Source organism: Kribbella sp. NPDC050470, assembly GCF_044458365.1.
In the GTDB taxonomy this organism is placed as follows: Bacteria; Actinomycetota; Actinomycetes; order Propionibacteriales; family Kribbellaceae; genus Kribbella.
In genome coordinates this window covers 165,751-278,309 of record NZ_JBITHV010000014.1, presented here as the reverse complement: position 1 = coordinate 278,309, position 112,559 = coordinate 165,751, and the positions used below count along the sequence as shown (strand labels likewise).

Genomic DNA, 112,559 nt, shown 5'->3' with positions numbered 1-112,559 from the left:
CGCCCGGGCCTTTGATCGGGTGCTGACCGGGCACTTCTACGGGCACCTGCCGCCGGATGAGCGGGAGGTGTTCCTGGCCGAGGTACGGCGGGTGGCCGCCGAGCTGGTCGTGGTCGACACCGCGATCCGGCCGGGGGTCGGGCCGGAGCAGTGGATGGATCGGACGCTGAACGACGGGTCCCGGCACCGGATCTACAAGCGCTACCTGACCGGACAGCAGCTCGCCGGGGAGATCGGTGGCGAGGTCCTCTACGAGGGCCGCAGCTTCGTCGCGGCCCGCGCCACCTGGTGAGCCTCAGTTCAGACAGAGGCAGAAGGGGTGGCCGTCGGGGTCGAGCATCACGCGGTGTTCGTCGGGCCGTGGTTGGACGGGGGCGAGGGTGGCGCCGCATTCGAGAGCCCAGGTGACCGCAGCGTCCAGGTCGTCGACGCCGAGGTCGAGGTGCATGGTCGACGTCTGGTCTCCGGCTACGGCGGGCCACTGCGGGCGTCGGTAGTTGGCCTCGTAGTCGAAGTTCAGCGCCGGCTCGGCGACCCCGTCGGGCGGGCAGACCAGCGCGTACCCGGCTTCCGGTGGCTCGCCTGGCCGCGGGTCCTCCTCCCGGAGGTACGGCCAGTTCAGTAGTCGCGAGTAGAACCGGGCCAGCTCCCGCGGCCGGCTGGACATGATCGTGAGCGCGCCGAGTCTCATAGGCAGACCGGGTCCGCGTAACACTGGGACGTGGACTCGCTGGGTCGCAGGTGGATCGCGCCGAGGTCCACGGCCCGCCGGATCACGGGCCGGGCGCCGTCCGGGAACCGGTAGTCGATGTGGATCTGGTCCGGGCAGTCCGGGTCGGGGAACCGCGTCGGCCGGACAGACGCGTGCTGGAACGCCAGGTTCGGCAGGTCATCATCGTCGTCCAGGTCGAACACCACTCGCTCAACCCCACGAATGCGCCGGTTGCTTCGGTGTCCGGTACGACGATGTCGAAAAGCAGGTGCTGTGGATACTCCGGATCCGGCCACCGCGGAGGCCGCTGGACCGCCATAGACCGTCATCGCACCACTGTCACGAAGCAGATGAGTCACACGACCTCCCCAGCCGGCCCGCCTATCCTTCCCCCGATGCACGACAACAGTCCACCCCGCCGACGGCCTTTCCCGCTGTCGAGCGAGGTGCCGCCCGAGCTGTACGACGTCATCCTCGACTTCCACTGGGATCCCGAGCTGCTGTGGAAGCTGGACCTTCCAGTCGTCGAGCTCCACGTCGCCGAGTTGGCGTGGCACCTGGAGCTTCCGTTCTGGACACATCAGGGCAGAGCGTTTCGCATCAGCCCGATGCAGGTTGCTGCCGACCCGGAGACCTACCGAGACCAGTACGCGCGGACGATGGCCGCTGACCTGCGCTACCCGATCGACGTCGTACGGCGGCCCGACGGTCGCATCTCCATTCTCGACGGCGTCCACCGCCTTCTCCGGGCACACCTCGAACGGCAGCAGTTAGTTCGCGCCCGAGTTCTCGAGTGGGAGGAACTCGATGCGATTGCTGCTGGTCGGGTGGGTGAAGGTCAGGAGGCGTAAAGCTTCGGACTCGATGGCTTCCTGGTTGGTTAGGGGGCGGAGGGGGTGGATTTGTAGGACGGTGGTGTTGGGGGTGGATTTGGTGGTCCAGGTGGCGGCGACGGTGCCGTTCAGGAGGAGGGTGGGGCTTACGCCGGCGCCTATGCAGACCTGGGATCGGATCTCGTTGGTCATGATGCGGGTACGGTCGGCGTGGGCGAGGAGGGTCGCGTCGAACGAGGGCAGGAATCTGATGGGTGCCTCGATGTCCTCGGGAGGCAGTGGGGCATCGGGGAGGTCGTACAGTTCGCGCCCGGACTCGTCGGCGTACACCTGCAGCGAAGGCCGCAGGTCGGCGAACACCTCGCGCAGCCCGCTCACCCCGGACCACGTTCGCGCGTCCGCAACGGTCGCCGGCCCGAAGGCGGCCAGGTAGCGCAAGACCATCCGGCGCACGTCCGCGATCCCGATCGGCCCGAGCGCGAACGGCGTTGCGCCGTACACGTTCCACGTCCCGCTCGGCGCCGGATGGATGAGAGGCTCCAGGTACTGCGCTGTCCAGCCGAGTGCTGTCGGTTCGTCGACCGGCCAGCGCTCCGCGAGCAGTCGGCCCAACTCCGGCCGTGTCATCGTCCGCCCATCGGCAAGCAGTTCTCGCACCACAACAACCAACGCGTCGAGATCGACTCTGGCAGTACGGCGGCCGAACGCGTTGCGCTGCACGCGACGCAGCAACGGTGCCAGCACCGGCCGCACGAAGCAGAAGTCGTCCACCGACATCAGATGCTGAGTCGCCCGCATCAGCGTCGACCGCACCAGCGACCCATCCTCGATCGCCGCAGTCAGGCTGGGATTCGTGAAGGACTCGAGTCGGGTCCACAGCGCCAGGTACGGATCGTTCGGGTTCTGCGCGTTCAGCCCGAACACCCGCTCGACCGCAGCCACCACGGGCAGGTCAACGCGCTCAAGCAACAGTTGCCGCTCGAGCAGCGCACGTCCAAGGGCCCGTGGGCTCAGCACCTTCACGCCGACGACCCTAGGGCGAATGGCGGACACCATGAGTCCTCGAGTGGAACAACTCGGCAACCAACCGGGTTGAGGGTGAGCATGACAGTTGAGATCGGAGTGATCCTGCCGACGTCGACGCCGGACCCGTCGAAGCCGATTCTCGGGGACGTCCGGGAGAGTGCGCGGTTCGCGGAGGAGATCGGGCTGGACTCGGTGTGGTCGACGGATCATCTGATCGCGAGCGCGCCGATGCTGGAGAGCTCGGTGGTGCTGGCGACCGCGGCGGCGGTGACCGAGCGGATCACGGTCGGGTTCAATGTGATGCTGCTGGCACTGCGACCGGTCGCCTGGGCGGCGAAGCAGGTGAGCACGCTGCAACTCGTGTCCGGCAACCGCCTCGTCCTCGGAGTCGGCACCGGCAACCCCGCGCACGGCGACATCGGCTGGCGGGCGGCGGGTGTGTCCTTCGCCGACCGCGGCAGGCTGACGGACGAGGCCCTCGCCGTTCTGTCGGAGCTGATCGCCGGGAAGCCGGCAACGCTCAAGGACGGCGTGGAGGCAATGATCGCACCCGGTGCGCCCGTCCCGCCGATCGTTGTCGCAGGCAACGGGAAGGCGGCCTTCCGGCGAGCGGCCAGGTACGGCGACGGCTGGGCGACGATCGCGATGTCGCCCGACGAGGTCAAAACCGCCCTCGACCAGATCAACGGGCTGCACGACCGGGCGCCGATCAAGGCAACCGTCGTCGCGCCGCAGCTGGACTCGCCCGAGCAACTCGAGGCGTACGAGGCCGCCGGCACCGAGCGGGTGATCCTCGCACCGACCGGCGACTGGCGCCGCGACTACGAGTCGGCCGCCAAACTCAAGAACTGACTTGACTCTGACATTGATGTGAGGTTTTAAGGTTCCGGCATGGCAGCAGCTGTGGTGGTAGGAGCAGGGCCGGGGATCGGCGCGGCGGTCGCGCGGCGGTTTGCGCGGGCTGGATTGAGTGTCGGGCTGATCGCCCGGTCGGAAGCGACCGTGAAGTCGGTCGCGGACGGGATCACCGGTGACGTACTCGCGCTGACGGCCGACAGCACGGACGAGGTGGGCCTGCGTGCGGCGCTCGACCGAGTCGTCGAGCAGTACGGCGTACCGGAGGTGGTCGTCTACAACGCGGCGATCATCCAGCCGGACGCCGTCGGCGACCTGACCGCGCAGCTGCATCTGGACGCGTGGGCGGTCAACGTGGTCGGGGCGATCACCACGGCGGCGCACGTCGTACCGGCGATGGTTGAGCGCGGCAGCGGGTCGTTCATCATCACCGGCGGGATGCCCGAGCCGAAGCCGGGCTACGCGAGTCTGTCGCTCGGCAAGGCCGGCGTACGGACGCTGGTGACACTGCTCGACCAGCAGTACGGCGACTCCGGCATCCACGCTGCGAGCGTGACGGTCGGCGGTGCAGTCGCTCCGGGTACGGCGTACGACCCGGACGACATCGCGGAGCACTACTGGCGCCTCCACACGCAGCCGCGCGACCAGTGGGAGCACGAAGTCAGTCACTGAGTGGACTGACGAAGCCTGCGCGGATTGGATCTATCGGCCGATGCGCGCGTCGGTGAGGCTGGTGCCGTGTACGTTCCGAAGCACTTCGCTGCCGATGACGAGGCGGTCCACGAGCTGCTGACCCACCACGGGGCAGCCGACCTGGTGACGATGACGCCGGACGGGCTGGTGGCCACGATGCTGCCGTTCGTCTATGACCGCTCAAGGAACGTGCTGCTCGGGCACCTTGCCCGCAACAACGATCACTGGCAGCAGTACTTGATCGGTGAGGCGATGGTGATCATGCGCGGCCCGGACGCGTACGTCTCGCCGGCCTGGTACGCCTCCAAGCGCGAGCACGGCCGGGTCGTCCCGACGTGGAACTACGTGACGGCGCACGTCTACGGGAAGCTGACCGTGCACGACGACCCGGCCTGGGTCGAGGACGTCGTACGGCGGCTGTCGGACCACCACGAAGCCGGCCGAGCCGAGCCGTGGTCTGTGGATGACGCACCGGAGAAGTTCGTCGCCGGGCAGTTGCGCGCGATCGTCGGTGTGGAGCTCGCGATCAGCCGGATCGAGGCGAAGGTCAAGCTCAGCCAGAACCGGCCGGACGCCGACATCGACGGCGTGATCGACGGCCTCCGCGCATCCGGCGACGAGGAGTCCGCGGCCGCGGTCGCACGGAACCGCCGCTAGCGCCTCGGTGCAGGCTGCAGCAAATGATCGTTGCCTTAGGCATGGGTCTTTGGTGACATTTTGTGCTCGGATTGTCACGGATTGTTTGCGGGTGCGTGCAGATGTCCGGACAAGCCTGGCGACTGTGGGAGCGGTCGGCTGATCGTCTTGTCAGGAAGCGAATTCGGCGAGGAAGACAGCTGTCGGCCGGTCGACCACGGGAGGCTTCGGACGCGTGCTCGAGACCTATCGCGGCATCCCCCATCTGCTGGACACCTGGCTCGTGCTGACCGGAATGGCGCTGCCGATCGCGCTGTCGAAGCTGCGGCGGCCGGGTGACCTGGTCCCCCGGTTGGCGGCGTTCTGCCTGCCCGGCGCCCTCGCGCTGGTGCTCGCGGCCACGCTCAGCCCGACTGCGCACAACCTCGGCCAGATCGGCCAGTGCGGCACCTACCTGACCACCACCGGCGGCCTGACCTCGATCCAGGGCCTGCTCAACGTGCTGCTGTTCGTCCCGGCCGCCGGGATGCTGACGCTGGCCAGCGGCCGGCCGGGCGACGGGATCGCCGCCGGCATCGGGATGTCCGCCTCGGTCGAGGCCATCCAGGCCTTGGTCCCGCAACTCGGCCGCTCCTGCCAACTCCATGACCTGGTCGCCAACACCCTCGGCGCCTTCGCCGGCGTCGGCCTGGCCGCCGGCCTGCAGACCCTGATCCGCGACCGCCGCCTGGTCGCCGTCCCGTACGTCGTCGAGCACTCGGCGATGCTCGTGATCCGCGGGCGGCCCCCGGCCCGGCGCCGTCGCGAACTGGTCCGTTGGCCGCTTCCAGTGCCCGTCCCGGTCACCAAGCCGGCGAACGGCCTCCGTCAGATCGCTCGGGCGCGGTGAGATTCTCACAGAGCGAGTACGAAGTTATCCGGATAGTTATCCACAGGCTGTGGATGAAACGGGGGATGCCAACACGATCACACGGAGATATCCACAGGCTCAGGAGCTGTCTGCTGACCTAAGGCCGTACATCGAGGCCGAGCGACGTGGCGATGACCATCGCCTGGGTGATGTCGACCCGGGCGTTCTTCAGCTCAACCGTGAGTGGGTCGAGGGTGGAGAGGTCTGAGCCACGGAGATCGGCCGCAGTGAAGTCGGCCCGGTGCAGCGACGCGCCGGACAGGTCGAGATCACGCAGCACCGCCTTGGCCGCTCGGACGCCGGTCAGGTCCGCCTCCCGGAACTTCACCCCGGTGAACTCGGTCCCGCGCAGGTCCGCGCCCGGGAGCCCGGTGAACGACCAGTCGCCGCCTGACACCTTCAGCAGGTTGTAGGTGCAGTCGTCGAAGAAGCTGCCGACGAACTTGCACCGGGTGAACGTGGTGTCGAACAGCGAGCAGCGGACGAACGTGCAGTTCACGAACGCGGCGTCGGTGTGCGTCGACGCGTTGAACCGGACTCCGCGGAACGTGCACTCCTCGAAGACCCCGCCGCGGTTGTCCACCTCGGTCAGGTCGGAGTCGATGAACAGCACCCGGCGGTAGGTCTCGCCGGACGGGTCCGCGTCATCCCAGTCGCGGATCGTCGACTCGGTCGGCGCCGGCGGCCGCCCGTCCACTCGGTCTGGCATCGCGCTCCCCTGTCAGTGAGACGTCCCGGTCGCTGAGACGTCCCGGTCGCTGAGACGTCCCGGCCAGCCTGTCACGCCGTACCGACACAGTGCCGCAAGTCGGCGGCTGGTGCATTTGTGATGGGTACGACGGAGAACGGAAGGCCGACCGACAAGTACGGACCGCACGATGGAGGAGTGACCGGAACTGAGCGGGTGATGGTGTTCGGCGCGGGAGGCTTCCTCGGCGCCAGGATCTGCGCTTTGCTCGCCGACCGCGGCATCGAGTACCGCGGCCTGAGCCGGAGCCGCGGTGAGCCGCACCGGCTGTGCGACCTGGCCGCGATGCACCCGTACGCGCTGGACACCCAGATCGGCATGTACAAACCGACCGTCGTCATCAACGCGGCCGGCGCCACGCTGGGTGACTCAGCGACCCTGGTCCGGGCCAATGTGATCGCGGTCGAGGCCCTGCTCGCCTCGGCCCGGGACCACGCCAGCCATGCCCGTTTCGTCCACCTCGGCTCGTCCGCCGAGTACGGCGGTGCGCCACAAGGCACCAGCCAGGACGAACAGACCGAACCATGCCCGGCCGGCCCGTACGGCCTCACCAAGCTGGCCGGCTCGGAGCTCGTGCTCCGCGCCCAGCGCAACGGCGCCGACGCGGTCGTCCTCCGGGTGTTCGACGTGATCGGCCCCGACGCTCCGGAGAGCACGCTCACCGGCCGGGTGATCCGGGACCTACGGTCCAGGCACACGATCGAGGCCGGGTCGCTCGACGTCTGGCGCGACTTCGTCGACGTCCGCGATGTCGCCGAGGCGGTGGTCGCGGTGGCACTCGCCGATGCCAAGCCGCCGCCGGTCCTGAACGTCGGCACCGGACGGGCGAGTCTGGCGCGCGACGTCGCCGGTCAGTTGTTCGAACTGAGTGGACAGCCGGCCAAGATCGTCGAGGAAGCCCGGCCGGACACAATCCGCGGTGCGACCTGGCAGCAGGCGGACACCGCGCTGATCGGCAAGCAGCTCGGTTGGTCCCCGAAGATCTCCCTCGAGCAGTCCCTCGCCGACAGCTGGGCCGCGCGACCGTAGAGACTGGGCAGGTGCAGATCCGCTCGTTCAGCCAGCCCGCGCCCGACCGCCGACCGCCGGCGGTGAACGAGGATCTCGTCCTGACCGGACCCGACTTCGTGGTCGTCCTCGACGGTGCCACCGCACCGCGAGGCGTCGACTCCGGCTGCCGGCACACGGTGGCCTGGCTGGTCGGTCAACTGGGCGCTCAGCTCGTCGTACCTCTGCTGTCTCGCTCGACTGCGCCGCTGCCGGACCTGCTCGCCGAGGCGATCGCGGCGGTCTGCGCCGGCCACGCCGACAGCTGTGACCTCGACAACCCGGACAGCCCCTCGTCCACCGTCGCGATGGTCCGGGTGGGCGTGGACACCGTCGAACACCTCGTCCTGGCTGACTCGCCCGTCGTGATGAGGTCGGCCGGCGGACAGGTGTCCGTGCACAGCGACGATCGAATCGATCTGTTGCCCGAGTACACCCTTGACGCGGTCCGACGGCTGCGAAACCAGCCCGGCGGCTTCTGGGTCGCGAGCACCCAGCCCAAGGCTGCCTACGAGGCGGTCGCCGGTACGACGGACCGCGCAGACGTCGAGGCGATCGCCGTACTGTCCGACGGTGCGGCCCGGTACGTCGAACGCTACGGCCACACCTGGGACGACCTGCTCGACGTCCTCAGCGCGGACGGACCCCGCGAACTCGCCGAGCGGGTCTGGGCCTACGACGCGGATGCGCCGGCGGCGAGCTTCCGCGGCAAGCGGTACGACGACGCAACCGCCGTCCTCGCCTACCCCTGATACGGGCGGTACGACGGGAACGTCGGGCCGGGCTGGTTGTAGCGCGGCGCGTACTGCGGCGGCTCGGGTGGCGCAACAGTCGGCGGCGGCATCGTCGACTGGTCGTGCTGCCACCGGGTGACGCGAAGCAGGAGCAAAGAGGCGGCGACGCCGGCCGCGATCAGGAGCACGGTCGCCACGGTGAAGGCGATGTTGACGCTCAGCGCGACCCGGACCATGAAGTCCTGCAGGTCGTAGATGTCGACGTAGTCGCCGGTCTGGTCCGCAGTGTCGGCCGCATCGACCAGGCGCACGATCCAGACGATGAACGCGATGACCGCGAACCCGGTGCCGCCGACCACGATCACCCAGAACCCGGTCCACGTCGCCCACCAGCCGTAGAGCAGCGCCCGAATCGGGCCGCGCCGGGACACACCGTGCTCCGACGGCGGCTCGCTCGCGGCGGTGACGTCCTGGACGATCTGCAGCGGGTACCAGAACTGCACCACCGGGCAGAACCACGACCCGACGACCCAGCCGTTCGCATGCCGGTGCAGCTGCCCCTGCTGCTCGCGGGGCTGCGGGGCGAACGGTGAGTGCAGGAAGTCCGCGTTCTCCCGCGCCTGCCACAGCCAGATCAGGAACGCGATCGCCGTCCCCATCAGCAGGTAGCTGACCAGGTTGAGCAGCGGCCCGGTGCCCGCGATCGAGCTGACCGCCCGGTCGAGCTCCTCCTCGGACAGCAACCCGTACACGAATCGCTTGACCTCGTCGTACGAGCTCCACATCAGCGCGGTCTGGATCACCGCGCCGACCGCGGTCAGCCCCATCAGCGCGATGCTGACCAGCGCGATCTTCCGCAACGGCCGGTACCGCGGCGGCACGGGCTGACTCGGCACAGGTTGATACGGCCCTGGTCGATGCGGCACCGGATACGGCTGCCGGAACGGCTGCGGACCACCAGGCCCCGGGTACGGCTGCGTCACCTCTTCACCCCCTCGCAGCCAAGTTAACCCAGCCCTGGGAGCGTTCAACCCGTTATCCACAGGCCGAGGTCAGACGCCGGCGAACGCCTCCCGGACCGCCGGCATCGCCAGCTCGCGGTCCGCGGCCGACAACCCGATCCGCGTCCGCCGATCCAGTACGTCGTCCGCGGTCAGCGCACCCTCATGCCGTACGGCGAACAGCAGCTCTGCAAACGTGGTCCGCAACCCCGGCGCGATCGGCTCCAGTAACGACGGCGCTCCTGCGATCACGTCCGGCGCCTCGACGCCGTACCGTTGGACGAAGCGTGACGGCGCCCGCACGGCAGCCAACCGCACGCGGTCAGCCGCGCCCACGAGCGGAATCCGGTGCGTCAAGCAGGGCCGCCGTACCGCGAGGGTGGACTGCTGCAGCGCCTTGTCGAGCGTGTCCTGCGCCATCCGCCGGTACGTCGTCAGCTTCCCGCCGACGATCGTCACCAGCCCGTCGGCGCTCGTGATCACCGCGTGCCGACGGGAGATGTCCGCGGTCTTGTCCTCGCCCTTGTGGTGACCGGTGTCGAGCAGTGGCCGCAGGCCGGCGTACGTCCCCAGCAGGTCGGACCGCGTCAGCGGCACCTGCACGGCCGAGCTGATCGTGGACAGCAGGAAGTCGATCTCGGCATCGGTCGCATGCGGCACGTCGCTGACCGGTCCGGGGGCCTCCTCGTCGGTCAGCCCGACGTACACCCGGTCGTCCGGCGCCGGGATCGCCATCACGACGCGCCGCAGCTGACCAGGCACCGGAACGGTCAGTACGGCGGACAGCCCGCCGAACGCCGACTGCGGCAGCACCAGATGGGTCCCCCGACTCGGCCGGAGCTTGATCTCCGAGGCGACCTGGTCGGCCCAGATCCCGGCCGCGTTGATCACAACCGACGCGTCGACCTGCAGCCGCTGTCCGGTCAGTTGGTCGACCAGTACGGCGCCTCGCCCGGTGACGTCGGTGGCTGCGACCCGGGTCAGCACGCGAGCGCCGTACTGCGCTGCTGTCCGCGCAATCGCGACCACCAGGCGGGCGTCGTCGTACAACTGCCCGTCCCAGGTCAGGAAGCCGCCGCGCATGCCGTCCGGACGCAGCGTCGGCGCGTAACGGAGGATCTCGGCCGAGCTGACCCGGCGCGAGTGTGGCAGGTAGTCGTCACTGGTCCGCGCGAACGTGCGCAGGACGTCGCCGCCGAGGAACGCGCCCCGCAGCATCGCGGCCTGGGCCAACCTTGCCTGTGGCAACCACGGAGCGACCTGCGGCACCGGGTGGACCAGGTGCGGCGCGGTCGTCTTCATCAGGATGCCGCGCTCGACTGCGCTCTCGTACGCGATGCCGACGTGGCCGGAGGCCAGGTACCGCAGCCCGCCGTGCACCAGCTTCGAGCTCCACCGGCTGGTGCCGAACGCAAGGTCGTGCTTCTCCACCAGGGCAACGGTCAGGCCGCGCGCGGCCGCGTCCAGGGCAACACCTGCACCGGTGACTCCGCCGCCGATGACCAGCACGTCGACCTTGCCGACCGTGTCCAGCCACTCCAGCTCGCGGGTCCGGCGCGCCGCGTTCAGGCTGGCGTTGCCCACGCTGATCATGGCGTCAGGTACCTGGTGAGCATCACCCGCAGCTCGTCATCGAGATGCGGGTACTCGTCCTTGGAGGCCATCACCGGCCCGGACACGGCCGAGGCCAGCGAGACGAGAATGATCTGCCGGGCGAGCCAGACCGGGTCGCCGGACCGGATCGAGCCGTCGGCCTGGCCGGCCTTGATGCCCTCCTCGACCAGCGCGAGGTGCGCGACCGTGCTGCTGCCGCGGCGCTCCAGCAGGTACGGCGTGAGGAACTCCGGGTCGAGCTCGATGATCTTGCGCATCAGCGGGTGCACGCGGGTCTTGGCGACCACCTCGACCACGCCCTCGACCAGCCGGGACCGGCCGTCCACCGCGTCGGGCTGGAACGCGGACATCAGCGCGGTGGTCCACTCCCGGGTCATCAGCGCGGCGACCACGGCCTGCACGTTCGGCCAGCGCCGGTAGAGGGTCGCGCGGGAGACCTCGGCGTGCCGGGCGATGTCGGCCATCGTCATCCGGCGCATCCCGATCGCGAGCAGCAGCTCGTAGGACGCGTCCAGGATCCGCTCCTCGCCGATCGCGTTGGCGGGCGTTGGACGCGCACTGGTCTCGGACGCTGTTTCCTGAGCCGACTCGCTGCTACGCTGAGACATCACACGTCAGAGTGTATCAGCGACTGTGGCGTCCGGGAACTGTCCGTGGCAGGTGGGAGCCAGGGGGTCGCACCTGCCACGGACGCTACCCCTCCAGCCCAGCGATCGGGAGATCAGAATGACCGAGTCGGACCTGCCGGTGGTGCATCTCACGCCGGGCCGCTGGGGCGACCCCGACCGCCGCGTCGAGCTCCCGGCTGCGGCCGTCGACGCGCTGAAGCATCTCGGCGTACGGCGACCCGCTTCGGCACCCGTGGATCCGGAATACCGGCCCGGCCTGACGACCGGGCAACTGCACTTCCTGGCCACGATCGTCGGCGAAGATCACGTCACGACCGACCTGGACTCCCGCTGGGCGCACACTCGCGGCTACTCGACTCCGGACCTGCTCAGGCATCGCGCGGGCGACACCACCGACATGCCCGACGCTGTCGTCTACCCCGGCTCGCACGACGAGGTGCAGGCCCTGCTCGCCGCCTGCTCCGAGGAAGACTTGGCCGTCGTCCCCTACTCAGGTGGTACGTCGGTCGTCGGCGGCCTGGCTGCCGACCGGAGCTTCATCACGGTCGACCTGCGCCGGCTCGACCAACTCGTGGCGATCGACGAGATCTCGCGTACGGCGACATTGCAGGCAGGCGTCCGTGGTCCGGCCGCGGAGGCGTTGCTGGCCGAGCGCGGGTACACCCTCGGGCACTTTCCACAGTCCTACGAGGGCGCGTCGATCGGTGGGTACGCGGCGGCGCGGTCGAGTGGGCAGTCGTCGGCGGGCTACGGGCGGTTCGACCAGATGGTGGTCGGGCTGACGCTCGCGACTCCGCGCGGGACCGTGGAGCTCGGCCGGGCGCCGATGTCCGCGGCCGGTCCGGACCTGCGGCAGTTGGTGCTCGGGTCGGAAGGCGCGTTCGGGATCATCACGTCGGTCGTCGTACGGATCCGGCCGCGGCCGGCCGAGCGGCACTTCGAGGGCTGGCGGTTCGAGAACTTCGAGGCCGGGCTGGCCGCGATCCGGCGATTGGCGCAGGACGGGCCGTTGCCGACCGTGCTGCGGTTGTCGGACGAGGCGGAGACGGCGGTGAACCTGGCCGATCCGGATGTGCTGGGTGGCGGGTCGGGCGGCGTGCTCGCGATCGTCGGGTTCGATGGGCCGTACAACGCGGCGACGGCTGAGGCGCTGACCGCGGCCGGTGGGCAGAACTTGGGTGAGGGTCCGGGTGAGACCTGGCGCGTGGGGCGGTACCGGGCGCCGTACCTGCGGGATCCGTTGCTGGACGAGGGCGCGCTGGTGGAGACGCTCGAGACGGCGGCGTTCTGGTCGAAGCTGCCGGGGCTGAAGGCTGCGGTGACCGAGGCGCTGGTGAAGTCGCTGACCGAGCAAGGCACGCCGCCGCTCGTGCTCTGCCATGTGTCGCATGTCTACGAGACCGGTGCGTCGCTGTACTTCACGGTGATCTCGGCGCAGACAGACGATCCGGTCGCGCAGTGGCGTACGGCGAAGGCCGCCGCCAGCCAGGCGATCGCAGCGGCCGGCGGCACGATCAGTCATCACCACGGCGTCGGCACCGACCATCGGACTGCCTATGCGGAGGAGATCGGACCGCTCGCAGTCGAAGCTTTGCAGGCGGTCAAAAGGGTGCTCGACCCGGACAACGTGATGAATCCGGGGATTCTCTTGACCTCAAGTTGACTTGAAGTATGACGGTTGGTGGCATGACTCCTGAAGCATCCAACCGTCCTGTCGCTCTCATCACCGGCGCGTCCGCCGGTCTCGGGCTGGCGCTCGCGCACGGGCTGGCCGACCGCGGGTGGGCCCTGGTGATCGACGCCCGCGGCGCCGACGCCCTCAAGGACGCCGCCGACGCGCTGGCCGGCCGCACCGACGTCGTACCGCTGGCCGGCGACGTCACCGATCCCGAGCACCGTGCCGATCTGGTCGACGCGGTGATCGAGCTCGGCGGCCGACTCGACCTGCTGGTCAACAACGCGAGCTACCTCGGCCCGAGTCCGCTGCAGCCGCTCGGACAGGCCGACCTCAACGAGCTGCGACGCGTGTACGAGGTCGACGTGATCGCACCGATCGCACTCACCCAGGCACTGCTCCCTGAACTCACCGCAGCATCCGGTGTGCTGCTCAACATCAGCTCCGACGCGGCAGTCGAGGCGTACGAAGGCTGGGGCGGCTACGGCTCCGCGAAGGCCGCTCTCGACCACGCCACCGCAGTCCTGGCCGCCGAGCACCCGTCGCTGGCCGTCTACGCCGTCGACCCGGGTGACCTTCGTACGGCGATGCACCAGGCTGCGTTCCCGGGTGAGGACATCTCGGACCGGCCCGAGCCGGCGACCGTCGTACCGGCGTTCCTGCAGCTGCTCGACAGCCGTCCCAAGAGTGGCCGGTACCGAGCGGCCGAGTTCGCGCCGGCGGTGACGTCGTGAGGGTGCACCCCCACACGAGGTTCGTCCTGCCCGACTCGCTGAACGCCACCGAACCACCCGAGGCGAGAGGTCTGTCCCGGGACCAGGTGAAGCTGCTGGTCGCGGAGGGGTCGACCGTCACGCACACCCGGTTCGACCGGATCGGTGAGCACCTGCGACCCGGTGACCTCCTGCTGGTGAACACGTCCGGCACGCTGCCCGCCGCAGTCGACGGCTCGTGGATCACCGGCTCTGGTGTGGCGCCTGTCGTGGTTCACTTCTCCACTGCACTCGACGACGGCACCTGGGTCGTCGAGCTGCGCAACGGCGGCGCACCGATGTTCGGCGGCACGTCCGGCGACCAGGTGGAGCTGCCGGAGGGCGTGCTGACGTTGCTGGCGCCGTACCAGCCGGACTCCACGCGGCTGTGGCGAGCCAAGCCGCCAGTACCCGACGTGGTGGGCTATCTGCAGCGGCACGGCCGGCCGATCACCTACAAGTACGTCGGCCGGCGTTGGCCGCTTGCGTCGTACCAGACTGTCTTCGCACGCGAGCCTGGAAGCGCGGAGATGCCCAGTGCGGCGCGGCCGTTCAGCTTCGAGCTGGTCAGTCACCTCGCGTCGGAAGGCGTACTGATCGCGCCGATCCTGCTGCACTGCGGTGTGTCCTCGCTGGACAGCCACGAACCACCGTTGCCCGAGCGGTACGACGTACCGGCGCACACGGCTCGGTTGGTGAACTGGGTGAAGGCCAACGGCGGCCGGGTGATCGCAGTGGGGACCACTGCAGTGCGAGCAGTCGAGTCAGCGGTCACCGCCGACGGCTCGGTCACCGCCTCGCACGGCTGGACCGACCTTGTCCTCGGCCCGGACCACCCGGTCCGCGTCGTCGACGGCCTCGTCACCGGCATGCACGCGCCCGAAGCCTCGCACCTGCTCCTGCTGGAGTCGGTCGTAGGCGGCGACACCGTCCAACGCGCCTACGACGCGGCCCTCAACCGGAGCTACCTCTGGCACGAATTCGGCGACACCTGCCTGCTGCTGCGCTGACGAGCAGTGGTGGTGCTCATTGCCTGGCCGTGCTCGCTTGTCTACCGCACGTGGACTCATCGGGATGTCCTTACCAAGTTGGTCCCCCGTCGGGACGTCACCTGGTACGACGAGCGGTGGGCGCGGTGGTGATGGGCGTTCACCGAAACGATCAGGAATTGTGGCCTAGGCCATTTAAGATTCAACGGGCGTCGATGTGCTCGGGGTCGAGCAGGTCGGGGGTGATGAAGCTGTGCGGGAAGCCGAGCTCGAACGCGGTCGCGGACTCCAGGCGTCGTACGGCGTCCGCGGGCAGGGCGAGGTCGATCGCGGCCAGGTTGTCCGCCAGTTGCTCGACCGAGCTCGCCCCGGCCAACGGGTGGACGGCGCGCGAGTGCACTCGGGTCCACGCAAGCGCCACCTGTGACGGCGTGACGTCCAACTCCTTCGCGACCTCTTGTACTGCGGCCAGCACAGCCCGCTCGCGCTCGTCGGCATCGGGGCCGGCGGGTTTGGCGAGCTTGCCGTGGGCAAGAGGCGCCCAGGCGGCGACGGTCATGCCGAACGCTTCCGCCATCGGCAGCAGTTCGCGCTCGATGTCGCGTTGCAGCAGGCTGTACGGCACCTGCAGCCCGGCGAACCCGGACCAGTCCCGCCACTCGGCCAGCGTGTTGCCGCGAGCAACGAGCCAGGCGGGTGCGTCGGAGATCCCGGCGTACAGGATCTTGCCGGCCCGGACCGCGTCGTCGAGTGCGCGCAGCGTCTCCTCGATCGGGGTGTGTCGCTCCCAGTAGTGCACCCAATAGATGTCGAGGTAGTCGGTGCGCAGCCGGCGCAGGCTGGACTCGAGCGCGAGCCGGAGGTTCTTCCGGTGGTTGCCAGTGGCATTGATGTCGGTCCGGTCCCGGGACAGCGTGTACTTCGAGGCGAGCACGAAGCGGTCCCGGCGGCCGGCCAGGATCTCGCCGACGATGTCCTCGCTCGCGCCGTACGCGTCGGCGGTGTCGATCATGTTCCCGCCCGCGTCGGCGTACCGGTCGACGATCGGCTGGGCCTGGTCGACGGAGTGGAACCGCATCGCGCCGAGGAAGAGCTCGGACACGCGCAGACCGGTAGGCCCGAACAGCCGGTACCGCATCAGCCGACACACCCGTACAGAAAGGAGTCCACGCCGGTGATCTCGTCGGGGGTCATGTCCGGGCTTTGTTCTTGCGGCGGCGCTTGGTGTCTTGGAGGAAGAGCCAGGCGACGACTGCGCCGACGACGAAGCCGCCGAGGTGGCCTTGCCAGGAGATGTTCGGCAGCAGGACCGAGATGACTGCGGTGACGGCGACGTACCCGAGGATCCAGGTGACGTCCATGCCGCGGGCGCGGCTGATCACCAGCAGCGCGCCGACCAGGCCGAGGACGGCGCCGGACGCGCCGAGGGTCGCCGACACCGGAGCGGCGAGGAACCAGACCGCGACGCTGCCGCCGAGCGCGGACAGCACGTACAGCAGGATGAACCGGGTCCGGCCGAGCATCTGCTCCAGCGGCGGACCGACCTGGTAAAGCATGAACAGGTTCGCGAAGATGTGGAAGATCTGCACGTGGGTGAAGGCCGACGTGAGCAGCCGCCACGGCTCCGACTCCACGAGCACCGGGACCATCACCAGGTCGTTGACGATCCGGCTGCTGCCCGCGCGCACCGCGATGAACACCAGGATGTTGATCGCCAGGATCGTGATCGTGACGACCTGCGGGTTCCCGCGCTGGATACCGCCCAGCGACGTCCGGGTCCGCGGCACCGACTTCACGCCGTCGGCGAAGCAGTTCGGGCACTGGAAACCGACCGCGGCACTCTTCATGCACTCCGGGCAGATCGGCTTGTCACAGCGCTGGCACCGAACCCCGGCGGGCCGATCCGGGTGCCGGTAGCAGACGGTCTCGGTCACGACGGGCGGTCCTTCCCCAGAGTGTCGGCGCGGGCCGGGCTGTGCTGGCACACGGCCCGGCCCGCAGAGAAGAATCAGGCGTTGCGGCGCTCGACGACGACGGCGTTGATCACGATCGGCTCGATCGGCCGGTCGCCCGGCGCGGTCTTCGCGGTCGCGATCGCGTCGACGACCTTCTTCGACTCGTCGTCGACGACCTCGCCGAAGATCGTGTGCTTGCGGTTCAGGTGCGGGGTCGGGACCACGGTGACGAAGAACTGGGAGCCGTTCGTGCCCTTGCCGAACTGGATGCCGGCGTTCGCCATCGCCAGCAGGTACGGGCGGTCGAACTTGAGCTCCGGGTGGATCTCGTCGTCGAAGGCGTAGCCCGGGCTGCCGGTGCCGGTGCCGAGCGGGCAGCCGCCCTGGATCATGAAGCCGTCGATCACCCGGTGGAAGGTCAGGCCGTCGTAGAACTTGGCGTTGCTCGGCTGACCGGTCTGCGGGTCCGTCCACTCCTTGGTGCCCTCGGCCAGGCCGACGAAGTTGCTCACCGTCTTCGGCGCGTGATCGGGGAACAGCCTGATGACGACGTCACCCTTCGTCGTCTGCAGGGTCGCGTACAGCTCTTCGGCCACGGGAGTCACTCCTATTCGTTACGGCTTACGTCATCGATCCTGTCATGCGCCCCCAAGCAAACCCCCACCGACCGCCCGAAAAGCACGACCATCCACTCCGCTCTGAGGCTCGAGGGTCAGGGGGCCTGGGGTTGCGGTGGGGGTGGGTGGGCACCGGGGGCTCAGTGGGATGGATCGTTACAAGCTGCCTGGCTGGATGCTCGGGAGCGGGTTTGTCGGCTGGGTACGTCGTACGATGCAGACGAAGCCGGATTTGTCCAGAGTCGTATCAGTTGCGTCCATACCGCCGATGGGCCAGATGGCTGCCCACCGAGGCGGGCGGCACCGAGGAGGGAACCGTGGGTTTGTCGAAGTCCAAGGGCCGGGTCGAGACCGCGAAGGATCGGGTCCGGCCGCTTGCCGAGTCCGCGTCGGAGAAGATCGGTCCGGCTGTGGGCACCGCACGGGAGAAGGTGTCGCCGTACGCCGAGAAGGCCGTCGAGCGCGGCGCGCACTACGCCGGAGTCGCGGTGGAGAAGGCGAGCCCGGTGATCGACGACGCGCTGGCCAAGGTCGGCCCGGCCACCGAGCACGCGGCCGAGAAGGCCCGCGAGCGGTTCAACGATGACGTGCTGCCGAAGGTGACCGCGGCGCTCGCGTCGCTGGCGGCCGCCGCCGAGCCGGTCGTCGAGGAGACCTCGCGCCGGGGCAGGGCCACCAAGGCCGCGCTCAAGGGTGAGCTCGACGTACCGAGGAAGAAGAGCCACCGCGTCCGCAAGGTCGTGCTGTTCCTGGGCTTCGGCGCCCTGGCCGCGGCGGCCGTGAAGAAGCTGCTGACCCCGCCGGAGCCGGCCTGGCAGTCGACCCCGACCAGCGGCCGCGACTACAGCTCCGCCCCCGCCGGTACGACGTCGCGCCCGAGCGAGACCCGGACCGAGTCGAAGCCGGACGCCAAGGCCGAGTCGAACGGCAAGACCGACGCCCCGAAGGCGGAGTCGGCCACGACCGAGACCGCCAAGGAGGACGCGGACGCCGAGGTGAACGCGGCCGCCAACGGCGCCGCGAAGAAGACCACCCCGCGGAAGACGAGCAACCCGAAGCCGTCCGACACCTGACCGGACAGCAGCATCCGGCCGCCGGGTGACCGGCGACTGCATGTTCCGACCACCGCAACGGCGAAGGCCGCGACCCCCGGAAGGGGGTTCGCGGCCTTCGTTTGCCTTCGACGTCGCCTTGCGCGAACGACGCCGGACGAGAATCGGCTCAGTTCAGGTTCTGCTGGGTGTTCTCGTCGTCTTCGGGCTGCGGCTTGGCGATCGTGTAGCGGCCTGCCGACAGCAGTTGGGTGGCGTACCGGTGCGTGATGCACGGGTAGGTGCCGCCGCAGTGCTGGCAGACGGCGTCGTTGCGGTGCAGCCAGGGAACGATCTTGAACCGCTTGACCCAGGTCAGCGGCTCGCGGTCGGGTGCGTGCAGTTTCAGGGCCGAGCGGGCAGCACTCTGGATCTCGGGTGCGGACCAGTCCTCGGCGCTCTTGTCCATCAGGGCGCTCAGGTCGGGGTGGAGGTGTGCGGTCGAGCGAGTTCTGTTCATTTATGCGTCTTCCGGGGGGCAGGGAGGTACGCGGGCCAAAACGCCACAGGTGAAGCGCCCGCTTCAAACGTGACGATGTGATCGCTGTTAGCGACCTTAGCCCGCCAGTAGCCCACCGGACGGCTTCGCACGCGTCGCCACGGTGTCAGATCTTCGTCAGGTTTCACAGCGTGCTGGTGGGGACACCTTTTCGCTTCCGGACGCGCATCAGCTCCAGAGCGTCTCGAGCGTGATCCGCGCCTCGAGCTCGAGCAGGTGCCGTTTCAGCGGGATGCCGCCGCCGAAGCCGACCATCTTGCCGCCGGCGCCGACGACCCGGTGGCAGGGCACCACGACCGCGATCGGGTTCCGGTTGCAGGCGGTGCCGACGGCCCGGGCCGCGCCCGCGTCCCCGACGATCTTCGCGACCTCGCCGTACGTCTGCATCTCGCCGTACGGGATCCGGCTCAGCTGGGCCCAGACGGCGCGCTCGAACTCGGAGCCGCCGCGCACCGACAGCGGGACGGTGAACTCCTTGAGCTCGCCGGCGAAGTACGCCTTCAGTTGCTCGGCGGTCTCGGTCAGCAGCGGGTCCGGCTCCAGGTGCCGGTCGACCCGCCCGAAGTTCAGCCGGCACAGCCCGGCGTCGTCGACGGCCAGGGACAGGTCGCCGATGGGTGAGTCGATGACGGACCAGCGCATACCCTCATCCTGCCGCCCCGCACCGACACTTTCTGGCCGTTTCGCGACATCGACCGCGGCCGACACCAAGCTAGGGCGTCGGACACGCCCTCCTCCAACACCTGTTGTTCTCGCCTGGTCACGCCGTGTTGTGCTATTTGTGACACATGTCGACCCAGCCGCCGCTGGACCGCTGGTTCAGCTCCGAGCGGGCGATGGGCCTGGCCGCGTCGATCCTGATCGGGGTCGTCACCGTGTCGACCTGGGCGACCGCATGGTCCGACTGGTACTCGTACCAGACGGTGAAGCAGTACGGCGACGACCCGGACCAGTTGGCCGAGGCGGACCTGATCTCCGGCTCGCTCGGGATCGTTGCCGCGCTCGCCCTGCTGGCGGCCGCGGCGGTGTTCGTCGTGTGGCTGTGGCGGGTCCGGTGGAACGCGGAGATGTTCTGCCGCGGCGAGCACCGGTTCACCCGCGGCTGGGTGCTCGGCAGCTGGATCTGCCCGGTGGTGAACCTCTGGTACCCCAAGCAGGTGGTCGACGACATCGTCGCCGCCAGCGACCCGCGGACGCCGCCGCACACCGCGACCTTGCGCGGCATCCCGGGCACCCGGCTGGTCTGGGCCTGGTGGCTCACCTGGGTGGTCGGCCTGGTCACCGGCAACATCGTCCAGCGCGGGGTGATCGGCGGTGCGACCGAGCTCCCCGACCTGCGGACGAACGTCGTACTGTCCACGATCTCGGCGTTGTTCACCACCGCGGCGGCCGTGCTGGCGGTGATCCTGATCCAGCGGATCGACGAGCTGCAGACGAACCGGGCCTGGGTGCCGTGGTGGTCGATCGGCGAGTCGCAGCCCGGCTTCCAACCCCCTGCGAGGTAAACCAAACCGTCACGCACTGTCCGATCCGTCGTTACAAGTGGTGATGGGCGGACGAAAAGAACACGTTAAGTCGACACCCTCCGTGCTGGACCCGGCTCCACACGGGTACTTACTTCGTGGTATCAATGTGGCTCGGTCATGCGGGGGCAGGATTTGGCCGAAACGCCGAACAGACGGAGTTCCAGCAACGCGAGGGACGAACGTGAGCCACCCGCAGCCAGCAGTACTGTCTGCTGTCCAGAACCATGAAGAAGATTGGCAGCCGCACGCAGCTGAAGAGTTCCAGCAGGTCGGGACGGTCGGAAAGATCGCCATCGGACTCCTGGGCGCGTCGACCCTCACCCATCTGCTCTCCACCTGGTCGGACTGGAACACGTATTCCGTCGTCAACCGCTACCTGGGCGGGATGCCGAACGTCGACGACGCGGACCTGAACCGCGCCGACGCGATCGCCAAGGTCACCGCGGTGCCCAACGTGGTCATCTCGGTCGCCGCCGCGGTCGTCTTCGTCATCTGGCTCTGGCGGGCCCGGGTCAACTCCGAGGTGTTCTGCCAGGCCGACCATCGCCGCAGCCATGGCTGGGTGCTCGCCAGCTGGTTCTGTCCCGGACCCAATCTCTGGTACCCCAAGCAGATCGTCGACGACGTCTGGTTGGCCAGCGATCCGAAGACCCCTGTGTACACCGACGACCTGCGCCGGTTCAGGACTCCCGCCCTCACGTCCGTGTGGTGGGTGACCTGGATCGGCGCACTCGCGTTCGACGTGGTGGTCCGCCGCTTCCTGATGTGGATGGAGGCGACCGTCGGGTCGCTGCGCGGCATCGCCCTGGCCGGTACGGCGTCCCTCGTGCTGACCGCGGTCTCCGCGATCGCCGCGACGATGGTGATCCGCAAGATCAACGCGATGCAGACCAGCCGCGAGTGGGTCCCGTGGTGGGACCAGCGCGAGCCGAAGCTGACCGCCGTACCGACGTACGCGAACGACGACACCGACGAGCAGCCTGCGATCCACGAGCCGATCGCCAACAGCCCGGCCCGCGCTACGGCGCCCGCACTGCGGCTCGAGCGGCAGCCGGAGCTGCAGATGGCCGGCGGCGGTCCCGCTCCGGCCCCGGCTGCCAGCCCGTTCGCCCCCGCTCCTGCCCCCGCCGCCGGTTTCCCGGGCGACGGTGCGGCGGCCGGTGGCTTCTCCGGTGGTGGCAACCCGTTCGGTGGTGCGCCCGCGGCGCCCGCGGCCTTCGGTGGTGACGCGCCGGTCGAGGAGGCGCCGAAGTGGAGCCCGTTCGCGCCGGTCGTGCAGAGCTGGCAGGACGACGACAAGGACGACGCCGGTCCCGCGACCGAGCAGTTCGACGCTGTCACCGCGTGGCAGGAAGAGAAGAAGCCCGAAGAGACCAGCTACGAGCGGACCAGCTGGAGCGACTACCTCAGCAACACCGAGGACCCGCTGTCGACGTCGGCGTCGAGCAGCAGTTGGCTGAACGAGGCGCCGCCGCTGACCGTGGTCGAGCCGGAGCCGTACTCCTACCAGCCCCCGGCCGCGGAGTACCAGCAACCGGCCGCCGAGTACCAGCAGCCAGCCGCGCAGTATCAGCAGCCGGTCGCGGAGTACCAGCAGCCAGCCGCCGAATACCAGCCGCAGCCGCAGGCCGAGTACCAGCCGCAGGAGCAGTACCAGCCTCAGCCGCAGCAGCAGTTCCAGCCCGAGTACCAGCCGCAGCCCGAGGCGCCGTCCTGGGCGAGCAACTACTCCGAGACCTACTCGTACGAGTCGACCTCCGACTACCTGACGTCGACCTCCCCCGTGGAGGCCGACCCCACCCCCGCACCCGAGCCTGAGCCCGCGCCTGTTGCGCGCGCCGGCCGCCGGGCCGCTCGGGTCGCGGTGGACAGCCCGTCGGCGATCCAGCCCGCTGCCTCGCGCTCGCACGAGGTGGCGCCGGCGCAGAGCCACGAGGTCTACGGACCGTCGTCGCACAGCTCGTCGCCGGTGTCGGCGTCCTCCGGCTACTACGAGCCGGCTCCGGTCGTCACGCCCCAGCAGGACGACTTCCTGACGCCGTCCAAGCCGCTGCCGACCGTCCCGTCGTACGGTCCGGAGCCGTCGTACACCCCCGCTTCGGACGACAGCCACTACAGCTCGTACGACGACCAGTCCGCGAGCTACCAGTCGTCGTTCGAGTCCGGTTCGGACTACGCGTCGTACGGTCAGTCGGACTACTCGAACGGCAACAGCTACGAGTCCACCGACTACGGCTACTCGTCCTCGTCTGCCAGCGACTACTCCAGCGGCAACGGCTACGAGTCGGCGTCGTACGACTCCTACAGCCCGACGTCGTACAGCGGGTCGGAGTACAGCAACGTCCAGCCGTCGTACGACAGCTACAACCAGAGCTACGCGTCGGAGTCGTCGTACAGCTCGACGGACTACAGCGGCAGCTACTACTCGCAGCCCGAGCAGCAGCAGCCGGAGTACCAGCAGCAGTCGCCGTACTCGTACGAGCAGCCGCAGGCCCCGGAGCACCAGGAGCAGGCCGACCAGACCAGCACCACTCCGCGCACCCACCCGCGCCGCCGCTGGGTCTGATCGAATAGGCCGTATGACTTTCGCCTTCTCCACGCTCGGCTGCCCCGGAGCGTCTCTCGACCATGTCCTGGAACTTGCCAAAAGCAACGACATTTCCGGCCTGGAGCTGCGGGCCGCGGACGAGGAGTTCACGAACACCGGCCTGACCGCGGCCGAGCGGCGTGAGCTGCGGACCCGGATCGAGGACGCCGGCCTGGAGATCCTCGCGGTCAGCAGCTACGTGAGGCTCTGCGCGGTTGAGGAGCAGCCGCTCGACGCGCACCTCGAGCTCGCCGCCGACCTCGGCGCCCGCGGCGTCCGGGTCTTCCCCGGCGACCCTGATCCCAGCGCTGCACAGGGTACGGCGGACTCGCCGAGCGCCGGCGAGATCCGCGCCCTCGACCGGGTCACGAGCGCACCGCGAGACAGCCAGATCCTGCTGGAGACGCACGACTCACACTCGGCCGGCCGCAAGATGGCCGGGCTGCTCACGCTGCTCGACTCCGATGTCCCCTGCCACAACACGAAGGTCATCTGGGACAGCGCCCACACCTGGAGCCACGGTGAGACCCCGGCGGAGTCGTTCGAGCTGCTGAAGCCGTGGCTGGAGTTCGTCCAGATCAAGGAGTCGGACTCGCAGCAGAAGCACCGCCCGGTCGCGATCGGGACCGGCGACTTCCCGATCCAGGACCTGCTCGGCGCCCTCGACGGCCAGGACTACCCACTGTCCCTCGAGTGGGAGCTCAAGTGGCACCCCCACCTCCCGCCCCTGGAGGAAGCTCTCCCCGCCACGCAGCGCTGGATCAGCCCAGCGGCGCAGTGAGGTAGCGAGTCAGGGTCGGGCCGAGTACGGCCGCCAGTTGGTCGTGCGTCAGTGCGGAGACCGGGCCGAGCTCGAGGATGTAGCGGCAGAGGGCGAGGCCGAGGGTCTGGGTGGCGATCAGCCCGGCACGGACTGCGGGCTCGTCGACCTTCAACTCGCGCAGGGTGGGGGCGAGTTGCGCGGCGAACAGCTCCCGCATCCGCTCGGCCGCTGACTCGTTCGTGACCGCTGCCCGCAGCAACGCGCGGAGCGTGTCGTCGCCCTCCCAGCGGGTCAGGAAGTGCCGGATCAGCGCCTCCCCCAGCTCGTCCCGCGATACGCCGCCGAGGTCGGGCAACCGCAGGTCGAACTCGGCCGCTGCGGCGAACAGCTTCTCCTTGTTGCCGTAGTACCGCATCACCATCGCCGGGTCGATCGCCGCGTCGGCCGCGATCGCCCGGATCGTGGCCCGCTCGTACCCGTCCGCGCCGAACCGCTCCCGCGCCGCCGCGAGGATCGCCGCCCGGGTCCGGTCCGACTTCCGCTCCGCCATACCAACAGCATATGCCAACACTTGTTGACTTTTGCTGCCGGCGCTCCTAGAGTAAAAGTCAACAAGCGTTGATAAATACGGAAGGGGCGACGATGACTCCGAAGAGTGTCGAGGTCGTAGTGGTGGGCGGGGGCCCGGTCGGGCTCGCGGCGGCAACCGGGCTGCGGTTGCGCGGACATTCCGTGGTGGTGGTCGACAAGCAGGCCGAGGGCTCGAACACCTCGCGCGCCTCGGTCATCCACGCCCGGACCCTGGAGATGCTCGAGCGGATCGGCGTCACCAAGCGCCTGGTCGAGCTCGGCCTGGAGTTGCAGGACTTCGCGATCCGCGACGGCGACCGCCGCCTCGTCCCGGTCAGCTTCCGCGACCTGCCCACGGACTACCCGTTCACGCTGATGATCCCGCAGTGGCAGACCGAGCAGATCCTGCTCGAGCGCCTCGAAGAGCTCGGCGGGACCGTCCTTCGCCCGTACTCCGCCACCGGCCTGACGCAGTCCGCGGACGGCGCCGAGGTGACGCTGGACAACGGCGACGTGATCCAGGCGCAGTACGTCGTCGCCGCCGACGGCATGCACAGCACGATCCGCGAGCTGGCCGGGCTGCAGATGCCGGGCAACACCCTGCAGCTGAACTTCAGCCTGGTGGATGTCCGGGCCGACGGACTGCCGGCCGAGGAGGTCTCGCTGTCCTTCGCGACTGCTGGCTTGCTGGTGATCGCGCCGCTGCCGGACGGATCGTTCCGGCTGGTCGCGTCGGTGGACAAGGCGCCGGAGCACCCGGACCTCGCCTACGCCCAGCAGTTGCTGTCTGCTCGCGGACCGCGGAAGACCGCGCCGGTGGTGACCGAGGTGATCTGGGGCTCGCGGTTCCGGATCCACGAGCGGGTGGCGGAGAACTACCGCGCCGGACGTGTGCTGCTGGCCGGCGACGCCGCGCACACCCACAGCCCGGCCGGTGGCCAGGGCATGAACCTCGGCCTCCGCGACGCGATCGCTCTTGCTGAAGCGTTGTCCACAGCGATCGGTAACGGCGATGAATCGGAGCTCGACGCCTACGCTGCGACCAGTCGCACCGAGGCCCTCCGCGTCGTCGGGCTGGCGCATCGCCTGACCCGGCTGGCCAACGTTCCGCGACCGGTCCGTCCGCTGCGCAACGCCGTACTCGGGCTCGTCGGCAGGCTGAACAAGACGCAGAACGGCCTGGCCAAGCAGCTGGCCGGAATCCCCGACCGCTGATCGCAAAGGTCGTCCCTCGCTGAACCGCCGAGAGGCGCGGTCTTCTAGCCGGCGGTCGACTCTCGGATCTCCAATGTGTACGGCACGCTGAGGTCGCGACGTGCGGCCTCGGCATTGCCGGCGATGCGCTCCAGGAGCAGGCCGACCGCGTTCTCCGCCAGCCACTCCTTGTCCGGCGAGATCGTGGTCAATGACGGCGAGTGGTAGCGGCCGTCCTCGATGTCGTCGAACCCGACGACGGCGACATCGTCCGGCACCTTCAACCCAGCGTCGGCCAACGTGCGCAGGGCTCCGAGCGCGAGCAGGTCGTTGAAGCAGAACACGGCATCCGGCGGCTCGGGCAGCGCCAGCAGCTCGCGCATCGACGCCGCGCCGTCCGGCCGGTGGTACCCGGTCCCGGCCAGCTCCAGCGCCGGATCGTGCGGCAGCCCGGCGGCCTTCAACGCCTTCCGATACCCCTTCCGCCGTACGGCGCCGGTGCCGGCGCCACCGCCGACGCCGATGGCCGCGATCCGCCGCCGGCCGATCGACACCAGGTGCGTGGTCGCGTCGAAGGACGCCTGGACCGAGTCGACCGCGACGTGGTCGAAGGTGCCGCCGGCCGGCCGTTCGCCCAGCAGGACCAGGGGTTTCGCGGTTCCCGCCGTACCGATCTTGGCCGGAGCGGTGGTGATCGGGGAGAAGATGATGCCGTCGATCAACTGCCCGCGCATGCCGTCCAGGACCAGCTTCTCGGCCCCGGACTCGCCCTCGGTCTGGTCGATCAGCACGGTGATCCCGCGCTTCTTCGCGGCCCGGCTGATCGCCGCGCCCAGCTCCGCGAAGTACGGCGAGGCCATCTCCGGGATCGCCAGCGCGATGAAGTCCGACCGGCCCTTGCGCAGCGAACGGGCGCTCACGTTCGGCTTGTAGTCCAGCGCCGCGATCGCGGCCTCGACCTTCGCCCGGGTCTGCGAGGTGATGTGCGGATAGTCGTTGATGACGTTCGACACCGTCTTCACCGACACCCCGGCGCGGGCCGCCACATCACTCAGCCTGGTCGTCATCCGTACCTCCGTCTCACCCGGCTGTCACCCGGCCCGCTCACGTGGTCGACGAGCCCGAGTGTGCCACGGCCGGGACGAAACAGAACTCGTTGCCTTCCGGATCGGACAGCACGGTCCAGTGCGGCAGCTCCCGGACGACCGCCGCGCCGGCCTTGAGCAGCGACCGCAGGTCGTCGTCCGCACCGGTGACGTCGAGGTGGATCCGGCCGGCCGGCTTGAGCTCCTCGGCCGGCGTGATCCAGACGTGGAAGCCCTCCCGCGCGCCGAGCAGGACGGACTCGTCGTCCTCCAGCGAGTGCGAGGACAGCGACTTGACGTCGTCCGGATGGATGGGCAGGCCGGTGGCCAGGCTCCAGAACGGCGCGAGCAGGTACGGATCACGGCAGTGGATCACGACTGACTGGATTCTCGGCATGTCACTCAGTGTGCGGGGTCAAGGGCCCTGTCTGGCAATCCCCTGCCTACTGCGCGGCACTCGGCACGGCACCTCGGCGCACTGGAGCAAAGACCATGATGAAACCACATCGAGGCCTTCACTCCAGCACGCCGAGCCACCGCACCGAGCACCTGCTCGCTACGGCAGGGGATCACCAGACAGCGCCCAACCCTTTACAGCAGATGTCAATCGTTGTAGAAATCCGTGTTAATCGTTGTAAAGATCGCTGGGAGGCTTCGTGGCACGGCTTGTGGTGGATCCGGCGTTCGTCGTCGGGGCGCTCGACCGGCGGCTGTTCGGCTCGTTCGTCGAGCACATGGGACGCTGCGTCTACACCGGGATCTACGAGCCCGGGCACCCGTCCGCGGACGCCGACGGGTTCCGCCAGGACGTGCTGGAGCTGGTCCGCGAGCTCGGCGTCAGCACCATCCGCTACCCCGGCGGCAACTTCGTCTCCAACTACGACTGGGAGGACGGCGTCGGCCCGAAGGACCAGCGGCCGCGCCGGCTGGACCTGGCCTGGCGGGCGATCGAGCCGAACCAGTTCGGCACCGACGAGTTCGTCGCCTGGTCCCGCAAGGCCGGCGTCGACCCGATCTGGGCGGTGAACCTCGGCACCCGCGGGATCAAGGAGGCCGTCGAGCTGCTCGAGTACTGCAACCTCCCGGCCGGCACCGAGCTGCCCGACCGCCGGGTGGCCAACGGCAGCCCCGAGCCGCACGACATCCGGGTCTGGTGCCTGGGCAACGAGATGGACGGCCCCTGGCAGATCGGTCACAAGACCGCCGAGGAGTACGCCCGGCTCGCCGAGGAGACCGCGAACGCGATGCGCCGCGTCGACCCCGGGCTCGAGCTCGTCGCCTGCGGCTCCAGCAACGCAGGGATGCCGACCTTCGGCGAGTGGGAGCGGGTCGTCCTGGAGCGCACCTACGACCTCGTCGACCACATCAGCCTGCACGCCTACTACGAGCCTCGCGACGGTGATCAGGCCAGCTTCCTGGCCGCTGCCGAGGAGATGGACCGGATGATCACCTCGATCATCGCGACCGCCGACCACGTCAAGGCGCTCCGGCGCAGCGACAAGGAGATCACCCTGTCGTTCGACGAGTGGAACGTCTGGTACCAGCAGCACTTCCCGGGTGAGCTCGGTCTCGGCATCCGCGAGGTGAGCCCGCTGATCGAGGACACCTACACCGTCGACGACGCGGTGGTGGTCGGCAGCCTGCTGATCACCCTGCTCCGGCACGCCGACCGGGTGAAGATCGCTTGCCTGGCGCAACTGGTGAACGTGATCGGCCCGATTCGCACCGAGCCCGGCGGCCCGGCCTGGCGGCAGACCATCTTCCACCCGTTCGCGCTGACCGCGAAGTACGCCGGCCCGACCGTCCTGCAGACCGTGGTCACCGACGGCCCGGATGTGGACACCGCCGCCTTCGGCCGGGTCCCGGCGCTGTGGAGCACAGCGACGTACGACGAGAACACCCGGGAACTCACGGTGTTCGTGGTGAACCGGAGTGAGACCGACAAGGTCGACCTCGACATCCCGCTACCGCCTGGGTACCGGGTGGTCGAGCACCTGGCTCTGTACGACGACGATCGCGCCGCGGTGAACACCGCGGACGATCCGGACCGGGTGGTGCCCCGGGCCGTCGACGGCACCCAAGTCGTCGACGGCAACTGCACCGCCACGTTGCCCCCTGCCTCGTGGCACCTACTGCGTCTGTCCCAGTGATGGGGCTCTTCCCTGGAGGAACACCATGAACACGATCAGCCGGCGACTCGTCCTCAGTGGTCTCGGCGTGGCCGGAGCGGCCGGCATCCTGGCCGGCTGCGGCGAGGGCTCGGCCGGGAAGCCGGGTGGCGCGGGCCAGGCCACCGGTGACGGCGGCTCGAAGGGTTACGACGGCCCGACCGTCGAGCTCGACTTCTGGAACGGCTTCACCGGCGGTGACGGCCCGTTCATGCGCAAGCTGGTCGACCAGTTCAACAGCGAGCACAGCAACATCAAGGTCAAGATGACCGTGATGCAGTGGGCCGACTACTACACCAAGCTGCCCACCGCGGTGAGCAGCGGCCGTGGTCCGGCGGTCGCGATCATGCACGTGGACTCGCTGGCCACCAACGCGGCCCGGAACGTGATCGAGCCGCTCGACGACGTGGCCAAGGCGCTGAACCTGCAGCAGTCCGACTTCGCCGACGTGGTCTGGAAGGCCGGCGAGTTCAACGGCAAGCGGTACGGCATCCCGCTCGACGTCCACCCGCTCGGCTTCTTCTACAACAAGACCCTCCTGCAGACGGCCGGCCTCGACCCGGAGAAGCCGCCGACGAACGCGGACGAGTACGCCGCCGCGCTCGACGCGCTGAAGGGCAAGGGCATCCAGGGCCACTGGGCCACGCCGTTCCCGTTCACCGGCGTCCTCACCGTGCAGGCGCTGCTGTGGCAGTTCGGCGGCAACCTGTTCAACGACGACTCGTCGAAGGCGGTCTGGCACGAGGAGCCCGGCGTCAAGGGCCTCAGCTGGTTCGTCGACCTGGTGAAGAACGGGCACAGCCCGAAGAACGTCGCCCAGGACGCCGACAACATCGCGGTGATGAACGGCAAGAACGCCTTCGTCTGGAACGGCATCTGGAACATCAACACGTTCAAGGAGAAGAAGGGTCTGGAGTGGGGTGTGGCCGCGCTGCCCACCATCGGCGACAACAAGGCCGCCTGGGCCGGGTCGCACCAGTTCGTGCTGCCCAAGCTGAAGACGGCGGACGAGAACAAGTCCACCGCGGCGCGGGTGTTCGTCAACTACATCAGCCAGAAGTCGCTGGAGTGGGCCAAGGGCGGCCAGGTGCCGGCCCGCAAGCAGGTGCGTGAGTCGGCCGAGTTCAAGGCGCTGCCGGAGCAGGCGACGCTGGCCACCCAGATCGACGACCTGCACTTCCCGCCTCCGGTGCCGGGCATCGGTGACGCGCTGAACGAGATGAACAAGGCGGTCAACGAGGCGGTCCTGCTGAAGGTCGAGCCGGCCAAGGCGCTGAGCGACGCGGCGGCCCGCGCGGACAAGATCCTCGAGGCGAACCGCAAGAAGTACGGCGCGTAAGCCATGGTCGCCCAGGCAGAGGCGGGTGCGATCGGCAAGCGTCGCACCCGCGCCTCCTCCTCGGTGCGTGGGTACGGGCGGGCCACGCCGTACCTGTTCCTCGCGCCCTACCTGTTGCTGTTCCTGCTGTTCGTGGTCGGGCCGGCGCTGTTCGGTTTCTGGATGAGCCTGCACGACTGGGACTTCCAGTTGCCGGGGAAGCCGTTCGTCGGGCTGCAGAACTACAAGGACCTGTTCGACCCGCTGACGGCGACCGCCGAGCCGTTCTGGCACGGCATGCGGGCCACGGGAATCTTCACGGTCGCCTCGGTGCCGTTCCTGGTGGCGGTGCCGCTCGGCCTGGCCGTGCTGCTGAACCGGAAGTTCCCGGGCCGGACGTTCTTCCGGGCCGTGTACTTCGCGCCGTACGTGCTCGGCGTCGCGGTCATCGGCCTGATGTTCCGGTACATCCTGGACACCAACTTCGGCATCCTGAACGCGTTCCTCGAGCTGTTCGGGCTGCCCGAGATCGGCTGGACCAACGACCAGCCGTGGGCCTGGATCTCGCTCGTCCTGGTGACGGTGTGGTGGACGGCCGGGTTCAACTCGATCATCTACCTGGCGGGGCTGCAGGACATCCCGGCCGAGCAGTACGAGGCAGCCGCGCTGGACGGGGCAGGACGTTGGCAGCAGTTCGTGCACGTCACGTTGCCGGGACTGCGTCCGGTCACGGTGTTCATCGTCACGATCACCCTGCTGGCGAGCGCGAACATGTTCGGCCAGGCGCTGCTGATCACGCAGGGCGGGCCGGGTGACACCACCACGACCGCGCTGATGGTCATCACCGACATCGGCTTCAGCCAGTTCCGGATGGGACAGGCAGCCGCGATGAGCTACGTGCTCGCCGCCGCACTGGCGGTCGTCTCGCTGATCGCCTTCGCGTTGATGAGGGAGCGGAAGTCATGAAGCGCCGACCGTCGCCAGCGTTCTGGGTGCTGGTGATCCTGCTGACCCTGCTGGTGATCCTCCCGCTGCTGTGGATGGTGATCACCTCGTTCAAGACCGTCGGCGAGTCGCAGTCCGACCCGCCGTCGCTGATCCCGCAGGACCCGACCGGCCGGGCGTACGGCGAGATCCTCACCACCGGCGGGCAGAACCCGGTGCTGCGCTGGGCGCTGAACAGCTTCGCCGCCGCGACGTTGCACGCCGTACTCGTCGTGGTGGTCGCGTCGATGGCCGGCTACGCGCTGGCCCGGATGAGCTTCCGGTTCAAGAACGCGATCTTCAGCGTGATCCTGCTGACGCTGTTCGTGCCCGGCTTCGTGTTCCTGATGCCGAACTACCTGCTGATGGACCAGTTCGCCTGGCTGGACACGCTCTGGGCGCTGGTCGTCCCGGGCGCGGCCGGCGCCTTCGGGGTGTTCTTCATGCGGCAGTTCTTCCTGGCCATCCCGAGGGAGCTCGAGGAGGTCGCGCTGATCGACGGCGCGGGCGCCTGGACGATCTTCACCCGGATCATTCTGCCGAACGCCAAGCCCGCCCTGGCCACGCTGACCGTGCTGTCGTTCCTGTCGAACTGGAACGACTTCGTCTGGCCGCTGTTCGTGCTGTTCAGCCCGGAGCGGCTCACCCTGCCGGCCGGTCTGTCCCTGCTGCAGGGGGCCTACACCACCGACTACCCGGTGATCATGGCCGGCGCGACCGTGGCCGCCGTACCCGTCCTGATCCTCTACGTGTTCGTCCAGCGGTACGTGATCGAAGGTGTCGCCCGTAGCGGCATCAAAGGTTGATATCAGTCCTGAGAGGGGACCCGCCTGTGCCTCCCAAGAGACGTTTGCTGGCCGCGGCGCTTGCCGTGGCCGCAGTGGCAGCCGGTACGTCGGCTGCCACTGCAGCGCCGGCTCCGACCACGACCAACGCCATCTCGTCGAGCTTCGCCGACACGTTCGCCGACCCGGCGATCATCCAGGGCCGCGACGGCTACTGGTACGCGTACGCCACCTCCGACCCGTTGGTCTCCGGTGGCCCGTTCGGCCTGATGCACATGGCCCGGACCAAGGACTTCAGCTCCTGGGAGTACCTCGGGACGGTCTTCAACGAGCAGACCAAGCCCGCCTGGGCCGCGCCAGGCTCGTTCTTCTGGGCGCCGGACATCCGGTACTTCGACGGCCGGTACGTCATGTACTTCACCGTCACCGACACCGCGGCCAACCCCGGCGGCGATCCCGCGATCGGCGTGGCCACCGCCCCGACCCCGGCGGGACCGTGGACTGCCACCGACGGACCGGTCGTCACCCCGAAGCCGGACGGCAACGGCGGCTACTTCGGCACCATCGACCCAGCGCTGCTGACCGCCGCCGACGGCAAGCGGTACCTGTACTACGGCGGGTTCTACGGCGGCATCTCCGTCACCGAACTGACGCCGGACGGCCTGCAGGCGGTCGGCTCACCGACGCAGGTGACGATCGGAGACCGCTACGAGGGTGCGTACGCCGTCTACCGCGACGGCTGGTACTACCTGATGGGCTCGTCGATGAACTGCTGCGCCGGCCCGACCACCGGCTACTCGGTGTTCGCCGGTCGCTCCCGCTCACCCCGCGGTCCCTTCGTGGACGCCGACGGCGCCGCCATGACGGACTCGCGTGTCGGCGGTACGACGGTCATCACGCAGAACGGCAACAAGTGGATCGGCCCGGGCCACCACGCGTTTATGACGGACGCGGCCGGGCAGGACCACATCGTGTACCACGCGATCGACCGCGCGACGCCGTGGCTGACCGACCCGTTCGGGATCAACCGGCGGCCGATGCTGATCGACCGGATCGACTGGATCGACGGCTGGCCGCGGACCCGGGCCGGTCTCGGTCCGTCCGACGGGCCGGTGCCGGCACCGACGACCGGATCCGGGCTCGGGATCAACGCCGCGGACCCGGCTGGTGGGCTGATCGGCGCGGTTCGTTCACCTGGCGACGCGCTGGGCGGGCCGACTGCTTCGATTTCCGGAGCGGCTCGGACTCGGCAGTCGGCTCCTGCTGGGTCGCTGCGGGTCGAGGCCGACGTGCGGTTGGGGAACTCGTTCACCACGGTCCTCGGCGGCGGCCAGGTGGTCGCGTCAGTGACCGGGTCCAGGATCACGCTGGTGGCTGGTCGCCGTACCGCGTCTGCTGCGTTGCCTGCGGACTTCGATCGGTCGGACTGGAACAAGCTGAGTGTGCAGGTGACGGGTTCGTCCGTGACCGCGCGGCTCAACGACGCGGGGCTGGGTGACGTTTACGCCGAGGCTTCCCTGCCTGGTTTGTCGGTCAAGTCGGCGCCGGTGGCGTGGCTGGGGTCGGCCGAGGTGGACAACCTGACGGTGCGGCGGGTGGCTCCTCCGGTCCGGCGGCTGGCCGACGTACCGCAGACCGGGACGTTGCTGTCGGGTGATGAGTTCGACGGCGCGCTCGGGTCGGACTGGTCGTGGGTGCGGCAGGACGGCAAGGCGGTTGTTGCTGACGGCAAGCTGTCGTGGCCGTTGCAGAACGCCGACCTGGTAGGTGGCGGGAACACCGCCGGGCTGCTCTTCCACAGCACGCCGTCGACCACGAGCTGGATCGCGGAGACCAAGCTGAACCTCGATCTGGGTGAGGGCGACATCCGCAACTACCAGCAGGCCGGGATGATCGCGTACCTGAACGACAGCGACTTCGCGCGGCTCGGCAATGTCGCGATCTGGCGGACGCGGCAGACAGAGTTCGGTCGTGAGTTGGTGGCACGGCCGTCCGACGGGGCGACGTCGTACGGCGCGGCCGCGATCGGGCGGTCGGCGCCGACGCTGTGGATGCGGCTCGCGTACCACGAGAACGCTGCAGGTGAGCACGTCTACCGGGCGGCGACGTCGGTGGACGGGAAGCAGTGGACCTGGGGTGCGGCGTGGGTGCTGCCGGCCAAGGCTCAGTTGGGGCTGTACGCGCATGGTGAGTTCACTGGCGCTGCGGTTCCGCCGGTGGCGACGTTCGAGTACCTGCGGTTCTACGAGAGCAAGTGAGATGAGGCGTCGGCTGGGGTTGCTGCTGCTGTTGCTGGTGACGGCCGGCTGCAGCGACTCCGGCGCGGCGCCCTCGTCCACGGAAGGAGCGACGACGGTGGGTTTCAGCAACCCGGTGTACGACCAGAACTTCGCCGATCCACAGGTGATTGCCGTGGACAACGGTTACGTCGCCTTCGCGACCAACGGCACGCTCGGCAACGTGCAGACGCTGAAGTCGGCGGACCTGGTGTCGTGGGAACAGGTCGGGGACGCGCTGCCGTCGCTGCCGGGGTGGACGACACCCGGCAAGGTGTGGGCTCCGGAGGTCGCCGTACATGCTGCTGATCGGTATGTCATGTACTACACGACGTCCGATGACGCGTCCGGCCGGCAGTGCATCGGGGTCGCGGTGGCTTCCACGGCGACAGGTCCATATGTCGACAAATCGTCCAAGCCGTTGATCTGTCAGGTGGCCGAGGGCGGGTCGATCGACGCATCGCCCTTCGAGGACTCGTCGGGGAAGCGCTGGCTGTACTGGAAGAACGACGGGAACGCGATCGGAGTCGACACCTGGATCTACGTGTCCGAGCTCTCCCCCGACGGGCTCACGTTGGCCGGTCCGACCCGTCGGCTGATCAAGCAGGATCTTGCGTGGGAGGGCGATCTGGTCGAGGCGCCGTACATGGTGGAACGGGGTGGCAAGTTCCACCTCTTCTACTCGGCCAACGCCTACGACAAGTCGACGTACGCCGTGGGTCACGCCGTCTGCACGACCCCCACCGGCCCGTGCAAGAAGTCCGGGGACCCCGTCCTGGTGAGCTCCGAAGACGCCGCCGGCCCCGGCCACAACATGGTCCTCACCAAGGACAACCGCGACTGGTTCATCTACCACGCCTGGGACCCCGCCGCCGTAGGCATCGACCCACCCGGCCGAACCATGTGGCTCTCCGAACTCACCTGGACCGAAGACACCCCCGTCGTACAACCCCCACTCAAATCCAACCCCACACGCCCGTAAGCACCCACGCCCGCGACGCGCTTCGCTCCTACGTCGCTCACTTGCGCAGGCTCCCACCCACCCTCCTCCACGCGTGCTATCGCCCGCTTCAACCGCGCGTGCTATCGCCCGCTTCGCGTGCGCGTGCTGTCGCCCGCGTACGACCACCCCGTGGCGTCGCCCCAGCCACTCACCCGGACAACCGTGGAGACCGGAATAGCTCGCTGGCCAATGCAGTCGGAAGGTAACGGTTGTAGCAGAGTGGTTGTCCACTTGCGGGACTGTGGATATGGTTTTGAGGTCATATGACCCTGGTGTCATAGTTGATCGATGCAGATCGATTGGCCGGCAGAGTTCGACGCCTGGCTCGATGACCTCGAGGCGCGGATCGAGAAGGGAGAGGCGCATGCGAAGCAAGTCCTCATCCTGGTCACCGCCGCGCTCAAGCATCTTCAGGAGCTCAAGGAGCCGCCCACGCGGGACACGGAGACCGCGACGCTTCGCTGGGTTCGGCAGTCGAAGCGGTACCCGTTGTGGAGGGTCTCGCATCCGTACCGCCCTGGCGTCGCAGTCCGGCTCATCTGTTGGTTTCCGCCGGACTCCGACACTGTTGTCGTCGCGCTGTTCGCGGGTGACAAGGCAAGGATCGGTGACGTCTTCTACAACTCCGTCGGCCTACGCGCTGACGGTCTCATCGATCAGTGGAAGCGAGAAGCGATGAGGGGGCGCGCATGAGTAGGAAGAAGTCGGAGCAGGCGAGGTTTGTGCGGGGCAATGCGCGGGTCGACCGGTTGCTGGCTCGGCCGGAGGTTGCGGCTGGAGTTGCGGAGGTCGAGGCCGAGGCGCGGGAGATGGATCGGGTCTACGCCGAGAATCTCGCGATGATCCGCAGGGCCGGCGATCTGACGCAGGTGGAGGTCGCGGAGCGGCTAGGTGTCGGCCAAGCGGTCGTTTCGCGGCTCGAGCGTCGCAACGACATGTTGCTGTCGACTCTGGCGGACTACCTGCACGCGACCGGCGCCGAGAACCCCCGCATCGTTGCAGTCCTCAACGGCATGGAGGTCGAGCTCGACCTCGACCAGTTCCGAGAGCCCCGCTCGGCGTAACTCCTCTGGCCCGCGACCTTGTCGTCTCCCGGTCTTGGGCGCTGAATGGGGGTGGGGAGATAGGGGGCTGGGTGATGTTTGGGTGGGGATTGGTTTGTGGTGGGGTTGCGGTGGTTTTGGCGGCGGTGGGGATCGTGCCGCCGGGGAATGCGGTGGAAGAGCGGGCCTCGGCGGCATGCACGATTGACGTGGGGTCGGTTACTGCGGCTGGGGGGCATGCTTACCACCGGGTGACGGCTGGGGCGCCGCCGACGATGGTGGCGGTGGGCAACCGGACGGCGGGGGCGGTCTATGGACCGGGGCAGGTGCGGCTCAGTACGACATTCCTCAACGAGCGGGACATCTTCAGCTTCACTGCCGTCGTCGGGTGGGTGGTCCAGGGGGACACGTTGTATCGCAGCGGCTACGGGCTCGACAACGTCGGGCAGTTGACGGACCCGCCGTTCCTGATGCGGATCGGTGGGGGCTGGACGAACTACAAGTTCGTCGAGGAGGCGGAGTATGACGAGGTGGAGCATGCGCCGCCGATTCGGACCTACGAGTACGGGTTGCGGAACGACGGGTTGTTGATGCGGTGGCTGAACACCAATGACGTCTGGCGGCGATCGCTCGGTGGGGTCGGGTTCGAGGCCGTGAAGACGATGGCGTTGATCAGCAAGACGCGGACGCACGACACGTTCCTGGCGACCACCCGCGGTGGTGGGCTCTACACCATCCGGATCAATGTGGTTCCGTCGTTCGAGGTGAAGAAGGTCCGGGCCTCGACCTGGCAGGTGTTCGAGACGCTTCTCGCGGCGAAGTGCGGGCTGTCCGGGACGCTGTTGCTCGGCATCGACAAGGACACGCAGTCGGGTTACCTGTACGCCGTTGGCCACGCGAATGGAGCGGCGACGGTGATCAGGTCGCTCGGGAAGGTTCAGGGTACGTTCGGCGATCCGGTCTACTTCCGGTGGCGGCTCGCGTTCGACCCGTTGAACGGGGGATAACTTCTGCGGCCTCGGGCGCATCAAGGTTTGTGGGAGGTGGCCATGGTGCGTCGGTGGGTTTTGTGCGGGCTGGCTGGGGTGGTGGCCGGCATCGTGTTGGCGCCTGTGGGCGCGGTCGCGGAGGGTACGGCCGGGGCCTGCAGTGTGCGGGTGGGGGCGGTGAATGGGCGCGGGGTGCATGTCAGCACGGGCGTGCAGGCTGGTACGCCGCCAGGGGTGACGGACAGTCGGCTGACGTGGGACGTGTTCGCGCCGGGGACGGTTCGGCTGAGTAGCACCACGGTCAGGGAGCCCAACGTGGCCGGGGCCGATGTGCACGGGTGGGTGGTGCAGGGGGACGCGTTGTCTCGGGTTGCCTACACGACCGACGAGTCCGGGCAGTTGGTGAGCACGGTCAGGTTCAGTCGGGTCGGTGGCGGGTGGACGAGCTTCACCGCGCTGGAAGTGGCGCAGACTGCGCAGCGGGCGACGGCGTACGGGTTGCGTAGCGACGGTGTGCTGTTCCGGTGGAACGTCACGAGCAGCGGTTGGCGTAGCGCCGGCTCGGCTGCCGGGTTCGGGTCGGTCAAGGCGATGGCGCTGATCAGCAAGACGCGGACCTATGACACGTTCCTGGTGAACACCCGAGGCGGTGCGCTCTACACCGTCCGCATCCCGACGGCTTTGCCGATGAAGCCGGTCGTCAAGCAGGTGCGCAGCCGGACCTGGCAGGGCTTCGAGGCGCTGGTCGCCAGCAAGTGCGGTCAGTACGGGACGCTGCTCCTCGCCATCGACAGGCACACCAAGCAGGGCTACCTGTACGCCGTCGGTCACGCCAACGGGACCGCAACGGTGATCAACTCGATCGGCAAGGTCGGCTACGAGGCCTTCCCGGAGGCGGTCCACTTCCGCTGGGGCGTCGTACCCGCGCTCGATCCGCTCAACGGCGACTGAGGACGCCGGTGAGGATGTCCAGCGCCTTGTGCAGGTTCTCGGTGGTCGGGGTGGCGTAGCCGATGACGAGGCCGGGCGGGCCGGGAGTCGTACGGCGGTACTCGCTCAGCGGCGCGATCACCACACCGGCCTCGCGTGCGGCAACGGCCACCGCGCGGTCGTCGACGTGCTCCGGCAGCAACAGCGTGATGTGCAGACCGGCGTCCTGGCCGATCACCTGACCGTAGGGAGCAAGGACCGTGCATGTGTGAGTACGGCGGTCCGAGTACAACCGGCGTGATCGGCGGACCGCCTGGTCCAGGTAGCCGTCCCGGAGCATGGTGAGCAGCGCGGCCTGCATCGGCCAGCCGGGCCAGTCGCCGGACTCGGCGCGGAACGTAGCGAGCCGGTCGACCATCGTGTCGGACGCGACCAGCCAGCCGAGGCGTAGTGACGGGCTCAGCGTCTTCGAAAGCGTGCCGAGGTGGACCACGCGGTCCAGGTCGAGCTGGGCGAGCGCGGGCAGCGGCGCAACGTCGTACCTGAACTCGCTGTCGTAGTCGTCCTCGATCAGCATCGCCCCGGTCCGGCGCGCCCACCGGATCAGTTCGTTGCGCCGGGCAACGGGGAGCCGGCCGCCGAGCGGGTATTGGTGCGAGGGCGTCACGTACGCGGCCGGCACGTCGTCGGTCAGCGCGGACACCTGCAGACCGTCCTCGTCCACCGGTACGTCGACGACCTCGAGCCGATGGTCCCGGGCGGCGATCACGGCGTTCAGGTAGCCGGGGTCCTCGATCGCGATCCGGTCGCCGGGCTGCCGGGTGACCGTGAGGAGCAGCCGGAGGCCGTGGACGGTGCCGTTGGTGATCAGCAGGTTCTCCGGGCCGCAGGCGATCCCGCGGACCCGGCGTACGTGCTCTGCCAGCGCCTCCCGGAGCGCGGGCTGCCCGGCGGCGTCGTCATACCCGGGTGGTGGGGACTGCGCCGACACCTCACGCCAGGCGCGGCGCCAGCCGGGATCCGGAGTCGGGCCGATGTACGGGATGCCGGGCCGGAGCGTGAGCAACGGCTCGGCGGGATCAGGCCGGGCCGCGGCGCGTCGCCGTACGGCGGGCTGCAACGGCGCGACGTCCGTCACGAAGGTGCCGGCGCCGGTGCGGCCCTCGATCCAGCCTTCGGCGTGCAACTGGTCGTACGCCGCCTGGGCCACGGACCGGGACACGGACAGGTCCTTGGCCAGGTCCCGCGTGGACGGCAGCCGGTGACCGGCCGCGAGCCGACCGTCCCGGATCGCGGCGCGGAGCTGCTCGGCCAGCTGCAGGTGGAGTGGCAGCCGGTCGGCGCGATCGAGGATCAGAGGCAGCGAGCTCTGCACGAATGGACTACCCAATTCGGTCGGGAATGGACCGTGCCAGCATGCCACTGATTCCCCCAGCCTGGTTACATGACCACAACCCCGCTGCAGCCGACCGACCGGACCACCCTGCGTCGCTCCAAGGAACGGGCGGCCACTGAGCGCGAGGCGTTGTTCGACGTGCTTCTCGACGGCATGTTCTGCCACCTGGGAGTGGTGGTGGACGGCGCTCCGCTCGTGCTGCCGACGGCGTACGGCGTGGATCTCGACCGCGGACCGGACGGGACGCTGTACCTGCACGGTTCCGTCGCCGCCCGCAGTGTGGTCGCAGCGCCGCAGCAGACGGTCTGCGTGACGATCACGCATGCCGACGGACTGGTGCTGGCCCGCTCGGCCTTCCACCACTCGGTCAACTACCGCTCCGCGGTGGTCTTCGGCGTCCCCCGCCTGGTGACCGACCCCGACGAGAAGCTGGACGGCCTCAACTGTATCGTCGACCACCTGGTCCCCGGCCGCTCGCGAGCCGTCCGCCCACCCAACCGCAAGGAACTCGCCAAGACTTCCGTCCTGGCCCTCTCCCTCACCGAGGCCTCGGTGAAGACCCGCTCCGGGCCGGCCAACGACGAGGAGGAGGACCTCGACCTGCCCTACTGGACCGGCGTGATCCCCCTCCAGGTCGTGGCCGGCGAACCGGTCACCAACCCTGACTGCGACCTACTGGTCCCCGCGCACATCCGCACCCGCGCGAACCTGCTCGGCGCCTTGGCTTCAGGCGAGACGCCCTACGCCACCGTGCCCTTGTTGTAGCTCTTCTGCGCCCAGAAATAGCCGACGATCCCGATCGCGGCGCACCAGGCGAGGGCGAGCCAGCCGGTGCCGGTGTCGACCGGCGTGCCGATCAGCAGGTGCCGCAGCGTCTCGATGATCGGTGTGAACGGCTGGTACTCGGCGAACCAGCGGATGCCGCTCGGCATCGCCTCCAGCGGGATGAAGGTGTTGCTGAGGAACGGCAGCAGCAGGCTGATCGGCAGCACGATGTTGCTCGCGCCCTCCGGCGTCTTGCTGGTCAGCCCGAGGGCGACCGCGAACCAGGTCAGCGAGATGGTCAGCGCGACCAGCAACCCGCCCGCCAGCAGCCACTCCCCGAACGACGCGTTGGGGCGGAACCCGATCAGGACGGCGAAGCCGACCACCAGGACCAGGCTGACGATCGTCAGGATCACGTTGCCCAGCACGTGCCCGGTCAGGAAGGCCGGCCGGAAGATCGCCATCGTCCGGAACCTGGCCACGATGCCTTCGGTCATGTCCGTGCAGGCGGCGACCGCGGGCGACATCGTCCCGGACGCGATCGACATCAGCAGGATGCCGGGCGTCAGGAAGTCGATGTAGTCGAAGCCGTTCGCGCCGCCGAGACCGGCCGAGAAGGTGTCGCCGAAGACCAGGCCGAACAGCAGCATCATCACGACCGGCATCCCGAGGGCGCCGAGCGACAGACCGGGGTAGCGCTGTGCGTGCCGCAGGTTGCGGCGCAGCATGGTGGCGGTGTCTTGAAGTGCGTGGCTCATTTCGTGATCACTTCCTGGTGGGCGGTGGGCTGACCGGTGACGGCGAAGAACACGTCATCGAGGTCGGGGGTGTGGACAGTCAGTTCGTCGACCTCGAGCGAGGCGTCGTCGATCCGGGCCAGCAGCGCCCGCAGCGAGTGCACGCTGCCGTCGTTCGGCACCTGCAGGACCAGGGACTCGTTGTTCGGCACCGCGGTCGGCAGCACCTGACCGGCGAGCGCGAACTCGTCCGGCGACGTGAACCGCAGCCGGATGTGTCCGCCGGGAACGAGCCGCTTCAGCTCCTCCGCCGTACCTTGGGCAACCAGGCGGCCATGATCCAGTACGGCGATTCGGTCGGCGAGCTGGTCCGCCTCCTCCAGGTACTGCGTGGTGAGGAAGACGGTCACGCCGCCGTCGGTGACCAGTTCCCGGATCAGCTGCCACATGTTGTGCCGGCTGCGTGGGTCGAGACCGGTGGTGGGCTCGTCCAGGAAGATGATCCGCGGGTTGCCGACCAGCGTCATGGCCAGATCGATCCGGCGCTTCATCCCGCCCGAGTAGGTCATGGCGAGCTTCTGGCCGGCCTCGACCAGGTCGAACTGCTCGAGCAGGTCGTCGGCCCGGCGCCGCGCCTCCCGGCGGCCGAGGTGGTGCAGGTCGGCCATCATGATGAGGTTCTCGCGGCCGGTGAGCAGGCCGTCGACCGCGGAGAACTGGCCGGTGACGCCGATCGCGGCGCGGACCGCCTCCGGGTCCTGGTGCAGGTCGTGGCCGGCTACCCGGATCTCGCCGGCGTCGGCGGCGATCAGGGTGGACAGGATCTGCACCGCGGTGGTCTTGCCGGCGCCGTTCGGGCCGAGCAGGGAAAAGATAGTGCCTTCGGCAACGTTCAGGTCGATGCCGCCGAGCACGACCTTGTCGCCGTACGACTTGTGCAGTCCGCGCACGTCGATTGCTGATGACATGAGGGTTCCTTGGGTGTTTTCGGGCAGGGTGAACCTGGCCCAGGTGGCCTGAAGGTGTGCGGAGGAGAGGATTTGGGCGTGCTGATCCAGCCGAGCCGCCGGCGGCGGTCGGTGAATCAGGGGTGCTGGGTCAGATGGTCAGATGTCGAGGTCCTCCACCGCGGGCTGGTCGGCGGCTTCCTCGACGAGTTGGTAGAGATCCTCGGGGATCAGGTCGCGCAGTTCCTCGACCGTTTCGACCACGTGCAGCGTGGCCTCGCCCTGCGCCATGCTCCAGGACTGGTCGGTGCTCCAGTTGCCGACCCAGGCGCGCCAGCCGGTGAGGTACTCCTCGTCACTGGCGCCCTGGGTGATCTGGTTGCGGCGGTCGGCGTGCAGGACGAACTTGCCGGTCCGGCTGCGGTAGACCTTGAAGGCCTCGTAGCCGGACTTGCTGGAGCGGCCGCCTTCGGCGAGCAGGACGCCGGAGAACCGCTGCTTGCGGCCGGCGCCCCGGCCCACCCGCACGGTGATCTCGTCGTACCCCTCGAGCCGGCCTTCCTCCATCTCGACGTACTTGCGCAGCGCCAGCGAGATCGCCGAGGACAGGTTCCCGGCGAGCTCCTGCGCCCGCTTGTACAGCGGCAGGTCGTCGTCCGACACGTAGATCGTCTTGTTGGGCATACTCTCTCTCCTCCTACGTAGAACTATACGTAGGAGGTGCGTAGATGTCTACATATATCTCTACGTAGACGCGGGCGAGTACAGCCAGGGCTGCTTGAGATCGAAGAACTCCGGCGGGCCCTCGGCGAGCGAGTTCAGCTCGTCCATCGCCGCCTTGATCTCGGCCGGCGGCTCCTTCTGCTCGCCCTCGCGGGCCTCGGCCTCGCTGGTGAAGTAGATCGCCATCGTGTAGTCGCCGCTGTCGTACATCGTGGTGGCGGTGGCGATGACGTCGGGCCGGAACGCGGCCCACACCTCGGGATCCTGCGCCATCAGCTCGCGGGCGCGCTCGGGGTTGCTGCCCTTGCCCTGCATGACCTGGACGAAACCGGCCGAGTCAGGATCGCCTTGAACATCGAGGGTGACGTCGTCGCTGTCGTGGAAGATCGCGTCGTCGGTCAGCACCGACGCGAACTCGTGCCACCACTTGTCCTGCGCCGGCGAATCGCTGTTCTGCCGGGCTGCCTCGGCGGACTCGAACCGCGCCAGCGCGATGAACCGCCCGTCCTCGGTGACTCCGGCCGTCGTCCCCAGCCAGCCGGTCGCCTCGGGAGCCAGCTCCTCCATCCACCTGTCGAACGCGGCATGTGCCTGTTCGGCGTCCTGCACCTGTCCCTGAATGACCTGAACGAACATCGTGAGACCCTCCCCGTCTCTCAGGCCGCTGGTCGGCACCTCGACCGTACGCCCGCCTGCCACACCCGAGCGAGCATCAAGAGCCCCGCAATCACTCCGGTGGCCCCGAGCGTGATCAGCCGTACGTCGGTTTTCCACAGCCCGAACACGAACCAGCACGACAGCTCACCGACCACGAGCCCCCAGGTCCCCGCCGAGATCCCCGTCGGCCGCTCACTCCGGTACGCCGTCCACAGCGAAGGCGTCACCTGGACGAAGGCGGCCGCGGCGAGCAACGTGCCCAGCCCGACCCGCCCACCGACCAGGGTGGCGATCACGAGTAGGCCGGCCCAGCCGCAGATCCACCCGATCGCACGCCGGCTCACCGCGCCCCGCCGTACCAGCATCACCGAGACCGTCCCGGCCAGTACGGCGGCCGCCGTCGACGGCACGCTCGCGCTCCAATAGCCGGACAGCATGAAGTACACGAACCAGGCCGAGTTGTTGAGGCTGGTCAGCGTCGCCCAGGACCACGACACCCCAGCCGTGTCACCGGTCGCCCTCAGCTTGAGGATCTGCGGAAGGTACTGCGGAATGCCGAAGATCGCGGCGGCGATGGGCAGTAGGTCGAGCATGGCGCAAGATTACGTCCGATTCCGCGACGATATCGTGCGAATTCATGCCCGATCGAGGCGCTGAGCGATAGGATTCTTGCCATGGATGCGATCGACCGCAAGATCCTTGCGGTGCTGCAGGGCGAGGGTCGGCTGACCGTCACCGAGTTGGCTCAGCGGGTGGGGTTGAGTGCAGCGCCGTGTCATCGGCGGCTGCGGGAGCTGGAGCGCGCCGGCGTGATCAGTGGATACCGGGCTGTCGTCGATCCGGCGACGGTCGGTCGCGGGTTCGAGGTGCTCGTCGCGGTGACGATGGACCGGGAGGAGTCGGTCGCGGGGTTCGAGGCCGGGCTCGCGGAGATCGAGGACGTGGTGCACGCGGAGCGGCTGTTCGGGGAGCCCGACTACTTCATCCGGGTCGCGACGGCGGACATCGCGGCGTTCCAGAAGGTGCGGGACGAGAAGCTGGCCCGGTTGCCCGGGGTGCTGCGGATGACGTCGACGATCGTGATGACGAAGGTCGTGGACAACCGTCCGACGCCTACGTGAACGGTGTGGAAACTGACCGAATCAAACCTCGGTTATCCACAGATTTCGAGAGATTTCGGCCGGTGACCGTGGAGAAACCCGGGGTGACCTGGGGACAAGTCGCCGGAAAGCTGTGCACAGCTGGGGATACGGGTGTGGATAACTTCAGTCCTGTGATTCGGTCACCCCGCTCACCGCCCGGAGCGGGGATCAACGTTTCAGTGCGGTCAGATCCACTGCGTGGAGACGACGAAGCCGACGGCGATCAGGCCCATGCCGATCAGCAGGTTCCAGTTGCCCAGGTCGTTCATCACCGGGATGTCCTGGCCGGCCACGTAGAAGACGACCAGCCAGGCGAGGCCGAGCAGCCAGCAGGCCAGCATCAGCGGCGCCACCCAGACGCGGCTGGTGGTACGCGGCTTCTTCGGCGTCTTCTCCGCCTTGACCTTCTCGGTCTTCTTCTTGTTGCGACTGCTCGACTCGGGCACGACTGAACTCCTTGTAAGGACGCATAAGCTGAGCGCTGGAGGCCCAGGCCCGGACCGTAGTCGGGTCCGGTCCCGGGTTAGCGTAGTGCAGAGAGCAACATGGAGATCACGGGTGCGTAGGTTCAAGCGGATTTCGTTGTGGCGCGTGGGGGCGCCGCTGGCGCTGCTGTGCGCCGGTCTGCTCTTCGCGACCAGCGCCACCAACGCCCGAGGCACCGACCTGCGCCCTAGCCGCAACACTACGCTCGCCGGGCTGGTGGAGGAACAGAGCCGCCGCAGCGCGAGCTTGGTCCGCCAGCACGCCGCCCTCACCCAGGACATCGAGAAGCTGCAGGCACAGCAGGGCTCGATGGACCCGAAGCTGTCCGCCCAGCTCAAGGAACTGTCCGAACAGGTCGGGACGACGCCGGTCACCGGCCCCGGACTGACCGTCACGCTGAAGGACGCGCCACCCGAGGTGGTGAAGGAGAACCCGGACGTCGACGCCGACTGGCTGGTGATCCACCAGCAGGACATCCAGGCCGTGGTGAACGCGCTCTGGGCCGGCGGCGCGGACGCGCTCTCGATCCAGAACCACCGGGTCATCTCCACCACCGGGATCAAGTGCGTCGGCAACTCGGTCGTCCTGCACGGCGTTCCGTACCTGCCGCCGTACAAGATCACCGCGATCGGCGACCGGCAGAAGCTGCAGAAGGCGCTGGACGACTCGCAGTACATCGAGAACCTGCAGGACTACGTGGTGAAGTTCCAGCTCGGCTACGAGGTGAAGAACGAGTCGTCGATCGCGATGCCGGCCTACGAGGGCACCCTCGACCTGCAGAGCGCCACCGTCCCCGGCTTCGACCGCACCCCCTCGGTCAGCCCGACCGCGACCGGCCGTTAGCTGCCACAGCTGCCACAATGGTTCGCATGCCGCGGATCCTTGTCGTCGACAACTACGACTCCTTCGTCTACAACCTGGTGCAGTACCTGCAGCAGTTGCAGGCCGAGACCACTGTGCTGCGCAACGACGAGGTCACCCCCGACGACGTCACGTCGTACGACGGTGTCCTGCTGTCCCCCGGTCCCGGTACGCCGGAAGAGGCCGGCGCGTGCGTGGACATCGTCCGGGAGCAGGGCGGCCAGGTCCCGATCTTCGGCGTCTGCCTGGGTCTCCAGGCGATCGGCGTCGCGTACGGCGGAGTTGTCGGGCGGGCCGACGAGTTGCTGCACGGCAAGACCAGCCAGGTGTTCCACGAGGGCGCCGGTGTGCTCGCCGGGCTGCCGTCGCCGTTCACCGCGACGCGGTACCACTCGCTGGCGATCGCCCAGGACAGCGTGCCGGACGAGCTGCAGGTGACGGCCCGGACCGAGGCCGGCGTGATCATGGCGGCCCGGCACCGCGACCTCCCGGTCGAGGGCGTCCAGTTCCACCCGGAGTCCGTGCTGACCGAGGGCGGTCACCGGATGCTCGCCAACTGGCTGGTGATGTGCGGCGACCCGGACGCGGTCGCCCGCTCGGCCGGCCTGGCCCCCGTCGTCAGCTGAGGCAAACGAAAACCCCCGCGGAAGACCGCGGGGGTTTTCTTCGGTTCAGCCGCCGATCGTGATCGGTGGCGTGGTCGGATCCTCCGGAGTCTCGGTCTCCGTCGGCGTGGGCGTCGGCGTGGGCGTCGGCGTGTTCTCCGGCAGCATGTTGATCGTCAAGGTGACCAGGCTGCCCTTCGCGGCCTGGGTGCCGCCCTTCACGCTCTGCTGGAGCACGGTCTGGTCGGGCTTGCTCGGGTCCTGGCTCTGGTCGTAGCCGACCTTGAAGCCGAGCTCCTTCAACGCCCTGGTCGCGTCGTCGAAGGTCATCGTGACGACGTTCGGGACCTCGACCATCTCCTTGCCGCTCGACACGGTCAGGGTGAACTCGGTGCCGGACGGGTACTGACCGCTCGGGTCCGGCGAGACCGCGAGCACGGTGCCTTCCTTCTCGCCACTGTTCTCGGTCTTCACCTCGTCCTTGACCTTGAAGTTCGCCTTCGTGCCCTCGATCGCCTTCCGCGCCGCGGACTCGGACTTGCCGAGTACGTCGGGCACCGGGAACGCGCTCGGACCGGACGAGAACACCACGGTGACGGTCGAGCCGGTCTCGGCCTCGGTGCTCGCCTGCGGGGTCTGCGAGATCGCGAGCCCGCGGCCGACCGTGTCGCTCGCCTGGGCCGGGCCCTGCGCGAACTTCAGGCCCGCGTCGGTCAGGATCGCGGTCGCGTCCGCCGACGACTTGCCGCTCACGTCCGGAACCTGGACCTTCGCCGGCGGGGTCGCCCCGCCGCCGTTGTCATTGCCCATGTTGGTGAACAGCGCGTAGGCGCCGACCGCGACGGCGACGATGGCCAGGCCGAGCAGGAAGTAGGCGAGGCCGCGGTTGCGCCGGGCCCGCGCCGCCTGCGCCTCGTCGAGGCCGTCGTCCGGCGGCAGCAGGTCGTCGCCGCCGGGCTGCTGGTACGCCTGGGTCGCCGCGGCGGGCGAGTAGGCGCTCGTCATCGCGCGGGTCTCGGCGACCGCCGCCATCGGCGCGGTCACCTGCTGGCCGGCGAGCACCCGGTGGATGTCCTGCCGCATCTCGGACGCGCTCTGGTACCGATCCTCGCGGCTCTTCGCCAGCGCCTTCAGGACGACCGCGTCGACCTCCTGCGGGATGTCCGGGTCGAACGACGACGGCGGCAGCGCCTGCTCCCGGACGTGCTGGTAGGCCACCGACACCGGCGACTCACCGACGAACGGCGGCCGGCCGGTCAGCAGCTCGTACAGCAGGCAGCCGGTCGAGTACAGGTCGGAGCGGGCGTCGACGGTCTCACCACGGGCCTGCTCCGGAGACAGGTACTGCGCGGTGCCGATCACGGCCGCCGTCTGGGTCATCGTGGACGAGGTGTCCGCGACCGCCCGGGCGATGCCGAAGTCCATCACCTTGACCTGGCCCTGCGGGGTCAGCATCACGTTCCCGGGCTTGATGTCGCGGTGCACGATGCCGGCCCGGTGGCTGTAGTCGAGGGCCTCGAGCACGCCGGAGGTGATCTCCAGCGCCCGCTCGGGCATGATCTTGCGGCCCTCGCGGATCAGGTCCCGCAGCGTCTTGCCGGTCACCAGCTCCATCACGATGTACGGAATGGTGACGCCGGAGCCGTTCGGGTCCGGCTCCTCGCCGGTGTCGTAGACCGACACGATGGTCGGGTGGTTCAGCGAGGCGGCCGACTGGGCCTCGCGCCGGAACCGGGCCTGGAAGGTGGCGTCGCTGGCGAGGTCGACGCGCAGCCGCTTGATCGCAACGGCCCGGCCCAGCCGGTTGTCGACGCCCCTGCGGACATCGGCCATGCCGCCGCGGCCGAGCGGTTCGCCTTCTTCGTACCGGCCGCCGACGAGACGTGCCTGCGATGTCATGACTCAGCCTTCCAACCTGTCCGAAACACACTCAACTTGCCCACGGTAGCGGCCGCCACACGTGGATCCCCGTCGGAAAGACACGCTGTCACGGCATCATTCCGTATCGTCGTCATTGGCCCAGCACCGCCTCCATCACCCGCTTGGCGATCGGCGCCGCCAGGGTGCCGCCGGCGATGTCGTTGCGCGGGATGTTCGCGTCCTCGATCATCACCGCCACCGCGATCTTCGGGTCGTTGGCCGGGGCGAACGCGGTGAACCAGGCGAACGGCGGGCGTTCCTTCGACGTCTGCGCCGTACCGGTCTTGCCGGCCACCTCGACGCCGCTGATCTGGCCGGGCCGGCCGGTGCCGTTCGCGACCACGTCGACCATCATCTGGGTCAGCTGCGACGCGACCTCCGGGGTGACCGCCTGGTGCAGCTCCTCCGGCTTGGTCTCGGAGACCGTCTTCAGGTCGGCCGTCTTCACGTTCTGCACCAGGTACGGCTTCATCACCGCGCCCTTGTTCGCGATCCCGGCCGCCACCATCGCCATCTGCAGCGGGGTGGCGCGGACGTCGAACTGGCCGATCGCGGACTGCGCGGTCTGCGGCTCGTTCGGATCGCCCGGGAACTGGCTGGCGACCGCGCCCAGCTCGGGCAGCTGCCGCTCGCCGAAGCCGAACTTCGCCGCCTGCTCGGCCAGCGCGTCAGCCTTCAGTTCCAGGCCGATGGTGCCGAACGCGGTGTTGCAGGAGTAGCGCAGCGCGATGGTCAGCGTCGCGTTGTCGCTGCCGCCGCAGTTCTGGCCGTTCTCGTTCACCAGCGGGACCGTGGTCTGCGGCAGCGGCAGCTCGGCCGGCGAGTGCACCTTGGTCTCCGGCGTGAACTTGCCGCTGGACAGCGCCGCGGCCGCGGTGACCAGCTTGAACGTCGAGCCCGGCGGGTAGAGCTCCTTGACCGCCCGGTTCGACATCGGCTTGCTCTCGGCCTCGTTCAGCCTCTTCCACGCCGCGCTGACCCTGTCCAGGTCGTGCGAGGCGAGCTCGTTCGGGTTGTACGACGGCCGCGTGGCCAGCGCGAGCACCCGGCCGGTCTTCGGCTCGATCGCCACGACCGCGCCGGTCTTGCCGGCCAGTCCGTCGTACGCCGCCTGCTGGGCCGCCGCGTTCAGGGTCAGCGTCACGCTGGCGCCCTGCTGGCGACGGTTGGTGATCACGTCGATCACCCGGCGGAACGCCATCGACGGGTCGCTGCCGTTCAGCTCGGAGTTCTGGGTCAGCTCGATTGCGGATCTGCCGTACAGGTAGGAGTAGTACCCCGTCACCGGTGCGTAGACCGGGCCGGAGGCGTAGGAGCGCTGGAACTCGAACCGGTCGTTCGACGGCTTGCTCTGGGCGATCGGTGTGCTGCCGATCAGGATCGGGCCGCGGTCGATCGAGAACTGCGAGTCCCGCACCCGGCGGTTGTCGTTGCGGCCGTTGAGTTCGTTGGCCCGGAAGGCCTGCAGGTACGTCGAGTTCGCCATCAGTGCGAGCATCAGGATGATCGCCGCCACAGCCAGTCGCCGGATCGCTGAGTTCACTGCTTCTGCACCGCCATCGCGATCGTTTCGTCGGACACTGGAGCGGCCGGCGTCTGCGGCCGGCGGGCCTGGTCGCTGATCCGCAGCAGCAGCGCGATGATCGCCCAGTTCGCGACCAGCGACGTACCGCCGAGGGCCATGAACGGCGTGGCCAGACCGGTCAGCGGGATCAGGCCGGTGACGCCGCCCACGATCACGAACACCTGCAGCGCGAACGACATCGCCAGACCGGTCGCGACCAGCTTGCCGAAGATGTCCCGGCAGCCGAGCGCGGTCCGCAGGCCGCGCTCCACGATCAGCGTGAAGACCAGGATGATCGCGATCACCCCGGTCAGGCCGAGCTCCTCGGCGAACGAGGAGATGATCATGTCGCTCTGCGCGTACAGCGTGATCTCCGGGCGGCCCTGGCCGAGACCGCGACCCAGGATGCCGCCCCAGGCCTGGCCCATCAGCCCGGACGCGACCTGGCCGCCGTCGATCGAGAACGGGTCCAGCCAGTCCGTGATCCGTTTGTGCACGTGGCCGAAGGCCTGGTACGCGAAGAACGCGCCGCCGGCGAACAGCAGGCCGCCGATGATCAGCCATCCGGCCCGCTCGGTCGACACGTACAGCAGGAACAGGAACAGGCCGAAGAACAGCAGCGACGACCCGAGGTCGCTCTCGAAGACCAGCACGCCCAGGCTGACCGCCCAGGCGATCAGGATCGGCCCGAGGTCGCGGGCGCGCGGCAGGTCGAGACCGAGGAACCGGTGCCCGGCCAGGGTGAGCACGTCGCGCTTCACCACCAGGTATCCGGCGAAGAAGACGACCAGACAGACTTTCGCGAACTCACCGGGCTGGAACGACATACCGGCCAGCCGGATCCAGATCCGGGCGCCGTTCAGGTTCACGCCGAGCCCGGGGATCAGCGGGAGCACGAGCAGCACCAGGCCGGCCAGGCCGGCGGTATAGGTCAGCGCCTGCAGGCGGCGGTGGTCCCGGATGACCAGGATCACCACCAGGAACAGCACGACGCCGACCGCGGTCCAGGTGATCTGCTGCGGCGCCGCCGGCGGCTTCGGGGTCCGGCCGTTCGCCTCCGCGATCGCGGCCAGGCCGAGGTCGATCCGGTGGATCATCGCCAGGCCGAGCCCGTTCAGCGCGACCGCGCAGGGCAGCAGCACAGGGTCGGCGTACGGCGCCCGGAACCGCAGCGCGAGGTGGGCGATCAGCGCGAGCAGGCCGATGCCGGCGGCGTACAGGCCGGTGCTGGCCGGGATCTTGTCCTGGACGGTCAGGCCGATGTTCACGTACGCGCCGACCGAGACGACGACGGCGATGATGAGCAGGAACAACTCCACCCCGCGCCGGCTGCGCGGGATGATCTGGATGACGGACGTCGACGCGATGCTCATCGGACGCCGTCACAGTCGTCGGGGTTGACCGTGCCTGGCGACGGCGAGGTGGTCGGCTTGGCCGTCGCGGGCGGCGCACTCGTCGCCGGCTTGCTCGTCACCGGCTTGCTGGGCACCGGCGTACTGGGCTTCGGTGTCGGCGACGGCGTCGGCTTGGCGCACTCGTCGGCGGCGCGCTGCAGCTCGCTCACGATCGTCCGGGCCCCGGGCAGGTCGTCGGCCTGGATGTTGCTCTCCACCTGCTCGCGGTTGTACGTCGGCAGCTTGTCCACCTGCAGGGCCTGCTTCTCGTACACCTTCGACAGCGTCAGCCCCGGGATGTCCTCGTCCACACCCTTGAAGATCGCCACGTAGTCACCGTCGGTGCCGACGTAGTACTGGCTCTGCGTCCAGCTGTACGCGAACCACCCGCCACCGAGGATCAGACCGAGCAGCACCGCCAGTACGGCGATCCGCCGCAGCCACGGGAACCGCTTCGGCGCCCGCGGCGCGTACCGCAGCTCCTCCGGGTCGAGGGCCCCACCGTGTCCGTGACCACCACCGTGCCCATGACCACCAGGTACGACGATCGTCGGTTCACCACGACCGGTCCCGCCCTGAGCCAGCTCCGCGGCCGCGCCGACCAGCTGCGGCGACGCGCCGCTCGACGGCTGCGTCTCGATCACGTCCGCGACGACACACGTCACGTTGTCGTTCGACCCGGCTTCCAGGGCGTGCGTGATCAGCTCCACGACCACGGAGTCCGGCGTACCGTCGGCCATCGAGGCCGCGATCACCTCGTCGCTCACGTAGTCGGGCAGGCCGTCACTGCACAGCATCAGCCGGTCACCGGCGCGGACGTCGAGGATCTCCAGGTCCGGGTCGGAGTCCGGCCGGCCGTCGAGGACGCGCAGGATCAGGTTCCGGTGCGGGTGGGTGAAGGCCTCCTCCTTGGAGATCCGGCCCTCGTCCACCAGCGACTGCACGAACGTGTGGTCGTGGCTGAGCTGGTAGAGCAGCCCGTCGCGCATCCGGTACGCGCGGGAGTCGCCCAGGTGCGCCATCCCGAGCTGACTGCCGTCGAACATCAGCGCGGTGACGGTCGAACCCATGCCCTCGCGCTCGGGGTCCTCCTCGACCAGCTCGGACAGCCGCTCGTTCGCCCGGTGCACCGCGCCGGCCAGCGCCTCGATCATGTCCTCGCCGCTGATCCCCGGCTTGTCCAGCTTCCGGATCACCTGGACCGCCGCCGCGCTGGCCACCTCACCGGCTGCGGCGCCGCCCATTCCGTCCGCGAGCAGCAGGAGGTTCGGACCGGCGTACGCCGAGTCCTCGTTGTTGCGGCGCACGCGTCCGACGTCGGACAGTGCGGCGTAGTCGAGCGACAGGGTCATCGAGGCAGGCCTACTTCGCGATGTTCAGCGTCGTCCGGCCGATCCGGATCGAGCCGCCGATCTCGGCCGGCACCGGGCGGGTCACCCGCTGGCCGTCCAGGTACGTGCCGTTGGTGGAGCCGAGGTCCTCGACCCACCACTGGCCCTCGGAGTGGAACAGCCGGGCGTGCCGGGTGGACGAGTAGTCGTCGTCCAGCCGGATCTGGCAGTCCGAGCCGCGGCCGATGATCACCGGCTCGTCGACCAGGGTCGCGCCGACCCCGGCCTGCGGGCCGTCCGCGATCGACACCGACCCGGGCAGGCCCTTGCGCTTCTTCACCGGTTTGGCGGGTTTCGGCGTCCGGGTGTTCTGCGGTACGACGGCACTCGCCGTACGGCTGTCCACCTTTGCGCCGAACAGGTCGGACCTGATCACGGACAGCACCGCGAGGACGAACATCCACAACAGGGCCAGGAACCCCAGTTTGATCAGGGTCAGGGTCAGTTCCGACATGGAAGGTCAGTCACCACCCGCTGCTCGGCGGCTGGGCGAAGGGCTCGTCCGCCAGACGCAGCGTCATCGTCGTGTTGCCGATTCGCACGGTCGAGCCGTCGACCAGCTCGGCCTCCGTGGACCGCCGGCCGTTGACCAGCGTGCCGTTGGTGGACCCCAGGTCGACCAGCACCACCCGGATGCCGCCCGGGCCCTCCGGCATCAGCCGGATCTCGGCGTGCCGGCGGGAAACCCCGGGGTCGTTGATCTGGATGTCAGCGTCGGTGCCACGGCCCAGCACGACGCCCGGCGGGTTGACCGGCCGGCGGCGGCCGTTCACCTCGAGCATCACCTGTGGGTGGCCGCGGCGGGCCGGGGGCTGTTGCGGGGGCGGTGGGGCGCTCTGCAGCGCAGTCTGGCCGTCGTTCGGCGGCACGTAGGGCTCCTGCTGGTAGGGCTGGGGCTGCGGACGGGGTCGTTGGGTCCCGACTGTCGCACTGACCACACGGAACTTACCTGTCGGCAGGTCGTCCTGCTGGGTCAGCACGATCTCGATCGGGCCGGAGAACGTGTACCGCTGGATGTCCGCGTGGTCCCGGAGCTCGTTCGCGAGCTCGTGGTTCAGGGTCTGGCCGTAGGCGTTCAGCCGTTCGAAGTCGCTCGGCCCGAGCTCGATGGTGAAGTGGTTCGGCACCAGCCGGCGGTCCCTGGACAGGATCCGCGCGGTGTTGTCGATCTCACGCTTGAGCGCCGCCGCCAGCTCGATCGGCTCGACGTCGCCCTTGAACGCACGCGCGAAGACACCGCTCACAATGCCCTCCAGACGTCGCTCGAAGCGCTGCAGCGGTCGCACGCCTCCTCCTCCACGGTCGGTCGCCGGTTGTAGCCAACGATCGTGCTTGCCGTCCGGCGCCCTCAGCAGGCACGCCGTACGCCGTGTCCACCGGTCCTGTGGACACACCGGGTACGACGATCGATCGTATCGGGAGGTTCGACCCAACCCGCAATGTGAACGTTCCGCACAACCCGTGCTACTGTTCCTTCTCGGTTGCAGACGAGACTCTCAGACGCATCCAAGCGCGCGGGTGGCGGAATAGGCAGACGCGCACGGTTCAGGTCCGTGTGCCCGAAAGGGCGTGGGGGTTCAACTCCCCCCTCGCGCACAGCAAGTCCCGGTCAACAGACCGGGACTTTTTGTATTTCCAGGGTGTGTTCACCATCACCCTGCCGAGCCGGTCGTGGCGGTGCGGGGTTCTGGGGGTGGGGGCTGAGACTGTAGGGCGGTGACGGGGATTCGGGTTGGGATTGCGCAGCCGGTGATCGGTGCGGACGCCAGGGGTAACGGGAAGACCGTGCGGGCGCTGATGCGGAAGGCGGCGGGTGCGCGGGCGCGGCTGGTGCAGTTCCCGGAAGGGATGCTGAGCGGGTACGCGAAGGAGCAGATCGCGGACTGGTCGCAGGTCGACTGGGACGTCGTCCGCGACGAGCTCGAGAAGATGATGGCGCTGGCCGCCGAGCTGAAGATCTGGGTCGTGCTCGGCTCCGCGCACCCGCTGACCCCGCCGAACCGGCCGCACAACAGTCTGTACGTGATCTCCGACACCGGCGAGCTCGTCGACCGCTACGACAAGCGGTTCTGCTCGAACACCGAGATCAACCACTTCTACACACCCGGTTTCGACCCGGTCGTGTTCGACGTCGACGGCTACCGGTTCGGCTGCATGATCTGCGTCGAGGTCAACTTCCCGCACCTGTTCAGTCAGTACGAGCAGCTCGGCGTGGAGTGCCTGCTGCTGTCGGCGTACCCGGTCGACGAGGTCTTCGAGGTGAAGGCCCGCGCGTACGCCGCGATCAACTGCTACTGGGTCGCGATGTCGCTGCCCGCCCAGACGGTCGACCTGATGCCGTCCGGCCTGATCGCCCCGGACGGCACCTACGCCGCCCAGGTCGCCGGCAAGTCCGAGCTCACCGTCGCCACTATCGACCGCGACGACCCGGCCCTGAAGGTCCCGCTCGCCCACGCCCGCCCCTGGCGCGCCACCGCCCGCAAGGGCGCCATCTACCGCAGCCGAGCCGTCACCGACCCGCGCTCCGCCGACCGCACCACTACCTGAGGCGGACTCCGCGGATCGGTCCGCGGGCGGACGCCGGGGTGGCGGGGCGGGTGTCACAGTTACCGGCATGGAGCACGCGTTCGAGCTGGTCGGGTTGACCAAGGTGTTCGGGGAGCAGCGGGCGGTCGACGACCTGAGCCTCGTGGTGCCGAAGGGGTCGTTCTTCGGGATGCTGGGCCCGAACGGCGCCGGCAAGACGACCTCACTGTCGATGGCGGTCGGGCTGCTGCGCCCGGACTCCGGTACGGCGAAGATCTTCGGCGTCGACGTCTGGGCGCAACCGACCGAGGCGAAGGCGCTGGTCGGCGTCCTCCCGGACGGGCTCGGGATGCCGGAGCGGCTGACCGGCCGCGAGGTGCTCACCTACCTCGGCCTTCTCCGCGGACTCCCGGCCGACGAGGTGGACCGCCGTACGACGGAGCTCCTCGAGGTGCTCGAGCTCGACCACGAGGACGACAAGCAGGTGATCGGCTACTCGACCGGGATGCGGAAGAAGCTCGGCCTGGCCGTCGCGTTGCTGCACGCGCCGCGGCTGCTGGTGCTGGACGAGCCGTTCGAGGCGGTCGACCCGGTGTCGGCAGCGACCATCCGGACCATCCTCAACCGCTTCATCGCCGGCGGCGGCTCGGTGGTGATGTCGAGCCACGTGATGGCTCTGGTCGAGCAGCTGTGCGACCGGGTCGCGGTGGTCGCCGACGGCAAGGTCGTTGCCGCGGGCACGGTTTCCGAGGTGCAGGCAGGCGGCACCCTGGAGGACGCGTTCGTGTCGCTGGTCGGCGCCTCGACCCGAGGCGCGGAGGGGCTGTCGTGGCTCTCGGCCTGACGCACGCGACCTCACAGACGCTGGTCCGGATGCGGCTGGCCGCGTTCCGGCACGCGCTGAAGGACCAGAACCGGGTCAGCTGGATCGGCACCGGTGCGTTCGTCGGCGCGGTGCTCGCCGGCGGGACCATCTGGGTGGCGGCCCGGGGCGAGCTGGACCTGCTGGTCGTCGCGCTGGCGGTGTGGATGCTGGGCTGGATCGTCGGCCCGCTGTTCGCCGGTGGCGGCGACGAGACGCTCAAGCCGGAGTACTTCAGCATGCTCCCGCTCAGCCCGCGCACGCTGTCCGCCGGACTCCTCACCGCCGCACTGGCCGGTGTCGCCCCAGTCATCAGCCTGCTTGCCCTGCTCAGTCTGGTGGTCGTCGGTGCACAGCTGTCTGTCGCCGCGACTCTGATCGCGCTGCCTGCTGTCGCTCTGCAGCTCCTGTGCTTCGTCCTGGCGTCCAGGCTTGCCGTTGCGGTGTACGGCGTACTCCTGCAAGTGCGGTCCGGCGCCGTACTCGCTGCCGTCGTCAACGCCTTCATCCTGGCCTTCACCGCACAGGGGTGGGCGCTGATCGTCGCCTTCGTGTCGACCGACGTGCAGGGGACCATGGCCAGCGCGTCGCGCGTTGCCCCGTCCGGCTGGGGTCTGGGCGCAGTAGAGGCCGCCGGGCGCGGGGACTGGCTGCGGGTGCTGCAGTCCCTCGCCGGTCTTGCACTGCTCGCCGTGGTCATGTTCGTCGGCTGGTCCGCTCTCTTGGTACGGCGTACGACGGCCACCCACTCCGGTCGCAAACCGCGGCGGTTGCTCACGGCCACGGGTCCACGAGACGCAGCGGCGGCCAAGGAGCTCCGGTCCTGGACGCGCGACCTGCTCTACGGCCATCGGGCCGTGTTCGCGATCTGCTACGGACTCTTCTTCTGCCTTATGCCGCTCGCCATCGGCTGGAAGGGAATGCTCCCCTGGGCCGGTCCGGCCGCCCTCGTGATGGCGGGCTCGATGTCGTCCAACCTGTACGGCTCGGACGGTACGGCGCTGTGGACAACACTGATGACACCCGGGTCGGCCGGGCCCGATGTCAGGGCTCGGCAGCGTGCGTTCCTGCTGGTGTTCGGTCCGCCGACGTTGCTGATCACGCTGCTCCTCACCTGGTGGTCCGGCTCCGCCAGCGCATGGCCGCTCGTGCTGAGCGTGCTGCCGGCGCTCCTGGGCAGCGCGGCCGGTCTGGTCGTCGCCTGCTCGGTGTTCGCCGCCGTACCGACGACCGACGCGCACAAGCGGTCCGGCAATCCGCTCAACTCCGGTGAGAACGAGGGCGAGACGATGGGCATCGTCTGGGTGATGCTCATCCTGGTGTCGATCACCGCCGGCCCAGCACTCGCCGCAGCCCTGGCCTGGTCGTGGTGGGGCGTTCCGGTCGGCGTCGCGTCCGGCGTACTGGCCTGGTGGTACCTCGGTCGACTCGCAGCCACCCGCCTCGAGCAGCGCGGCCCGGAGCTCCTCACACTGCTCCGCCACGGCCGCTCCACCACCGAGCAAGCCAAGAAGGCCGCGCAGTACGACCACATCCCGCGCTGGCGGCGAACGCTGGCCAACTACTGCCTCGGCTTCGGCGCCATCCCACTCTTCCCGCAGGCCGTCGTACCCGCGATCTTCCTACTCACCGGCAACACCGACACCAAGTCCTGGTTCCTGGCTCTCCACCTCGACCCGCAGTGGCACTGGCCGGTCATCGCCCTCATGGCAGCCCTCGGCCTCTCCATGTATGCGTTCGGAGGTCTCACCTACCTCAACGCGAAGCGGAAGGCGGATCCGCTGCTTGTTCAGTGACCCGTCAGTAGGGTGAGACGGCTGCTCTGACCTGTGGACATTGTGTGCCGGACTGAGTACGGTCCGTTAACGGCGTCCGCACCACGCCACCGTGTCGGTGAGGTGCTGCCCGCCAGTAGCGCCTCACTGGTGGATGGGCAGAGCAGCCCGCGGCAGTTCGTCGCGGCCTGATGGGGGCCCATACACCTAGGTGGGGCGGCGAGCGACACTCACTCGCTCACCGCCCCACCGACTCAACTCTCCCCCAACGCCGCACCGCCGTCGTTCGTCTTGTTGGCTGACGGACGAACCGACAGGACGGTGCCGATGGCTGACTGGGAACGCGCGTTCAGAGAACTGCTGGCAGTTCGAGGCGCCTCGCTACGGGCGTACGCCTACCTCTTGACCGGGGAGTCGGCCGCCGCGGCCGACCTGGTGCAGGACGCGCTGCTGCGCGTCTTCAGCCGGCTGCGGGTGCGCGGGGACGTCGAGCAGCTCGAGGGGTACGTGCGGCGCGCGATGCTCAACCAGTACGTCGACGGTCGCCGGCGAGCCAGGTGGTGGAACGCCAACCGCCATCTGCTGGTGGATCCCGCCGTACACGACGACGGCGACCACGCCCTCGCGGACGACGTCCGGCGGGCCTTGTCCACGCTGTCGCCCAGGCAGCGCGCCTGCGTGGTGCTCCGGTACTACGAGGACCTCTCCGTCACCGAGATCGCGGGCCAGCTCGACTGCGCCGAGGGCACGGTCAAGCGACATCTGGCCGACGCCCGGTCCAAGCTCGCCACCCAGCTCGCCGTACCCGAGGAGACCATGAAATGACCGCCAAGGATCTCAAGGACCTCCTGCAGACCGTGGCCGGCGACAGCACCCGCGTCGAGCTCGACGAGCACCGGCTGGTGCCCCAGATCCGTCGCCGGCGCCGGCGGCGGACGGTGCTCGCGGGCGCGGTCGGCCTCGGTACGGCGGGAGCGCTCGCCGTCAGCGCCTACGCGGTGCTGCCGGGCGCCGACCGCGCCGAGGTGGCGAATCCGGGCCCGACTGTGGTCTCGACGTTTGCGCCGCGGCCGTTCGAGTGTGGTGCCGCTTTCCCGGCGCCCGGCACCGGGGCATCGATCCGGCAGGTGACGCAGACGACCATCACGGAGAGCCGCAGCGGCTGGACCGGAACGGTTCAGCTTGTGCAGACCAACGCGGTCGACAGAACGATGGTGATCGGCAAGCCGCCCCGGCACCTGGCCGTCATCCAGGAGAACAAAGTAGTCGGTCACGCGGAGCTGACAGTCGCGATCGGGGTCGTGCGGATCCCGCCGAAGCAGACGCACACCTCGCCCGCCGGCATCGTCATCCGGGGCTGCGGCGGTGCCCGGCTGCCGGCCGGCTCCTACCTGCTCTACGAAGACCTCGCGCGCTCCAGCAAGCCCGCTGCCGGCCCGGCTTCGCTGGTTCCGCTCGGCCGGATCGAGCTGCGGTAACCCGGGGTTCGCCGGATCGTCGGACAACTTTGGTTTCGGATCAAGGGCGGAATGGGCAGACTGACACGCGACGCAGTGGTCCCCAACCGCCCCTGGGAGATGCCGTGCTTCGTTCTCGCGTCCTACGTCCCACCGTGATCGTCAGCGTCGTACTTGCGCTGCTCGGCTTCGGTATCGCGCCGTCGTCGGCCGCGACCCCGATCAGCGTGAGTACGGCGATCGGCCGACAGGACGGGTCGACCGCGACCGTCACCGGGTACGTCGTCGGCCAGCCGATCGCGACCAGCACCGTTGTGCGGAGCAACTTCCCGAACGACTACGCGCTCGCGCTGGCGGACTCGGCGTCGCAGACGAGCACGTCGTCGATGCTGTACGTCCAGATCACGTCGGCGTTCCGGTCGTCGTACGGGCTGCAGAGCAACCCGGGCCTGCTCGGGCAGAAAATCACCGTGACCGGCACGCTGAGCGCGTACTTCTCGCACGCCGGCCTGAAGGACACGACGGCGTTCAGCGGGGGTGGATCCTCCGATCCGGGACCGGATCCGGGTGACTACTATGCCGGCGCGGAGGGCAAGACCGGGGCTGCGCTGAAGTCGGCGCTGCACACGATCATCTCGGAGCAGACCAAGCTGTCCTACGACCAGGTCTGGAACGCACTCAAGGACACCGACCAGGACCCGGCGAACAGCAGCAACGTCATCCTGATCTACTCCGGCCGCTCGCAGAGCAAGAGCACCAACGGCGGCGACCCGAACGACTGGAACCGCGAGCACGTCTGGGCCAAGTCGCACGGCGACTTCGGCACGGCGACCGGCCCGGGCACCGACATCCACCACCTCCGCCCCGAAGACGTGTCGGTGAACGCGGCCCGCGGCAACCTCGACTTCGACAACGGCGGATCGGCGGTGTCGGAGTGCTCCGGTTGCACCGTGGACGGCGACTCCTTTGCGCCGCGCGCCGCGGTCCGCGGTGACGTCGCCCGGATGATCTTCTACATGGCGGTGCGCTACGAAGGCGACGACGGCTTCGCCAACCTCGAGCTGAACAACTCGGTCAGCAACGGCAGCGCGCCGTACATGGGCAAGCTCTCGGTCCTCAAGGCCTGGGCCGCCGCCGACCCGCCGGACGCGTTCGAGAAGCGCCGCAACGAGGTCATCTACAGCACCTACCAGCACAACCGGAACCCCTTCATCGACCACCCCGAATGGATCTCGTCCATCTGGCCGTGAGGCCGGCGGTCAGCGAAGGACAGCCACGACTGCCGCGGCGACGGCCGCGTCGGTTGCACCGATGCCGGTGAGGTCGGCTACCGAGCGCCGGGTGCGGTCCATGCCGTCGCGGAGTACGGCGCCGACCGCGAGGTCGGCGTTGGCTGGTACGACTCCGGCACGGACGGCGTTGCCGTAGTCGCCGTGGTCGAGGCATTGGTCGTGGTCGTCGGTGGCGATCACGGCGCCTGCGAACACCTCGGGTGGCAGCTCGCCCTTGCCGGGCATGTCGGTGCCGATGCCGGTGATGTGGACGGCATCGCGGAACGCCTCGACTGGTAGGGGCGAGCGGGCAGAGGTCGTTGTGATCACGCAGGCTGCGCCGTCCAGCGCGTCGGGCCGGGCGTCCAGACCCTCTTGGGCGAAGGCCGCGCAGAGCTTGTCCACAGCCTCTGGGCGTCGGCCCCACACCTTCACGCGTCGCAACGGCCGGAGGTGACGCAACCACAGCACCTGCAGGAGGGCTTGCTCGGCGGTCCCGAGTACGGCGACCTCGTCCACGTCGGGCGGGGTCATGGCGTCGGTGATGAGCGCTCCCGCGGCCGCCGTACGCCAGGCCGTCAGCTTGCCTTCGTCGGCGAGGAGGGCCGCGGGGGTGCCGTTGGTCGCGTCCACCACGAGCATCAGGCCGTTGTTGACCGCGGCGAACGTGCTGGCGATCTTCACGGTGTAGTACGGCGAGCCCTCGACGTACCCGGCCTTCACGTGGCAGTCGCCGGAGCTTGCTGGGAAGTCGAGAACCATCGGCGGCGGGACCGCCGTACGATCCTCGGCGTGGGCGATCAACGCATCGCGGACCGCCTTGAAGACCAGGTCCGGTGTGGCGGCCTTGCTGATCTGGGGTAGGTCGATGACAGGCAGGGTCATCCGCGCTTCTCCAGCCAGTCGGACCAGGCGGCGAGGGCCTCGGTCGGGTTGCTGCGGCCGAGGCCGACGCGGAAGCGGTCGGCCGGGGTTTCGGTGAGGGCGGAGCTGTAGATGCTGGCGGGCAGGAGCAGTACGCCGGCCTGCTCGACCAGGTCGGTGCACATGGCTTCGACGCCGTCGGGACCTCGGTAGCGCGGGAAGCAGACGCAGCCGCCGTCGGGCGGGGTGAACTCGAACAGGTCCGGGTAGGCCGCGAAGAACTCGGTGAAGACCGGCAGGTTCTCCGCGACGATCCGGCGGTTGCGGTCGAGCAGGTGGTCGCGGGCGCGCAGGGCGATCAGCGCGAGCACCTCGCTCGGCGCGGAGTTGCAGATGGTCGTGTAGTGCTTGGCGCGCTCGAGCTTGTCGAGTACGGCGCTGTCCCGGCAGGCGATCCATCCGATTCGCAGGCCGGGCAGGCCGTACGCCTTCGACATGACGTTGAGGGAGAGCGCCGTACTCGCGAGGTCTGTTGCTTGGGGCAACGGTGGTCGGGTGAGCTCGAGGCCGCGGTAGACCTCGTCGCTGAACAGGGTGATCCCGCGGTCCTCGCACAGTCGGACCAGGTCCAGCCAGGATTCTTGGGTCGGCACTGCGCCGGTGGGGTTGTTCGGGAAGTTGACCGAGACCATTCGGGTGTTCGGTCGTACGGCTTGTGCGACTGCGTCGACGTCCAGTGCCCAGTTGTCTTCCGGGCGCAGCGCGACTCCGGTCACCTCGCAGACGGCGAGCGGGACTGTCTCGGCTGCTTGGTAGTTCGGCGTCAGTACGACGAGGTGGTCTGTGGGCTCGAGGAGCGCGCGCATCGCGAGGTAGATGGCTTCCTCGGCGCCGGCGAAGCACAGGATGTCGTCGGGCTCAGCCTCCGAGTACGTCGCGGCGATCTCCTCGCGGAGGGAGGGCAGGCCGCGGGTTTCGGTGTAGCCGAGGGTGAGGGACTCCCAGCGCTCTCGGCCGTCGTCGTCGGCGAGGGCGAGGAGCTCGCTCAGGCTGTGGGTTTGCGCGTCGGAGGCGGTCAGGTGGTAGCGGGCGTTGAACTCCCACTTCGCGAAATACGTCTCCAGCCGGAAGTCAGGCAGGGTCGGCATGGGGCTCCTTCCGGGTCTGGGCGAGCAGTTGGTACAGCGCGGAGCGGGACATCCGTAGTGCGCGGGCGACAGCCGGCACCGATCGTCGCTGGCTAAGTACGCCGGCGGCGTCAAGTTTGCCGAGCAGTTCGAGGCGGTCGTCGCGGGTGAGCCGGTCCACCGTGACGCCGCGGTCGCGGACGTACGCGGCGACGATCTCGTTGAGGGTCTCGGACCAGTCGTTCTGGAAGAGGACGCGTGGCTGACCGTGAACTGGTGCGGCGAAGGCGGCCAGTAGACGGCTCGCCTCCTCGAAGGCGGTGCGGTCGACGTTGACGCAGAACACGTACGCCGGTTTGCCGTCGGCGTCTCGCATGATCGCGCTGATGCTGGAGAGGCGGCGGCCGTCTGGGAGCACCTTGGGGTACGGGCCGTAGACGTCTGGGTCGGTCGGGGACAGCTCGTTGAGCTCGCCGAGCAGCGAGGGATCGCCTGGTTCGCGGCCGGACAACGGATTCCAGATCGCGACGATCTCGTCGGCGGCCGGATCGTGCAGTACGACCTCCGCATGCGGCGACAACAACCGAGCCAACGCGCCCCCGATCGGCGCAAGCTGCTCAGGAGTCATACCTGGACAGTAAGTCCATCATGTACAAACTGTCTACTCACATATCGACCCACGCGTCACTACGCGCGCTCCTGCGTCGCGTGCTTGCTGCCGCTCCCGCCCGCTCGGGGGAGGAGGCCGGCTCCGGTGACGTGCGGGCCGGCTTTTCGGAAGATTGTTGCCGCGCAGTGGCCATAGTCCTCCGAGAAGCGAGGTGGCCTGGGGTGGCGCGTGGTCCGTGAGTTGGCTTGCAGCGCTTCGACGGTCTGCCTAGCGATTGTCGCCGCTACCTCCGAGCATCGCGCGCTTGTGCCGGTCGGCGAGCTTCGTGATGTTGGCTTGGGCGACGTCCTCGAGTGGAATCTCGAAGTAGTCCGCGATGACTGCGATGTACCACAGCGTGTCGCCCAGTTCCTTCGTCAGGTCCTCGAGGTCCCACTGGGAGAAGTCGCTGTTCTTGTCGCGGACGATCTTCTTCGCTTTCTCGGCGATCTCGCCCGATTCACCCACCAGCCCGAGCAGGAGATGGAACAGTTCGTTGTGCTTCTCCTTGGGTGCTGCAGTTCGAAGGGCTGCCTGTTGATAGGAGTTCAGCTCCACTACGACACCGCGATTCGGTTGTCCACCCGCTGGGCGCGCCTCAGGCCGTACAGGAGTAGGCCGATCGAGATCGCTCCGACGATGACGTACGTGACCCAGCCGCCGATCCCGTCCCACGTGGTGTGCAGGGCGACGGCGAGCGCGTACATGCCGAGGAAGCCGGCGAAGTGTTTGCCGGTCGGCTCGGTCACGAAGCGCCAGAGGCCCCAGCAGGTCAGGCCGGTCCAGGCGGCGTGGCCGGCGGGGGACAGCAGGCCGCGGATGAAGAGGGTCTCTTCGGCGGCGCCGACGTTGCCGTTGGACTGCAGGAGTGCGACGAACGCGTAGCCCATCGTCTCGAGTACGGCGAAGCCGGTGCCGACTGCGACGCCGATGATGATGCCGGTGCCCAGGGATGTCCGGTAGCGGTGGCCGAAGAAGATCACCAGCGCGGCCGGCACGAGGAGCTTCGCGGCCTCCTCGATCAGGGCGACGCCGACCATCGGGAGCGTGCCGAGCCGGCGCATCGCGTCGTACTCGAGGAGGCCGGCGACCACCACGCCGACGACGCCGCCGAACAGCAGGCAGCCGCCGAGCGTGGGCCCGTCGATCAGCCAGCGGCCGGAGCGGCCGGCTGCGAACGTCACGAAAGTGAGGGGTACGACGAGCGCCCCGAGCAGGATCATGGTCGGGACCAGGTTCGGGTTCCCGGTGTCGGTCAGGACGGCCAGGACGAGGAGGTACAGCACTGCGCCGACGAAGAACGTGCCGACCCAGGCCCACTTCAGGCCCCTCCGGCGTGCCACCTGCTGCTCGGTCATGGGGCCTCCCGGCCTGGACTGAGGAGTGGAGGGAGCGAAGCGACCGGAGGGACGAGGGAAGGCCGGGAGCTCCAGCCCCATGACTCCGCCGGCGCCGGAGGCCCGGCCGTGAGCACTGTCATGAGGGAGATGGTGCCGGGTTTTGGCGTGTGTGTGCCATGTCGCAGGGACGGCAGTGATGGACAGGGCGGATCTTCGTGACCAGATTGCAAACTCTCCGGAAAGAGAGGTGCGCCTGCCCCCAGCCTCTAAGGAGAATGATGTCCCCCCATCGGATCACTGCCGCCACCCTTGCGGCACTGCTGACCCTCGGCGCGGTCACGGCGACCCCGGCCGCCGCCGGATCGCCACCACCGACACCGGCCGGGAACGCCGGCCCGACCAGCAAGGTCACGTTGATCACCGGCGACGTCGTCGAGGTGAGCGACGCGGGCGCCGGCAAGAAGGCGGCGACCGTCACCCCCGCGGCCGGCCGCGAGCGAGTCACGTTCCACACCATCGAGGTCGACGGCGGCCTCCGGGTGCTGCCCGCCGACGCTGTCCCGTACCTCTCCACCGGCGTCCTGGACGCCGACCTGTTCGACGTCGAGGAACTGATCGCGGACGGGTACGGCGACTCCACCGCCCAGCAGCTTCCGCTGATCGTCAAGTACGACCAGGGCCTGCGCAGCTCGCAGGAGCTGGCCGGTACGACGGCCAAGCGCGACCTCAGCTCGATCGGCGGCCGGGCTGTCGACGCGGCCAAGAGCCGGCTTCCGGAGCTGTGGAAGTCGCTGAAGCCGGCCGCGGGCGCGCGTTCGCTGAACAGCGGCGTGAGCAAGATCTGGCTCGACGGCAAGGTGCGCGCGGTGCTCGATAAGAGCGTCCCGCAGATCGGCGCGCCGGCCGCGTGGCAGGCCGGGTACGAGGGTTCCGGCGTCAAGGTCGCCGTACTCGACACCGGCGTGGACAGCCAGCACCCGGACCTGGCCGGCAAGGTGCAGGAGGCGCAGGACTTCTCCGGCAGCCCGACCGGTCCGGCCGACCACTTCGGTCACGGCACGCACGTCGCCGCCACGATCGCCGGCACCGGAGCGGGCGCCGGCGGCACCCGGAAGGGCGTCGCGCCGAAGTCCGACCTGCTCGTCGGCAAGGTGCTCGGTGACGACGGCTGGGGCTACGACTCCTGGATCATCGCCGGGATGGAGTGGGCGGCCGCCGAGGGCGCCAAGGTGGTCAACATGAGCCTCGGCGGTGGACCGACCGACGGTCTCGACCCGCTGAGCCAGGCCGTCAACGACATCACCGCCCAGACCGGCACGCTGTTCGTCGTGTCCGCCGGCAACGACGGCTCCGACGAGTCGGTCGGCACGCCGGGCGCCGCGGCCTCCGCGTTGACCGTGGCCGCCGTAGACCGGAACGACGCGCTGGCGGACTTCTCCAGCCGTGGACCGCGGCTCGGCGACGCCGGCCTCAAGCCGGAGATCTCCGCGCCGGGTGTCGGCATCGTCGCCGCCCGCGCCGCCGGGACCGCCATGGGCGAGCCGGTGGACAACCTCTACACGGCAGCCTCGGGTACGTCGATGGCCGCGCCGCACGTGGCCGGAGCCGCTGCCCTGCTCGCGCAGCAGCACCCGGACTGGACGGCCGGCCAGTTGAAGGACGCGCTGGTCAGCACCTCGAAGTCGCAGCCGGACCAGTCCGTCTACGCGAACGGCGCCGGCCGGGTCGACCTCGCCCGCGCGACCTCGCAGCAGGTCACCGCCAGCGCGGTCGCCGACTTCGGCCTGCAGACGCTGACGGACACCAGCACCCGGACCATCACCTACCGGAACTCGGGCAGCGCCCCGGTCACCCTCAGCCTGTCCGCTGCGGTGACCAACCTGGACGCACGCAAGCCGGAGACCGACGCTTTCGGTGTACCGGCCACTGTCACCGTCCCGGCCAACGGCAGCGTCGACGTCCCGGTCAACCTGGACGCGGCCAAGCTCGACCGCGGCCTGCACAGCGGCCGGATCGTTGCCACCGGCGCCAACGGTGTCGTCGTCCAGACCGCGGTCGGCGCGCTCCGGCAGGGCAAGAAGTACAAGATCACCCTGCGCGGTGTCGGCCTGGACGGTCAGCCGTCCCCGGTCCCGGTGGTCGCGCTGTTCGGTGACAACTCCCGGTCGGACGTGCTGGCCTGGATCCCGGACAACGAGAGCATCACCGCCGAGGTCGAGGAGGGCACCTACCTGCTGCACGGCCTGGTCGAGAACTACGACCCGCAGAACGAGCAGGTCAGCCTGTTCACCAACCCGAACATCGTGGTCAGCAAGGACACCGAGGTCGTGATCGACGCCCGCACGGCGGCCCCGATCACGATCGAGACGCCGAAGCCGTCGGAGCAGCAGGCGATCCTGAGCTACTACGTCAACCGGGTCTACGGCAACGGCCGGTCGATCAGCCACGGTGTCATGCACTTCAGCACGGTCAAGCAGGTCAACGTGACCGCGACCAAGCCGGTCCAGGAGGGCACTTTCGAGTTCTCGTCCCGCTGGCAGCTGGTCGCGCCGCTGGTCCAGGCCACGGTCCAGGGCGTCACCGGTCCGCTCGACATCAACTTGCTGCACCGGTCGCCGTCGTACGACGGCAAGACGAAGCGGTTGCCGATGGTCTACGCAGACTCCACGCTCCAGGGCGTGAAGGGCGCGCTGGCCGTGATCGACTCCAGTGAGGACGGCTGGGGCAACGGCAGCGAGCAGGAGCAGATCGCTGCCGCGGCCGAGGCGGGTGCCGCGGCCGTGATCCTGGTCCGGCCGGCGGATTGGTCGGCCTGGACGGTGTGGCGCCCGATCGGGGACCGGGAGCCGATCCCGGCGATGGTCACCGGGTTCAACGACGGTCAGAAGCTGATCGAGCGGGCCAAGCGCGGCGGCGCCACGATCGACCTCACGCTGACCACCTCCAGCCCGTACCTGTACGACGTCAACCAGGTCTCGAACGGGTTCATCCCGGCGAAGATCAACTACAAGGTGACCACGGCGAACAGTGCGCGGATCACCACCAAGTACGCCGACAACGGCGGCTTCAACTGGGCCAAGGAGCAGCGCTTCGGGTGGCGGCCGTGGCAGGAGTACTCCTGGAACGACTCCCAGCGGTTCGTCGAGACCCCGAAGGTGCGCGAGGAGTGGGTGACCTCCGGTGACTCGCTCTGGCAGCACCGGGTGCACCACCTCTACACCTGGGACGAGATGAACCCGCTCCGCGGCGGACTCGTCGAGGACCCGCGCAGCTACAGGAGTGGTCAGTCGTCGGAGACCTGGTTCGGTCCGGTCGTCCGGCCGGCTGCCATCGCCGGGACGCCGTCGACGCGGACCGGTGACCGGCTGTCGCTGCGGATCCCGTCGTTCGTGGACGCCTCCGGGCATTACACGATCGGCGAGACCACGGCGGCGTCCGCGGTGCTCTCCCGCAACGGCGAGGCCATCGCCGAGCTGCCCAACGCCTGGGCGGACGTGATCACCGCCAGCGGCGACGCGTCGTACAAGCTCGATCTGTCGACCGAGCGGAACGACACCGAGGGCGAGTGGAACTGGGGTACGCGGACGCAGACCTCGTGGGAGTTCCGGTCGAAGAAGACGGCCGAGGACAAGGCGACGCCGCTGTCGCTGCTGCAGGTCGGCTACACCGTTCCGGTCGACCTGACCGGCCGGGTCGCGGCCCGCACCCATGCGGTCGGCTTCACCGTGACCGGCGGAGCCCGCTCGACGGCGCTGCAGGCCTGGGCGTCGTACGACGAGGGCAAGAGCTGGCAGAAGCTCGCCGTAGTAGGTGCCCTCGGCCACTACCTGGCCATGGTCCCGTCCGCGCACGGCACCGTCTCGCTGAAGGTCCGCGCGACTGACGGCACCGGTGCTGCGGTGACGCAGACCGTCATCCGCGCGTACGGCGTGAAGTAGCAGGACCGAGCCGGGGCAGCGGGGGCTGCCCCGGCTCAGATCCAGCCGCGTTTGGCCGCTTGGAAGGCCAGCCCGGTCCGGGTGTCCACCCCGGCCAGGGCCATCATCCGGTCCAGCCGGCGCTGGACGGTACGGCGGCTGATCCCCAGCTGGGACGCGATCGACTTGTCCGGCACGCCGGCCACCAGCAACGACAGTAGGAAGCGTTCGGAGTCGTCGAGACCCTCGACCTCCGCGGTGGCGTCCGAGTGCATCTTCACCGGGGTCGCCTGCTCCCAGTGGCTCTCGAAGAGGGCCAGCAAGGCATCCAGCAACTGACCGCGGCCGATGACCGCGGCCGTCGGCTCGCCGATGCCCACCTCGTCGTCCCGGACCAGCGGGCAGACTGCGGTCGCCCGGTCCACGATCGCCAGCCGGACCGGAAGGCTCGGCAGCGTGCGGGCCTCCTCGCCCCAGCTGATGCCCTCCGCGATCGTGTCGAGCTCACCGGGCGTTTCCAGCAGGGCGCGCTCGTAGATCGCGCGATACCGGACTCCGCGGCTCAGGGCGCCGTACTCCTCGGTGTTGTCGGCGCCCGGCATCGCGAGCGGGTTGGCCCGGCAGAACCAGAGGATCTCCTCGCGGGCCGACTCCTGCAGGTCGCGCAGGCGCTCGCGGAGCGCGTTGGCGCCGACGATGACCTCGACCAGGTGGTGCGCGTCCCGGCGGCTCGCACTCGCCCGGAACTCCTCGCTCAGCGCGGCCACGGTCTTGCGGGCCGCCTCCAGCGACTCCTGCCGGCGGAGCAGCGTCGTACCGAGCGCGACGTCGGGCGGGAGCGCACGGAACACCGGGCCGTCGACGTGCTGGACCGTGACGAGCCCCTTCGCCTGAAGCCGTTGAAGGACCTCGTCCGCCTCGTGCTGCGGCAGTTCGGCCACCTCGGCGAGCTCCGACGGCCTGGCCGCGGACAGCCCGACCAGCAACCGGTACGCCTGCTCCTCGCGGGCGTCCAGCAACGCGCCGTTCTCCATCGTTTGACCCCTCCTCGTGCGCCCACCTAACCAGGCCCGCCGACCGAGGCGCGATCCAACCTCCTGGCACACCCAGGCCATGGCATGCCAGTGCCATCACGGGTTCGGCTGGACCGCGTCCCTCCCGGTCAGAGGCAACCCGGCCCTTCGGCTCCCGAAGGCCAGCAACCCGGAGCGGGCTCGGCGGTAGCCGCTAGTTCTTGATCTCGAACGACATGCCCTTGTAGGTGCGGGTCGTCGTACTGGGCCGCGCGGACTCGACCGCGGCGGCCTGGCCGGGCGCGGTCAGCGGCGCGACGCCGAGGTGGGCCGCGGACTGGCCGACGCGGGTCTGCACCCAGTCCTGCATGCCTGGGTTGGCGACCGCGAGCCGGCCGCCGCCCTCCCGAAGGATGCCCGAGGCAACCAGGTTCTGGCGGGCCGTGTCCAGCTCCTGCCAGCGGCCGATCGAGGCCAGCCCGCCTTCGCTCGGGAGCGCCATGCCATGCGGACCGTGGACGGCGACCTTCGCGACCAGGTCCTTCTCCGTGTCGTTGCAGTTGTTCCAGGCGGCCTGGTAGACGTGCCGCGACTGGTCGTTCACCACTGCCGTCGCGGTCTTCGCCACGTCGACGGTCACGCCACCGGCTTGCTGGGCCATCGGCAGCGCGGTCTCGGCCAGGCTGCGCAGCCGGGTCGGGTCGCCGTTCGCCGACCTGATCAGCCGGTCGATCGCCTCGGCCTGGTAGGGGATCCGCGCGTCGTCCAGCGGCTCGGTGAGCGCGGGGCGTAGCTCCGCATCGGTCAGCGGGCCGACCTCGCGAATGTCGAACCTGCTGGTCACACCGGTCGCGATCCTGCCCTCGCCGGCGGAGGCCGCCATCAGCCGGGTCGCCGCCATCTCGCCACCCGCCGCGATCAGGAACACCGGTCGCTTCATCCGCTCCAGGTGCTCGGACAGCTGCGTCACCACCGCGAGGTCACGCTCCGAGCCGACGTCGAGGTTGTCGACCAGCAGCATCACCGGCTCCGGCGGTTTGCAGTTCGCCGCGATCTCCCCGAGCTGCTCGGCCAGCTGGGTCAGCGTCTTGCGCAGCTGCGGGTCGTCGCCCGCCTCCCACTGGGTCTTGATCACCGCCTGCGCGAACGGCGACGGCCCGAACCGGCCCTCGACACCGTGCTGGCGGCCCTTGCGTTTGGGCGGGGCGAGCTCCTTGGCGATCTTGCCGAGCTCCTTCGCGGCGCCACGGCCGTACTGCTTCTTGATCGTGTCGAGGTTGTCGGTGAGGTAGCGGGACAACCGGTACTCGAGCGGCTCCTCGGGCGAGGCGTCGGCCCGGATCGCGAGCCAGCCCTCCCGCTTGGCCAGCGCGCCGGCCCGGTCCAGCTCCAGGCTCTTGCCCATCCCGGGTGGCCCGGTGAACAGCACCGAGTGGCTCTCCGGAGTGCGCAGGTCGACCGAGATCGGCCGGCCGAAGTGGTCCTTGCGATCCACGGTGTACGCCGGGTATCGCGGCGTACCGAAGACCTGGCTCACCGGACCAGGGTGCGAACCGTAACCGTCCGTGACACGGTGGGCGTGTGTCCGGCGGGTGAACACTGGCCTGCCGTGGGTTGAACCGGTCTATTCGCGCGTCCCGATCGCGCAGTGTTCGGCCCGAGTTCGGCCAGGTCACTTGGTTCCGCACTAGGCCGGTGTCAGGCTTCCTGGCATGCGGATCAAACGAGTGATGGCGGCGCTGCTGGCAGCGCCACTGGTGGGGCTGTTGCTTGGTGGGACCCCGGCGGCGCACGCCGACCCGGACCCGTACCTGACGATCACCGACGTGCGGCTCGACAAGACCGCGGTCGCGGTCTCCGGGCTCAACCTCGCCCCGGTCAAGGTCACGGTCGAGGGCGGTTACAGCTCGGGTCATCCCGACGACGAGAACACCGTGCTGAACGTGGTCCTCGAGCGCACCGGCGGGACCGGACCGCTCAAGAGCGTCTTCTCGACCGATTTGAAGCGCACCTCGGGCACGGTCGAGGACGGCGTGTGGACCGGGACGCTGAACGCGGCGTCCACGGCGGACGGCACCTTCAAGGTGACCGGCGTGATGACCGGTCCGTTCGGTGCGCCCATCGGCGGTACGCCGGTCGACCCGACGCCGTTCGACGGCCCGAGCCTGACGGTGACCGGGACCCACCTGCCGAAGGTGACCGCGTCCGTGTCGCCGAAGGTGGTGCCGTTCGGGTCGCCGTACTCGATCCGCTGGGCGATCACCGACACCGCGACCGGCAAGCCGTACGGCAGCCAGATCCGGGCATTGCTCGGGGTCGACGTCCCGTGCGCAGAGTCCAGCGGTGGCGGTGAGGCGGTGTGGGTCCGGACCGACACCAACGGCATCGTGACCAAGTCCTACAAGGCGTCGGACGCCGACATGCTGAACTGCCTGCAGTTGACGGGCCAGCCGTACAACATCGGCGGCCTGTGGCTGTTCGTCGCGCGGCCCGGCATCGTGTCGGCGGCGCCGTCGAAGACCAGTGCGCCGGTCGGCACCGTGGTCCCGGTGAACGGTTCGGTGGCCGGTGCGCCGTACAAGTGCAAGGTCGCGCTGCAACGGCTGTACGGCGCGAGTCAGTGGCGCGGGGTCAGTCTTGGCGAGGTGCGGCAGAGCGGTCGCTTCACGGTGAACGCACAGCCGGCGTACAAGGGCAACATCGCCTACCGCGTCTACTTTCCCACGTGCGGCCGCTACCAGGCCGGCGTCAGCAAGGCATTCGTCATCCGCGGCACCTAACTGGTCTACCGGATCAGCCCGATCGAGCAGTGATCCGGAGGAGTTGTTGGCAGCGTGACAGCCCACTGTCACGCTGCCTGCATGTGGGCGAAACGAGTGATGGCGGCGCTGCTCACCGCGCCTTGGTTGTTGCTCGGACTGGTGCCAACCGCCCAAGCCGCACCGGATCCGAACCTGACGGTCACCAACGTGACCCTGAGCGGCACGTCGGTCGCGGTCTCCGGGCTGAACCTCGTGCCGCTGACCGCCACCGTGACGGGTGGGTACACCTCCAGCGAGCCGGGCGACGTGGACATGACGTTGTACGTCGTCCTCGAGCGCACCGGCGGGACCGGTCCGCTGCGGTACATGTTCTCGACCGACCTCAAGCGCATCTCGGGCACGACGCAGAACGGCGTCTGGCAAGGACCGCTGAACGTGCCGTCGACCGCGAACGGCACCTTCAAGGTCACCGGGGTGTACGCGATCCCGTTCGGGTACGTGCCTCCCGGGCCGCTCGATCCGACGCCGTTCGCCGGCCCGACCGTGACCGTGGCCGGCTACCACCTGCCGAAGATCACGGCGTCCGTGACGCCGAAGGCGGTGCCGTTCGGGTCGCCGTACTCGATCCGCTGGGCGGTCATCGACTCCGCGACCGGCAAGCCGTACGGGACCCGGATCCCGGTGCTCCTCGGGGTCGACAACGAGTGCGCCGAGTACGTCGGCGGCGTCGTCGCCCGGACCGACACGAACGGGCTCGTGACGCGGTCGTACCAGGCCGGGTGGGCCGACGCGCTCAACTGCCTGCGGCTGAGCGGCAAGCCGTTCGACATCAGCGGCCTCGGGCTGTTCGTGGCACGGCCCGGGATCGTGTCTGCGGTGCCGTCGAAGACGAGTGCGCCGGTCGGCACCATCGTGCCGGTCAACGGCAGCGTGGTCGGGCCGCCGACCGGGTGCCTCGTCGTACTGCAGCGGCTGTACGGCGCGACGCAGTGGCGTGGGGTCAGCTCGGGGAGCGTCCGGCAGAGTGGGCGGTTCACGGTGACCGCGCAGCCCGCGTACAGGGGCCTGATTCCGTACCGCGTGTACTTCCCGACCTGTAGTCGCTACCAGGCAGGCCTGAGCAAGGTCTTCTACATCCGAGGGACGTGAGCTGACAGTGATCAGACGAGTGATGGCGGCGCTGTTCGCAGCGCCTTTGGTGGGGTTGTTGCTGACCGCGATGCCGGCTGCGCACGCAGAGCCGGATCCGGCGCTTGCCATCACCGATGTCGACCTGGGCAGTCCGACGGTCGCGGTGTCCGGGCTCAACCTCGCGCCGGTCAAGCTGACGGTCAAAGCGAAGTACACCGGGGAGACGGGTGGCAGCACCACGCTCTTCGTCTTCCTCGAGCGGCAGGGTGGAACGGCCTGGCCCCGGACGTTGTGGTCGAGCCTTCTCCCGCTGAAGTCCGGCACCGTCCGGGACGGTGTCTGGGAGGGGCCGGTGTACGTGCCGTCGACTGCGAACGGGACGTTCAAGGTCACCGGTGTGCAGTTCGGTGGGTACCCGTTCCCCGGGGACTTCAGCGAGCCGACGCCGTACGACGGTCCCGCGCTGGCCGTCAGCGGCTACCACCTGCCGAAGATCACTGCCGCGGTGTCGCCGCGGATCGTGCCGCTCGGGTCGCCGTACTCGATCCGATGGGCGGTCACGGACTCCGCGACGGGTAAGCCGTACGGGACCCGGATCACGGTGCTGCTCGCCATCGACAACGGGTGCGCCGAGGACGCGGGCGGCTCGGTCGTCCGGACCGGGACGGACGGCATCGTGACCAAGGCGTACACGGCGGCCGACGCGCCGTGGGTCAACTGCCTGCGGATCACCGGCAAGCCGACCGACATCGCAGGGATGGGGCTCGCGGTGGCGCGGTCGACGTACGTGACCGCGGCTCCGTCGAAGGCGAGCGCTCCGGTCGGGACCGTCGTACCGGTGAACGGCTCGGTCGGCGGCGCTCCGTCCAACTGCAAGGTCTGGCTGCAGCGGCTGTACGGCGCGACGCAGTGGCGATCGGTGAGCTCGAACGCGGTCCGGCTGAGTGGCCGGTTCACGGTCAGCGCGCAGCCGGCGTACAAGGGGCTGATCCCGTACCGGGTGTACTTCCCGGCCTGCCAGAACTTCCAGTCCGCAGTGAGCAAGGTGTTCTACATCCGCGGTCTCTGAGACGACGGTACGGCGGCCTGGGACGGGTGAGCTAGCCTGAGTTAGGTAGTCCTAACTTGCTGGCCTTGACCGGGCCGCCCGACGTACTCCGAGAGGACCGTGGTCCCGTGACCAGCCCCGCACCTCGCCGCAACCGCGTCTGCAAGCGCGCGGTCGTCCGCCGTACCGAGCGAATCACCCCGCACATGATCCGGGTCGTGCTCGGCTCCGACGACTTCGTGGACAACGGCTTCACCGACCACTACGTGAAGCTGCTGTTCGGCAAGCCGGGCGTCGAGTACCCGCAGCCGCTGGACATGGGCGTGATCCGGGAGACGTACCCGTCGGAGCAGTGGCCGACGATGCGGACCTACACGGTGCGCAACTGGGACGAGGACAGCCGCGAGCTGACCATCGACTTCGTCCACCACGGCGACGAGGGCGTGGCCGGTCCGTGGGCCGCGGCGGCCCAGGCGGGTGACGTGCTGTGGTTCAACGGCCCCGGTGGCGCGTACGCACCGGACGCGGAGGCTGACTGGCACCTGCTGGTCGGCGACGAGAGCGCGCTGCCGGCGATCGGCGCCGCGGTCGAGCAGTTGCCGCCGGGCGCCCGGGCGACCGTCCTGCTCGAGGTGGAGGACGAAACCGAGGAGCAGAAGTTCAACGGCTCCGGCGAGGTCAACGTGATCTGGTTCCACCGCGCCGGCAGCTCGTCGGGTCGCGGTGACGCACTGGTCGCGGCCGTCGAAGCTCTGGAGTTCCCCGCGGGCGACGCTCAGATCTTCGTTCACGGCGAAGCCGGCTTCGTCTTCCGCATCCGCAAGAACCTCTTCACCGACCGCGCCCTCCCCCGCGACCGCGTCTCGCTGTCCGGCTACTGGCGCCTGGGCAAGAACGAAGACGGTTGGCAGGCCGAGAAGGCCGAGACCGCCCGCAAGGAGCGCTCGGCCTCCTGACGCGCGGTCACAGACCGCGGATGTAGAACGTCGGGCTCACCCCGGTCTGGTACCTGCCGCAGGTTGCGAAGTAGACCCGGTACGGGATCAACCCCTTGTACGCCGGTTGAGCGGTCACGGTGAAGCGGCCGCTCTGGCGGACGCTTCCGGTGCTGACCCCACGCCACTGGGTCGCGCCCGTCAGACGCTGCAGGAGCACCGGACAGCCGACCGGCGGGCCGAGCACGTTGCCGTTGACCGGAACGATGGTGCCGACCGTGGCACTGGTCGCCGACGGCACCGCCGAGACGATTCCAGGGCGGGCGACGATCAGGCCCAGCGTGGCGATGTTGAACGGCCCGTTCCGGATCAGGAGACACTGGTTGTCGTTGGCGGCCGCTGCGGAGTACGCCTTCGTGAGCAGCCCGCTCGTGCTGGTCCGCAGTGTGTTCGGACCGAAGGCTTCCAGGCACTCGGCGTCGCTGGCCAGCAGGACGCCGATGCTGGTCCCGTAAGGCTTGCCGGTCGCCGAGTCCGTCACCGCCCAGGTGATCGAGAACCCGGATCCGAACGGCACGACCGGCGGACTCACCTTCGTGGTGAGCCTCGGCAGGTGGGAACCAGTGACGGACACCGTCGGCCCGTCGAACGGCGTCGGATCGGTCATGTCGGGAACGGGGAAGAACGCGCCCGCTTCCACACCCGTCACCTTGAACACGCCGTGCGCCGTGGACGGGACGTTGACCGGTCCGGCCCACACGCCGTCCTGGGTGGTGCCGCTGATCCGCGGTAGGTCGGTTGAGATCATCCGCCGCAGCGGGCCGGTCCCGCTGGTCCGCTCGAGATAGACCACCATCGGAAGGTTCGCGTCGTTCGGGTCGGTGGAGGCGTAGCCCGCCGTCACTGTGATCCGAACCGGCACGGTGTTGAGACCGGACACGGCGACCGCACTCGGGCCGAGCGTCACGTCCGTCACTTGGAGCAAGGGATCCGGAGCCGCCTGCGCTGCAGGTGCGCCGACGAGTTGGACCCCCACCACTGACGCTGTCACAAGCGTCGCCAGTACTCGTCTTGCCCACATCCTTGCAGCGTGGCACTCGCGCCATACGGTGCAAAGATCTCAACCAGTACGGCCTCCCCGGCGTCGTACCGACCATGGCTGACCCCGCATCATTCGACCGTTTCGCCCCCGCCTACGACCGCTTCATCAGCCTGCAACCCGGCCAGAACTCCGACTGGGTAGCAGGCCTCGGGCTGCGCGGCGAGCGGGCGCTGGACGCGGGCTGCGGATCCGGCCACGCGGCCGTGCGCTTGGCCGACCAGTTCGACGAGGTGCTCGGGGTGGATCTCAGTGCGCCGATGATCGAGATTGCCCGGGCGAAGCGGGCGCGGGGGAATGTCGAGTACCGGGTGGCGGATGTGTTCACGGTGGCGGAGCGCGGGTTCGATCTCGTGTACAGCCACACGATGATGCATCACCTGGCGGACTACCGGGGTGGGCTCGAGTATCTGAAGTCGTTGGTGCGGGTGGGTGGGACGGTCGCGGTGGTGGACAACGTGTGTGATCTGTACCCGACGCCGCCGCGGGCGGCGTACCTGATCGGCGCGTGGCGGGGGTTTCCGGAGCACATTGCCAAGCTGGGGTGGCGGGACGCGTGGTTCGAGTTCCGGTTCTGGCACAGCCGGCCGTGGCTCGACCACCTGGCGAGTGATCGGTACCTGTCTCGGGCGCAGTTCCGGGAGTTGTACGACGCCGTGTTCCCCGGTGCGCAGTACACGGATCTTGGGTGGGCGTTGGCTATGCGGTGGACCTGCGGCGGTTGAGGAGGTCGATCAGGGTGGTGGCCTGGTTGGTGGGGAGGACCCAGTCGTCGCCGGAGGCCTGCAGGATGACGGCGGGGCCCTCGGTGACGATCGGTGGATGCGGCAGCGGGATCGGGAACTTGAGGCGTTCGACTCCGCTGAGCGCGACCTCGAAGACACCGGTGATGCTGCTCAGCGGATAGGTCTTGCCCAGGTCCTCCATTCTCTGCGAACGCAGCACCGGCCGGCTCTGGATCGTGAAGCTGTCCGCGCCGAGCAGCACCGCGGTCAGCTGCAGCCCGCGCAGCCGGAAGATCAGCTCGTACGGCGTATCCGCCAGCTCAGGCACGACGGGCACCAGCAGAACCCGATCGGCATACCGGGCCAGCGCAGCGCCAGCCACGATCCCCACCAGCAACGCAGGCAGCGCCAGAAAGACCGGCCACCACACCCCGACCGCCAACGGGAACAACGTCACGAACAACCCGCCGACCGCCCCGAACAGCCCACCGATCCCGGCCCACCACCGCGGCTGGTACCGATGCCGCCGCCGCAGCACCCACCCGAGCACCAACATCCCGACCGGCACCACACACCCGATCCACACCACCGGCGACCCCGCCGTACTGATCCAGATTCCGATCCCCAGCACCACCACCGGAATCCCCAAATAGATGCCCGCGACAACCCGCCGCACCCGCCGATCCCGCCGCTCCATCTCGCTCACGGGGAAAACCTAAGCAGATTCGTGTCGAAGGACCTACTGTGCACGTGATGATCGAGATTCCCGCGAAGCTGGTGACGAATCACGGCAAGACGTCGCCCGAGTGGCTGGCCGGATTGCCGGGAGCCGCGGCGGAGTACGTCGATCGGTGGCAGTTGGCGGTCACCGGTCCGCCGTTGAACGGCGAGGCTTCGCTGATTCTGCCCGTCGTACGGCGGGACGGTGCCGAGGCGATGCTCAAGCTTCAGCCGGTCAACGACGAGAGCGAGAGTGAGGCGCTCGCGCTGCGGACCTGGAGCCGTGACGACGTCGTCGAGGTGCTCGAGGACGATCCCACGACGTCGACCATCCTGCTCGAGCGGCTCGAGCCGCGGACCCTCGACGACCTGCCGGACCACGTCGAGGCCACCCGGATCCTGGCCGAGCTGCTGACCCGGTTGAGCGCCGTGCCCGCACCACCTGGAGTACGTCGGCTCGCGGACGTCGCCGGCGCGATGGTCGAGGACGCGCCGGCCCTGATCCCGCTGCTGAGCGATCCGGCCGAGCGACAGTTGGTACGGCGCTTCGTCGCGCAGGTGACCGAGTTGCTGCCGGAGTCGGGCGACCGGCTGCTGCACTGGGACCTGCACTACTACAACGTGATGGCCGCGCAGCGGCAGCCGTGGCTGGTGATCGACCCGAAGCCGCTCGCCGGCGATCCGGGGTTCGAGGTCTTCCCGGTGCTGTGGAACCGGTGGGACGACCTGGTTGCGACCGGCGAGCTGGATCAGGCGATCCGGGACCGGTTCGACCAGATGCTCGAGGTCACCGGGATCGACCGCGACCGGGCGCTCGGCTGGACCGCAGGCAGGATCCTGCAGAACGTGCTCTGGGACACCGAGGACGAGGAGACCGCGATGAACCCGGTGCTGCGAACCATCGCCGATGCCCTCCGGATCTGATTACATCATTACATGACGACTCCGACGCTGTACGAGTGGGCCGGTGGGCACGCGGCCTTGCGCCGCCTGACCGAGGTGTTCTACGACAAGGTCCTGGCCGACCCGCTGCTCGCGCCGGTGTTCGCGCACATGAGTGAGAACCATCGCGAGCACGTGGCGATCTGGCTCGGCGAGGTGTTCCGCGGGCACAGCCGCTACACCGACGAGCTCGGCGGCTACCCGGCGATGCTGAAGCACCACCTCAACCTCGGCCTCACCGAGGAGCAGCGCTCCCGCTGGGCCGCGCTGATCGCCGCCAGCGCAGACCCGGCCGGTCTGCCCGACGACCCCGAGTTCCGGTCCGCCTTCGTCGCGTACGTCGAGTGGGGCACGCGGATCGCCCTCGCCAACTCCCAGCCCGGCGCGACACCTCCGCCGCAAGCGCCGGTGCCGCATTGGGGTTGGGGCGAGGCTCCGCCGTACCAGCCCTAGGGCCGCCCGACCCAGGTCCGGCGGACCGAGTGGACGACGAGCAGGACGATGGACGCGAGTGCGGCGACGCCGGCGACGATCCCGATCACGACGGACACCGCGAGACCGGCCTCGAACGCATCGGCGACGAGGCCGGCCAGCGCGCCGACCAGAGCCGCGACGATCATGCTGACGAGCAGCGCGATGCTCGACAAGTACTGCGTGGCCGGGATCCGGGTCCGCTTGGCGCCGTACGTCCGCATGATTCCGGCGACGTCCTCACCGTGTCCGGTGATGAAGTAGGGCTCGAGTTCCGGTGCGATGTCGAGGTAGCCGCGCCGCAGCTTGTTCATCCCGACCACCAACTCGACGTCCTCGCTGTTCAGTTGCACCAGCCGGATCACCGTGGCCACCCCGATCACCACCAGCAACGGGACGATCAGCAGCGCGAACACCCGGAAGCCGACGCCGAAGTCGGTGCTCTGCGCCACCAGCGCCAGCGCTACGACCGCCGCCGACACCACCGTGACGAACCAGCTCGCGCGGCTGAAGCTCTCGCTCCAGGCCAGGCTGCGAGTGGCCAGCAGACTCCAGTGCTCGGTGGACAGGATCTGCGCCCGCACAGCCGGTGGAGCTGGGGCCGTTGGGTCGTCGTCGGGCATGTACCCTCCTCGGTCCGATGCTTCAGTGTCGCCGACCAGGGGTGCTTTGCTGACGGAACAGACACCCGCGACAGCGCTACGGGCCTGCGGGTTGGATACAGTCGCGGTTCACGATGATTCCGCTTGCGGGGATGCGAGGGTGAACCTGTGACCGCTCAGCTCGAGTATCCCGAGGTGCAGGACAGCAACGCGCTGTTGTCGATCCAGGGGCTGTGGAAGGTGTTCGGCCCGAAGGCGCAGCGGGTGCCGCACCGGCCCGACCTCGCCGCCCTGGACCGCGCCGCCCTCTACACCCGGACCGGATGTACGGCGGCCGTCCGCGACCTCAGCTTCGACGTCGCGCCCGGTGAGGTGTTCGTCGTGATGGGCCTGTCCGGGTCCGGCAAGTCCACCCTGGTCCGCTGTCTCACGCGTTTGATCGAACCGACCGCCGGCAGCCTGATCTTCGAGGGCGAGGACCTGCGCGCGGCCGACGAGAAGCGGCTGCGGGCGCTGCGCCGGAGCAAGTTCTCGATGGTGTTCCAGCACTTCGGCCTGCTCCCGCACCGCAAGGTGATCGACAACGTCTCGTACGGCCTGGAGATCCGGGGCGAGAGCAAGCCCGATCGCCGCCGCCGTGCCCAGGAAGTGATCGACCTGGTCGGCTTGGCCGGCAACGAGCACCTCTACCCGGAGCAACTGTCCGGCGGCATGCAGCAACGCGTCGGCCTGGCCCGCGCGCTCGCCAACGACCCGGACGTGCTGCTGTTCGACGAGCCGTTCTCCGCACTCGACCCGCTGATCCGGCGCGAGATGCAGAACGAGGTCGTCCGGCTGCACCGCGAGGTCGGCAAGACGATGGTGTTCATCACCCACGACCTGTCCGAGGCGCTCCGGCTGGGTGACCAGATCCTGCTGATGCGTGACGGTGGCGCGGTCCAGCTCGGCACCGGCGACGAGCTCGTCGGAGCGCCGGCCGACGACTACGTGCGCGACTTCGTCCGTGACGTACCGCGAGCCGACGTCCTGACCCTGCGCTGGATCGCCCGCACGCCGCGGCCCGAGGAGCCGCTGGACGGACCCGAGCTCGGACCTGACGTGCTGGTCCGGGAGGCGACCCGGCTGGTGCTGGAGGCGGACCGCCCGGTCAAGGTGGTCTCGAACGGCACGCTGCTCGGTGTGATCGGCGACCAGGAAATCCTCGCGGTCGTCGCGGACACGAACTGATGGCCTCGATCACTGGGTCGGTCGAGATCGAGGTACGGCGACCACGCCGCAGCGTGATTGTCGGTGTCCTGCTCGTCGTCTGGGTCGCGGCGTACTTCGTGCTCCGCGGGATCGACACCCTCGCGCTCGGCGGTCAGGAGACGACCGCGTTCCACCGCTGGCTGACCGATCACCGTGACGACGTCGGCCAGGGCAACCCGGTCTTCGACGGGATCCGGGTGGTCGTCGACCAGTTCGTCGTACTGCTGCAGAACGTTCTGTCGCAGGCGTCGTACGGACGGCCGGTCCCGGTCATCGGCTGGCTCGGGGTGGTCGCGGTGTCGGCGTACCTCGCGTGGGCGTTCGGCAACTGGAAGGTCGCGCTGCTGACCGCCGGCGGGCTCGTGTTCGTCGGGCTGCAGGGGCTGTGGCAGGAGAGCATGGACACGCTCGCGCTGACCATCGCGGCCGTGCTGCTGTCCCTGCTGATCGCGATTCCGCTGGGGATCTGGGCCGGATTGTCGGACCGCGCCTTCAAGGTCGCCACGCTCGTCCTCGACCTGATGCAGACGCTGCCGACGTTCGTCTACCTCGCGCCGCTGACGCTGTTCTTCGCGATCGGCCCGGCCGCGGCCACGATCGCGACCCTGATCTACGCGGCGCCGCCGGCGGTCCGGCTGACCGCGCACGCGATCCGGTCGGTCCCCGTGGAGAGCGTCGAGGCGTCCCGGTCGCTCGGGTCCACCCGGGGCCAGACGCTGACCAAGGTGCTGCTGCCGATGTCCCGCAGTACGGTCGTCGTCGGCATCAACCAGACCATCATGGCCGCCCTGTCGATGGTGACTGTGGCCGCGTTGATCGACGCGCCCGGCCTCGGCCAGACGGTCCTGAAGGCCCTGCAGACGCTCGATGTCGGAGTCGCGTTCAACGCCGGCCTGGCGATCGTCGTGCTCGCGATCGTGCTCGACCGGGTCACCACCGCGGCCGGTGACCGGCCGTGGCGTACGGCGAGCATCCGCCGGAAGATCCTGCTCGGCGCGGGAGCGGTCGGGGTCCTGATCGCGATCTGGTTCTCCCGGACCTACGTGTGGGCGGCCGAGTTCCCGACGTCGGTCAACATCGGCTCGCGGATCGCGGTGATCGCCTCGGACGTGACCGCTTGGGTGCAGGGCACTTTCGGCGGTTTCACGTACGGCGTCCGGGACGCGGTGACGACGGGATTGCTGAACCCGCTGGAGGCGTTGCTGACCGGCTCGCCCTGGTGGCTCGTCGCCGCATTCGTCGTCGCGCTGGCCGCAGTACTCGGGCACTGGCGCGGAGCAGTCCCGGCCGCGGTGTGCTCGTTGCTGCTGGTCGCGACCGGGGTCTGGCACGACAGCATGGTCACGCTCGCGTCGACGCTGCTCGCGACGGTCGTGGTGGTCGGGGTCGGGCTCGCCCTCGGTGTGTGGGCCGGGCGCAACCATCGGGTCGATACGTGGATCCGGCCGGTGCTGGACGCCGGGCAGACGATGCCGCCGTTCGTGTACCTGGTGCCGTTCCTGGCGCTGTTCGGCACCAGCCGGTTCACCGCGATCGCGGCCGCCGTCGTGTTCGCTGTACCAGTCACTACCAAGATCGTTGCTGATGGCATCAAGGCGGTGCCGGTGGCGACCGTGGAGGCGGCGAACTCGGTCGGGTCGAGCAGCTGGCAGGTGATCAGCAAGGTGCAGCTGCCGGTCGCCCGGCGCGCGATCACGCTGGCGGTCAACCAGGGCCTGATCTACGTGCTGTCGATGGTGGTCGTCGGCGGCCTGGTCGGTGCGGGTGCACTCGGGTACGACGTGGCCGCCGGATTCGCGCAGAGCGAGCTGTACGGCAAGGGGCTGGCCGCCGGAGTGGCTATCGTCCTCCTCGGCGTACTGCTCGACCGCGTGACGCAGGCGGCGGCTCGCCGTACCCAGAATTTCCACAGAAGAGGAGACAAGCGGTGAAGAAGCTCCGGTACGCCGGCGTTCTGACGGCCGTGGCACTCGCGCTGGCCGGGTGCGGTGGCGAGAAGGTCGGCTCGCAGCAGCCGGCCGCCGACGACGGGAAGGAGTGCGGCACTTTCAACCTGGCCGTCAGCCCGTGGGTCGGGTACGAGGCGAACGCGGCCGTGGTCGCCTACATCGCGACCAAGGATCTCGGCTGCAAGGTGGTGAAGAAGAACCTCAAGGAGGAGATCTCCTGGCAGGGCTTCGGCACCGGCGAGGTGGACGCCGTCGTGGAGAACTGGGGTCACGAGGACCTGAAGAAGAAGTACATCGAGGAGCAGAAGGTCGCGGTCGAGGCCGGCTCCACCGGGGTCAAGGGCGTGATCGGCTGGTACGTGCCGCCGTGGATGGCGCAGCAGCACCCGGACATCACCGACTGGCAGAACCTGAACAAGTACGCCGCCCTGTTCAAGACCTCGGAGTCCGGCGGCAAGGGCCAGTTGCTGGACGGCGACCCGTCGTACGTGACCAACGACGAGGCGCTGGTGAAGAACCTGAACCTGAACTACAAGGTGGTGCAGAGCGGTAGCGAGACCGCGCTGATCCAGGCCTTCCGGGACGCCGAGAAGAACAAGAAGCCGCTGCTCGCCTACTTCTACGAGCCGCAGTGGTTCTTCGACGAGATGAAGCTGGTCAAGGTCGACCTGCCCGCGTACAAGGCCGGGTGTGACGCGGACCCGGCCAAGGTCGCCTGCGACTACCCGCCGTACGACCTGGACAAGGTCGTGTCGAAGAAGTTCGCCGACTCGGGCAGCCCGGCGTACGACCTGGTGAAGAACTTCCAGTGGACCAACGAGGACCAGAACGCGGTGGCCCGCTCGATCGCCGTCGACAAACTGACCCCCGACGCCGCCGCCGAGAAGTGGGTCAAGGAAAACCAGTCCAAGGTCGACACCTGGCTCGGGAAATAACTACACCTGGGTAGTAGTACAAGCTGTTTGTGCCACAAGCAGCTTGTACTACTACGAACCCCCGCGTTGACCGCGCCTGCGCGATACAGCTCGCACGATGCTGTAGACGGCGCCGGTGGCGAAGAGCAGCCCGATGGTGGTGAACACTCCGCCAACCACCAGCGATGCGGTCACGCCTAGTTGCGCCCGCTGCGGATGGTCCGGGTCATAGAGCACCTCAACGATGGTCCCGTTGGCGTGTGCGGCTGTCTGCCCGAATCGGTATTGGTCCCAGAGGTAGTAGGAACCGCCGACAACCAGCCCGAGGCCCAAGGCCAGACTGGCGATCTTGCCCCAGTGCGCCCCAAGCAGTCTCTTGAGCCCCCCATCACCCCAACAGTCCCTGGTTGTGGCGGATGCGGTCGATGTCGAAGCGTTCGGCGGGTGGGAGGGGGGTGCCTACCTTGGTGCGGAGGGCTTCGGCTTCGGCTAGGAGTTGTCGGGCGCGGTCGGGAGTGGCGGCCGCGCCTGCCAGGCCCTCGAGGGCGAGGGCGATTGCTCGCTCGTCGCCGACCTGGACGGCCGCTTCGTAGCCGCGTTGGTGGAGGGCTTGTGCTTTCGTGAAGTCGCCGCGTTGTTCGGCGATGAAGCCGAGTTGGGCGAGGACGAAGGCGATGCCCGGGGTGCCGCCGACCTGGGTGAGCCAGTCGAGCCACTTGGTGAAGCGGGCCTCGGCCTCGTCGAGTCGGCCCTGGCGGCGGGCGGACAGGCCGAGACCGACCTCGGCGTACTCCTCGGCCGACCTGTTGGACTGCTCGACCGCCAGCCGACGCGCCCGCTCGTGCAGTGCGTCGGCACGGTCGTGGTCGCCCGTCAGGTAGGCAATCCGGCCCAGCCCGGAGGTCCGGAACGACACCTCGGTCCACAGGCCGAGCTCCTCCGCCTGCTGCACGGCGTCCGTCAGGTAGCCCTCGGCCGTCGGGTAGTCGCCGCTGATCTCCGCGGCCACGATGAGCGAGTACGTCGCCTGCAGGCGGCCCCACGCATCGCCGAGCTCATCGAAGAGCTCCAGACTGCGCCGACCGTCTCGCACCATCGCAGCGAGATCCGCGTGCACGATGTTGAGCTGCGCCCGCGTGCTGAGTGCAGCAGCCAGGCCCCAGCGGTCGCCCTGCTCGGTGAACGCCTCGATCGCCTGGTCGATCCGCTGCATCAGTACGGCGGCATCGCCGTACGCCCACTGCGTGGTGGTCAGGAACCACAGCGCGTGCGGATCGTTCCCGGCCAGCGCCAGCGCATCGTCGGCGGCTGCGGCGAGATTGGAGCCCTTGGCATCGGTCGCGGTCATCCCGACCTGCCAGACCGTCGCGGTCGCCCGGTCCGCCGGGTCCTGACCGGGTACGGCGAGGGCCGCCGCGATGGACCGCCTTGCCTCACCCAGTCGGCCGCGGAGGTACCAGTACCAGGCGAGTGCGTTGACCAGCTTCAGCGACGGAGCTACTTCCAGGGCGGCCCGGAAGTTGGCCGCCTCCTGGTCCAGGCGATGAAGCCAGCTGCGTTGCTCTGGTCCACGCAACTCGGCGCGTTGGGCCAGCGCGAGGTAGTACTCGGCATGACGTTGCCTGGTCGCCTCAACCTCACCGGCTTCCGCAAGTCGCTCGAAGCTGTAGGCCGCGATGGACTCCAGCAAGCGGTAGCGACCCCCACTCGCGACCACTAGAGATTTGTCGACAAGAGGCAGCAGTGCGTCCCGCTGGCTGACCTCGGTAGCCGCCTCCAGTGAGAAGGTGCCGGCGTGCACGGCCAGTCGGCGCAGCATGACCCGCTCGTCGTCGTCCAGCAGCTCCCAGCTCCAGTCGATGGTTGCCCGCAGCGTCCGTTGCCGCTCTGGAACACCGCGACCACCCGACAGCAGTCGGAACCGGTCGTCCAGCCGGTCCGCCAGTCCCTGCACACCCAGCGCCCGTACGCGCGTCGCCGCAAGCTCCAACGCCAGCGGTATGCCGTCCAGCCGCCGGCAGATCGCTCTGACCGCCTCCGAGTCGTCGACCCCGGCGCGCACAGTGAACAGGTCGGCCGCCGACCGCAGCTCGAGCGGCTCGACCTCCAGCACGCGCTCACCGGGCAGACCCAGCGGCTCCCGGCTGGTCGCGAGGATGCGCAAACCCGGTACGCCGCTCAGCAGCCGCTGCACGAGGTCCGCGAGGTCCAGATGCTCGCAGTTGTCGAGAAGCAGCAGGACCGGCCTTGTGCCGAGTGACTCGATCAAACGGGACAGCAGGTCGTCCGACTCGTCCCGCAGACCCACTGCCGTCGCCAGCGCATCCAGTACGTCGTCCTGCCGGAGCGGAGCCAGCTCCACCAGTCGCGTCACGCCTAGGTGGCTCCGGCCCAGTTCCAAAGCCAGTCGGGTCTTGCCCACGCCACCTGGTCCCACCAGGGTGAGCAGGCGGTGCTGCCGCAGCAGTGCGGTCGCGTGCTCGACGGTGTCAGTGCGACCGATCAGGTCGTTGAGCGGAGCGGGAAGCGCGGACGGTTGCAGGGACGGGTCGTGGCGCAGGATCGCGGCGTGCAGTTCGACCAGCTCGGGTCCCGGATCGGCGCCGAGTTCGTCGGCTAGCTGCTCGCGCAGGTCCGCGTAAGAGCGCAGTGCGTCGTCCTGTCGTCCAGCCCGGTAGAGAGCCCGTAGGTGGATGGCGCGGAGTCGCTCGCGGAGTGGATGGCGGCGTACCAGCGCAGTCAGCGCTGGGAGATCGCCGGTCTGCTCCAGGAGGTCCTCGGTCGCGGCGAGGCCTAGCTCCTCCAGGCGGTCGCGTGTTGCGCGGGCGAACTCGTGGTCGGGCACGTCGGCGTACGCGGGCCCGCGCCAGAGGTCGAGCGCCTCGCGGAGCCGGCCGGCGGCGACGAGCTCCTCGAAGATGTTGCTGTCGACAACCTCCGCGGTCAGGGTGTAGCCGGCCGGGCCGTGGGCGACGAGGGCGCGGCTCCCCGGTTCGGCTCGGTCGAGCGCCGTCCGGAGCTGGGAGATCCGGGCCTGCAGCGTCCCGGTGGCGTTGCGCGGCGGGCGGTCGCCCCAGAGGTCCTCGATCAGCCGGTCCGCCGACACCGGCTGCCCGCGATGAGCCAGCAGGTCGAGCAGCAGCGTGCGGACCTTGGTGTCGGGTACGGCGACCGGCGTACCGGCATCCGTCCTGACCACGAGAGGTCCCAGCACGCCGAAGTACATAAGCCGTAGTAAACCCGTAGCGCGATTTCGCACGATCGGCGCATGAGTTCTCGAGAAGCAGTCACAGTGATCGGCCTCGGCGCGATGGGATCCACCATGGCCGGGGTCTTCCTCGCCGCCGGCCACCCGACCACCGTCTGGAACCGGAGCGCGGGCAAGGCGGCCAAGCTCGTCGCGGCCGGTGCGGTGGAGGCGGCGACCGCGGCGGAAGCGGTGGCCGCGAGCAACCTGGTGGTGATCAGCCAGGTCGACTACATCGCGATGGACCAGTCCCTGGAGGGTGTGGACCTCACCGGGAAGGTGCTGGTCAACCTCAGCTCGGACAGCCCGGAGCGGCTGCGGTCGGCGAGCAAGTCCGTCGCCGAGCGCGGCGGCACGCTGGTGACGGGCGGCATCATGGTCCCGCCGCCGGGCATCGGCCAGCCGGGCGCGTACGTGTTCTACAGCGGTCCGCCGGAGGCGGTCGAGGCGCACCGGAAGACGCTCGAGGTGCTGGCGCGCGCCGACCACATGGGCACCGACCCCGGGCTGGCGATGCTCTACTACCAGGCCATGCTCAACATCTTCTGGAGCACGCTGATCAGCTATTTCTACTCGACCGCACTGGTCGGTGGAGCCGAGCAGGTCCGGCCGTACGCCGAGGCGATGCTGCGGGACCTGGCCGAGGACGGGCCGATGGGCTTCATCCGCATCCTAACCGCGGAGCTCGAGAAGGGCGAGTCCCCGGGTGGGGAGAACAACCTGCACATGCAAGCGGTCGGCGCCGAGCATGTCGTGCAGGCGTTCGAGGAACTCGGCCTCGACGCCGGCGTACCGCGCGCCGTGGCCGCGCTGTTCGCCCGCGCCGACGCAGCCGGCCACGGCCTGGACGGCCTCAGCTCCCTGATCGAGGTGATCCGCAAACCGTCACTTTGATGACACGGTCAGCCTGCATCGGCCGTCGTCGCAGTTGCGTTGGAGCCGGCCGCGCGAGATCGTCTGGGCCAGGCCGATCGCCCAGCACATCGGGCATCCGCGCAACGCGACGACACCGACCGGCAGAAGCAGCAGGCTGACGAGTCCGATGCTGGGCAGGAGAGCGAACGCACTGACCAGCCCGCCGAAACCGACCGCGCCACGGGCCAAGTGCCGGAGCAGCGACGTACTGGCGAAGTCGGTCATCGCTTGTCTCCCAAGGTCTCCCGGACCGCCGCGCGAGCGCGGTGCAGACGTGACTTCATCGCGGCCGTGCTGAGGCCCAGTGCGTCGGCGACCATCGGTCCGCTGTAGCCCTGAACGTCCCGCATGATCAGCACGTGGCGCTGATCCGGAGGCAAGCCGGCGATCGCCGCCGCCACCTCGGCCGCTTCGAGTTGGCGCAGCACCTCGTCCTCGGCCGATGCGGTGACGGTGTCCCGGGCCAGCGGCTGGTCCCGCATCATCCTGCGGGCGCGGCGCAGGCATTCGTTGCGGACAATCCGGAACATCCACGACGTCAGCGCGCCGGTGGCCCGCAGCATCCCGACCTTGCGGTACAGGATGATCAGGGCCTCCTGCGCTGCGTCCTCGGCGTCCTCCGGTGTGGCGCAGAGCGAGTGGGCAAAGCGCCGTACGGTCGGGTGCGAGCCGGCGACCAACGCGGTGAGGGCGTCGACGTCGCCGTCCTGGGCGGCGACGATCAGCCGGTCGTCGGGCCAGGTCCGTTCAGCCACGGGCCCGCCCGCGGCGGCGCAGTACGACGAAGCTGCAGGTGCAGAGCAGCACCACTCCGGCAGCGATGGCCAAGACGATCGCGACGGTCATTCCTACCTCCAGGTCGTGGTCGATACGGGGGTAAGAGGCGGGCCGGCGCCGAAAGGATTCACGCCTGAAGGCCGCTTGAGCTTGTTCACACGGGCCACGGGCAACTATCACGATCTGCGGGAGCAACGCCGACGACACGCCGGATTTCGGACAAAACCAGGTAGCGTCGGTCCCATGATCATCGTGACAGCTGCACTGAAGGGCGGGGTCGGTAAGACAACCACGTCGGTGTACTTGGCCGCGCTGGCATCTTCCAACCGTCGCACATCCACTCTGGTCGACGCCGATCCGCAGGGCAGCGCCGCCGACTGGGTCGCGGATTCGGAGGACGGTCAACTGTCCCGCGTCGAGGTCGCGGAGGCGCCGACCGAGCGCCTGCTGAACAAGGCCCTGGACAAGGTGCCGCCGGAGGGCATCGGCATCGTGGACATGCCGCCGTCCCACGAGCGACTGCTGAACAAGGCGCTCGAGCGGGCCCGGATCGTGGTGCTGCCGACCCGCGTCGGCGGTGTCGAGACGCCCCGGGTGAAGGCGGTGCTGGACCTGGTTCCGGACCACATCCCGGTCGGCCTGGTGATCTGCTCGGCCCGGACGTACACCCGCAGCTACCAGGACGCGATGCGGCAGTACGCCGAGGAAGGCATCCCGGTCTGGGGCACGATCCCGGAGCGGGTGTCGATCACCGCGGGCCCGACCGGCCCGCTCGCGGCCGACGGCCTGGAGTCGTACAAGAAGGTCTGGCGCAAGATCCTGGCCGCCGCCCGTAGTTGACCGCCTGCAGTTGACCGCCCGCGACGGGGTTGGGTCCGTGCACTCGCTCGCGGGCCCAACCCCTCAGCGCTGCAGGGGTGGCTCGCCGCGGACGTAGGAGCGGATCACGGTGGCCGCGGCGCCACGGGCCCAGTCGTCGAAGGTGTGCGAGCGCAGCATCAGCCGGCAGTCCCCGGCGGCGCCGAATGCGTGCTCGGCGAACGCCCGCCGCATCCGCTCCTCGTACAGGTCGTACTCGGCGACGCCCTCGCCGGCGATCACCACCAGCTCCGGCCCGACCAGGTTCACCATCGCGGACACGGCCGACCCGATCACCTCGCCGGCCCGGTCGAAGGCCTCCCGGGCGTGCTCGTCGCCCTCGTGTGCGAGCTTGATCGCCCCGGCCAGGTCCAGGTCCGGCCGGCCGGTCGTCTCCCGGGTCCGGGTCAGGATCGCGTCCGACGACGCGACCGTCTCCACACAACCCCGCCGCCCGCAGGTGCAGACCAGCTCACCGGGGGCCAGCGGAAGGTGGCCGAGCTCGCCGGAGACGCCGTACGCCCCGGACACGACCTCGCCGTTGATGTAGAGGCCGCAGCCGATCCCGGACCCGATCGTGACGACCGCGAACGAGTCGGCGTCCACCCCGACTCCGAACCACTGCTCGGCCACGGTCAGCGCGCGGACGTCATTCGTGACAAGGATCGGCACGTTGAGCCGCTGGGAGAGGAGTTCGGCGACCGAGACGTCCCGCCAGCCCATCAGCGGCGAGTGCCGGACCACGCCGTGGCGCGCGTCGACGTCGCCGGACACCGCCACGCCGATCCCGATCAGTGGACCGGCCTCGACCTCGTCCGACATCAGCTCCTTGGCCAGCTCCGCGAGCTGCTCGATCACACTGTCCGGCGCGGTGTCGTCCAGCGGCCGGTGCTGCACGGTCAGGATCCCGGCGGTGAAGTCTGTGGTGACGCCGATCAGCGCAGTGGGGGTGACCTTGAGGCCGATCACCGAGACGCTGTTGCGGATCACGGTCAGCGGGCTGACCGGACGGCCGATGCCGAGCTGGCTGTCCGCCTCGGCCGGCGTGGCGGGCTGGTCGGTGACGAACCCGGCCTCGATCAGCGGCGCGACCGCCTTGGTGACGGCCGCCTGGGACAGCCCGGTCCGGCGTGCGATCTCCACTCGCGGGATCGGTCCCTGGGTCAGGATCCTGGTCAGCACCTCGACTCCCGCCGGCGTGGCCAACGGGAGTGATCGATGCGGACGCAGCGGCACGAGAACAACTTACCGGCGAGTCGGCCGCTAGGCCTCGATATTCCCCAGGATGGGCGACGTCAGTGCCCACCGAATCGTCCGGGTGAGCCCTTCGCCGGCCGCGCGGACGACGGTTGCCTCGGCCAATGGCAGGTACGGCAGGCGCAGCGGCCACCGCGTCCACCACGGCAGCAGGCCGACCGCGGCGGCGGTGAGGACGCCGTACGCCGGTCGCGCGACCATTGGAACCGGCGGGTGGATCAGCATGAAGCGGGCAGCCTGCCGGGCCTCGGTGGTGCCTCGCAGCTCCGGGCGGTACTCGTCCAGCAGTTCGCGTAGCTCGGCCACTGTGGTCGGTGGGTCGATCACTCCGAGCTTGCGTGCGACCAGCGCCGCATCCTCGACGTACAGGTCTTGCTCAGCTGCGTCGAGCGGCTGCACGCCGTACGTCTGGTGAGCTGCCAGGAAGCTGTCCACCTCCGCGACATGCACCCACTTCAGGAGGTGCGGGTCGGACGCCCGGTACTTCACACCGTCCGGACTGGTCCCCCGCACCCGTTCGTGGACACCCTTGACCCGCGCGATCGCCTCCTCGGCGTCCGGGACCGCGCCGTACGTCGTGATGGCCAGGAAGTAGCTGGTACGGCGCAACCGTCCCCACGGATCGCCTCGGTAACCGGAGTGTGCCGACACTGCGGCCATCGCCAGTGGGTGCAGCGACTGCAGCAGCAACGCGCGGAGCCCACCGGCGAACATCGCGGCATCGCCATGCACCCGCCGGATCGGCCGGTCCGGCTCGAACCAGCGCGGTCCGGGTGTGTTGTGCACCCGGCTCCGCTCAGCGGCCGGGTCCGGCCCGGCCACCTTCGTCATGATCATCCGCGCCAACCCGTCCCTCAACGGATCCAGCGGTCCTGCGATGGTGGCGGCCATGCCTCCAGTGTGCCTTGGGGCTGTCTACACCACGTCGATGAAGATCGGGTTGGTGTAGAGCCAGGTGTCCAGCCATGGGTCGCCGTCGTTCGTCGGGTGCTGGATCGGCCCGGCCGGGTCGATGCGGCTGCCCAGGTACCCGGGCCCGTTCCGCTTGCCGTCGCTGCCTCGCACCCGCACGTACTGCGACCGCTCTGCCTTACCGAGCGGGATGCGCAGAGTGTAGGTGCCGGACTGCCGCCGTACGTCGACCTGCTCGACGACTCGGGTGTCGGGGGCCTTCCAGCTGTCTCTGGCTGCCGTCGGCCCGGCCACAACACCACGGATCACGTCCACGTGTGCCAGTCTCGGCAGGACGCCATGGAAGTTCGGCCGGGACGCACTGGTCACGGTGACGCGCAGCTCCAGCTGCTGACCCCTATGGACCCGCAGGCGACCGCCGAGCGTCACACCACGCTGCGACGCACCAACTGGAGCAAGCCGTACGTCGATGCCGTCGACCAGCTGACCGTGGTCGACCCAGACGCGGCCGGCCCGCAGTGCAGCCATCACCTCGAGGTAGCCGTACCGCGTCACGCCTACATGCGTGCGGCTGAACTGACCCGGCCAGAAGTCGCTGCCGGGCTGCGGCACACCGGAGTCCGTCGGCGACGGCTTCCAGCCGAGGCTGTCGAAGTTCTCGCCGGGCGGGAACGCCCCGTCCTTCCAGGTGTCCCAGATGGTCCGGTGGTTGTCGCTGTTCGACGTGATCGAGAACAGCCGGCCCTCGGCGAGCATGGAGTCCCACAGCCCACCGACGGTCGCCGTGGCCCAGTCGAAGCCGCCGTACGTGCGATACGCGTCGGCCGGGTAGCCCGGGAAGCTGTTGGCGCTCGGTGCGTTGACGTACTCACCACGCTGGGCGTTGGTCGCTCCGCGGTATGCGACCCACGCCGGGTCCGCGTCGCCCTGCGAACCGGGCGCGCCCTCCATACCGATGCAGACGCCGGTGTCGCGCCAGTCGCGCAGCTCGTAGGGAGCGTCGATGCCCAGCCGCAGTGGGTGGTTGGCGAGCACCAGCACGTCGTCGACGTACCCGCTCTGCTTCTGCCCTGCGAGCCACTGCAGTGCCTTGACGGCGTTCTGCTCGTTCGCCGGGTTGCCCTCCGCGCGGCCGGTCAGCTTGCCGTCGTACTCGCGCTCGAACTGCTGGAGCAGGGCGACGTTGTTCGGGCCGGGCGCGACCAGGACGGTGCCGTGCTCGGCGGCCGGGATGTACCACTCGAGGCCTTGGAAGATCAGCATCCGCGGGTTCTCGGCCCGCGCCTTCAGAACCTCGGCGTTCTCGGCCGCGGCGCCCTTGTCGGCGTGGCCGAAGTTGCTGTGCTCGGTGAACGCCATCCAGTCCAGCCCGAACTGCGCTCCCCGCTGTGCCAATTGGCTGAAGTCGTACTTCGCGTCATGGCTGTAGCGGGTGTGCACATGGTGGTCGCCGACCAGGTAGACCAGGTCGGGGTCACTGCCCGAGCCGGTGGTGGCCGCTGCTTCCGCCGTACCGATGGCCGTCGCGGCGAAGCCCGCTCCCAGCAACCCGGCGCCGCGGATCAGATTCCGCCGGGACACCCCCTGCGCGTCCAGTGCCGTTTCCGGCACCTCCGGATCGGCCCACTCCGGCACCTGCTGCGTCGACATGACGCGCAACCTTGCTGGTCATGACAAATGAAGTCAAGGCTTCCGGCGACCGCCAGGTGAACGGTCGGCGTATTCGTGCTCCAGCAGCGAGTAGAGCAACGAGTCGCGCCAGTCCCCGTTGGTGAAGACGTGGTGCCGGATCCGGCCCTCGTAGCTGAACCCGAGCCGCTTCACGACAGCGATCGAAGCCTCGTTGTCGGGGCCGATCGCCGCGCTGACCCGGTGCTTGCCGAGCGGGCCGAAGGCGAACCGGAGCAGCACCCGGGACGCGTCGGTGGCGTAGCCGCGGCCCCAGTGGTCCGCGTGGATCGCGTAGCCGAGGTGCACGGCCCGCACCCCGGTCGGCCCGAGCCGGGCGAAGCCGACCACCTTGTCGTCGTCCTGGCGGGTGACGGCGAGCAGGTAGTCCGGCCGGTCCTCTTGCGCGGCCCGCTCGACGATCGCGGCCAGCGCCTTCTCGGCCGCGGCCCGGTCCCGGCTGTCGAACGACATCCACGACGTCACGCGGTCGTCGCCGACGATGGCCAGGTAGTCCTCGAGATCAGCTGTCCGGAACTCGCGCAGGGTCGTCAGGTCTCCGGTCAATGAGTCCATCTGGGAGAAACTACCGGGGGAACGCCTGCATCGGCGTCCGGGTGAACGTCTCGATCTCTTCCTGCAGCTCGCGGGCGTCGTCGGCGCGACCGGACTGCCGCAGCGCCTGGTGGACCCGGCGGGCCGAGTGCACCACGCCGTTGATCCGGCGCTCGGCGGGCAGGCCCAGCACCGGCGCGATCGCGTCCGCGGCGCCGTCGAGCTCACCGCTGACGATCCGGGTGATGGCCATCGCGGCCTGGCTGCCGGCGGCGTCGCCGAAGGCCCACTCCGGGTGGTTCTGGTCGTTGTAGGCGTCGACGGCCTGGCGGGAGTACCGCTCGGCCTGGTCGACCTCGCCGGGCAGCCAGGCGAGCGCGTCAGCCGCGTAGTACAGCTGCCGGTTGCGGCCGAAGGTGCACAGGCCGCCCATGTCGTCGAGGTCGTCGTTGCGAACCGTGTTCCAGGCGTTCTCGGCGCGCTCGAGGGCGGCGCGGGTGGCCTCCGGGTTGCCCAGCGCCGCCCAAGCGCGGGCCTCGCTCACCGGCAGCCAGACGCTGGTGGTGCTGTTGGCCTGCTCGGCGTACCCGGCGCCGAGCTGCGCGTACCGGACCGAGTCGTGCGGGTTGCCGGCCCAGTAGGAGACGAGCGACTGTAGGCCGCGCACCCAGGCGCGCAGGCCGTGGTGGTCGGCGTTGTCGGCGCAGAGGAACGCGGTCCGTGCCTGGGTGAGGGCGGCATGCGGGTTGCCGAGGTCGTGGGAGGCCTTGGCGAGCAGACCACCGGTCACACCGCCGAGGAAGTACAGCTGCCGCAGGTGCTCCGGACGTTGCCGGCTCTCCAGCAGGGCGAAGATCAGATCCTGGGTTTCGACCAGCTGGCCGAGGATCTCCGGCAGCGGGCGCTGCGGGTATGCCTTCGCGACGTGGCGCACGTCGTCGTACACCTGTTCCATGGCCTCGCTTCCGAGACCGGACTGGGCCGCGAGGGCAAATGCCCTCGCTCGGCTGGCAGCCATGTCGAGAACCTCCATCTCAGTACCTGTCGTGATCCGTCCACTCGCGGCAGGTGCCGGCACCACCTGGGCGGCCTGATCGGGGACGTACGGCGCGAGGAGCTCCTCGACCGGCTTGCCGAACATGCGTTGCAGGGTGCGCCGGGTCTGAGGAGTGGTCCCTGCGCGCTCGCCCGATGCGAGGCGACGCAGGTGCCGCTCGGTGATGGTTCCACCCAGCTCGACGAACTCGGCGACGATCTCGGAGTAGGTCTGGTTCCGGCGCTGGATCAGGTGCGCCAGGACCGTCTTTGGCGCGTACCTACCCGCCATCGTTCCTCCAGTTCACGTCAGTTCAGACGTTGTCTCGACTGATCCCTCACGACAAGGTGCGGTCCCCCAGATGTCCGCGAGAGGACCGGAAGAGGTCCGGCAAAGGTCCGGTCCAGGTCCTAGAGCGGTCACGTTGGGCTCGTGCACCATTACTGCCATGACAACCAGTAATTCCAACTGGTTGCAAGGCCTGAGAGTTACGGGGTGAGAGGTAGTGACCATCGCGGAGATGACGTCGAGACAGCACCGCCGAAGGGTGCGGGTCTGGTTCGGCGAGCATGTGATCGCGCAGTACGTCGCGGAGGCGCCGCTGGCGGCCCGCTACGAGCAGGCGATGCGGAGGCGTTTCGCCGGCCTCCGAGTCACCAACGACGTACTCGGTCCACTCGACAGCACCGACTGAAAACCTGAATTTCCGGGTCCTCCTCAGACCCGGTCCGCTGCGCCTGGAGTCTCCTCACGTTCAGGAGCAGCACCTGGAAGGTCCGGGGCACTCCTCAGTCCCGGGCGAAACCCGAGGTGCGGTCCGGAGCACTCCTCAGCTCCGGACCGCACCGCCCACCGACCCGGCTGGGCCTGGCGGCTGAGTCCCTGTATCGCCGCCGCCCAGCCGTTCCAACCACCTCCTGGCCGACACCTCGGGCCAGGCGGGGAGTGTCCTGGGCGGCAGGACACCGCGTGGCTCGTGACACCTCACCACGAGCCGCCCCCGAGGTGGCCGGTTCCACTGTGTGACCGCCGCGCCTGGGCGGTCACACAGTGGATCCACTCAGATTGCCGGCCAGTTTCTGCAGTACGCCGATCGTCGCCGCGTACTCCGTGCCGGTGATGCCCGCCGTCACCCGCTCGCGCTGCGCCTGGACCTTGCCCCTCAGCCCGTCCAGCGCAGCCTGACCCGCGGCCGTCAGGCGCCCGTCTTGCAGCCAGCCGCGTGCGGTCAGCGGGTCGACGGCGGCGCTCAGCTCCTCCGGGCCGCCGGTCAGGAACGGCGCGAGCGCGACCGCGATCGGCTCCGGGCTCGCGGCCGCGTTCAGCGCCTGCCACTGCCGGCGGTTCAGCCCGTCCGCGGCGAGCAGCCGCTCGAACGACGCCTCCAGCAGGCGGTCCACCTCCTTCAGCCACCACCCGATAGGCTTGTTGTCATCTGACATATACATGTCAATCAACATATATCTCGACAGGGCTGTGGACAAAGGAGTTGGCTGTGGACAACTCGGATCCGGTGGCCGTGGTGGAGGCGGCGATGATCGCGGTCCGCCGGCGGCAGACCCGCCGTACCATCGCCGTGCAGTCCGGTGGACCGGATCCGGTCCAGGAGGTCCTCGACGCGCTCGAGGCGGCCGGTCCGGACCCGATCGGCGTCAACGGGGTTGCGGCTGCGCTCGGTGTGGACCAGCCGCGGGCCAGCAAGCTGGTCGCCGCCGCAGTCTCGGCAGGCCTGGTACGACGGGAGGCGGACCAGGCGGACGGCCGTCGTACGAACCTGGTGCTCACCGAGGACGGCAGGGCCCAGCTGGAGTGGGTGCACGAGTACCGGCGGGAGCGGTTCGGTCAGGCGATGGCGGACTGGACCGACGGCGAGCGGCAGACGTTCGCGGACCTCCTGAGCCGCTTCGTGACCGCGCTGGACCGCTAGCTGTCCGCTTCAGGTCCGGTGACGTAGACAGCGAAGGGTGCGTCCGGCCGGACCTCGGTGGTGCCCTCGACCAGGCCCTCTGCGGTGATCTCGCCGGCGTAGGTCATGCCTAGGCGTTCCATGACCGCGCGGGAGGCCAGGTTGTGCCGCTCGGTGAACGCGATCACCTTCGTCGCGTTCAGTGTGCGAAAGGCGAAGTCCAGCCCGGCACGGCCGATCTCGGTCGCCAGACCGCGGCCACGCGCCGACGCGGCGAGTGCCCACCCAAGCTCCAGCCGGTCGGTGGCCCAGTCCGGTCCGACCAGGTCGCTGATGGCTGCAGTCACCGGGGCGTCGGCCGGGATCCGGGACATGCCGCCTCGTCCGGCGAGTGCTCCGGTGTCACGCTCGTATGCCATCCACTTGTGCACACCGTCGGCCTCCCAGCGGGCCTGCGCCTCGGTGGCCCGCCGTACTGCGTCCTCCACGGACAGGGTCTCGGCGTACCAGTGGGCGACCCAGGGGTCGGCGTACAGCGTGACCAGGTCCGCGGCATGTCCTGGCAGGACCGCGCCTGGACCGGTCAGCGGTTCGAGGCGGAGGCGGTCGGTGAAGCGGGTGCGGACCACGTGCGCCACGATGTCGCGCAGCCTGCGGTCGCCGTCGGTGCGGTTCACCATCATCAGCTCGAGGTCGTCCGGTCCGACCCAGGCGCCCGCATCGTGCTTACCCTCTTCGAGCCGCGGCCGGCTCAGGTCTCCGTCGACGGTGATCAGGTAGTCGAGCTCACGCCGTACGCGGCCTTCCCACTCCCACTCCCAGTCGGCGGCGGTCCAGACGATGTCCCGGACCTTCCAGCCGGTCTCCTCCTCGACCTCACGCCGCAGTGCCTCCTCCGGCGTCTCGCCCGCCTCCAGGTGCCCGCCCACCACATCCCAGATCCACGGTAGCAACCGCCGCTCCGCCGTACGCCGCTGCACGTAGACGCGATGCTGCTCGTCCTGGATCAGTCCACCCACGCAATCAACAGCCTGCATGAACCCAACCTAGACGGGCCGTCAGTCGGCGGTTGTGTTGGCGAGGGGTTGTTCGGTGATGCGGTTGGGCATGAAGGCGACAGCTACCACCAGGAGGACGGCGGCTGCGGCGGCTCCGTAGTAGACGTCGTGGATGGCGGGCGCGAGCACCTCGCCGGGCAGCGTCTCCAGGTCGGCGTGGCTGTCACCGAGGCGGGATGCGACGACTCCGTTGGCGACCGCGCCGAAGGCCGCGACGCCGACCGCGCTGCCGACCGAGCGAGCGAACATGTTGGCGCCGGTCACAACACCGCGGGTCTGCCAGGCGACCGACGACTGCGCAGCCACCACCGAGGGCGACGCGGAGAAACCGAGGCCGAGCCCGATCACGAAGCAGGCCGCGGCCAGGTGCAGTACGGCGCTGCCGGAGTCGACCGTGAGCAGCAACGCGGCCCCGACGACGACGATCAGCGAGCCCATCAGCATCGTCGTACGGAACCCGACACGCAGGTAGATCCGGCCGGCCAGCGACGCGGCGATCGGCCAGCCCAGCGTCATCGCGGCCAACGCGAAGCCGGCGACCAGAGCCGACGTACCCAGCACGCCCTGCGCGAAGAGCGGGACGTAGGTGGACAGGCCGATCATCAGCACGCCGATCAGCAGGGCGGCCGAGTTCGCGGAGTTGAGCACCCGCTGGCCGAGCACCCACAACGGCAGCACCGGCTCGGCCGCCCGGCGCTCGACCAGGACGAACGCGACCAGCAGTACGGCGGACACGGCCAGGATCGCGATACTCGGGGCGGAGTCCCACTCCCACATCACGCCGCCCTCGAGCAGGCCGAGCAGCAGCAGCGAACCGCCGACCGCGAGCAGGATCGCGCCGGCGTAGTCGATCTGGTGACTGGCCTGCCGGGCGACCTTCTCCTCGAAGCGGCGGGTCAGCACCCAGGCCGCGGCCAGACCGAGCGGGATGTTCACGAAGAAGATCCAGCGCCAGGAGACGAAGTCCGAGAACACCCCGCCCAGCGCCGGGCCGACGAACGACGAGATGCCCCAGACGCTGGCGATGTAGCCCTGCACCTTGGCCCGCTCGGCGACCGTGTAGATGTCGCCGACGATCGTCATCCCGATCGGCTGGATCGCGCCCGCGCCGAGCCCCTGGATCAGCCGGAACGCGATCAGCGCCGGCATGCTCCAGGCGAACCCGCACAGGATCGAGCCGAGCACGAACAGCCCGACCCCGAGCAGCATGATCGGCTTGCGGCCGCGCAGGTCGGCGAGCTTGCCGTAGATCGGCACCGACACCGCCTGCGCGAGCAGGTAGATCGAGAACAGCCACGGGAACTGGGTGAAGCCGCCGAGATCGTCGACGATGGAGGGTACGGCGGTCGCGAGGATGGTCGCGTCGATCGCCACCAGGCCGATGCTGAGCATCACCGCGAGCAGGATCGGCCCGCGTTCCGACCGAAGCCCGACCCCCGCCGCCCGGTCGATCCCCTCAGTAGTCATGACAAACGCCAACCTACGTCATGAGCAAACCTTTACAGAGCCCCTGACCACAACCTGGACCATCGTTGGAAACGAGACGCGGTCAGATCCCGAGCACGTGCCCGGGCGTCACCGGGCAGGTTCGTTGAGAAAGTAGCCGATCAGGCAGCTGGTCAGGGCCAGTGCGATGAGGGTGGACAGGGCCAGGCGTAGGGAGGAGTGCTCGGCGATCGTGCCGAGGATGGGCGTTGCGACGCCGCCGATGCTGACCGCCAGACCGAGGGTCATCCCGCCGGCCGTGCCGACGCGGCCGGGCAGGAAGTCCTGGCCGAGCGTGACGTGCAGCGAGAACGGGATCGACATCGCGATCGCGGTCAGCGCGAGGAAGACGAAGAACAAGGGACCGGGGACGAACACCAGACCGGCGATCGCCGGCACCGCGACGCCGTACGACGTCCGCATCGTCCGGACCCGGCCGTACTGGGTCGCGAACCGTCCGCCGAGCAGCGTGCCGAAGGCGCCGGCGGCGAACAGCACGAACAACGCCGCCCCGCCGGTCGTCGTACCGCCGCCGACCCGCTCACCCGCGTACAGCGCAATGAAGGTGCCGAGCCCGACGAAGACGATCGACCGGCACACCATGATCGCCGACAACCGCAGGAACGAAGACCAGTCGTCACTCCCAGGACGTTCCATCCGGCTCGCGGCCACCCGCGACACCCCAGCTCGAACGGCCACCGTGGTGATCACCGCACCGACCAGAGCAGGTACAACGAGCACAGGCGTCAGGGCCAGCCCGCCGACCGCCATGATCGGCGTGACCAGCACCGGCGCGAGCGCGAAACCGACGTTTCCGCCGACCGAGAACCAGCTCATCCCGACATGGCTGCCCCCACTCACTGCTCGCGCCATCCGCGCCGCCTCCGGGTGATAGGCCGCGACCCCGAGCCCGGACAGCGCCGCCGCCAGCCAACTCAGCAGATACGAATCACCGATCCCGAGCAGCGCGATTCCGAGCCCTGCAGTCGTCATGCTGATCGGGATCAGCCAGGCCAGCGGCCGCCGATCGGTCAGCACACCGAACACCGGCTGCACCACCGACGACAGCAGCGTCGCGGCCAGCGTGATGCCCGACACGGCGACGTACCCGAGGCCGCGCTCGGCGACCAGGAACGGAACGAGCGCAGGTACGGCGCCCTGGTACACGTCCACGCAGCCATGCCCGATCGCCATCAGCCCGATCGGTCGAAGTCTCCGCACACTCTCGATCCTCGGCCGCGGACCGCCTGTCCGGCTTCCGATAAAATGCCAATCTATGCCGGAAATCCGCCAACGCCGTCCAGCCAACACCGGGTCCCTCGAGATCCCGGCGGGTGGCGGCATCGACCCGCACTGGCACGAGCAGCACCAGATCGTCTACGCCGGCCGCGGCGTCCTCTCGGTGACCACCGAAGCCGGCAGCTGGATCGCCCCGGCCAACCGAGCGATCTGGGTCCCCTCCGGCACCCTCCACCAACACCGCGCGTACGGCGAGACCGCCCTCCACACCGTAGGACTCACCGAGAACCCACTCGCTCTGAACGCCCCGTCGGCTCTCGTGGTCAGTCCGCTGCTGAGAGAGCTGATCCTCGCGTACACAACCCTCGAAACAGATCCCACTGAACAACACCGGTTGTACCTGGTGCTGCTGGATCAGCTGCGACGCTCACCACAGCGGCCGACGTATCTCCCCACTCCACGCGACCCACGACTGGCAGCGGTCTGCCAGTTGTTGCAGGACGACCCGGCCGACAACCGGACGCTCACAGAACTCGGCCGGGAGATCGGCGCCAGTGAACGCACCCTGAGCCGACTGTGCAAGACGGACCTCGGCATGACGTTCCCGCAGTGGCGCACCGAGCTCAGGCTGCACCTGGCGCTGCGATTGCTAGCGGGTGGCGACTCCGTGACGCGGGTGGCTCACCAGTGCGGTTGGGCGTCGACCAGTGCGTTCATCGACACCTTCCGCCGCGCCTTCGGTCACACCCCCGGCGCCCGCAGCGCCTGATCGAGGATCCGGCTCCACTGCCGCACGATCCCGCGCCGCCGAGCACTGTCATCCGACAGCAGATCAGCCAGCCCAAGACCTCGTGCCATGTCCAGCACCCCCTGCACGGTCTCCCGCACCCCAGGCGTCCGTTCACTCACCTCGAGCACTTCGAGCAGCGCCCGGTGCGCCTGCCGCCCGACATGCGCCTCCAGTCCGACGATCTGCTTCCGCAGCGCCTCCTCGGTCGACGCCGCCACCCACAGGTGCAGTGCCGCCCGGAACAGCGGGCCGGTGTAGACATCAGCGAGCATCCCAACGATCGCCTCGGTCCGCCCCGGCCCACTGGGCAGCGCCGCGGCCTGTGCGCGGATCTCCGCCAGCCGCACCTCGGTCATGTACTCGACGGCGGCCGCGAACAGGTCCGCCCGCGTCGGGAAATGGTGCTGCGCCGCACCTCGCGAAACCCCGGCCCGCGCCGCGACGACCGACACCGTCGTCGCGGCGTACCCGACCTCGGCCAGTGACTCCACGGCCGCCTCGAGCAGCCGCTGCCGGGTGGCCCGGCTGCGGTCCTGCTGGGGTTCTTTGAGGGCCTCACTCACGGGCGGCCTCGCGGGCTCTCAGCTCACGCCGCAGGATCTTGCCCGAGGCAGCCTTCGGCACGGCCTCGATGAACTCCACCTGCCGGACCTTCTTGTACGGCGCCACCCGCGCGGACACGTACTCGATCACGTCCGCCTCGGTCAGCTCCACCCCCGGCATCGGGACCACAAACGCCTTCGGCACCTCGTTGCCCTCGGCCTGCACCCCGATCACCGCCGCATCCGCGATCCGGTCGTCCGTCAGCAGCACCGCCTCGAGCTCGGCCGGCGGCACCTGGTAGCCGTGGTACTTGATCAGCTCCTTCACCCGGTCGATGACGTACAGGTACCCGCGCTCGTCCATCCGCCCGATGTCACCGGTGTGCAGCCAGCCGTCCGGATCGATGGTCGCGTCGGTCTCGGCCGGCCGGCCCAGATACCCCTTCATCACCTGCGGCCCGCGGATCCAGATCTCGCCCTCGTCCGCATCGTTGCCGTCAGCACCAACCAGCCGCATTTCGGTGGACGGGAACAGCTTGCCCACGGCGCCCGGCGGCGGCTCCTGGTCGTCCTGCGGCACCGAGTGCGTGCCCGGCGACAGCTCGGTCATCCCGTAGGCCTGCAGCACGGCGTGCAACCCGAGCCGCTTCGCGCACGCCTCGGCCAGCTCGCCGTCCAGCGGCGCCGCGGCCGACATCACGTACTTCAGCGCCGACAGGTCCACCCCGTCCACGGCCGGGTGCTTCGCCAGCGCGAGCACGACCGGCGGTGCGACGAACGCCCGGGTGATCTTCTGCTGGTCGAGCGTGGTGAGGAACTGCTCCAGGTCGAACTTCGGCAGCACGACGACCGTCGCGCCGAGCCGGAGCGGCAGGTTCATCAGCACGGTCAGCCCGTAGATGTGGAAGAACGGCAGGATCGCGATGATCCGCTCGCCCTCGTCCAGCCTGATCATCACCTCGGCCTGCGCGATGTTGGTCGCGATGTTCCGGTGCGTCAGCATCACGCCTTTCGCGGCGCCCGTCGTACCACTGGAGTACGGCAGTACGGCGACGTCGTCGGCCGGGTCGATGGTCACCTCCGGCTCGGGGCCGGTCGAGGCGACCAGCTCCATCACCGAGCGGTAGCCCTCGGCGCTGTCGCAGACGAAGATCTCGGTCACGTCGGTGCCCTCGATCGCGGCGGTCGCCACCGGGAGGAACAGCGAGATCGTGACCAGCAGCTTCGCCTTGGAGTCGACCAGTTGCTTGTGCAGCTCGTCCGCGGTGTAGAGCGCGTTCACCGTCGTCACGGTCGCGCCCACGCGGGTGGCGCCGTAGAAGACGACCGGGTACAGGATCGTGTTCGGGCTGTAGAGCGCGATCGTGTCGCCGTGCCTGATGCCCAGCTCCGCGAACCCGGCGGCCACCCGGCGGCTCATCCCGTCGAGCTGCGCGTAGCTGATCTCCTTGCCGGTCACGCCGTCCACGAGGGCCGGCCGGTCGCCGTACTCCTGGGCTCTCCCGAGGACGGCGTCGTGGATCGGGACGTCGAGGATCTCGACGGGTGGGAACTCACTGCTGATGATCATCGGGAATCCTCTCAGTACGACTTGGGTAGACCGAGTGAGTGCTGGGCGACGAAGTTCAGGATCATCTCCCGGCTGACCGGCGCGATCCGGGTCGCGCGGGCGGCGGCGACCAGCGAGGCGACGCCGTACTCCTTGGTCATGCCGTTGCCGCCGAGCGACTGGACGGCCTGGTCGGTGGCCCGGACCGCGACCTCGCCGGCGGCGTACTTCGCCATGTTCGCCGCTTCGCCGGCGCCGAGGTCGTCGCCGGCGTCGTACAGGGCGGCGGCCTTCTGCAGCATCAGCCGCGCCAGCTCGAGCTCGATCTTGATCTGCGCGAGCGGGTGCGCGAGGCCCTGGTGCGCGCCGATCGGGGTCTTCCAGACCTGGCGGTCCTTGACGTAGGCCGTTGCTTTGCCGAGCGCGTGCCGGGCGATGCCGATCGCGAACGCGGACGCCATGATCCGCTCCGGGTTGAGCCCGGCGAACAGCTGCAGCAGGGCCGCGTCCTCGGCGCCGACCAACGCCTCGCGCGGCAGCTGTACGTCGTCCAGATAGAGCGCGAACTGCTTGTCCGGGCTGATCAGGTCCATCTCGATCTGGGTGAACTCCACGCCGGGCGCGTCCACCGGCACGATGAACAGGGCCGGCCTGAGCTTCCCGGTGCGGGCGTCCTCGGTCCGGCCGACGACCAGCACGGCATCGGCGACGTCGAGGCCGGAGATGAAGACCTTGCGCCCGGTCAGCGACCAGCCGCCGTCGCTACGGCGGGCCGTCGTGGTGATCTCGTGCGAGTTCGAGCCGGCGTCGGGCTCGGTGATCGCGAACGCCATGATCGTGGTGCCGTCGGCCAGGCCGGGCAGCCAGTGCCGCTTCTGCTCGTCGGTGCCGAACCGGGCGATCACCGTGCCGCAGATCGACGGCGAGACGACCATCATCAGCAGCGGGCAGCCCGCGGCGCCGAGCTCCTCCAGCACGATCGACAGATCGGCCATGCCGCCGCCTCCGCCGCCGTACTCCTCGGGGAGGTTGACGCCGAGGTACCCGAGCTTGCCCGCCTCCAGCCACAGCTCGGTGGTGTGCCCGCCGCTGCGCGCCTGCCGGTTGAACCACTCGTAGCCGTACTTCTTGCCCAGCTCGCCGACTGCCTTCCGCAAAGCCTGGCGTTCCTCGGACTCGACGAAGTTCATGCATCCTCCCCAACCACGGCCAGTACGGCGCCGACCTCGACCTGTTGACCTGCCTCGACCTTGAGCTCACTCACCACACCGCTCGCCGGACTGGCGATCGTGTGCTCCATCTTCATCGCCTCCAGCCACAGCAACGGCTGCCCTTGCTCGACCTTGTCGCCCACCTGCACGCCGACCCGGATCACCGTCCCCGGCATCGGCGCCACCAACGACCCCGCCGCCACCTGCCGCGACGGATCCGTGAACCGCTCCACCTTCTCCAGCGTCACGCTGCCCAGCGGCGAGTCCACACACACCAAGCCGCCGTACGCCGCCACGTCGAACGCCCGCCGTACGCCGCCTACCTCGAGCACCACGTGGTCCGGCGCATGCGAGACGAGCTGCACGTTGCCCTCCACAACCAACCCGTCCCGGGTCAGCCGGTACGCAACCTCGTGCACCTCATCTCCAACCCGATACGCCTTCCGCTGCGGCTGCGAACCCAAGTTCCGCCACCCACTGGGCACCCGGACCGGCGGCACCCGACCAGCCGCATCAGCCAGCGCCGCCGCCAGCGCCGACACCCGGCTGACCTGTGGATCGACAGGCGCCCCGATCCCGTGCCGCGCGAAGAACCCGGTGTCGGTGTTCCCGGCGAGAAACGCCGGATGCCGCAGGATCCAGGCGAGCAGGTCGCGGTTCGTCCGCACGCCGTGGATCGTGGCCCGGTCCACCTCAGCCGCGAGCCGCCTCGCCGCCGCCGTCCGGGTGGGCGCCCAGACGACCGCCTTGGCCAGCATCGCGTCGTAGTACGGCGACACCTCCGACCCGCTCACCACTCCCGAGTCCACCCGCACCCGAGGCGCGCCGCTTTCCGGAAGATTGTGGTCGCCAGGTGCCGCTTTTGTTCCGGAAAGCCGCTCGGCCCCGACCGCGAACCGGTGCAGGCGTCCGGTTTGGGGTTGCCAGTCGCGGGCCGGGTCCTCGGCGTACAACCGGACCTCGATCGCATGACCGACTGTGGGTGGTGGGTCGGCCGGGAGTCGTTCACCTGACGCGACCGCGAACTGGCACGCGACCAGGTCCAGGCCGGTCGTCTCCTCGGTGACGGGGTGTTCCACCTGGAGGCGGGTGTTCATCTCGAGGAAGTAGAAGTTGCCGGTGTTGTCGGCCAGGAACTCGACTGTGCCCGCGCCGACGTAGTTGATCGCCGCGGCTGCTTTGCGGGCGGCGTCGAAGAGGTGGGCCCGCATGGCCGGGATGCGTTCGACGAGCGGCGACGGGGCTTCCTCGACGACCTTCTGGTGGCGACGCTGGATGGAGCATTCGCGCTCGCCGACCGCCCAGATCGTGCCCTGCTGGTCGGCCATGATCTGCACTTCGATGTGCCGGCCGGCCGCGAGGTAGCGCTCGCAGAACACCGTCCCGTCGCCGAAGGCCGACAACGCCTCCGCCGAGGCAGCCTCGATCTCCGCGGGCAGATCTTCCAGCCGCGACACGACCCGCATCCCGCGCCCTCCACCACCGGCCGATGCCTTCACCAGCACCGGCAGGTCGGCAGCCGACACCTCAGCAGGCGTGAGCTCCGCCAGCACCGGCACCCCGGCCGCCGCCATCAGCTTCTTCGCCTCGATCTTCGAGCCCATCGACGAGATCGCGTCCACCGGCGGCCCGATCCAGGTCAGCCCGGCGTCGAGCACCGCCTGCGCGAACCCGGCGTTCTCGGACAGGAAGCCGTACCCGGGATGGATCGCGTCGGCGCCCGCCCGTACGGCCGCCTCGATGACGAGGTCGGCGCGCAGGTAGGTCTCGCCGGGGGCGTTCCCGGGCAGGTGGACCGCCGCGTCGGCCTCGGCCACATGCGGCGATCCGGCGTCGGCGGTCGAGTGGACGGCGACCGTCGACAGGCCGAGTGACCGGGCCGTGCGGAAGATCCGCCGGGCGATCTCGCCCCGGTTGGCCACCAGTACTGACGTGATCATGCGTCTCACATCCTGAAGACGCCGAAGGACGACGTACCTTCGACCGGGGCGGAGTGGATGGCGGATAGGCAGATCCCGAGCACGGTCCTGGTGTCCCGCGGGTCGATCACGCCGTCGTCGTACAAGCGCCCGGACAGGAACATCGGCAGCGACTCCGCCTCGATCTGGCCTTCGACGTACGCGCGCATCGCGGCGTCGCCGTCCTCGTCGTACGGCTGGCCCTTCGCCGCCGCGGCCGCCCGCGCCACGATCGACAGCACCCCGGCGAGTTGCTGCGGTCCCATCACCGCCGACTTCGCCGACGGCCAGGCGAACAGGAACCGCGGGTCGAAGGCCCGGCCGCACATCCCGTAGTGCCCGGCGCCGTACGACGCGCCCATCAGGATCGAGATGTGCGGCACCTTGGAGTTCGACACCGCGTTGATCATCTGGGCGCCGTGCTTGATGATCCCGCCCTGCTCGTACTCCTGCCCGACCATGTAGCCGGTGGTGTTGTGCAGGAAGATCAGCGGCGTGTTCGCCCGGTTCGCCAGCTGGATGAACTGCGCCGCCTTCTGCGACTCCTCGCTGAACAGCACTCCCCGCGCGTTCGCCAGGATGCCGACCGGATACCCGTGCACCGACGCCCACCCGGTCGCCAGCGACGACCCGTACAGCGGCTTGAACTCGTCGAACACCGACCCGTCCACCACCCGGGCGATCACGTCCCGCGGATCGAACGGGACCTTCAGGTCACCCGGCACGATCCCGAGCAGCTCGTCGGCGTCGAAGAGCGGTTCGTCGTACGACGATGCCGGCGGCGGACCGAGTTTGTGCCAGTTCAGCCGGGACACGATCTGGCGGCCGAGCCGGATCGCGTCCTGTTCGTCGACGGCGAAGTAGTCGGCCAGTCCCGAGGTCCGCGCGTGCATCGAGGCGCCGCCGAGCGACTCGTCGTCGGCGTCTTCACCGGTCGCCATCTTCACCAGCGGCGGCCCGGCCAGGAACACCTTCGCGCCGCCGTCGACCATGACCACGTAGTCGCTCATGCCGGGGATGTAGGCGCCGCCCGCGGTCGAATTGCCGAACACCAGCGCGATGGTCGGGATCCCCTCGGCCGACAACCGGGTCAGGTTGCGGAACATCGCGCCACCCGGGATGAAGATCTCCTTCTGCGTCGGCAGGTCCGCGCCACCGGACTCGACCAGGCTGATCACCGGCAACCGGTTCGCCCGCGCGATCTCGTCGGCCCGCAGCGCCTTCTTGAGCGTCCACGGGTTGCTCGCGCCGCCCTTGACGGTCGGGTCGTTCGCGGTGATCAGGCACTCGACACCCTCGACCACGCCGATCCCGGTGACCAGGCTCGCGCCGACCGTGAAGTCCGAACCCCAGCCGGCCAGCGGTGACAACTCCAGGAACGCCGTGTCCGGGTCGAGCAGCAAGTCGATTCGCTCGCGCGCCAGCAGTTTGCCGCGTTTGTGGTGCCGGTCGACGTACTTCTCGCCGCCGCCGGCCAGCGCCTTCGCATGCTCGGCGTCCAGCGCGACAAGCTTCTCCAGCATCGCCTCGCGATTGCTCATGTGTACCCCAGTCGTTTCGCGGCCAGGCCGGTGAGGATCTCGGTGGTGCCGCCGCCGATGGCGAGGATCTTCTGGTCGCGGTACTGGCGCTCGACCTCGGCCTCCCGCATGTAGCCGAGACCGCCGTGCAGCTGCAGGGCCTGGTCGCAGACCCACTGCCCTGCCTCGACGGCGGTGTTCTTGGCGAAGCACGTCTCGGCGATCACGTCCTCGCCGCGCGCAGCCCGCTCGGCGATCGAGTGCACGTAGACGCGGGCGACTTCGATCCGACGGGCCATCTCGGTCAGCGTGTGCTGCACGGTCTGCCGTGAGATCAACGGCCGCCCGAACGTCTCCCGCACCCGGCACCACTCCACGGTGAGGTCGAGCGCCCGCTGCGCTCCGGCGTACGCCTGCACGGCCAGCGTCAGCCGTTCGGCCACGAAGTTCACCGCCAGCTGCACGAATCCGGTGCCCTGGGCACCGACCAGGTTCTCGGCCGGAACACGTACGTCGGTGAACGAAAGCTCAGCCGTGTCCGAGCACAGCCACCCCATCTTGTCGAGCTTCCTCGACACCACGAACCCCGGTGTGTCCTTCTCGATCACCAGCAAGCTGATCCCGCGCGCACCCGGCCCGTCGGTCCGCACCGCAGTGGTCACGAAGTCCGCACGGCACCCCGAGGTGATGTACGTCTTCGCGCCATTCACAACGAAGTGCTCGCCCTCCCGCCGCGCGGTGGTCCGCAGCGACGCCACGTCCGAGCCACCATCAGGCTCGGTGATCGCCAGCGCTCCGATCAACGTGCCCTCGAGCGTCGGCCGCACCCACCTGTCGATCTGCTCCTGATTGCCCGCAGCAACGATGTGCGGCAGTGCGATCCCACAGGTCAGCAGCGACGCGACCAGCCCACCGGATCCACCCGCGTAGTGCATCTCCTCGACCACCGCGATCGCATCTGCCAGCGAGCCGCCACCACCGCCGACCGCCTCCGGAAACCCGACCCCGAGCAGCCCGAGCTTCCCCGCCTTCTCGTGCAACTCCCGCGGCAGCTCGCCGGCCCGCTCCCACTCGTCCAGGTAAGGCAGGACCTCGGCGGCCATGAAGCGCCGTACGGACTCCCGGAAGTCGTTCACAGCAGCACCTCCGGTACGTCGACGTACCGGGACCGCAACCACTCGCCGACTGCCTTCGCCTGCGGATCGAAGCGAGCCTGCGATGCGACGCCCTCACCCAGCAGCCCCTCGACGACGAAGTTGACCGCCCACAGGTTGGGCAGCACGTACCGCGTGACCGCGAGGTTCTTCGTCTCCGGCAGCAGCTCCTGGAACAGCTCGACCGTCAGCGTGTGCGCGAGCCAACGCCACGCCTTCTCCTGCCGAACCCACACGCCGACGTTCGCATCGCCGCCCTTGTCACCCGACCGCGCGCCGGCGATCCGGCCGAGCGGGACTTCCCGCGTCCGCGGACGGCCGCTCGACGCGAGCTGCGGCAACGGCATCGGCAGCTCGGTGTCCTCGACCGGTGTCAGCGGCTGCGTCTCCGCCGCCGGCTCGACCACCTTCCGCGTCCCATCGGGCAGTACGACGACCTGCTCGACCTCCCGGATGTCGACGTACCCGGCCCGGAAGACGCCGTACGGCGATCCGTCGCCCGGCGGCGCGGTGACGTGGAAACCGGGGTAGCTCGCCAGCGCCAGCTCGATCGCGGCGTTCGAGAACGCCCGGCCGACGACCTTCGGGTCCGGGTCCTTCGCCGCGCAGCGCAGGAAGACGCTGGCCTCCTCCTCGGTGTCCGCGTTCGGCTTCTCGGTCCAGGTCAGCGACCAGCGCAGTTCGGCGGGCCGCTTCGGGAGCGCCCGCTCGAGCTGGGCCTTCACCAGCTCGGCCTTCTCCTCCAGCTGCAGCCCGGTCAGCACGAAGTCGACCTCGTTGCGGAACCCGCCGACGCTGTTCAGCGACACCTTGTACGTCGGTGGCGGCGGTTCACCGCGGACGTCGCTGATCCGGACCCGGTCGGGGCCGTCGTCGCTCAGCTCGATCGAGTCGAGGCGCGTCGTGACGTCCGGACCGGCGTACCGCTCGCCGACGATCTCGTACAGCAGTTGTGCCTTGACCGTGTCGATCGTGACCGCGCCGCCGGTGTCGTCGTGCTTGGTGATCACACTGCTGCCGTCGGCGTCGATCTCGGCGATCGGGAACCCGGGCCGGCCGAGGTCCCGGATCTCGCCGAAGAACGCGTAGTTCCCGCCGGTCGCCTGGCAGCCGCACTCGATCACGTGACCGGCGGCCACTGCGCCGGCGAGCTCGTCGTACTGGGTCCGCTTCCAGCCGTGGTGGGCGGCGGCCGGCCCGACGATCACCGACGCGTCGGTGACCCGGCCGGTGACGACCACGTCCGCGCCGGCCTGCAGGGCTTCCGCAATTCCCCAGGCGCCGAGGTAGGCGTTGGCGGTCAGCGGGGTGCCGAGGCCGAGCTCGTCCGCCCGGGCGAGCAGGTCGTCGCCTTCGACGTACGCAATCTTCGGCTGCAGCCCGAGCTTGTCCGCCAGCGCCTGAATCGCGGCTGCGAGTCCCGACGGGTTCAGGCCGCCGGCGTTGCTGACGAGCTTGACGCCGCGGTCGAGCGCCTCGCCGAGCCCGGTCTCGAGCTGCTTGAGGAACGTCCGCGCGTACCCGAGCGACGGGTCCTTCAGCCGGTCCCGCCCGAGGATCAGCATGGTCAGCTCGGCCAGGTAGTCACCGGTCAGCACGTCGAGCGGCCCACCGGTGAGCATCTCCTGGACCGCGCTGAATCGGTCGCCGTAGAACCCGGACGCGTTCCCGATCCTGATCGGCGCGGTCATCCGAACTGCCCCGCCGTCCGACCCTTGCCCGGCAGCCCGGCGAACACCTGGATGATGCCGAGCCACTCCTCCGCATCCGGACCCTCACTGTGTACGGCGAGATCGTCGCGATGCCGGCGTTGGGTCGCCAGCAGGCAGAAGTCGAGCGCCGGGCCGGTGACCCGCTGCCCGGCGTCGTCGGGACCCCAGGTCCAGGTGTCGCCGTCCGGGCCGGTGAGTTCCACGTGGAACGGTTCGGCCGGCGGGGTGCGGTTGTTCAGCAAGTACGCGAAGTCGCGGGTCCGGACCGCCAGGTGGGCGACGTGCCGCAGCCGGTTCGACGGCGGGCGGGTGACCTGCATCGCGTCGACCACGTCCTGGCCGTGCGCCCAGGTCTCCATCAACCGGGCCGTCGCCATCGAGGTCGGGCTCATCGGCGGCCCGTACCACGGCACCTTCTGCCCGGCCGGGACCTTCCTGAGCGCCTCGGCCAGCTCGGCCCGAGTCTCCCGCCAGTAGGTCAGCAGTTGGTCCGGCGGCAGCGCCGCGGTCTCGTTGGCGCCCTCGTCGACGTACGTCGACGGGTTCGCGGCCGCCTTCTCGAGGGACACCTGGAAGCCGTCCGGATCGGTGACGGCGAGGTGCGCGGCCTCGTCGGTCCAGGCCAGGTGGGCGATCTGGTGCGCGATCGTCCAGCCCTCGGCCGGTGTCGGCGTCGCCCAGTCCTCGGCCGGCAGGCCACCGACCAGCCGGTCCAGCTCAGCGCTCTCGGCCCACAGGTCGGCCAGCACTTCGTCCAGTTGCACGCTGCACTCCCCGCGGTAGGGATGGTGTGCAGCCGAGCGTTGCACGCCCGGGAAAAAGAATCAAGCGTGCTTGTTTTTCATTTCGGCAGCTCGGGCGGCGTCCACTCGGACCACTGCGCGGTCGCCTTCCGCCAGGCCGCAGGCGGGATCAGCCGGGCGGCGAGCGAGACCGCCAGATGAGCGACCAGGCCGGTGTTCGAGGTCCGCTTCAAGGACGCACGGGCCGCCTCCTTCATCGGCTTCAGCCGCGCCCGGCGCTGCTCGTCGTACCGCT

The 112,559-nt window shown here is 69.1% G+C and carries 112 protein-coding genes and 1 tRNA gene (2 of these 113 only partly in view); 53 read left to right on the top strand and 60 right to left on the bottom strand.

Annotated features, from left to right (window positions below):
- A protein-coding gene (locus ACIBGM_RS38535; protein ID WP_360527857.1) for a class I SAM-dependent methyltransferase crosses the window boundary here: on the top strand, positions 1-292 show its end. 332 nt of this gene lie to the left of the window's left edge; only the last 292 of its 624 coding nucleotides appear in the window; the start codon falls outside the window, past its left edge; the stop codon is at positions 290-292.
- Between the two features lie 3 nt (positions 293-295).
- On the opposite strand, the gene ACIBGM_RS38530 is transcribed toward ACIBGM_RS38535, so the two are convergent.
- Together ACIBGM_RS38530 and ACIBGM_RS38525 are read right to left on the bottom strand one after the other, a co-directional pair.
- Positions 296-691: a VOC family protein gene (locus ACIBGM_RS38530; RefSeq protein ID WP_396388361.1), complete on the bottom strand. Its 396-nt coding sequence runs from the start codon at positions 689-691 to the stop codon at positions 296-298.
- Entirely contained in the window at positions 688-918 is a 231-nt protein-coding gene (locus tag ACIBGM_RS38525; protein ID WP_396388360.1) for a hypothetical protein, read from the bottom strand. Before ACIBGM_RS38525 ends, ACIBGM_RS38530 begins: the two co-directional genes overlap by 4 nt.
- 189 nt (positions 919-1,107) lie before the next feature.
- On the opposite strand from ACIBGM_RS38525, the gene ACIBGM_RS38520 reads away from it, so the two are divergent.
- Positions 1,108-1,563, top strand: coding sequence for a hypothetical protein (locus ACIBGM_RS38520; protein ID WP_396388359.1), 456 nt, complete (start codon positions 1,108-1,110; stop codon positions 1,561-1,563).
- Here the strand turns inward: ACIBGM_RS38520 and ACIBGM_RS38515 are convergent.
- Positions 1,483-2,568: a winged helix DNA-binding domain-containing protein gene (locus ACIBGM_RS38515; protein ID WP_396388358.1), complete on the bottom strand. Its 1,086-nt coding sequence runs from the start codon at positions 2,566-2,568 to the stop codon at positions 1,483-1,485. The two genes, ACIBGM_RS38520 and ACIBGM_RS38515, sit on opposite strands and share 81 nt — an antisense overlap.
- Before the next feature lie 81 nt (positions 2,569-2,649).
- On the opposite strand from ACIBGM_RS38515, the gene ACIBGM_RS38510 reads away from it, so the two are divergent.
- The 4 genes from ACIBGM_RS38510 to ACIBGM_RS38495 all read left to right on the top strand — a co-directional run bounded on the left by ACIBGM_RS38510 (position 2,650) and on the right by ACIBGM_RS38495 (position 5,644).
- Positions 2,650-3,423, top strand: coding sequence for an LLM class flavin-dependent oxidoreductase (locus ACIBGM_RS38510; protein ID WP_396388357.1), 774 nt, complete (start codon positions 2,650-2,652; stop codon positions 3,421-3,423).
- A 39-nt stretch (positions 3,424-3,462) separates the two neighbouring features.
- Entirely contained in the window at positions 3,463-4,098 is a 636-nt protein-coding gene (locus ACIBGM_RS38505; RefSeq protein WP_360527875.1) for an SDR family NAD(P)-dependent oxidoreductase, read from the top strand.
- Between the two features lie 66 nt (positions 4,099-4,164).
- Positions 4,165-4,776 (top strand): FMN-binding negative transcriptional regulator, encoded by a 612-nt coding sequence (locus ACIBGM_RS38500; RefSeq protein ID WP_396388356.1) that lies wholly within the window; start codon positions 4,165-4,167, stop codon positions 4,774-4,776.
- 214 nt (positions 4,777-4,990) lie between these two features.
- Positions 4,991-5,644 carry a VanZ family protein gene (locus tag ACIBGM_RS38495; RefSeq protein ID WP_396388355.1) on the top strand — a complete coding sequence of 218 codons (654 nt, stop codon included), beginning with the start codon at positions 4,991-4,993 and terminating at the stop codon, positions 5,642-5,644.
- Positions 5,645-5,762: 118 nt separating this feature from the next.
- Here ACIBGM_RS38495 and ACIBGM_RS38490 read toward each other — a convergent pair whose 3' ends face one another.
- Positions 5,763-6,374: a pentapeptide repeat-containing protein gene (locus tag ACIBGM_RS38490; protein WP_396388354.1), complete on the bottom strand. Its 612-nt coding sequence runs from the start codon at positions 6,372-6,374 to the stop codon at positions 5,763-5,765.
- 177 nt (positions 6,375-6,551) lie between these two features.
- On the opposite strand from ACIBGM_RS38490, the gene ACIBGM_RS38485 reads away from it, so the two are divergent.
- Positions 6,552-7,442, top strand: coding sequence for an NAD-dependent epimerase/dehydratase family protein (locus ACIBGM_RS38485; RefSeq protein WP_396388353.1), 891 nt, complete (start codon positions 6,552-6,554; stop codon positions 7,440-7,442).
- Positions 7,443-7,453: 11 nt separating this feature from the next.
- Positions 7,454-8,212 carry a protein phosphatase 2C domain-containing protein gene (locus tag ACIBGM_RS38480; protein WP_396388352.1) on the top strand — a complete coding sequence of 253 codons (759 nt, stop codon included), beginning with the start codon at positions 7,454-7,456 and terminating at the stop codon, positions 8,210-8,212.
- Here the strand turns inward: ACIBGM_RS38480 and ACIBGM_RS38475 are convergent.
- From ACIBGM_RS38475 to ACIBGM_RS38465, 3 genes are all read right to left on the bottom strand, one after another.
- Positions 8,203-9,177 carry a DUF4328 domain-containing protein gene (locus tag ACIBGM_RS38475; RefSeq protein ID WP_396388351.1) on the bottom strand — a complete coding sequence of 325 codons (975 nt, stop codon included), beginning with the start codon at positions 9,175-9,177 and terminating at the stop codon, positions 8,203-8,205. The genes ACIBGM_RS38480 and ACIBGM_RS38475 overlap by 10 nt on opposite strands.
- Positions 9,178-9,246: 69 nt before the next feature.
- The gene (locus ACIBGM_RS38470) at positions 9,247-10,788 is read right to left on the bottom strand and encodes a glycerol-3-phosphate dehydrogenase/oxidase (protein ID WP_396388350.1); all 1,542 of its coding nucleotides are present in this window, start codon (positions 10,786-10,788) and stop codon (positions 9,247-9,249) included.
- The gene (locus ACIBGM_RS38465; protein ID WP_396388348.1) at positions 10,785-11,417 is read right to left on the bottom strand and encodes a TetR/AcrR family transcriptional regulator; all 633 of its coding nucleotides are present in this window, start codon (positions 11,415-11,417) and stop codon (positions 10,785-10,787) included. Before ACIBGM_RS38465 ends, ACIBGM_RS38470 begins: the two co-directional genes overlap by 4 nt.
- A 118-nt stretch (positions 11,418-11,535) precedes the next feature.
- Between ACIBGM_RS38465 and ACIBGM_RS38460 the strand changes: the two genes are divergently transcribed.
- The 3 genes from ACIBGM_RS38460 to ACIBGM_RS38450 are packed head-to-tail and all read left to right on the top strand — an operon-like array spanning position 11,536 to position 14,875.
- Positions 11,536-13,101, top strand: a complete 1,566-nt coding sequence (locus ACIBGM_RS38460; protein WP_396388347.1) for an FAD-binding oxidoreductase — start codon at positions 11,536-11,538, stop codon at positions 13,099-13,101.
- 23 nt (positions 13,102-13,124) lie between these two features.
- A complete protein-coding gene (locus ACIBGM_RS38455) occupies positions 13,125-13,847 on the top strand; it encodes an SDR family oxidoreductase (RefSeq protein ID WP_360527905.1) in 723 nt (240 codons plus the stop codon).
- Positions 13,844-14,875, top strand: coding sequence for an S-adenosylmethionine:tRNA ribosyltransferase-isomerase (locus ACIBGM_RS38450; protein ID WP_396388345.1), 1,032 nt, complete (start codon positions 13,844-13,846; stop codon positions 14,873-14,875). Before ACIBGM_RS38455 ends, ACIBGM_RS38450 begins: the two co-directional genes overlap by 4 nt.
- A 181-nt stretch (positions 14,876-15,056) precedes the next feature.
- Here the strand turns inward: ACIBGM_RS38450 and ACIBGM_RS38445 are convergent, their stop codons facing one another.
- From ACIBGM_RS38445 to ACIBGM_RS38435, 3 genes are all read right to left on the bottom strand, one after another.
- Positions 15,057-15,992: an aldo/keto reductase gene (locus ACIBGM_RS38445; protein ID WP_396388344.1), complete on the bottom strand. Its 936-nt coding sequence runs from the start codon at positions 15,990-15,992 to the stop codon at positions 15,057-15,059.
- 52 nt (positions 15,993-16,044) lie between these two features.
- Entirely contained in the window at positions 16,045-16,788 is a 744-nt protein-coding gene (locus ACIBGM_RS38440) for a rhomboid family intramembrane serine protease (protein ID WP_396388343.1), read from the bottom strand.
- A 74-nt stretch (positions 16,789-16,862) separates the two neighbouring features.
- Complete coding sequence (locus ACIBGM_RS38435) at positions 16,863-17,405, bottom strand: peptidylprolyl isomerase (protein ID WP_396388342.1); 543 nt, start codon at positions 17,403-17,405, stop codon at positions 16,863-16,865.
- A gap of 338 nt (positions 17,406-17,743) precedes the next feature.
- Between ACIBGM_RS38435 and ACIBGM_RS38430 the strand changes: the two genes are divergently transcribed.
- Complete coding sequence (locus ACIBGM_RS38430; RefSeq protein WP_396388341.1) at positions 17,744-18,499, top strand: hypothetical protein; 756 nt, start codon at positions 17,744-17,746, stop codon at positions 18,497-18,499.
- A 148-nt stretch (positions 18,500-18,647) separates the two neighbouring features.
- On the opposite strand, the gene ACIBGM_RS38425 is transcribed toward ACIBGM_RS38430, so the two are convergent.
- Positions 18,648-18,977 carry a hypothetical protein gene (locus tag ACIBGM_RS38425; RefSeq protein ID WP_396388340.1) on the bottom strand — a complete coding sequence of 110 codons (330 nt, stop codon included), beginning with the start codon at positions 18,975-18,977 and terminating at the stop codon, positions 18,648-18,650.
- 207 nt (positions 18,978-19,184) lie between these two features.
- Positions 19,185-19,658, bottom strand: a complete 474-nt coding sequence (locus ACIBGM_RS38420) for a methylated-DNA--[protein]-cysteine S-methyltransferase (RefSeq protein ID WP_360527923.1) — start codon at positions 19,656-19,658, stop codon at positions 19,185-19,187.
- Positions 19,659-19,804: 146 nt separating this feature from the next.
- On the opposite strand from ACIBGM_RS38420, the gene ACIBGM_RS38415 reads away from it, so the two are divergent.
- From ACIBGM_RS38415 to ACIBGM_RS38405, 3 genes are all read left to right on the top strand, one after another.
- Positions 19,805-20,521 (top strand): DUF4328 domain-containing protein, encoded by a 717-nt coding sequence (locus ACIBGM_RS38415; RefSeq protein ID WP_396388339.1) that lies wholly within the window; start codon positions 19,805-19,807, stop codon positions 20,519-20,521.
- 202 nt (positions 20,522-20,723) lie between these two features.
- The gene (locus ACIBGM_RS38410; RefSeq protein WP_396388338.1) at positions 20,724-23,108 is read left to right on the top strand and encodes a DUF4328 domain-containing protein; all 2,385 of its coding nucleotides are present in this window, start codon (positions 20,724-20,726) and stop codon (positions 23,106-23,108) included.
- A 13-nt stretch (positions 23,109-23,121) separates the two neighbouring features.
- Positions 23,122-23,910: a sugar phosphate isomerase/epimerase family protein gene (locus tag ACIBGM_RS38405; protein ID WP_396388337.1), complete on the top strand. Its 789-nt coding sequence runs from the start codon at positions 23,122-23,124 to the stop codon at positions 23,908-23,910.
- On the opposite strand, the gene ACIBGM_RS38400 is transcribed toward ACIBGM_RS38405, so the two are convergent.
- A complete protein-coding gene (locus ACIBGM_RS38400) occupies positions 23,891-24,442 on the bottom strand; it encodes a TetR family transcriptional regulator (protein ID WP_396388336.1) in 552 nt (183 codons plus the stop codon). The two genes, ACIBGM_RS38405 and ACIBGM_RS38400, sit on opposite strands and share 20 nt — an antisense overlap.
- A gap of 92 nt (positions 24,443-24,534) precedes the next feature.
- Here ACIBGM_RS38400 and ACIBGM_RS38395 point away from each other — a divergent pair, with 92 nt between their 5' ends.
- Positions 24,535-25,677: an FAD-dependent oxidoreductase gene (locus ACIBGM_RS38395; RefSeq protein WP_396388335.1), complete on the top strand. Its 1,143-nt coding sequence runs from the start codon at positions 24,535-24,537 to the stop codon at positions 25,675-25,677.
- A gap of 44 nt (positions 25,678-25,721) precedes the next feature.
- Here the strand turns inward: ACIBGM_RS38395 and ACIBGM_RS38390 are convergent, their stop codons facing one another.
- Positions 25,722-26,723 carry a LacI family DNA-binding transcriptional regulator gene (locus ACIBGM_RS38390; RefSeq protein ID WP_396388334.1) on the bottom strand — a complete coding sequence of 334 codons (1,002 nt, stop codon included), beginning with the start codon at positions 26,721-26,723 and terminating at the stop codon, positions 25,722-25,724.
- A 37-nt stretch (positions 26,724-26,760) separates the two neighbouring features.
- Entirely contained in the window at positions 26,761-27,138 is a 378-nt protein-coding gene (locus ACIBGM_RS38385; RefSeq protein ID WP_396388333.1) for a VOC family protein, read from the bottom strand.
- Between the two features lie 259 nt (positions 27,139-27,397).
- On the opposite strand from ACIBGM_RS38385, the gene ACIBGM_RS38380 reads away from it, so the two are divergent.
- The 10 genes from ACIBGM_RS38380 to ACIBGM_RS38335 all read left to right on the top strand — a co-directional run bounded on the left by ACIBGM_RS38380 (position 27,398) and on the right by ACIBGM_RS38335 (position 38,258).
- Positions 27,398-28,891 (top strand): alpha-N-arabinofuranosidase, encoded by a 1,494-nt coding sequence (locus ACIBGM_RS38380; protein WP_360527947.1) that lies wholly within the window; start codon positions 27,398-27,400, stop codon positions 28,889-28,891.
- 25 nt (positions 28,892-28,916) lie between these two features.
- Positions 28,917-30,248, top strand: coding sequence for an extracellular solute-binding protein (locus ACIBGM_RS38375; protein WP_396388331.1), 1,332 nt, complete (start codon positions 28,917-28,919; stop codon positions 30,246-30,248).
- A gap of 3 nt (positions 30,249-30,251) precedes the next feature.
- Entirely contained in the window at positions 30,252-31,193 is a 942-nt protein-coding gene (locus ACIBGM_RS38370; RefSeq protein WP_360527953.1) for a sugar ABC transporter permease, read from the top strand.
- On the top strand, positions 31,190-32,017 hold the full coding sequence (locus ACIBGM_RS38365) for a carbohydrate ABC transporter permease (RefSeq protein WP_396388330.1): 828 nt from the start codon (positions 31,190-31,192) through the stop codon (positions 32,015-32,017). Before ACIBGM_RS38370 ends, ACIBGM_RS38365 begins: the two co-directional genes overlap by 4 nt.
- Positions 32,018-32,043: 26 nt before the next feature.
- A complete protein-coding gene (locus tag ACIBGM_RS38360; protein WP_396388329.1) occupies positions 32,044-34,254 on the top strand; it encodes a family 43 glycosylhydrolase in 2,211 nt (736 codons plus the stop codon).
- A 1-nt stretch (position 34,255) separates the two neighbouring features.
- Positions 34,256-35,254, top strand: coding sequence for a glycoside hydrolase family 43 protein (locus ACIBGM_RS38355; RefSeq protein WP_396388328.1), 999 nt, complete (start codon positions 34,256-34,258; stop codon positions 35,252-35,254).
- A gap of 309 nt (positions 35,255-35,563) precedes the next feature.
- Positions 35,564-35,968, top strand: a complete 405-nt coding sequence (locus tag ACIBGM_RS38350; RefSeq protein WP_396388327.1) for a hypothetical protein — start codon at positions 35,564-35,566, stop codon at positions 35,966-35,968.
- Positions 35,965-36,339: a helix-turn-helix domain-containing protein gene (locus tag ACIBGM_RS38345; protein ID WP_396388326.1), complete on the top strand. Its 375-nt coding sequence runs from the start codon at positions 35,965-35,967 to the stop codon at positions 36,337-36,339. Before ACIBGM_RS38350 ends, ACIBGM_RS38345 begins: the two co-directional genes overlap by 4 nt.
- Positions 36,340-36,569: 230 nt before the next feature.
- The gene (locus ACIBGM_RS38340) at positions 36,570-37,325 is read left to right on the top strand and encodes a hypothetical protein (RefSeq protein WP_396388325.1); all 756 of its coding nucleotides are present in this window, start codon (positions 36,570-36,572) and stop codon (positions 37,323-37,325) included.
- Between the two features lie 216 nt (positions 37,326-37,541).
- Entirely contained in the window at positions 37,542-38,258 is a 717-nt protein-coding gene (locus ACIBGM_RS38335) for a hypothetical protein (RefSeq protein ID WP_360527967.1), read from the top strand.
- Here ACIBGM_RS38335 and ACIBGM_RS38330 read toward each other — a convergent pair.
- Entirely contained in the window at positions 38,245-39,612 is a 1,368-nt protein-coding gene (locus ACIBGM_RS38330; protein WP_396388324.1) for a PLP-dependent aminotransferase family protein, read from the bottom strand. The genes ACIBGM_RS38335 and ACIBGM_RS38330 overlap by 14 nt on opposite strands.
- A 69-nt stretch (positions 39,613-39,681) precedes the next feature.
- Here ACIBGM_RS38330 and ACIBGM_RS38325 point away from each other — a divergent pair, with 69 nt between their 5' ends.
- Entirely contained in the window at positions 39,682-40,398 is a 717-nt protein-coding gene (locus tag ACIBGM_RS38325) for a pyridoxamine 5'-phosphate oxidase family protein (RefSeq protein ID WP_360527972.1), read from the top strand.
- Here the strand turns inward: ACIBGM_RS38325 and ACIBGM_RS38320 are convergent.
- The 5 genes from ACIBGM_RS38320 to ACIBGM_RS38300 all read right to left on the bottom strand — a co-directional run bounded on the left by ACIBGM_RS38320 (position 40,374) and on the right by ACIBGM_RS38300 (position 44,055).
- On the bottom strand, positions 40,374-41,156 hold the full coding sequence (locus ACIBGM_RS38320; RefSeq protein ID WP_396388323.1) for an ABC transporter permease: 783 nt from the start codon (positions 41,154-41,156) through the stop codon (positions 40,374-40,376). The two genes, ACIBGM_RS38325 and ACIBGM_RS38320, sit on opposite strands and share 25 nt — an antisense overlap.
- Complete coding sequence (locus ACIBGM_RS38315) at positions 41,153-42,103, bottom strand: ATP-binding cassette domain-containing protein (RefSeq protein WP_396388322.1); 951 nt, start codon at positions 42,101-42,103, stop codon at positions 41,153-41,155. The genes ACIBGM_RS38320 and ACIBGM_RS38315 overlap by 4 nt, the downstream gene beginning before the upstream one ends.
- 138 nt (positions 42,104-42,241) lie before the next feature.
- The gene (locus tag ACIBGM_RS38310; protein ID WP_396388321.1) at positions 42,242-42,766 is read right to left on the bottom strand and encodes an EXLDI protein; all 525 of its coding nucleotides are present in this window, start codon (positions 42,764-42,766) and stop codon (positions 42,242-42,244) included.
- Between the two features lie 60 nt (positions 42,767-42,826).
- Entirely contained in the window at positions 42,827-43,441 is a 615-nt protein-coding gene (locus ACIBGM_RS38305) for a hypothetical protein (protein ID WP_360527983.1), read from the bottom strand.
- A gap of 20 nt (positions 43,442-43,461) precedes the next feature.
- A complete protein-coding gene (locus tag ACIBGM_RS38300; RefSeq protein WP_360527986.1) occupies positions 43,462-44,055 on the bottom strand; it encodes a PQ-loop domain-containing transporter in 594 nt (197 codons plus the stop codon).
- A gap of 81 nt (positions 44,056-44,136) precedes the next feature.
- Here ACIBGM_RS38300 and ACIBGM_RS38295 point away from each other — a divergent pair, with 81 nt between their 5' ends.
- Positions 44,137-44,583 (top strand): Lrp/AsnC family transcriptional regulator, encoded by a 447-nt coding sequence (locus ACIBGM_RS38295; protein WP_360527989.1) that lies wholly within the window; start codon positions 44,137-44,139, stop codon positions 44,581-44,583.
- A gap of 206 nt (positions 44,584-44,789) precedes the next feature.
- Here ACIBGM_RS38295 and ACIBGM_RS38290 read toward each other — a convergent pair whose 3' ends face one another.
- Positions 44,790-45,050 carry a cell division protein CrgA gene (locus ACIBGM_RS38290; RefSeq protein ID WP_360527992.1) on the bottom strand — a complete coding sequence of 87 codons (261 nt, stop codon included), beginning with the start codon at positions 45,048-45,050 and terminating at the stop codon, positions 44,790-44,792.
- Positions 45,051-45,162: 112 nt separating this feature from the next.
- Between ACIBGM_RS38290 and ACIBGM_RS38285 the strand changes: the two genes are divergently transcribed.
- Together ACIBGM_RS38285 and ACIBGM_RS38280 are read left to right on the top strand one after the other, a co-directional pair.
- On the top strand, positions 45,163-45,933 hold the full coding sequence (locus ACIBGM_RS38285) for a DUF881 domain-containing protein (RefSeq protein ID WP_396388320.1): 771 nt from the start codon (positions 45,163-45,165) through the stop codon (positions 45,931-45,933).
- A gap of 26 nt (positions 45,934-45,959) precedes the next feature.
- Entirely contained in the window at positions 45,960-46,577 is a 618-nt protein-coding gene (locus tag ACIBGM_RS38280) for an aminodeoxychorismate/anthranilate synthase component II (RefSeq protein WP_360527998.1), read from the top strand.
- A gap of 45 nt (positions 46,578-46,622) precedes the next feature.
- On the opposite strand, the gene pknB is transcribed toward ACIBGM_RS38280, so the two are convergent.
- The 6 genes from pknB to ACIBGM_RS38250 all read right to left on the bottom strand — a co-directional run bounded on the left by pknB (position 46,623) and on the right by ACIBGM_RS38250 (position 54,111).
- Positions 46,623-48,455 carry a Stk1 family PASTA domain-containing Ser/Thr kinase gene (pknB, locus tag ACIBGM_RS38275; RefSeq protein ID WP_396388319.1) on the bottom strand — a complete coding sequence of 611 codons (1,833 nt, stop codon included), beginning with the start codon at positions 48,453-48,455 and terminating at the stop codon, positions 46,623-46,625.
- Positions 48,456-48,567: 112 nt separating this feature from the next.
- A complete protein-coding gene (locus ACIBGM_RS38270) occupies positions 48,568-50,019 on the bottom strand; it encodes a penicillin-binding transpeptidase domain-containing protein (RefSeq protein WP_360528004.1) in 1,452 nt (483 codons plus the stop codon).
- Positions 50,016-51,413: an FtsW/RodA/SpoVE family cell cycle protein gene (locus ACIBGM_RS38265; RefSeq protein ID WP_360528007.1), complete on the bottom strand. Its 1,398-nt coding sequence runs from the start codon at positions 51,411-51,413 to the stop codon at positions 50,016-50,018. The genes ACIBGM_RS38270 and ACIBGM_RS38265 overlap by 4 nt, the downstream gene beginning before the upstream one ends.
- Entirely contained in the window at positions 51,410-52,786 is a 1,377-nt protein-coding gene (locus tag ACIBGM_RS38260) for a PP2C family protein-serine/threonine phosphatase (protein WP_396388318.1), read from the bottom strand. Before ACIBGM_RS38260 ends, ACIBGM_RS38265 begins: the two co-directional genes overlap by 4 nt.
- A 10-nt stretch (positions 52,787-52,796) precedes the next feature.
- On the bottom strand, positions 52,797-53,279 hold the full coding sequence (locus ACIBGM_RS38255; RefSeq protein ID WP_360528013.1) for an FHA domain-containing protein: 483 nt from the start codon (positions 53,277-53,279) through the stop codon (positions 52,797-52,799).
- 10 nt (positions 53,280-53,289) lie between these two features.
- Complete coding sequence (locus ACIBGM_RS38250; RefSeq protein ID WP_360528016.1) at positions 53,290-54,111, bottom strand: DUF3662 and FHA domain-containing protein; 822 nt, start codon at positions 54,109-54,111, stop codon at positions 53,290-53,292.
- 226 nt (positions 54,112-54,337) lie between these two features.
- Here ACIBGM_RS38250 and ACIBGM_RS38245 point away from each other — a divergent pair.
- The 7 genes from ACIBGM_RS38245 to ACIBGM_RS38215 all read left to right on the top strand — a co-directional run bounded on the left by ACIBGM_RS38245 (position 54,338) and on the right by ACIBGM_RS38215 (position 60,695).
- Positions 54,338-54,421 (top strand) — tRNA-Leu (locus ACIBGM_RS38245).
- 120 nt (positions 54,422-54,541) lie between these two features.
- Positions 54,542-55,372, top strand: coding sequence for a carbon-nitrogen hydrolase family protein (locus ACIBGM_RS38240; RefSeq protein ID WP_360528019.1), 831 nt, complete (start codon positions 54,542-54,544; stop codon positions 55,370-55,372).
- A 67-nt stretch (positions 55,373-55,439) separates the two neighbouring features.
- Positions 55,440-56,195, top strand: a complete 756-nt coding sequence (locus ACIBGM_RS38235; protein ID WP_360528022.1) for an ABC transporter ATP-binding protein — start codon at positions 55,440-55,442, stop codon at positions 56,193-56,195.
- Entirely contained in the window at positions 56,180-58,009 is a 1,830-nt protein-coding gene (locus ACIBGM_RS38230; protein ID WP_396388317.1) for a hypothetical protein, read from the top strand. Before ACIBGM_RS38235 ends, ACIBGM_RS38230 begins: the two co-directional genes overlap by 16 nt.
- 306 nt (positions 58,010-58,315) lie before the next feature.
- A complete protein-coding gene (locus ACIBGM_RS38225) occupies positions 58,316-58,813 on the top strand; it encodes a sigma-70 family RNA polymerase sigma factor (RefSeq protein WP_360528028.1) in 498 nt (165 codons plus the stop codon).
- A complete protein-coding gene (locus tag ACIBGM_RS38220) occupies positions 58,810-59,466 on the top strand; it encodes a hypothetical protein (RefSeq protein WP_396388316.1) in 657 nt (218 codons plus the stop codon). The genes ACIBGM_RS38225 and ACIBGM_RS38220 overlap by 4 nt, the downstream gene beginning before the upstream one ends.
- Before the next feature lie 104 nt (positions 59,467-59,570).
- Complete coding sequence (locus ACIBGM_RS38215) at positions 59,571-60,695, top strand: endonuclease (protein ID WP_360528034.1); 1,125 nt, start codon at positions 59,571-59,573, stop codon at positions 60,693-60,695.
- A 9-nt stretch (positions 60,696-60,704) separates the two neighbouring features.
- Here ACIBGM_RS38215 and ACIBGM_RS38210 read toward each other — a convergent pair whose 3' ends face one another.
- The 5 genes from ACIBGM_RS38210 to ACIBGM_RS38190 all read right to left on the bottom strand — a co-directional run bounded on the left by ACIBGM_RS38210 (position 60,705) and on the right by ACIBGM_RS38190 (position 64,714).
- Positions 60,705-61,601, bottom strand: coding sequence for an ornithine cyclodeaminase family protein (locus ACIBGM_RS38210; RefSeq protein WP_396388315.1), 897 nt, complete (start codon positions 61,599-61,601; stop codon positions 60,705-60,707).
- The gene (locus tag ACIBGM_RS38205) at positions 61,598-62,728 is read right to left on the bottom strand and encodes an aminotransferase class I/II-fold pyridoxal phosphate-dependent enzyme (protein ID WP_396388314.1); all 1,131 of its coding nucleotides are present in this window, start codon (positions 62,726-62,728) and stop codon (positions 61,598-61,600) included. The genes ACIBGM_RS38210 and ACIBGM_RS38205 overlap by 4 nt, the downstream gene beginning before the upstream one ends.
- Positions 62,712-63,335, bottom strand: a complete 624-nt coding sequence (locus ACIBGM_RS38200; RefSeq protein WP_396388313.1) for a transcriptional regulator — start codon at positions 63,333-63,335, stop codon at positions 62,712-62,714. Before ACIBGM_RS38200 ends, ACIBGM_RS38205 begins: the two co-directional genes overlap by 17 nt.
- A gap of 249 nt (positions 63,336-63,584) precedes the next feature.
- A complete protein-coding gene (locus ACIBGM_RS38195) occupies positions 63,585-63,914 on the bottom strand; it encodes a nucleoside triphosphate pyrophosphohydrolase family protein (protein ID WP_396388312.1) in 330 nt (109 codons plus the stop codon).
- Entirely contained in the window at positions 63,914-64,714 is an 801-nt protein-coding gene (locus tag ACIBGM_RS38190; RefSeq protein ID WP_396388311.1) for a PrsW family intramembrane metalloprotease, read from the bottom strand. The genes ACIBGM_RS38195 and ACIBGM_RS38190 overlap by 1 nt, the downstream gene beginning before the upstream one ends.
- A gap of 260 nt (positions 64,715-64,974) precedes the next feature.
- Here ACIBGM_RS38190 and ACIBGM_RS38185 point away from each other — a divergent pair, with 260 nt between their 5' ends.
- The gene (locus ACIBGM_RS38185; protein WP_396388310.1) at positions 64,975-68,634 is read left to right on the top strand and encodes a S8 family serine peptidase; all 3,660 of its coding nucleotides are present in this window, start codon (positions 64,975-64,977) and stop codon (positions 68,632-68,634) included.
- Between the two features lie 35 nt (positions 68,635-68,669).
- Here ACIBGM_RS38185 and ACIBGM_RS38180 read toward each other — a convergent pair whose 3' ends face one another.
- Both ACIBGM_RS38180 and ACIBGM_RS38175 read right to left on the bottom strand, forming a co-directional pair.
- Positions 68,670-69,647, bottom strand: a complete 978-nt coding sequence (locus ACIBGM_RS38180; RefSeq protein WP_396388309.1) for a helix-turn-helix domain-containing protein — start codon at positions 69,645-69,647, stop codon at positions 68,670-68,672.
- A 193-nt stretch (positions 69,648-69,840) separates the two neighbouring features.
- A complete protein-coding gene (locus ACIBGM_RS38175; RefSeq protein ID WP_396388308.1) occupies positions 69,841-71,163 on the bottom strand; it encodes an ATP-binding protein in 1,323 nt (440 codons plus the stop codon).
- A 175-nt stretch (positions 71,164-71,338) separates the two neighbouring features.
- Here ACIBGM_RS38175 and ACIBGM_RS38170 point away from each other — a divergent pair, with 175 nt between their 5' ends.
- From ACIBGM_RS38170 to ACIBGM_RS38155, 4 genes are all read left to right on the top strand, one after another.
- Positions 71,339-72,406 carry a hypothetical protein gene (locus ACIBGM_RS38170; RefSeq protein WP_360537725.1) on the top strand — a complete coding sequence of 356 codons (1,068 nt, stop codon included), beginning with the start codon at positions 71,339-71,341 and terminating at the stop codon, positions 72,404-72,406.
- An 81-nt stretch (positions 72,407-72,487) separates the two neighbouring features.
- Positions 72,488-73,537, top strand: a complete 1,050-nt coding sequence (locus ACIBGM_RS38165; protein ID WP_396388307.1) for a hypothetical protein — start codon at positions 72,488-72,490, stop codon at positions 73,535-73,537.
- A gap of 7 nt (positions 73,538-73,544) precedes the next feature.
- Positions 73,545-74,588, top strand: coding sequence for a hypothetical protein (locus ACIBGM_RS38160; RefSeq protein WP_360537721.1), 1,044 nt, complete (start codon positions 73,545-73,547; stop codon positions 74,586-74,588).
- A 107-nt stretch (positions 74,589-74,695) separates the two neighbouring features.
- Positions 74,696-75,523, top strand: a complete 828-nt coding sequence (locus tag ACIBGM_RS38155) for a siderophore-interacting protein (RefSeq protein WP_396388306.1) — start codon at positions 74,696-74,698, stop codon at positions 75,521-75,523.
- A gap of 7 nt (positions 75,524-75,530) precedes the next feature.
- On the opposite strand, the gene ACIBGM_RS38150 is transcribed toward ACIBGM_RS38155, so the two are convergent.
- A complete protein-coding gene (locus ACIBGM_RS38150) occupies positions 75,531-76,478 on the bottom strand; it encodes a hypothetical protein (RefSeq protein WP_396388305.1) in 948 nt (315 codons plus the stop codon).
- Positions 76,479-76,657: 179 nt separating this feature from the next.
- On the opposite strand from ACIBGM_RS38150, the gene ACIBGM_RS38145 reads away from it, so the two are divergent.
- Positions 76,658-77,326, top strand: a complete 669-nt coding sequence (locus ACIBGM_RS38145; protein ID WP_396388304.1) for a class I SAM-dependent methyltransferase — start codon at positions 76,658-76,660, stop codon at positions 77,324-77,326.
- Here the strand turns inward: ACIBGM_RS38145 and ACIBGM_RS38140 are convergent.
- Positions 77,301-78,032 (bottom strand): hypothetical protein, encoded by a 732-nt coding sequence (locus ACIBGM_RS38140; protein ID WP_360537713.1) that lies wholly within the window; start codon positions 78,030-78,032, stop codon positions 77,301-77,303. The two genes, ACIBGM_RS38145 and ACIBGM_RS38140, sit on opposite strands and share 26 nt — an antisense overlap.
- A 47-nt stretch (positions 78,033-78,079) precedes the next feature.
- Here ACIBGM_RS38140 and ACIBGM_RS38135 point away from each other — a divergent pair, with 47 nt between their 5' ends.
- Complete coding sequence (locus ACIBGM_RS38135; RefSeq protein WP_396388303.1) at positions 78,080-78,970, top strand: aminoglycoside phosphotransferase family protein; 891 nt, start codon at positions 78,080-78,082, stop codon at positions 78,968-78,970.
- A 12-nt stretch (positions 78,971-78,982) separates the two neighbouring features.
- On the top strand, positions 78,983-79,441 hold the full coding sequence (locus tag ACIBGM_RS38130; protein WP_360537709.1) for a group II truncated hemoglobin: 459 nt from the start codon (positions 78,983-78,985) through the stop codon (positions 79,439-79,441).
- Here ACIBGM_RS38130 and ACIBGM_RS38125 read toward each other — a convergent pair.
- On the bottom strand, positions 79,438-80,082 hold the full coding sequence (locus ACIBGM_RS38125) for a hypothetical protein (protein WP_360537707.1): 645 nt from the start codon (positions 80,080-80,082) through the stop codon (positions 79,438-79,440). The two genes, ACIBGM_RS38130 and ACIBGM_RS38125, sit on opposite strands and share 4 nt — an antisense overlap.
- Positions 80,083-80,229: 147 nt before the next feature.
- On the opposite strand from ACIBGM_RS38125, the gene ACIBGM_RS38120 reads away from it, so the two are divergent.
- Genes ACIBGM_RS38120 through ACIBGM_RS38110 form a run of 3 tightly spaced genes read left to right on the top strand, consistent with a single transcriptional unit; the run spans position 80,230 to position 84,193 of the window.
- Entirely contained in the window at positions 80,230-81,288 is a 1,059-nt protein-coding gene (locus ACIBGM_RS38120) for a glycine betaine/L-proline ABC transporter ATP-binding protein (RefSeq protein ID WP_360537705.1), read from the top strand.
- Complete coding sequence (locus ACIBGM_RS38115) at positions 81,288-83,240, top strand: ABC transporter permease subunit (protein WP_396388302.1); 1,953 nt, start codon at positions 81,288-81,290, stop codon at positions 83,238-83,240. Before ACIBGM_RS38120 ends, ACIBGM_RS38115 begins: the two co-directional genes overlap by 1 nt.
- Positions 83,237-84,193, top strand: a complete 957-nt coding sequence (locus ACIBGM_RS38110; RefSeq protein WP_360537701.1) for an ABC transporter substrate-binding protein — start codon at positions 83,237-83,239, stop codon at positions 84,191-84,193. Before ACIBGM_RS38115 ends, ACIBGM_RS38110 begins: the two co-directional genes overlap by 4 nt.
- A 51-nt stretch (positions 84,194-84,244) precedes the next feature.
- Here ACIBGM_RS38110 and ACIBGM_RS38105 read toward each other — a convergent pair whose 3' ends face one another.
- Together ACIBGM_RS38105 and ACIBGM_RS38100 are read right to left on the bottom strand one after the other, a co-directional pair.
- The gene (locus ACIBGM_RS38105; RefSeq protein WP_360537699.1) at positions 84,245-84,409 is read right to left on the bottom strand and encodes a hypothetical protein; all 165 of its coding nucleotides are present in this window, start codon (positions 84,407-84,409) and stop codon (positions 84,245-84,247) included.
- Between the two features lie 151 nt (positions 84,410-84,560).
- Positions 84,561-87,371 (bottom strand): BTAD domain-containing putative transcriptional regulator, encoded by a 2,811-nt coding sequence (locus ACIBGM_RS38100; protein WP_360537697.1) that lies wholly within the window; start codon positions 87,369-87,371, stop codon positions 84,561-84,563.
- Positions 87,372-87,440: 69 nt separating this feature from the next.
- Here ACIBGM_RS38100 and ACIBGM_RS38095 point away from each other — a divergent pair, with 69 nt between their 5' ends.
- Complete coding sequence (locus ACIBGM_RS38095; RefSeq protein WP_396388301.1) at positions 87,441-88,313, top strand: NAD(P)-dependent oxidoreductase; 873 nt, start codon at positions 87,441-87,443, stop codon at positions 88,311-88,313.
- On the opposite strand, the gene ACIBGM_RS38090 is transcribed toward ACIBGM_RS38095, so the two are convergent.
- Positions 88,305-88,559, bottom strand: coding sequence for a hypothetical protein (locus ACIBGM_RS38090; protein WP_360537693.1), 255 nt, complete (start codon positions 88,557-88,559; stop codon positions 88,305-88,307). The genes ACIBGM_RS38095 and ACIBGM_RS38090 overlap by 9 nt on opposite strands.
- The gene (locus tag ACIBGM_RS38085; RefSeq protein ID WP_360537691.1) at positions 88,556-89,089 is read right to left on the bottom strand and encodes a sigma-70 family RNA polymerase sigma factor; all 534 of its coding nucleotides are present in this window, start codon (positions 89,087-89,089) and stop codon (positions 88,556-88,558) included. Before ACIBGM_RS38085 ends, ACIBGM_RS38090 begins: the two co-directional genes overlap by 4 nt.
- 265 nt (positions 89,090-89,354) lie before the next feature.
- On the opposite strand from ACIBGM_RS38085, the gene ACIBGM_RS38080 reads away from it, so the two are divergent.
- Positions 89,355-89,951, top strand: coding sequence for a ParA family protein (locus tag ACIBGM_RS38080; RefSeq protein ID WP_360537690.1), 597 nt, complete (start codon positions 89,355-89,357; stop codon positions 89,949-89,951).
- 63 nt (positions 89,952-90,014) lie between these two features.
- Here ACIBGM_RS38080 and ACIBGM_RS38075 read toward each other — a convergent pair whose 3' ends face one another.
- The 5 genes from ACIBGM_RS38075 to ACIBGM_RS38055 are packed head-to-tail and all read right to left on the bottom strand — an operon-like array spanning position 90,015 to position 95,688.
- Complete coding sequence (locus ACIBGM_RS38075) at positions 90,015-91,205, bottom strand: ROK family transcriptional regulator (protein WP_360537688.1); 1,191 nt, start codon at positions 91,203-91,205, stop codon at positions 90,015-90,017.
- Between the two features lie 27 nt (positions 91,206-91,232).
- On the bottom strand, positions 91,233-92,117 hold the full coding sequence (locus ACIBGM_RS38070) for an oxygenase MpaB family protein (RefSeq protein WP_360537686.1): 885 nt from the start codon (positions 92,115-92,117) through the stop codon (positions 91,233-91,235).
- Between the two features lie 24 nt (positions 92,118-92,141).
- Positions 92,142-93,788, bottom strand: coding sequence for a PHP domain-containing protein (locus ACIBGM_RS38065; protein WP_360537684.1), 1,647 nt, complete (start codon positions 93,786-93,788; stop codon positions 92,142-92,144).
- 33 nt (positions 93,789-93,821) lie between these two features.
- Complete coding sequence (locus ACIBGM_RS38060; RefSeq protein WP_360537682.1) at positions 93,822-94,382, bottom strand: GNAT family protein; 561 nt, start codon at positions 94,380-94,382, stop codon at positions 93,822-93,824.
- A 10-nt stretch (positions 94,383-94,392) separates the two neighbouring features.
- Positions 94,393-95,688 carry an XRE family transcriptional regulator gene (locus ACIBGM_RS38055; protein WP_360537680.1) on the bottom strand — a complete coding sequence of 432 codons (1,296 nt, stop codon included), beginning with the start codon at positions 95,686-95,688 and terminating at the stop codon, positions 94,393-94,395.
- Between the two features lie 229 nt (positions 95,689-95,917).
- On the opposite strand from ACIBGM_RS38055, the gene ACIBGM_RS38050 reads away from it, so the two are divergent.
- Positions 95,918-96,091, top strand: coding sequence for a hypothetical protein (locus ACIBGM_RS38050; RefSeq protein ID WP_165553433.1), 174 nt, complete (start codon positions 95,918-95,920; stop codon positions 96,089-96,091).
- Positions 96,092-96,440: 349 nt separating this feature from the next.
- Here the strand turns inward: ACIBGM_RS38050 and ACIBGM_RS38045 are convergent, their stop codons facing one another.
- Positions 96,441-96,845 (bottom strand): MarR family winged helix-turn-helix transcriptional regulator, encoded by a 405-nt coding sequence (locus ACIBGM_RS38045; protein ID WP_360522974.1) that lies wholly within the window; start codon positions 96,843-96,845, stop codon positions 96,441-96,443.
- 47 nt (positions 96,846-96,892) lie between these two features.
- Between ACIBGM_RS38045 and ACIBGM_RS38040 the strand changes: the two genes are divergently transcribed.
- On the top strand, positions 96,893-97,324 hold the full coding sequence (locus tag ACIBGM_RS38040) for a MarR family winged helix-turn-helix transcriptional regulator (RefSeq protein ID WP_360522971.1): 432 nt from the start codon (positions 96,893-96,895) through the stop codon (positions 97,322-97,324).
- On the opposite strand, the gene ACIBGM_RS38035 is transcribed toward ACIBGM_RS38040, so the two are convergent.
- The 3 genes from ACIBGM_RS38035 to ACIBGM_RS38025 form a co-directional block, all read right to left on the bottom strand.
- Positions 97,321-98,340 carry a GNAT family N-acetyltransferase gene (locus ACIBGM_RS38035; RefSeq protein WP_360522968.1) on the bottom strand — a complete coding sequence of 340 codons (1,020 nt, stop codon included), beginning with the start codon at positions 98,338-98,340 and terminating at the stop codon, positions 97,321-97,323. The two genes, ACIBGM_RS38040 and ACIBGM_RS38035, sit on opposite strands and share 4 nt — an antisense overlap.
- 21 nt (positions 98,341-98,361) lie before the next feature.
- Positions 98,362-99,828 carry an MDR family MFS transporter gene (locus tag ACIBGM_RS38030; protein ID WP_360522965.1) on the bottom strand — a complete coding sequence of 489 codons (1,467 nt, stop codon included), beginning with the start codon at positions 99,826-99,828 and terminating at the stop codon, positions 98,362-98,364.
- A 108-nt stretch (positions 99,829-99,936) separates the two neighbouring features.
- Entirely contained in the window at positions 99,937-101,067 is a 1,131-nt protein-coding gene (locus tag ACIBGM_RS38025) for an MFS transporter (protein ID WP_360522962.1), read from the bottom strand.
- Between the two features lie 55 nt (positions 101,068-101,122).
- Between ACIBGM_RS38025 and ACIBGM_RS38020 the strand changes: the two genes are divergently transcribed.
- Entirely contained in the window at positions 101,123-101,854 is a 732-nt protein-coding gene (locus tag ACIBGM_RS38020) for a helix-turn-helix transcriptional regulator (protein ID WP_360522959.1), read from the top strand.
- Here the strand turns inward: ACIBGM_RS38020 and ACIBGM_RS38015 are convergent.
- The 9 genes from ACIBGM_RS38015 to ACIBGM_RS37975 all read right to left on the bottom strand — a co-directional run.
- Positions 101,827-102,438, bottom strand: coding sequence for a TetR/AcrR family transcriptional regulator (locus ACIBGM_RS38015; protein ID WP_360522956.1), 612 nt, complete (start codon positions 102,436-102,438; stop codon positions 101,827-101,829). The genes ACIBGM_RS38020 and ACIBGM_RS38015 overlap by 28 nt on opposite strands.
- Entirely contained in the window at positions 102,431-103,987 is a 1,557-nt protein-coding gene (locus tag ACIBGM_RS38010; protein WP_360522953.1) for an AMP-binding protein, read from the bottom strand. The genes ACIBGM_RS38015 and ACIBGM_RS38010 overlap by 8 nt, the downstream gene beginning before the upstream one ends.
- A gap of 11 nt (positions 103,988-103,998) precedes the next feature.
- Positions 103,999-105,156, bottom strand: a complete 1,158-nt coding sequence (locus ACIBGM_RS38005; RefSeq protein WP_360522950.1) for an acyl-CoA dehydrogenase family protein — start codon at positions 105,154-105,156, stop codon at positions 103,999-104,001.
- Entirely contained in the window at positions 105,153-107,117 is a 1,965-nt protein-coding gene (locus tag ACIBGM_RS38000) for a biotin carboxylase N-terminal domain-containing protein (protein ID WP_360522947.1), read from the bottom strand. The genes ACIBGM_RS38005 and ACIBGM_RS38000 overlap by 4 nt, the downstream gene beginning before the upstream one ends.
- Before the next feature lie 5 nt (positions 107,118-107,122).
- Positions 107,123-108,676: an acyl-CoA carboxylase subunit beta gene (locus ACIBGM_RS37995; RefSeq protein WP_396388300.1), complete on the bottom strand. Its 1,554-nt coding sequence runs from the start codon at positions 108,674-108,676 to the stop codon at positions 107,123-107,125.
- The gene (locus ACIBGM_RS37990) at positions 108,673-109,791 is read right to left on the bottom strand and encodes an acyl-CoA dehydrogenase family protein (protein ID WP_396388299.1); all 1,119 of its coding nucleotides are present in this window, start codon (positions 109,789-109,791) and stop codon (positions 108,673-108,675) included. The genes ACIBGM_RS37995 and ACIBGM_RS37990 overlap by 4 nt, the downstream gene beginning before the upstream one ends.
- Positions 109,788-111,500, bottom strand: coding sequence for an acyclic terpene utilization AtuA family protein (locus ACIBGM_RS37985; RefSeq protein WP_396388298.1), 1,713 nt, complete (start codon positions 111,498-111,500; stop codon positions 109,788-109,790). Before ACIBGM_RS37985 ends, ACIBGM_RS37990 begins: the two co-directional genes overlap by 4 nt.
- Complete coding sequence (locus tag ACIBGM_RS37980; RefSeq protein WP_396388297.1) at positions 111,497-112,285, bottom strand: TIGR03084 family metal-binding protein; 789 nt, start codon at positions 112,283-112,285, stop codon at positions 111,497-111,499. The genes ACIBGM_RS37985 and ACIBGM_RS37980 overlap by 4 nt, the downstream gene beginning before the upstream one ends.
- A gap of 77 nt (positions 112,286-112,362) precedes the next feature.
- On the bottom strand, positions 112,363-112,559 hold the 3' end of the coding sequence (locus ACIBGM_RS37975; RefSeq protein ID WP_396388295.1) for an FAD-dependent monooxygenase. Its footprint extends 937 nt past the window's final position; 197 of the gene's 1,134 nt are visible here — the last part of the coding sequence; its start codon lies beyond the right edge, outside the window; it ends in the stop codon at positions 112,363-112,365.

Bases quoted from the DNA above. Each gene is read 5' to 3' on its own strand.
- ACIBGM_RS38185 (WP_396388310.1), top strand. From the start codon at position 64,975: ATGTCCCCCCATCGGATCACTGCCGCCACCCTTGCGGCACTGCTGACC.
- ACIBGM_RS37985 (WP_396388298.1), bottom strand. From the start codon at position 111,500: ATGACCGCGCCGATCAGGATCGGGAACGCGTCCGGGTTCTACGGCGAC.
- ACIBGM_RS38295 (WP_360527989.1), top strand. From the start codon at position 44,137: ATGGATGCGATCGACCGCAAGATCCTTGCGGTGCTGCAGGGCGAGGGT.
- ACIBGM_RS38130 (WP_360537709.1), top strand. From the start codon at position 78,983: ATGACGACTCCGACGCTGTACGAGTGGGCCGGTGGGCACGCGGCCTTG.
- ACIBGM_RS38300 (WP_360527986.1), bottom strand. From the start codon at position 44,055: ATGCTCGACCTACTGCCCATCGCCGCCGCGATCTTCGGCATTCCGCAG.
- ACIBGM_RS38065 (WP_360537684.1), bottom strand. From the start codon at position 93,788: ATGTCGACGCAGCAGGTGCCGGAGTGGGCCGATCCGGAGGTGCCGGAA.
- ACIBGM_RS38070 (WP_360537686.1), bottom strand. From the start codon at position 92,117: ATGGCCGCCACCATCGCAGGACCGCTGGATCCGTTGAGGGACGGGTTG.
- ACIBGM_RS38255 (WP_360528013.1), bottom strand. From the start codon at position 53,279: ATGTCGGAACTGACCCTGACCCTGATCAAACTGGGGTTCCTGGCCCTG.
- ACIBGM_RS38375 (WP_396388331.1), top strand. From the start codon at position 28,917: ATGAACACGATCAGCCGGCGACTCGTCCTCAGTGGTCTCGGCGTGGCC.
- ACIBGM_RS38045 (WP_360522974.1), bottom strand. From the start codon at position 96,845: ATGTATATGTCAGATGACAACAAGCCTATCGGGTGGTGGCTGAAGGAG.
- ACIBGM_RS38490 (WP_396388354.1), bottom strand. From the start codon at position 6,374: ATGCCAGACCGAGTGGACGGGCGGCCGCCGGCGCCGACCGAGTCGACG.
- ACIBGM_RS38325 (WP_360527972.1), top strand. From the start codon at position 39,682: ATGACCACAACCCCGCTGCAGCCGACCGACCGGACCACCCTGCGTCGC.
- ACIBGM_RS38445 (WP_396388344.1), bottom strand. From the start codon at position 15,992: ATGCGGTACCGGCTGTTCGGGCCTACCGGTCTGCGCGTGTCCGAGCTC.
- ACIBGM_RS38005 (WP_360522950.1), bottom strand. From the start codon at position 105,156: ATGAACTTCGTCGAGTCCGAGGAACGCCAGGCTTTGCGGAAGGCAGTC.
- ACIBGM_RS38305 (WP_360527983.1), bottom strand. From the start codon at position 43,441: ATGTTCGTTCAGGTCATTCAGGGACAGGTGCAGGACGCCGAACAGGCA.
- ACIBGM_RS38460 (WP_396388347.1), top strand. From the start codon at position 11,536: ATGACCGAGTCGGACCTGCCGGTGGTGCATCTCACGCCGGGCCGCTGG.
- ACIBGM_RS38470 (WP_396388350.1), bottom strand. From the start codon at position 10,788: ATGATCAGCGTGGGCAACGCCAGCCTGAACGCGGCGCGCCGGACCCGC.
- ACIBGM_RS38405 (WP_396388337.1), top strand. From the start codon at position 23,122: ATGACTTTCGCCTTCTCCACGCTCGGCTGCCCCGGAGCGTCTCTCGAC.
- ACIBGM_RS38465 (WP_396388348.1), bottom strand. From the start codon at position 11,417: ATGTCTCAGCGTAGCAGCGAGTCGGCTCAGGAAACAGCGTCCGAGACC.
- ACIBGM_RS38125 (WP_360537707.1), bottom strand. From the start codon at position 80,082: ATGCCCGACGACGACCCAACGGCCCCAGCTCCACCGGCTGTGCGGGCG.
- ACIBGM_RS38315 (WP_396388322.1), bottom strand. From the start codon at position 42,103: ATGTCATCAGCAATCGACGTGCGCGGACTGCACAAGTCGTACGGCGAC.
- ACIBGM_RS38510 (WP_396388357.1), top strand. From the start codon at position 2,650: ATGACAGTTGAGATCGGAGTGATCCTGCCGACGTCGACGCCGGACCCG.
- ACIBGM_RS38095 (WP_396388301.1), top strand. From the start codon at position 87,441: ATGAGTTCTCGAGAAGCAGTCACAGTGATCGGCCTCGGCGCGATGGGA.
- ACIBGM_RS38200 (WP_396388313.1), bottom strand. From the start codon at position 63,335: ATGACTCCTGAGCAGCTTGCGCCGATCGGGGGCGCGTTGGCTCGGTTG.
- ACIBGM_RS38420 (WP_360527923.1), bottom strand. From the start codon at position 19,658: ATGCGCTGGTCCGTCATCGACTCACCCATCGGCGACCTGTCCCTGGCC.
- ACIBGM_RS38220 (WP_396388316.1), top strand. From the start codon at position 58,810: ATGACCGCCAAGGATCTCAAGGACCTCCTGCAGACCGTGGCCGGCGAC.
- ACIBGM_RS38055 (WP_360537680.1), bottom strand. From the start codon at position 95,688: ATGGCGGGTAGGTACGCGCCAAAGACGGTCCTGGCGCACCTGATCCAG.
- ACIBGM_RS38050 (WP_165553433.1), top strand. From the start codon at position 95,918: ATGACGTCGAGACAGCACCGCCGAAGGGTGCGGGTCTGGTTCGGCGAG.
- ACIBGM_RS38210 (WP_396388315.1), bottom strand. From the start codon at position 61,601: ATGACCCTGCCTGTCATCGACCTACCCCAGATCAGCAAGGCCGCCACA.
- ACIBGM_RS38530 (WP_396388361.1), bottom strand. From the start codon at position 691: ATGAGACTCGGCGCGCTCACGATCATGTCCAGCCGGCCGCGGGAGCTG.
- ACIBGM_RS38135 (WP_396388303.1), top strand. From the start codon at position 78,080: ATGATCGAGATTCCCGCGAAGCTGGTGACGAATCACGGCAAGACGTCG.
- ACIBGM_RS38345 (WP_396388326.1), top strand. From the start codon at position 35,965: ATGAGTAGGAAGAAGTCGGAGCAGGCGAGGTTTGTGCGGGGCAATGCG.
- ACIBGM_RS38265 (WP_360528007.1), bottom strand. From the start codon at position 51,413: ATGAGCATCGCGTCGACGTCCGTCATCCAGATCATCCCGCGCAGCCGG.
- ACIBGM_RS38260 (WP_396388318.1), bottom strand. From the start codon at position 52,786: ATGACCCTGTCGCTCGACTACGCCGCACTGTCCGACGTCGGACGCGTG.
- ACIBGM_RS38350 (WP_396388327.1), top strand. From the start codon at position 35,564: ATGCAGATCGATTGGCCGGCAGAGTTCGACGCCTGGCTCGATGACCTC.
- ACIBGM_RS38395 (WP_396388335.1), top strand. From the start codon at position 24,535: ATGACTCCGAAGAGTGTCGAGGTCGTAGTGGTGGGCGGGGGCCCGGTC.
- pknB (WP_396388319.1), bottom strand. From the start codon at position 48,455: ATGACATCGCAGGCACGTCTCGTCGGCGGCCGGTACGAAGAAGGCGAA.
- ACIBGM_RS38170 (WP_360537725.1), top strand. From the start codon at position 71,339: ATGCGGATCAAACGAGTGATGGCGGCGCTGCTGGCAGCGCCACTGGTG.
- ACIBGM_RS38060 (WP_360537682.1), bottom strand. From the start codon at position 94,382: ATGGACTCATTGACCGGAGACCTGACGACCCTGCGCGAGTTCCGGACA.
- ACIBGM_RS38370 (WP_360527953.1), top strand. From the start codon at position 30,252: ATGGTCGCCCAGGCAGAGGCGGGTGCGATCGGCAAGCGTCGCACCCGC.
- ACIBGM_RS38020 (WP_360522959.1), top strand. From the start codon at position 101,123: ATGCCGGAAATCCGCCAACGCCGTCCAGCCAACACCGGGTCCCTCGAG.
- ACIBGM_RS38400 (WP_396388336.1), bottom strand. From the start codon at position 24,442: ATGGCGGAGCGGAAGTCGGACCGGACCCGGGCGGCGATCCTCGCGGCG.
- ACIBGM_RS38385 (WP_396388333.1), bottom strand. From the start codon at position 27,138: ATGCCGAGAATCCAGTCAGTCGTGATCCACTGCCGTGATCCGTACCTG.
- ACIBGM_RS38505 (WP_360527875.1), top strand. From the start codon at position 3,463: ATGGCAGCAGCTGTGGTGGTAGGAGCAGGGCCGGGGATCGGCGCGGCG.
- ACIBGM_RS38520 (WP_396388359.1), top strand. From the start codon at position 1,108: ATGCACGACAACAGTCCACCCCGCCGACGGCCTTTCCCGCTGTCGAGC.
- ACIBGM_RS37995 (WP_396388300.1), bottom strand. From the start codon at position 108,676: ATGAGCAATCGCGAGGCGATGCTGGAGAAGCTTGTCGCGCTGGACGCC.
- ACIBGM_RS38415 (WP_396388339.1), top strand. From the start codon at position 19,805: ATGTCGACCCAGCCGCCGCTGGACCGCTGGTTCAGCTCCGAGCGGGCG.
- ACIBGM_RS38425 (WP_396388340.1), bottom strand. From the start codon at position 18,977: ATGAACAGAACTCGCTCGACCGCACACCTCCACCCCGACCTGAGCGCC.
- ACIBGM_RS38365 (WP_396388330.1), top strand. From the start codon at position 31,190: ATGAAGCGCCGACCGTCGCCAGCGTTCTGGGTGCTGGTGATCCTGCTG.
- ACIBGM_RS38180 (WP_396388309.1), bottom strand. From the start codon at position 69,647: ATGGAGAACGGCGCGTTGCTGGACGCCCGCGAGGAGCAGGCGTACCGG.
- ACIBGM_RS38205 (WP_396388314.1), bottom strand. From the start codon at position 62,728: ATGCCGACCCTGCCTGACTTCCGGCTGGAGACGTATTTCGCGAAGTGG.
- ACIBGM_RS38115 (WP_396388302.1), top strand. From the start codon at position 81,288: ATGGCCTCGATCACTGGGTCGGTCGAGATCGAGGTACGGCGACCACGC.
- ACIBGM_RS38355 (WP_396388328.1), top strand. From the start codon at position 34,256: ATGAGGCGTCGGCTGGGGTTGCTGCTGCTGTTGCTGGTGACGGCCGGC.
- ACIBGM_RS38235 (WP_360528022.1), top strand. From the start codon at position 55,440: ATGGAGCACGCGTTCGAGCTGGTCGGGTTGACCAAGGTGTTCGGGGAG.
- ACIBGM_RS38035 (WP_360522968.1), bottom strand. From the start codon at position 98,340: ATGCAGGCTGTTGATTGCGTGGGTGGACTGATCCAGGACGAGCAGCAT.
- ACIBGM_RS38190 (WP_396388311.1), bottom strand. From the start codon at position 64,714: ATGACCGAGCAGCAGGTGGCACGCCGGAGGGGCCTGAAGTGGGCCTGG.
- ACIBGM_RS38225 (WP_360528028.1), top strand. From the start codon at position 58,316: ATGGCTGACTGGGAACGCGCGTTCAGAGAACTGCTGGCAGTTCGAGGC.
- ACIBGM_RS38390 (WP_396388334.1), bottom strand. From the start codon at position 26,723: ATGACGACCAGGCTGAGTGATGTGGCGGCCCGCGCCGGGGTGTCGGTG.
- ACIBGM_RS38080 (WP_360537690.1), top strand. From the start codon at position 89,355: ATGATCATCGTGACAGCTGCACTGAAGGGCGGGGTCGGTAAGACAACC.
- ACIBGM_RS38145 (WP_396388304.1), top strand. From the start codon at position 76,658: ATGGCTGACCCCGCATCATTCGACCGTTTCGCCCCCGCCTACGACCGC.
- ACIBGM_RS38090 (WP_360537693.1), bottom strand. From the start codon at position 88,559: ATGACCGACTTCGCCAGTACGTCGCTGCTCCGGCACTTGGCCCGTGGC.
- ACIBGM_RS38320 (WP_396388323.1), bottom strand. From the start codon at position 41,156: ATGAGCCACGCACTTCAAGACACCGCCACCATGCTGCGCCGCAACCTG.
- ACIBGM_RS38310 (WP_396388321.1), bottom strand. From the start codon at position 42,766: ATGCCCAACAAGACGATCTACGTGTCGGACGACGACCTGCCGCTGTAC.
- ACIBGM_RS38165 (WP_396388307.1), top strand. From the start codon at position 72,488: ATGTGGGCGAAACGAGTGATGGCGGCGCTGCTCACCGCGCCTTGGTTG.
- ACIBGM_RS38280 (WP_360527998.1), top strand. From the start codon at position 45,960: ATGCCGCGGATCCTTGTCGTCGACAACTACGACTCCTTCGTCTACAAC.
- ACIBGM_RS38455 (WP_360527905.1), top strand. From the start codon at position 13,125: ATGACTCCTGAAGCATCCAACCGTCCTGTCGCTCTCATCACCGGCGCG.
- ACIBGM_RS38000 (WP_360522947.1), bottom strand. From the start codon at position 107,117: ATGATCACGTCAGTACTGGTGGCCAACCGGGGCGAGATCGCCCGGCGG.
- ACIBGM_RS38030 (WP_360522965.1), bottom strand. From the start codon at position 99,828: ATGACTACTGAGGGGATCGACCGGGCGGCGGGGGTCGGGCTTCGGTCG.
- ACIBGM_RS38010 (WP_360522953.1), bottom strand. From the start codon at position 103,987: ATGATCATCAGCAGTGAGTTCCCACCCGTCGAGATCCTCGACGTCCCG.